Origin of the sequence: Ruminiclostridium herbifermentans (assembly GCF_005473905.2) — a bacterium.
Taxonomy (GTDB): Bacteria; Bacillota; Clostridia; order Acetivibrionales; family DSM-1351; genus Ruminiclostridium; species Ruminiclostridium herbifermentans.
In genome coordinates this window covers 173014-288356 of record NZ_CP061336.1, presented here as the reverse complement: position 1 = coordinate 288356, position 115343 = coordinate 173014, and the positions used below count along the sequence as shown (strand labels likewise).

At 32.1% G+C, this 115343-nt stretch carries 97 protein-coding genes and 1 pseudogene (1 of these 98 running past the window's edge); 12 read left to right on the top strand and 86 right to left on the bottom strand.

Annotated features, from left to right (window positions below; all coding sequences use genetic code 11):
• Positions 1 to 848: 848 nt before the first annotated feature.
• Complete coding sequence (locus EHE19_RS01235) at positions 849 to 1475, top strand: Fe-only nitrogenase accessory AnfO family protein (protein WP_137697274.1); 627 nt, start codon at positions 849 to 851, stop codon at positions 1473 to 1475.
• Between the two features lie 268 nt (positions 1476 to 1743).
• Here the strand turns inward: EHE19_RS01235 and EHE19_RS01230 are convergent, their stop codons facing one another.
• The 3 genes from EHE19_RS01230 to EHE19_RS01220 all read right to left on the bottom strand — a co-directional run bounded on the left by EHE19_RS01230 (position 1744) and on the right by EHE19_RS01220 (position 5269).
• Entirely contained in the window at positions 1744 to 2574 is an 831-nt protein-coding gene (locus EHE19_RS01230) for an Asp23/Gls24 family envelope stress response protein (RefSeq protein ID WP_137697273.1), read from the bottom strand.
• 840 nt (positions 2575 to 3414) lie between these two features.
• Positions 3415 to 4335, bottom strand: a complete 921-nt coding sequence (ytxC, locus tag EHE19_RS01225; protein ID WP_137697272.1) for a putative sporulation protein YtxC — start codon at positions 4333 to 4335, stop codon at positions 3415 to 3417.
• 178 nt (positions 4336 to 4513) lie between these two features.
• Positions 4514 to 5269: a DUF6873 family GME fold protein gene (locus EHE19_RS01220; protein ID WP_137697271.1), complete on the bottom strand. Its 756-nt coding sequence runs from the start codon at positions 5267 to 5269 to the stop codon at positions 4514 to 4516.
• A gap of 717 nt (positions 5270 to 5986) precedes the next feature.
• Here EHE19_RS01220 and EHE19_RS01215 point away from each other — a divergent pair.
• The 5 genes from EHE19_RS01215 (at position 5987) to EHE19_RS01195 (ending at position 8597) form a co-directional block, all read left to right on the top strand.
• Positions 5987 to 6202, top strand: coding sequence for a DUF378 domain-containing protein (locus tag EHE19_RS01215; RefSeq protein WP_137697270.1), 216 nt, complete (start codon positions 5987 to 5989; stop codon positions 6200 to 6202).
• A gap of 210 nt (positions 6203 to 6412) precedes the next feature.
• A complete protein-coding gene (locus EHE19_RS01210) occupies positions 6413 to 6583 on the top strand; it encodes an alpha/beta-type small acid-soluble spore protein (protein ID WP_137697269.1) in 171 nt (56 codons plus the stop codon).
• Between the two features lie 213 nt (positions 6584 to 6796).
• The gene (locus tag EHE19_RS01205; protein WP_137697268.1) at positions 6797 to 7843 is read left to right on the top strand and encodes an AI-2E family transporter; all 1047 of its coding nucleotides are present in this window, start codon (positions 6797 to 6799) and stop codon (positions 7841 to 7843) included.
• A 156-nt stretch (positions 7844 to 7999) separates the two neighbouring features.
• Positions 8000 to 8260 (top strand): CPF_0552 family protein, encoded by a 261-nt coding sequence (locus tag EHE19_RS01200; protein WP_137697267.1) that lies wholly within the window; start codon positions 8000 to 8002, stop codon positions 8258 to 8260.
• A gap of 88 nt (positions 8261 to 8348) precedes the next feature.
• Positions 8349 to 8597, top strand: a complete 249-nt coding sequence (locus tag EHE19_RS01195) for a MerR family transcriptional regulator (protein ID WP_137697266.1) — start codon at positions 8349 to 8351, stop codon at positions 8595 to 8597.
• Positions 8598 to 8779: 182 nt separating this feature from the next.
• Here EHE19_RS01195 and EHE19_RS01190 read toward each other — a convergent pair whose 3' ends face one another.
• From EHE19_RS01190 to metG, 14 genes are all read right to left on the bottom strand, one after another.
• Complete coding sequence (locus EHE19_RS01190; RefSeq protein ID WP_137697265.1) at positions 8780 to 9514, bottom strand: YebC/PmpR family DNA-binding transcriptional regulator; 735 nt, start codon at positions 9512 to 9514, stop codon at positions 8780 to 8782.
• A 308-nt stretch (positions 9515 to 9822) separates the two neighbouring features.
• A complete protein-coding gene (locus EHE19_RS01185; RefSeq protein WP_137697264.1) occupies positions 9823 to 10473 on the bottom strand; it encodes a YigZ family protein in 651 nt (216 codons plus the stop codon).
• Between the two features lie 496 nt (positions 10474 to 10969).
• Positions 10970 to 11395: an NUDIX hydrolase gene (locus EHE19_RS01180; protein WP_137697263.1), complete on the bottom strand. Its 426-nt coding sequence runs from the start codon at positions 11393 to 11395 to the stop codon at positions 10970 to 10972.
• Positions 11396 to 11500: 105 nt separating this feature from the next.
• A complete protein-coding gene (hflX, locus tag EHE19_RS01175; RefSeq protein WP_483313993.1) occupies positions 11501 to 13132 on the bottom strand; it encodes a GTPase HflX in 1632 nt (543 codons plus the stop codon).
• 205 nt (positions 13133 to 13337) lie between these two features.
• Positions 13338 to 13838 (bottom strand): dUTP diphosphatase, encoded by a 501-nt coding sequence (gene dut, locus EHE19_RS01170; RefSeq protein WP_137697261.1) that lies wholly within the window; start codon positions 13836 to 13838, stop codon positions 13338 to 13340.
• An 86-nt stretch (positions 13839 to 13924) separates the two neighbouring features.
• Positions 13925 to 16447: a U32 family peptidase gene (locus tag EHE19_RS01165; RefSeq protein WP_137697260.1), complete on the bottom strand. Its 2523-nt coding sequence runs from the start codon at positions 16445 to 16447 to the stop codon at positions 13925 to 13927.
• A 179-nt stretch (positions 16448 to 16626) separates the two neighbouring features.
• On the bottom strand, positions 16627 to 17520 hold the full coding sequence (locus EHE19_RS01160; protein WP_137697259.1) for a peptidase: 894 nt from the start codon (positions 17518 to 17520) through the stop codon (positions 16627 to 16629).
• Positions 17521 to 17888: 368 nt separating this feature from the next.
• Positions 17889 to 18335 carry a cell division protein ZapA gene (locus EHE19_RS01155; RefSeq protein WP_137697258.1) on the bottom strand — a complete coding sequence of 149 codons (447 nt, stop codon included), beginning with the start codon at positions 18333 to 18335 and terminating at the stop codon, positions 17889 to 17891.
• 206 nt (positions 18336 to 18541) lie between these two features.
• The gene (locus tag EHE19_RS01150; protein WP_137697257.1) at positions 18542 to 20149 is read right to left on the bottom strand and encodes a hypothetical protein; all 1608 of its coding nucleotides are present in this window, start codon (positions 20147 to 20149) and stop codon (positions 18542 to 18544) included.
• A gap of 653 nt (positions 20150 to 20802) precedes the next feature.
• Positions 20803 to 21660, bottom strand: coding sequence for a 16S rRNA (adenine(1518)-N(6)/adenine(1519)-N(6))-dimethyltransferase RsmA (gene rsmA / locus EHE19_RS01145; protein ID WP_137697256.1), 858 nt, complete (start codon positions 21658 to 21660; stop codon positions 20803 to 20805).
• A gap of 104 nt (positions 21661 to 21764) precedes the next feature.
• Positions 21765 to 22835, bottom strand: a complete 1071-nt coding sequence (locus tag EHE19_RS01140; RefSeq protein ID WP_137697255.1) for a resuscitation-promoting factor — start codon at positions 22833 to 22835, stop codon at positions 21765 to 21767.
• A gap of 214 nt (positions 22836 to 23049) precedes the next feature.
• Positions 23050 to 23775 carry a hypothetical protein gene (locus EHE19_RS01135; RefSeq protein WP_137697254.1) on the bottom strand — a complete coding sequence of 242 codons (726 nt, stop codon included), beginning with the start codon at positions 23773 to 23775 and terminating at the stop codon, positions 23050 to 23052.
• A gap of 86 nt (positions 23776 to 23861) precedes the next feature.
• Positions 23862 to 24629 carry a TatD family hydrolase gene (locus EHE19_RS01130; RefSeq protein ID WP_137697253.1) on the bottom strand — a complete coding sequence of 256 codons (768 nt, stop codon included), beginning with the start codon at positions 24627 to 24629 and terminating at the stop codon, positions 23862 to 23864.
• A 59-nt stretch (positions 24630 to 24688) separates the two neighbouring features.
• On the bottom strand, positions 24689 to 26713 hold the full coding sequence (metG, locus tag EHE19_RS01125) for a methionine--tRNA ligase (RefSeq protein WP_137697252.1): 2025 nt from the start codon (positions 26711 to 26713) through the stop codon (positions 24689 to 24691).
• Between the two features lie 466 nt (positions 26714 to 27179).
• Between metG and EHE19_RS01120 the strand changes: the two genes are divergently transcribed.
• Entirely contained in the window at positions 27180 to 28229 is a 1050-nt protein-coding gene (locus tag EHE19_RS01120) for a DUF2600 family protein (RefSeq protein WP_137697251.1), read from the top strand.
• A 278-nt stretch (positions 28230 to 28507) separates the two neighbouring features.
• Here the strand turns inward: EHE19_RS01120 and EHE19_RS01115 are convergent, their stop codons facing one another.
• Together EHE19_RS01115 and EHE19_RS01110 are read right to left on the bottom strand one after the other, a co-directional pair.
• Positions 28508 to 29038 (bottom strand): spore maturation protein, encoded by a 531-nt coding sequence (locus EHE19_RS01115; protein WP_137697250.1) that lies wholly within the window; start codon positions 29036 to 29038, stop codon positions 28508 to 28510.
• A gap of 2 nt (positions 29039 to 29040) precedes the next feature.
• Positions 29041 to 29643: a nucleoside recognition domain-containing protein gene (locus tag EHE19_RS01110; RefSeq protein WP_137697249.1), complete on the bottom strand. Its 603-nt coding sequence runs from the start codon at positions 29641 to 29643 to the stop codon at positions 29041 to 29043.
• A gap of 486 nt (positions 29644 to 30129) precedes the next feature.
• Between EHE19_RS01110 and EHE19_RS01105 the strand changes: the two genes are divergently transcribed.
• Positions 30130 to 30372, top strand: a complete 243-nt coding sequence (locus EHE19_RS01105; RefSeq protein ID WP_137697248.1) for an AbrB/MazE/SpoVT family DNA-binding domain-containing protein — start codon at positions 30130 to 30132, stop codon at positions 30370 to 30372.
• A 224-nt stretch (positions 30373 to 30596) separates the two neighbouring features.
• Here the strand turns inward: EHE19_RS01105 and rsmI are convergent, their stop codons facing one another.
• The 15 genes from rsmI to EHE19_RS01030 all read right to left on the bottom strand — a co-directional run bounded on the left by rsmI (position 30597) and on the right by EHE19_RS01030 (position 44911).
• Entirely contained in the window at positions 30597 to 31445 is an 849-nt protein-coding gene (gene rsmI / locus EHE19_RS01100; RefSeq protein ID WP_137697247.1) for a 16S rRNA (cytidine(1402)-2'-O)-methyltransferase, read from the bottom strand.
• Positions 31438 to 32190 carry a tRNA1(Val) (adenine(37)-N6)-methyltransferase gene (locus EHE19_RS01095; protein ID WP_137697246.1) on the bottom strand — a complete coding sequence of 251 codons (753 nt, stop codon included), beginning with the start codon at positions 32188 to 32190 and terminating at the stop codon, positions 31438 to 31440. The genes rsmI and EHE19_RS01095 overlap by 8 nt, the downstream gene beginning before the upstream one ends.
• Before the next feature lie 88 nt (positions 32191 to 32278).
• On the bottom strand, positions 32279 to 32449 hold the full coding sequence (locus tag EHE19_RS01090; RefSeq protein WP_137697245.1) for a 4Fe-4S binding protein: 171 nt from the start codon (positions 32447 to 32449) through the stop codon (positions 32279 to 32281).
• A 110-nt stretch (positions 32450 to 32559) separates the two neighbouring features.
• Positions 32560 to 33435 (bottom strand): PSP1 domain-containing protein, encoded by an 876-nt coding sequence (locus EHE19_RS01085; RefSeq protein WP_137697244.1) that lies wholly within the window; start codon positions 33433 to 33435, stop codon positions 32560 to 32562.
• Positions 33436 to 33559: 124 nt separating this feature from the next.
• Positions 33560 to 34549: a DNA polymerase III subunit delta' gene (holB, locus tag EHE19_RS01080; protein WP_137697243.1), complete on the bottom strand. Its 990-nt coding sequence runs from the start codon at positions 34547 to 34549 to the stop codon at positions 33560 to 33562.
• Positions 34550 to 34571: 22 nt separating this feature from the next.
• A complete protein-coding gene (locus EHE19_RS01075) occupies positions 34572 to 34988 on the bottom strand; it encodes a YaaR family protein (protein WP_280513969.1) in 417 nt (138 codons plus the stop codon).
• 75 nt (positions 34989 to 35063) lie between these two features.
• Entirely contained in the window at positions 35064 to 35402 is a 339-nt protein-coding gene (locus EHE19_RS01070) for a cyclic-di-AMP receptor (RefSeq protein ID WP_137697241.1), read from the bottom strand.
• A 24-nt stretch (positions 35403 to 35426) separates the two neighbouring features.
• The gene (gene tmk / locus EHE19_RS01065) at positions 35427 to 36047 is read right to left on the bottom strand and encodes a dTMP kinase (protein WP_137697240.1); all 621 of its coding nucleotides are present in this window, start codon (positions 36045 to 36047) and stop codon (positions 35427 to 35429) included.
• Positions 36048 to 36169: 122 nt separating this feature from the next.
• The gene (locus tag EHE19_RS01060) at positions 36170 to 37672 is read right to left on the bottom strand and encodes an aminotransferase class I/II-fold pyridoxal phosphate-dependent enzyme (RefSeq protein ID WP_137697239.1); all 1503 of its coding nucleotides are present in this window, start codon (positions 37670 to 37672) and stop codon (positions 36170 to 36172) included.
• Between the two features lie 141 nt (positions 37673 to 37813).
• On the bottom strand, positions 37814 to 39340 hold the full coding sequence (locus EHE19_RS01055) for an HNH endonuclease (RefSeq protein WP_137697238.1): 1527 nt from the start codon (positions 39338 to 39340) through the stop codon (positions 37814 to 37816).
• Positions 39333 to 41864, bottom strand: coding sequence for an AAA family ATPase (locus EHE19_RS01050; RefSeq protein ID WP_137697237.1), 2532 nt, complete (start codon positions 41862 to 41864; stop codon positions 39333 to 39335). The genes EHE19_RS01055 and EHE19_RS01050 overlap by 8 nt, the downstream gene beginning before the upstream one ends.
• 228 nt (positions 41865 to 42092) lie before the next feature.
• Positions 42093 to 42944, bottom strand: coding sequence for a hypothetical protein (locus EHE19_RS01045; RefSeq protein ID WP_137697236.1), 852 nt, complete (start codon positions 42942 to 42944; stop codon positions 42093 to 42095).
• Positions 42931 to 43803 carry an ImmA/IrrE family metallo-endopeptidase gene (locus EHE19_RS01040; RefSeq protein ID WP_137697235.1) on the bottom strand — a complete coding sequence of 291 codons (873 nt, stop codon included), beginning with the start codon at positions 43801 to 43803 and terminating at the stop codon, positions 42931 to 42933. The genes EHE19_RS01045 and EHE19_RS01040 overlap by 14 nt, the downstream gene beginning before the upstream one ends.
• A 10-nt stretch (positions 43804 to 43813) precedes the next feature.
• A complete protein-coding gene (locus EHE19_RS01035) occupies positions 43814 to 44146 on the bottom strand; it encodes a helix-turn-helix domain-containing protein (protein WP_137697234.1) in 333 nt (110 codons plus the stop codon).
• A 471-nt stretch (positions 44147 to 44617) separates the two neighbouring features.
• Positions 44618 to 44911, bottom strand: a complete 294-nt coding sequence (locus EHE19_RS01030; protein WP_244648304.1) for a CXXX repeat peptide modification system protein — start codon at positions 44909 to 44911, stop codon at positions 44618 to 44620.
• A gap of 539 nt (positions 44912 to 45450) precedes the next feature.
• Between EHE19_RS01030 and EHE19_RS01025 the strand changes: the two genes are divergently transcribed.
• The 3 genes from EHE19_RS01025 to EHE19_RS01015 are packed head-to-tail and all read left to right on the top strand — an operon-like array spanning position 45451 to position 49322.
• Positions 45451 to 47046 carry a peptide ABC transporter substrate-binding protein gene (locus EHE19_RS01025; protein WP_137697233.1) on the top strand — a complete coding sequence of 532 codons (1596 nt, stop codon included), beginning with the start codon at positions 45451 to 45453 and terminating at the stop codon, positions 47044 to 47046.
• Between the two features lie 31 nt (positions 47047 to 47077).
• A complete protein-coding gene (locus tag EHE19_RS01020) occupies positions 47078 to 48700 on the top strand; it encodes a sensor histidine kinase (protein ID WP_137697232.1) in 1623 nt (540 codons plus the stop codon).
• The gene (locus EHE19_RS01015) at positions 48675 to 49322 is read left to right on the top strand and encodes a response regulator (protein WP_137697231.1); all 648 of its coding nucleotides are present in this window, start codon (positions 48675 to 48677) and stop codon (positions 49320 to 49322) included. The genes EHE19_RS01020 and EHE19_RS01015 overlap by 26 nt, the downstream gene beginning before the upstream one ends.
• A gap of 202 nt (positions 49323 to 49524) precedes the next feature.
• On the opposite strand, the gene EHE19_RS01010 is transcribed toward EHE19_RS01015, so the two are convergent.
• The 41 genes and pseudogenes from EHE19_RS01010 to EHE19_RS00810 all read right to left on the bottom strand — a co-directional run bounded on the left by EHE19_RS01010 (position 49525) and on the right by EHE19_RS00810 (position 103791).
• The gene (locus EHE19_RS01010; RefSeq protein WP_137697230.1) at positions 49525 to 50046 is read right to left on the bottom strand and encodes a nitroreductase family protein; all 522 of its coding nucleotides are present in this window, start codon (positions 50044 to 50046) and stop codon (positions 49525 to 49527) included.
• A gap of 89 nt (positions 50047 to 50135) precedes the next feature.
• Positions 50136 to 53273 (bottom strand): glycoside hydrolase family 2 TIM barrel-domain containing protein, encoded by a 3138-nt coding sequence (locus EHE19_RS01005; protein WP_137697229.1) that lies wholly within the window; start codon positions 53271 to 53273, stop codon positions 50136 to 50138.
• 574 nt (positions 53274 to 53847) lie between these two features.
• Complete coding sequence (locus EHE19_RS01000; RefSeq protein WP_137697228.1) at positions 53848 to 55071, bottom strand: endo-1,4-beta-xylanase; 1224 nt, start codon at positions 55069 to 55071, stop codon at positions 53848 to 53850.
• 18 nt (positions 55072 to 55089) lie between these two features.
• Positions 55090 to 56004 (bottom strand): carbohydrate ABC transporter permease, encoded by a 915-nt coding sequence (locus tag EHE19_RS00995; RefSeq protein ID WP_137697227.1) that lies wholly within the window; start codon positions 56002 to 56004, stop codon positions 55090 to 55092.
• A 9-nt stretch (positions 56005 to 56013) separates the two neighbouring features.
• Positions 56014 to 56991 (bottom strand): ABC transporter permease, encoded by a 978-nt coding sequence (locus EHE19_RS00990; protein WP_137697226.1) that lies wholly within the window; start codon positions 56989 to 56991, stop codon positions 56014 to 56016.
• Between the two features lie 827 nt (positions 56992 to 57818).
• Positions 57819 to 59507, bottom strand: a complete 1689-nt coding sequence (locus EHE19_RS00985) for an ABC transporter substrate-binding protein (RefSeq protein WP_137697225.1) — start codon at positions 59505 to 59507, stop codon at positions 57819 to 57821.
• A gap of 120 nt (positions 59508 to 59627) precedes the next feature.
• Positions 59628 to 61196 carry a response regulator transcription factor gene (locus EHE19_RS00980; RefSeq protein WP_137697224.1) on the bottom strand — a complete coding sequence of 523 codons (1569 nt, stop codon included), beginning with the start codon at positions 61194 to 61196 and terminating at the stop codon, positions 59628 to 59630.
• Positions 61197 to 63029 (bottom strand): sensor histidine kinase, encoded by a 1833-nt coding sequence (locus EHE19_RS00975; protein ID WP_137697223.1) that lies wholly within the window; start codon positions 63027 to 63029, stop codon positions 61197 to 61199.
• 22 nt (positions 63030 to 63051) lie between these two features.
• A complete protein-coding gene (locus EHE19_RS00970; protein ID WP_137697222.1) occupies positions 63052 to 64623 on the bottom strand; it encodes a response regulator transcription factor in 1572 nt (523 codons plus the stop codon).
• A gap of 500 nt (positions 64624 to 65123) precedes the next feature.
• Entirely contained in the window at positions 65124 to 66299 is a 1176-nt protein-coding gene (locus EHE19_RS00965) for an NAD(P)-dependent malic enzyme (RefSeq protein WP_137697221.1), read from the bottom strand.
• Between the two features lie 156 nt (positions 66300 to 66455).
• Entirely contained in the window at positions 66456 to 67397 is a 942-nt protein-coding gene (locus tag EHE19_RS00960; RefSeq protein WP_280513956.1) for an L-lactate dehydrogenase, read from the bottom strand.
• Positions 67398 to 67780: 383 nt separating this feature from the next.
• Positions 67781 to 68551, bottom strand: a complete 771-nt coding sequence (locus tag EHE19_RS00955) for a type III pantothenate kinase (protein WP_137697220.1) — start codon at positions 68549 to 68551, stop codon at positions 67781 to 67783.
• A gap of 22 nt (positions 68552 to 68573) precedes the next feature.
• A complete protein-coding gene (locus EHE19_RS00950; RefSeq protein WP_137697219.1) occupies positions 68574 to 69041 on the bottom strand; it encodes a hypothetical protein in 468 nt (155 codons plus the stop codon).
• A 102-nt stretch (positions 69042 to 69143) separates the two neighbouring features.
• On the bottom strand, positions 69144 to 70124 hold the full coding sequence (locus EHE19_RS00945) for a biotin--[acetyl-CoA-carboxylase] ligase (RefSeq protein WP_137697218.1): 981 nt from the start codon (positions 70122 to 70124) through the stop codon (positions 69144 to 69146).
• Positions 70125 to 70300: 176 nt separating this feature from the next.
• Positions 70301 to 70924: a hypothetical protein gene (locus tag EHE19_RS00940; protein WP_137697217.1), complete on the bottom strand. Its 624-nt coding sequence runs from the start codon at positions 70922 to 70924 to the stop codon at positions 70301 to 70303.
• 228 nt (positions 70925 to 71152) lie between these two features.
• Positions 71153 to 73849 (bottom strand): cyanophycin synthetase, encoded by a 2697-nt coding sequence (gene cphA / locus EHE19_RS00935; RefSeq protein ID WP_137697216.1) that lies wholly within the window; start codon positions 73847 to 73849, stop codon positions 71153 to 71155.
• Between the two features lie 380 nt (positions 73850 to 74229).
• Entirely contained in the window at positions 74230 to 75030 is an 801-nt protein-coding gene (locus EHE19_RS00930; RefSeq protein WP_137697215.1) for a cyanophycinase, read from the bottom strand.
• A 40-nt stretch (positions 75031 to 75070) separates the two neighbouring features.
• On the bottom strand, positions 75071 to 75328 hold the full coding sequence (locus EHE19_RS00925; protein ID WP_137697214.1) for a hypothetical protein: 258 nt from the start codon (positions 75326 to 75328) through the stop codon (positions 75071 to 75073).
• 735 nt (positions 75329 to 76063) lie between these two features.
• The gene (locus EHE19_RS00920) at positions 76064 to 77341 is read right to left on the bottom strand and encodes a sensor histidine kinase (protein WP_137697213.1); all 1278 of its coding nucleotides are present in this window, start codon (positions 77339 to 77341) and stop codon (positions 76064 to 76066) included.
• Positions 77342 to 77438: 97 nt separating this feature from the next.
• Entirely contained in the window at positions 77439 to 78128 is a 690-nt protein-coding gene (locus EHE19_RS00915; RefSeq protein WP_137697212.1) for a response regulator transcription factor, read from the bottom strand.
• Positions 78129 to 78336: 208 nt separating this feature from the next.
• On the bottom strand, positions 78337 to 80490 hold the full coding sequence (locus tag EHE19_RS00910) for a coiled-coil domain-containing protein (protein WP_137697211.1): 2154 nt from the start codon (positions 80488 to 80490) through the stop codon (positions 78337 to 78339).
• Between the two features lie 13 nt (positions 80491 to 80503).
• Complete coding sequence (locus tag EHE19_RS00905) at positions 80504 to 82678, bottom strand: efflux RND transporter permease subunit (protein ID WP_244648303.1); 2175 nt, start codon at positions 82676 to 82678, stop codon at positions 80504 to 80506.
• A gap of 292 nt (positions 82679 to 82970) precedes the next feature.
• Entirely contained in the window at positions 82971 to 84044 is a 1074-nt protein-coding gene (gene leuB, locus EHE19_RS00900; RefSeq protein ID WP_137697210.1) for a 3-isopropylmalate dehydrogenase, read from the bottom strand.
• Between the two features lie 228 nt (positions 84045 to 84272).
• Positions 84273 to 84761, bottom strand: coding sequence for a 3-isopropylmalate dehydratase small subunit (leuD, locus tag EHE19_RS00895; RefSeq protein WP_137697209.1), 489 nt, complete (start codon positions 84759 to 84761; stop codon positions 84273 to 84275).
• Between the two features lie 45 nt (positions 84762 to 84806).
• Positions 84807 to 86072, bottom strand: coding sequence for a 3-isopropylmalate dehydratase large subunit (leuC, locus tag EHE19_RS00890; protein ID WP_137697208.1), 1266 nt, complete (start codon positions 86070 to 86072; stop codon positions 84807 to 84809).
• 420 nt (positions 86073 to 86492) lie between these two features.
• Positions 86493 to 87395, bottom strand: a complete 903-nt coding sequence (locus EHE19_RS00885; RefSeq protein WP_137697207.1) for an AraC family transcriptional regulator — start codon at positions 87393 to 87395, stop codon at positions 86493 to 86495.
• A 579-nt stretch (positions 87396 to 87974) separates the two neighbouring features.
• Positions 87975 to 89273 (bottom strand): annotated as a pseudogene (locus EHE19_RS00880) (DEAD/DEAH box helicase); the annotation flags it as partial.
• Complete coding sequence (locus tag EHE19_RS00875) at positions 89274 to 91220, bottom strand: ABC-F family ATP-binding cassette domain-containing protein (RefSeq protein WP_137697205.1); 1947 nt, start codon at positions 91218 to 91220, stop codon at positions 89274 to 89276.
• A gap of 337 nt (positions 91221 to 91557) precedes the next feature.
• On the bottom strand, positions 91558 to 92445 hold the full coding sequence (locus tag EHE19_RS00870) for a radical SAM/SPASM domain-containing protein (protein ID WP_137697204.1): 888 nt from the start codon (positions 92443 to 92445) through the stop codon (positions 91558 to 91560).
• A 393-nt stretch (positions 92446 to 92838) separates the two neighbouring features.
• A complete protein-coding gene (locus EHE19_RS00865) occupies positions 92839 to 93465 on the bottom strand; it encodes a hypothetical protein (protein WP_137697203.1) in 627 nt (208 codons plus the stop codon).
• A gap of 37 nt (positions 93466 to 93502) precedes the next feature.
• Positions 93503 to 93943, bottom strand: coding sequence for a hypothetical protein (locus EHE19_RS00860; protein ID WP_137697202.1), 441 nt, complete (start codon positions 93941 to 93943; stop codon positions 93503 to 93505).
• A 428-nt stretch (positions 93944 to 94371) separates the two neighbouring features.
• Positions 94372 to 94524 (bottom strand): hypothetical protein, encoded by a 153-nt coding sequence (locus EHE19_RS00855; protein ID WP_171003547.1) that lies wholly within the window; start codon positions 94522 to 94524, stop codon positions 94372 to 94374.
• A 134-nt stretch (positions 94525 to 94658) separates the two neighbouring features.
• On the bottom strand, positions 94659 to 94877 hold the full coding sequence (locus EHE19_RS00850; protein WP_137697201.1) for a hypothetical protein: 219 nt from the start codon (positions 94875 to 94877) through the stop codon (positions 94659 to 94661).
• Complete coding sequence (locus EHE19_RS00845; RefSeq protein ID WP_171003546.1) at positions 94874 to 95032, bottom strand: hypothetical protein; 159 nt, start codon at positions 95030 to 95032, stop codon at positions 94874 to 94876. Before EHE19_RS00845 ends, EHE19_RS00850 begins: the two co-directional genes overlap by 4 nt.
• Before the next feature lie 35 nt (positions 95033 to 95067).
• Complete coding sequence (locus EHE19_RS00840) at positions 95068 to 96210, bottom strand: hypothetical protein (protein ID WP_137697200.1); 1143 nt, start codon at positions 96208 to 96210, stop codon at positions 95068 to 95070.
• 176 nt (positions 96211 to 96386) lie between these two features.
• Positions 96387 to 97433: a type II secretion system protein F gene (locus tag EHE19_RS00835; protein ID WP_244648302.1), complete on the bottom strand. Its 1047-nt coding sequence runs from the start codon at positions 97431 to 97433 to the stop codon at positions 96387 to 96389.
• 50 nt (positions 97434 to 97483) lie between these two features.
• Positions 97484 to 99034 carry an ATPase, T2SS/T4P/T4SS family gene (locus EHE19_RS00830; protein ID WP_137697199.1) on the bottom strand — a complete coding sequence of 517 codons (1551 nt, stop codon included), beginning with the start codon at positions 99032 to 99034 and terminating at the stop codon, positions 97484 to 97486.
• Positions 98985 to 99872, bottom strand: a complete 888-nt coding sequence (locus tag EHE19_RS00825) for a P-loop NTPase family protein (protein ID WP_137697198.1) — start codon at positions 99870 to 99872, stop codon at positions 98985 to 98987. The genes EHE19_RS00830 and EHE19_RS00825 overlap by 50 nt, the downstream gene beginning before the upstream one ends.
• Before the next feature lie 53 nt (positions 99873 to 99925).
• Positions 99926 to 100585, bottom strand: coding sequence for an SAF domain-containing protein (locus tag EHE19_RS00820; protein ID WP_137697197.1), 660 nt, complete (start codon positions 100583 to 100585; stop codon positions 99926 to 99928).
• Between the two features lie 179 nt (positions 100586 to 100764).
• Positions 100765 to 102633 carry a serine/threonine-protein kinase gene (locus EHE19_RS19645; protein WP_244648301.1) on the bottom strand — a complete coding sequence of 623 codons (1869 nt, stop codon included), beginning with the start codon at positions 102631 to 102633 and terminating at the stop codon, positions 100765 to 100767.
• A 267-nt stretch (positions 102634 to 102900) separates the two neighbouring features.
• Entirely contained in the window at positions 102901 to 103791 is an 891-nt protein-coding gene (locus EHE19_RS00810; protein ID WP_137697196.1) for a radical SAM protein, read from the bottom strand.
• Positions 103792 to 104260: 469 nt separating this feature from the next.
• Here EHE19_RS00810 and EHE19_RS00805 point away from each other — a divergent pair, with 469 nt between their 5' ends.
• Positions 104261 to 105232: an alpha/beta hydrolase gene (locus EHE19_RS00805; protein WP_137697195.1), complete on the top strand. Its 972-nt coding sequence runs from the start codon at positions 104261 to 104263 to the stop codon at positions 105230 to 105232.
• A gap of 103 nt (positions 105233 to 105335) precedes the next feature.
• On the opposite strand, the gene flgN is transcribed toward EHE19_RS00805, so the two are convergent.
• The 11 genes from flgN to EHE19_RS00750 all read right to left on the bottom strand — a co-directional run.
• Positions 105336 to 105815 carry a flagellar export chaperone FlgN gene (gene flgN / locus EHE19_RS00800; protein ID WP_244648300.1) on the bottom strand — a complete coding sequence of 160 codons (480 nt, stop codon included), beginning with the start codon at positions 105813 to 105815 and terminating at the stop codon, positions 105336 to 105338.
• A 148-nt stretch (positions 105816 to 105963) separates the two neighbouring features.
• Positions 105964 to 106368 carry a flagellar export chaperone FliS gene (fliS, locus tag EHE19_RS00795; RefSeq protein WP_137697193.1) on the bottom strand — a complete coding sequence of 135 codons (405 nt, stop codon included), beginning with the start codon at positions 106366 to 106368 and terminating at the stop codon, positions 105964 to 105966.
• Positions 106369 to 106506: 138 nt separating this feature from the next.
• Positions 106507 to 108462: a flagellar filament capping protein FliD gene (gene fliD, locus EHE19_RS00790; RefSeq protein ID WP_137697192.1), complete on the bottom strand. Its 1956-nt coding sequence runs from the start codon at positions 108460 to 108462 to the stop codon at positions 106507 to 106509.
• A gap of 5 nt (positions 108463 to 108467) precedes the next feature.
• Positions 108468 to 108881, bottom strand: coding sequence for a flagellar protein FlaG (locus EHE19_RS00785; RefSeq protein ID WP_137697191.1), 414 nt, complete (start codon positions 108879 to 108881; stop codon positions 108468 to 108470).
• A 163-nt stretch (positions 108882 to 109044) separates the two neighbouring features.
• Positions 109045 to 110202 carry a UDP-4-amino-4,6-dideoxy-N-acetyl-beta-L-altrosamine transaminase gene (pseC, locus tag EHE19_RS00780; RefSeq protein WP_137697190.1) on the bottom strand — a complete coding sequence of 386 codons (1158 nt, stop codon included), beginning with the start codon at positions 110200 to 110202 and terminating at the stop codon, positions 109045 to 109047.
• A gap of 288 nt (positions 110203 to 110490) precedes the next feature.
• The gene (locus EHE19_RS00775; protein WP_137697189.1) at positions 110491 to 111720 is read right to left on the bottom strand and encodes a PseG/SpsG family protein; all 1230 of its coding nucleotides are present in this window, start codon (positions 111718 to 111720) and stop codon (positions 110491 to 110493) included.
• 49 nt (positions 111721 to 111769) lie between these two features.
• On the bottom strand, positions 111770 to 112477 hold the full coding sequence (locus tag EHE19_RS00770) for a PIG-L deacetylase family protein (RefSeq protein WP_244648299.1): 708 nt from the start codon (positions 112475 to 112477) through the stop codon (positions 111770 to 111772).
• Positions 112474 to 113169: a formyl transferase gene (locus tag EHE19_RS00765; RefSeq protein WP_137697188.1), complete on the bottom strand. Its 696-nt coding sequence runs from the start codon at positions 113167 to 113169 to the stop codon at positions 112474 to 112476. Before EHE19_RS00765 ends, EHE19_RS00770 begins: the two co-directional genes overlap by 4 nt.
• Before the next feature lie 151 nt (positions 113170 to 113320).
• Positions 113321 to 113857 (bottom strand): UDP-4-amino-4,6-dideoxy-N-acetyl-beta-L-altrosamine N-acetyltransferase, encoded by a 537-nt coding sequence (gene pseH, locus EHE19_RS00760; protein WP_171003545.1) that lies wholly within the window; start codon positions 113855 to 113857, stop codon positions 113321 to 113323.
• Between the two features lie 45 nt (positions 113858 to 113902).
• Positions 113903 to 114973, bottom strand: coding sequence for a pseudaminic acid synthase (gene pseI, locus EHE19_RS00755; RefSeq protein ID WP_137697186.1), 1071 nt, complete (start codon positions 114971 to 114973; stop codon positions 113903 to 113905).
• Positions 114970 to 115343, bottom strand: partial view of a cytidylyltransferase domain-containing protein gene (locus EHE19_RS00750; RefSeq protein ID WP_244648298.1) — the 3' portion only. 391 nt of this gene lie beyond the right edge of the window; 374 of the gene's 765 nt are visible here — the last part of the coding sequence; its start codon lies off the right edge, out of view; its stop codon occupies positions 114970 to 114972. The genes pseI and EHE19_RS00750 overlap by 4 nt, the downstream gene beginning before the upstream one ends.

Here is a 115343-nt window from a genome sequence, read left to right as displayed (position 1 = left end):
TAAGCTAACATTGCTAAATATATACTGAATGCGGGGAGGCAATATTGCTTATGTTAATAAAAAAGTCCCATAACCCGTTTGATACTGGGATATGAGACTCCGTCGTCAGTTGTTTTCATTTAGCTTACTTCGATTATATACGTATTTAGAATTATTCACAATGCACGAATATGTCAATAATATCTAATAGTTTAGCATTATATTTATACAATACTTACAAATATAGGTTATATTTATTTCATTTGTAAATACTTAGTTGCTTATTTTTATATATCCACATATAATAAAGTAAATTACTAAATTAAAGCAAATTAATAAATTAGAAATGCAATGGAGCAAATCAGGCATAACTTGATTTGCTCTTTTTTAATATTAACTATTTGCGCTAATTTATATTGAACTGAGTTTGCAGATAAGCTAATTATTTTTATACTGGCACTCAAGTACATCTTAGATAAATGAGATACTTGGCACTAATCCCTTTAAGTAAAGTTGTACGAAAGAACCAGTAAGATAGCACTATAATTTTAACCTTAGCTTATACTGGTACATCAGTACAACTTAGATAAATAAGACAGTTGGCATTAACCCCATTAGGTAAATTTGTACGGAAGAACCAGTAGGCTAGCACTATAATTTTAACCTTAGCTTATTCTGGTACGCGAGTACAACTTAGATAAATAAGATACTTGGCATTAACCCCATTAGGTAAATTTGTACGGAAGAGCCAGTAGGCTAGCACTATAATTTTAACCTTATCTTATTACTGGTACGTCTGTACAACTTAGATAAACAGGCTACTTGGTTAAAAAGTTGATCTACATAAAATAATTTGAGGAGGCGATATAATGACAAATAAAATTGCTGTTATTGTGAATTCTGAAAGTGAACTTACGAATTTCGAAGAAGGTTCTAGTATCCTGCTATTTAGCAAATTAAATGATGATTGGCAAGTAGAGCATATAATTAGTTATTCCTTAGATCCTCTATCATCTATTTCAGATACTAGAGATTGCATTAAAATAGTAATTTCTCAATTGAAGAATTGTAAAATTATTATCGCTAAAGCTATGTCTGGAATACCATATATTATTTTCGATAGAATGGGCTTTGCAATATTTGAAGCAACAGACATTTCTAATACTATACTAGACGAAATTCTTTCTGATGTAGAGGAATACTCAAATATAAAACATCTTGCTACAATGGAGCCGCCTACTTCACCAGTAGAAACAGAAATACCTGGGGTATATTTTTTTAATCTAGTGGAATTACAACAAAAGCGTCCTGAAATATCATCAAAAAAAGCACTAAAGGCCTTTATTGAAAACGGTAAATTCATTAGATTGGAGATTATCTGCAACCATTTACCCCCATGGCTAGAAAGCTATTTTTCTCCCGATAGGCTTTCTTATATAATGGAACCCATTGATATGAATAGCTGTAAAGTTTCTATCAGTAAGGTTGGAGGATAAAGCTATCCTTGAAATACTTTATTAGAATGGCTGGTTTAGAAATATTTAAGACTTTAGTTCTAAGAAAATCCATTTTAATGTAAAAAAATAGTTATGGGGATTATTCTATCAAATCCCTATAACTATTTAAATTACTCCATTTATTCACTAAATAAAAGTTTTGATTAAAGCTATTAATTGAAGCTTTTAATTGGAGTTTTTGTACCAATCGTTGAAATTATTAAATATTAAAAGTTGCAGCTCTAAATTAGAGATAACAAGCTGCCCCCTAATTTTGCTTTTTATTATCCATTACCAAGCTCTTTGCAACTACATTCATCCTCTTAATATTTAGTGCGGTCAAATGAACAATTTGTTCGCTTACTTTTTCTTGTACTTCCCTTAAAAGCTGTTTTATCAAGCAGCCATATATAAGCACTAAATCCATTTCTATATATATACCATCCGGCCTATTTTCTGCCCTGAATCTGGATATTTTTGATACCCCTTCAATACCGGAGGTTACATGCTCTACTATTTGATATATTGTATAATCAGATATAGTATAGCTTCCCATGTAGCTAAAAGTTGGACGTACAACAGATTTTTCACCCACAAGCTGGTAACTGCCTTTCCCCTTTCTTCTGAAAATTTGAAGGGGATCTAAAAAATAACCTGAAAAGTCTTTTTTTATTTCAAAGGTTGGAACAGGAATTACGTGCTTACCCTGTTCTCTTCTTGTAGAAAGTGCCTGTTTAATCTCGTATTCGCTAGCAACATCTGTAATATATACCTTTTCTGTAATTGGTGCTACACCTAGTCTTTCTGCTATTGTCTCAACCATTCCATCTGATGTTCCAATAATCAATAAGGCCTGAGTATTATATCTCTTTAGAGCATTAACTACATCTTCTGTATGCTTTTTGTCAGTAAACAATGCCCTCTTAATTGATGCAATTTTAGTACTTTCCCTCTTAGCAGAAATACCAGCAATTATCTGATTGCCCTTAATTAGCAATCCATCATCTATAATATAGTCAGTTCCGTGTTCTCTCGCAACCCATGATGCTCTATGACTTTTACCTGTACCACTCGGTCCAATAAATCCAATAACCTTCAAACAGTATTCCTCCTAAAAATTATCTATTTATTATCTATTTAAATATGTAAATTGACCCTTATCAAGTACTTATAACTTGTACACCTTTATTTTCTCACAAAACAGATAAAATATATAGTATTTTAAATATAGGGAAAAAGAGAGCCTTAAGACTCTCTTTTCTTTTTCCCGGACATTTTTCTTTAGTAAATATTATATTTTTCTATTGTATTTTGTCTATTTTTTTCTAAAGTATATTATTTATTTTTATCCATTGTTTTGTATATTTTAATCTTTAGTAATATATAAAATACTTCATATGCATTAAAGCAGATACGAAGTATTTTAATTTACAAAAAAACAAAACAATCGAATCTTGAAATTATCTTTATCTGCACAATATAATATAATTACACAATATATTGTATTTATATACTTACCTTTTGTCAATATATATTATAAAAATATGGTAACAAATTCCTAATTAACATAATTATCTATTCACTTTTATATATTTTAGCTAAGTTAAAGTTCCTAAACTCAAATCAAATTTTTTCAATTTTATAAACCCGCCAAAAACCACTTATGGTTTTGTGGCTCGAAAATGCACCTTGTTCGTACATACTTTATTTTCGAGCTATTACATATAGCGACGTTTCAATGAGGCAAGAACTATTCTCACTGCCTAATACCCTACAACATCCGCCACTTGTAGAAACAAAATTCTGTTTCTTGCCTCGTTATAATACCTAGATTCAAAATGAAATTTTTCGATTGTAGAAAAATTTCATTACTCTCGTGGCACTTCAATGAGACTGAAGATACTCTATCCATCAAAAAACATTTGAACCTTCCCTCTACTTATGGAAGAGGAGATCTATTTCTTGCCACATTATACTCACATACATCACAGCCATTACATAAAACAACTTTCCCAGAAAATATATTTTTTATGGTATCTAGAAGTTTTTGATTTTTAAACTTCTGCCAATTATGAATTACTATATTTTGAGGAGCTAAGGTGATTAATGAACTAACTAATAAATCATCATGGTTTATCTCTGTTTCAGGTAAATCATATAAAAAATCTTGCATACAATCATTTGTAATTTCACGCTTTTTTTCATCTAAAAGTATATATTGATCATCCTGTTGCATAATCACGTGTACAACATTAAATTTGGACTCTTGAATTTCTACAAAGTACTTAAGAAGCCTAATAAACTCTTTATACTCTCTTTCTATTAAAAAATCATCTACAGCATCATCAATTATTTCCTCAAGTTCCTTTATATATTCTTTTAGCCTGAAATTAATAAAACCATCTAGAATTATGCTGCTTGAGCTTTCAAAGTATTCCAAAAACTTTTTAACTATCAAATTTCGCCTTCTAATTTGAAATAAAGTGTTAAAAAATACATTGTCATCATTTCTTATATTTTTTTGCGAAATTCTTAGTATATCTTTCTTTTCATTTGCGTTAAAATATCCATAGTTACTATTTATTATTCTTATTAAAAGCTTCTCTTCATACTCCTTAATAACATGTTCGGCAAGTGCATTTGATACATGATATTTAAGTAATTCAAGTTTATCTGAGTTATCAGGGACTGATTCATCTTCTTCTATATTACATACGACCGAAGTTGTACCCTCAAAATCTATCTCTTTTATAGAATATTTAATACTTTTTTCTTTAAGTTGCGCAAGCTCTTTTTCAATTTGTTGTACAATGTTTTCTGCGTTATCGTTAACTCCTATAGAGAGATATTGATATTGCATCAACTTCACTTCCCTTCGTGTGTAGTATATGTCTTGATAAAATTTGTATGCAGCAAGTATTTTGCAATTTATGCCAAAAAATAACAATTACTTTACTCATTATATTTTTGTTAATACTATCATAAAGTCTTGCTACATTATATGCAGTGCAATTTTTATCGGTACTACACGTTAAAGATTATTTCTGTCTAATAGGAATTATAGTTCCTAAATCCATTAATCTATCATCATTAAGCATAACCATGTCTACATTTTTTAAACTTAAAAAATTTAAAATTTCATTATAGTTTTTATGAAGCTTTATGTTACCTGTAAATGCCAATTTGTTTCTTCCTATCAAGCCAGTTGCTCCTCCAAGAAATCCCATGTCATAAGGTTCTAGTTGTATTGACTTATCTGGTTCAATTAGTAGTGCATCTAGTTTGGCTGCCTTTGCCTTTTTGTAGATATCTTTATCAGAGGTAATTATGCTGTTTTCATCAATAATGCATGTTAAACATTTTGAATAGCCCTGATTAACATGTATAAATTTTATTCCTCTTTCTATAAGAAGCTTTTTTACAAGAGGATCTGTATATTTTGTATTGTGAAAAGCATATTTACCTACTCTTGCTATATTATATGCAATAGTGTGAGGATATCTATTATTCAGTGAAGCTTGTCCCTCAAGCATGTCAAAACCAAGAGCAGTTAGCTCATCTATTAATTGCTGCGGTGTATTGGGAGCATAGACAATCATATTGCTATATATATGATGAAACATAATGTCAGGATGATACGCCACTGCAGGGTATATATCCGGATGCGGCAGCGTTTCAACCAGTAAGATATTTTGCTGCTTTAATGTCTCCTTAATTCTGTTTGATGCTCTTTTATCAATAATTACTACACTAACATCATTTGTAGGTAAATTAGGTATTTCAATAGGCTTCATACACCCTCCTACTCCCATTTGGGCACACAATTTATTAAACATTCTAATATAGTAAACCTTCTAATTCAGTAAAAATCCAATTAGTAGAAATTCTAATTTAATAAAAATTCTAATTTGCTAAACATTTTTATGAAAACCCATGCTTCTCTATCAGAGTCATACAATTTTTATTATTATGTAAAATTTCACCAGATTATCCCATTTTCACATACTACCCGACTATACAAATAGTAATTAAAAAATGTATGATCAATGCTTGTTTTGCTCATAATACGAAAATAAAGATAAATAAAATATAACTAGGCATTTTGCAAGCTAACCGTAGACTGCATGATATAAGCATTACATAGCATTACTTACTATATTTTTATAAAAATTTTTATAATATAGTTAATTTTAGGTATCACACATAATTTTTATATTTCATATTATACTAAAGAAGAGCATGTCAGTAATGATATTTAAAATTTTATTTACTTTAAAAAGTAATAAGTTTTCAATACTAACTGTCTGTTTATATCAGGCGGTTATTTAAATACACCGCATTCCCTGCTAATAGGGAGTGCGGTTATTATTTACCTTTAAACCACATTTCTCCTTCGGTAAATTTTCTAAGTATAAAAACTTAATGTATTCAGATAATATAACTGATTAAATAAGCTTAATTAAATGAAAGCTTATATGTTAGTCAAATAAAACAAAAAAGGAGTTGTGACCATGAGGACATCTTTGGATAGAGTAGCATTGGTCGTTGTAATCATTGGAGCTCTGAACTGGCTTTCTGTAGGATTATTTAATTATGACTTAGTAGGTTCAATATTTGGAGCCACTTCGCTCATTACGAGATCAATATTTACAATTGTAGGTATTGCTGGTTTGTACAGTATAAGCTTATTGTTCAGAGAACAAGAAACAGTTAGAAACCATCGTTAATTAATTTATTAATCAAAGTGGCGTTGATTTCAGACGCCACTTTGATTAACAAAAGAGTTTTTACTTCACTAAACTTAAATACAGTAAGGACTGGTCATTTAGTAATATATTTCCGTTATATTTTTATTAATATTGCAAATTATATTAGTACACCAATAAATCACAAAAAGTGATATGGTGATAACTTATCTTATAAGGAGGAATATTATCATGGCAAGAAGTAAATCAGTATTCGAAAATATGAAGTACGAAATAGCTTCTCAGGTTGGTGTTAATTTAAAGCAGGGTTATAATGGTGACTTAACTTCTAGAGAAGCTGGTAAAATCGGCGGAACAATTACTCAAAAGGTATTTGAAGCTTATACAAATTCCAAGAAATAAGAATAGTTAATTAAAATAAAAGGATACCGATCTATTCGGTATCCTTTTATTTTTAAAATTTTATAAATTCTATACATATATTATGATTTAAGGCTTTATTACTCATAAATATTTATATATAATTAAAATAGATTAAACAAAATTATCTGCTTACTATTTTGTAAGCAACGTTATAATATGTATTATTCTAAATAATGAACAAAGGATGCTTCTATGACAACAATCAAATCTATATTTTCAAGACAATTACCTAGAAGATTATTAATTCTTCTTGCCTTTGCTGCAGTAATATATCTGCTAAGAGGAATGGTTAATATGTTTTTATTAACCTTTATATTTTCTTATTTAGGATATACTGCTTCAAATTACTTCTTCTCTAAGGCAAAAATAGTAAATTCAAAGTTGCTAAAGGCAATAATTATTACAATATACTTAGGCATTTTAGCATTTGGAACATCAATCCTATATAAGTATATTCCAGTAATTATTTCACAGTTAAAGTCAATAATATTTCAGGCAACAATTTTTTTAAACAGCACATATGAAAATGATGCTCTGAACTACATTATTTCACTGATAAAGGATTTTAAGATTACAACCTATATAGGGGATAATGTTGATACCTTGTTAAAGTCTATAACCAATATTGGAAAATGGGGATTTGATATTTTTATTGCAATAATTTTAAGTTTATTTTTTATACTTGAAAATACTAAAATATCCAAATTTACTTCAGGCTTTAAATACAGCAAAATAGGTATTATCTATGAAGAGCTATCCTTTTTCGGAAATAAATTCTTACAATCATTTGGAAAGGTTATTCAAACTCAGATAACAATATCGTTTATAAATTGTATACTGTCTATGATCCTTCTATCAATTTTGAAATTTCCACAGATATTGGGATTAGGGTTTATGATATTTGTTTTAGGCTTAGTTCCTGTTGCAGGTGTAATCATTTCTTTAATTCCGCTTTCTATAATTGCCTTCAACATCGGTGGCTTTAAAATGATTATATATATTCTCATATTAATTGCAATTTTACATGCAATCGAAAGCTATATACTAAATCCAAAATTAATGTCTCAGAAGACAAAGCTGCCTGTATTCTATACTTTTGTAGTTCTAATTGTATCTGAGAATTTACTTGGAATATGGGGGCTTATTATAGGTATACCAATATTTATATTTATATTAGATGTACTTGAAGTTAAGCAATTTGATATTACAACTAACTCAGACACTGAAAATACAGAATAATAGCATATTGTCAGTTTAGGAAGCTGAGTTGATGATTTATACTAAAAGTAACTGAATAACAATTAAAAAGTATATCATCATACACTTAAATATTATTACTTGTGTAAATATTTTTGATAATATAAAATTAATATATCATTTTAGGAGGTATCACACATGGCATGCTATAATGTAATGTCTGTTTTGACAAATAAAAGAGTTGAGAATGTAAATGAAATGCAGCGCGTTCTAACTGAATCAGGTTGCATAATAAAAACTAGACTAGGTATTCATGATGCAGGTGAGGATTTTTGCTCTAACGAGGGACTTATTATTTTGCATCTTGTTGGTTCAGAAAAAGAAATAGAATCTCTTGAACAAAAGCTAAATGAGATACCTGGAATTAAGGCACAAAATAGTAGACTTTGTTCAGATTAGAATTGTCTTTTTATAAAATTCAGCTGTAAGTAGATTATAATATTCACTGAAATTTTTTTATTTTACAAAATATTTGGAGGCACTTTTTATGGCTGAACCAAAGAAATGCAGACAATGCGGCGGAACATTTTTATATACAACAAATGATGATTTGTGTTTTAGCTGTATTCAAAAAAATGAGTTGGAATTTCAAAAAATAAAAAACTTTTTAAAAGAGCATCCAAGGTCTTCTGTAGCTCTTATTTCTACTACTTTAGATATAAGTGTAGCCACCATTCAGAAATTTATTGATGAAGGCAGACTTGAGATGGTTGATAAGATTATTATTGATGATTAATGAGCAGTCCTATTTTAGACTGTTTATTGATTTACTTGTTTATGCCAAAAAGTATTTTAAAGTATTAATTTGAATAATAAAATGTCATATTTACTTTTAATAAAAACATATTATTTAAAGTAAATATGACATTTATTTATTAATACTAAATCTTCATCTTGATTATTTTTAATATGGTTCTATTACTCATCCTGTTCCCAGCTGTGGTAAACATTTGATACATCATCGAGATCTTCTAGGTTCTCTAAAAGCTTATCCATGAACTTGATATGTTCAGGGTCAGTGAGTTTTGTAGTCACATTTGGTATCATTGATACTTCAGCTTGAAGGAATTCATAGCCTTTTGCTTCAAGTTGTTCACGAACAGCTGAAAAATCTGCAGGATCTGTGATTATTTCATAAACTTCATCTTCTACGTTGAAGTCTTCTGCTCCAGCATCAAGTGCTTCTAGCATCAAAGTATCCTCAACAACTTTGCTGCTCTTCTCTATTAGAATAACTCCCTTTTTATTGAACATAAATGAAACACAACCTGTCTGGCCTAAGTTTCCGCCAAACTTGTCAAAATAGTGTCTTAAATCTCCGGCAGTTCTGTTTCTGTTGTCTGTTGTACATTCACAAATAACTGCAACTCCACCTGGGCCATAGCCTTCATAGGTTATTTCCTCATAATTTGAGTTATCACCATCTCCAGATGCTTTCTTGATACTTCTCATAATATTTTCGTTAGGCATATTTGCTGCTTTTGCCTTAGCAATAACATCCCTCAACTTGGCATTAGTACTAGGATCTGCGCTTCCACCTTGCTTTACTGCTATTGATATTTCTCTACCAAGTTTAGTAAAAACTTTTCCTCTTTGAGCATCTGTTGCTCCTTTTTTACGTTTTATAGTAGCCCATTTTGAATGACCTGACATAAATACCTCCTAATAGCATCCTATATAATTTCAATTTTCATTTCAATAATAATATTTCAATACACACACTTAAATTTGCCTGCTTTACTCTTAATTGTAAAACTACTCTTATTTGAAATATTATAACGCCTAAAATCAAAATAATTTTTCGATTTTATAGAAAAATTCATTAATCAATCAACGGCGTGTATACGGGGCAGGAGGTCTTCTTACCTCCAAAAACCAAAGCGTTATCCTCACTTACACAAATAGATATCTTTTTCGCCCATTATAAATAATCAACTATCATAAATTATAATAGTAATTAATTAAATAATCAACCTTCCATCGCTTCCTAATGTTATGAAAGTTTTTTCACCCAAATCACATATAGCTCTATCATTGGTGTTTTCAATAATATTATCTATCAGCTTTTCTTCCTTCCCTACCTCAATAAGTACACATAATTCAACATCCTGACCATACTGTATATCTTTTATTATATTATTATCATTTATAAGCATATTTTGCAGTTTCCCAAAAAGTGTGTATTCTACTACAATATTTAGCGTATAGCAAAGCTTTCTTGTTACTATTTCTCCAGCTTCCAGGCCCATAGCAGAACTCTTGCTATATGCACGTATAAGGCCAGATGCTCCAAGTAATGTTCCTCCAAAGTACCTTGTTATTACTACCACCACATCCTGTAATCCCATCCTCTTGATAACCTCAAGTGCAGGCATTCCTGCTGTACCAGATGGTTCCCCGTCATCACTGAATCTTTGAATTAAGGTTTCATTGTTAATACTATATGCATAAACATTATGAGTAGCATCCCAGTACTTTGATTTTAGATTATTAATAAATTCTATTGCATCATCTTCATTACTTACAGGCTTAACATTTGCAATAAATCTTGATTTTTTTTCTTCAAACTCCGCTGTTGCAGGATTTAGTATTGTTTTGTACTCTAATAACATCTTTAGCCTATCTGCCTCCATACAAATACTATAGAAAATTTATCACTTAATTTTAAAAATAGCACTCTCCTATAAAAATATGGAGAGTGCTGATTAAATTAATTTACATAAGCATGTTTATACTAATATGCTTTGTATTTTTCAAACTCCAAAAAATAACATTAATATCTATTGCTAAACTTAATAACGCCCTAATTCAAATTTTATACACTACCAAAAACCACTTATGGTTTTTAGTTCAAAAATGCACCTTGTCCGTAAATACTTTATTTTCGAACTATTATAGTCAGTGGCGTTTAAAAGAAGCAGATAAATTCTTACTACCTAAAAACAAATCGGCAACCTCTAATTATGAAATTGCGGAACTTTTTATTGCTTCTTGTTAATGCATATTCAAGATAAAATTTTTCGATTGTAGAAAAATTTCATAACATATGCAGCGTTTCAAAGAGGCGGAAATTTTCTTACCGCAAAAAACAAAATCAGTACCAACTACTTATAGAAGTGTGGAACATGCCTCTTTATATTTTGAATAAGATACGGTAATAAGAGATTTGTCTTGACTATAAGTGATTTTCTCCAAGGCTTCATCGATTGAGAAATATGCACCATCCTTAAAGTTCTCATCTTTATTAACTTCATAGCTATTATCAAGGGATTTCATAATATACCATGTGATTTTATTACAGACTGGTCTTTGACGTGTTACAGAGAAAAACTCATAATTGGTATTACCCGCTGGAGTAATAATTTCAGCATTTATTCCTGCTTCCTCTTTCACTCTTCGTTTTGCTACCTCATCAGGATAATCTCCATTTCTGATTACCCCCTTTGGAAGCACCCATTCATCCTTCTCATTTTTCAGAAGAAACACCTTGTCTCCTGAAAATACAACTCCACCTGCACAGTTTCTAACAAGCATAATCAAAACCCCTTTCATGATAGATATTTTAAAGATAGATAAATTAATAAAAAATATATACTAACTAATTTAATATCTAATATAATCATACCTTACTTAGTCAGTTTATACAAGAATAAAATCATTAAGTCTGCTTATTTTGTCTACTTTTACTACAGCCTTTACACTAATTCCCTCTTCTTGGTACTCTTGACCTAATACTTTTCCATTTTCATAAATATAAGGTATAACCCAGCCAACATTATACGGAATAAGGAGGTTAATCTCTCTAAGACGTTCTTTAAAGCCCTCAGTTATTTTCTCTAACAATTGTGGGATGCCGTATCCAGTAACTGCTGATATTTCACAAACGGACGTGTACCCCATTGAATTAATCCTTCCCCCGCTAGCTGCAATATCCTGCTTATTTAGCACAAGAATTGTGTGTTTTGTAGTAGCACCCAAATCTTCAAGCAATCCCTCTACAACACTTATTTGCATAGCTGCATTTTCATTTGAAGCATCCACCACATGCAATAGCATATCAGCATGAACTGCCTCTTCTAAAGTTGATTTAAATGCTTCAATCAAATCATGGGGAAGCTTTCTTATAAAACCAACTGTATCAATAAGTACAGCCTCCCGTCCATCAGCCAATATCAATTTTCTAGCAGATGGGTCTAGTGTTGCAAAAAGCTTATCCTCTACGAAAACTGATGAACCGCACAGCCTATTCATCAACGTAGATTTGCCCGCATTTGTATATCCTACTAATGCTATTACTGGCGTGTTGTTTTTTTCCCTGCCTTCACGCATGAAAATACGTCTCTTTTCCAACAACTTCAGTTCACGTTCTAAGCTTGATATCCTTCTGCGTATATGCCGTCTGTCAACCTCAAGTTTCTTTTCTCCAGGACCTCGAGTGCCAATACCGCCCCCAAGTCTTGAAAGTTCATTACCTAACCCAATCAATCTAGGAAGCTTATATTTAAGCTGTGCTAATTCAACTTGCAGTTTACCTTCCTTTGATTTTGCTCTCTGTGCAAAAATATCAAGTATTAAAGTAGTTCTGTCTATGACTCTTGCGCCTGTAAGTTCTTCAATATTTCTTATTTGTGCTCCAGAAAGTTCGTCATCAAAAATTAATAACTGAACATCTGTAGCTTGGCACATTAAAGCTAATTCCTCAATTTTTCCCTTACCTACGTAATATGCTGAATCTTGATTTTGTTTTCTCTGAATAATTTTATCTATAACAATGGCTCCAGCTGTCTTAGCTAACTCCTCTAATTCATCAAGGGAATTTTGGGCTTCTCTAAGAGACATACCCTCTATTCTGCTATTTGAAGTTTCTAAGCCAACTAAAACTGCTTTTTCAGCTTCTTCTTCATTTCCATATATATCAGTTCTTGCACTAGTATCAAGTTCTTCAATTATTTTATAAAAATAGTTGAGCCTTGTATCGCCGATAGTGAATGGGCCATAAACATCTGCCTCCTGTTCAATATTTAGGCATCCTACATATATTTCAGTTATCTGTCCATCCAATATACCAAGGGCAATCATCGCATCCAATCTTAATTTTTGCAATGTCTTTATGTCTACCTGTGACAAAAGGCCCTTTCCACCTGGATGTGTATGAATACATCTAATTGCTGATAACCTAGTATTTCCTCTTCTATTGTCCATCTGCGGTAAGGTTGCTTTTCCACTATCTCCAATACTTATGTCAACTACCGTGCCTTTTCTATTTATCAAAACTGATATCTCTCGGTTAATTTCATATGAAATCCTTGAAATTGTTTGAGCAAGTTCAACAGGCACCAACTCTCTTGGACCATATTTTACATCATATAGCCCCTCCAGTTCATTTAACAGCCTGTCTTTTATTGATTGAGTATTTCCATTTATTTTTATAAAATCAGCCTCCTTAAATAGATACGCAGTTCTAAAATTTTACTGCTTATAACACCCCAGTTGATCCAAATCCTCCGCCTCTATCTGTTCCAATGCTTTTAACAGAATCAACCTTTGTCAGTTTCATTTTAGGCACTACCTGTAATACTATTTGTGCTATTCTATCGCCTTTTCTAATAATATATGTTCCATTCTTATTTCCCTTTTCATCAAGAGTAAACTTTTCATTTATATCTTGATTTTGATTGACAACAGAACTATTATTTATTATTATTCCCAATTCATCTCTATATCCGCTGTCTATAGTTCCTGGTGAGTTTGGAATTCTAATTGGTGTTTTTAAGGATAATCCGCTTCTAGGTCTGACTTGGATTTCATAACCTACTGGTATAGCAAGCTTTAGCCCTGTTGGAACCACTACTGTTTCTCCAGGCTTTATAATCACTTCCTCCGCAGCATACACATCCATACCTGCGTCCCCTTCATTTGCATACTTTGGCAATATTGCGCTTTCCCTGCAAATCTCAACAAAAACCTCTACTGGCATTATATTTCCTCCCTATTTTTTGCTCAATTCAAGAAATAATATATAAACATTAAACTTCGAAAGTTGGTTAAATAACAGTTCAAGGATTATACTCCCCTTTGAAAATGCCCTTTTGTATATCCCTTGGCTCTTATTTTCTCAGCAATCTTGTCCTTTTCTGAGTAATTACAATTGTTATTTATACTTCTGTGCAAATTAACAATATCATATATTTCCTGTACACTTTCGTCAACAAAGTTAAGTCTCATGTATTTAACTCCAGCTTTACTAATTTGTCCAATATGCTCAGGAACAAATATAACATTTGAATTGAATATTGTACTTCTGCAATCCACACAGTCACACTTAACTAAGAATGCTGCTCCTTTTCTATCCTTTAACTGATAAACTCCGTTTTTACATACATTTTTGCAGTTTTGAGGTGTTTTTTGTGATACACTTCCACCCACAGGACAATACTCACTTGTCATTACTGGTATTTTACCATATATACCTACTTCAGCTTCAAATTCTTGTGGAAAGTTCATGGAGTTAAGTTGAGACAAATTAAGTTCATATGAAAGGGTTGCTCCCGAGTAGCCTGTTTCCTTCAGAAAATGCATTGACCAACTGTTGAGTACGTTTAAGGAATAATCTCCAATCAGCTTTACATTTTCACCAAGCTTGTCCCTTACTATTTTTGCAATTCCCATATTTCCAACCAAAAATCCATCAACATCTTGAGAAATAGCTTGCAGGTTTTTATTGATTATTTGTGAATACTTTCCCTTAATAATAGCAGGTATATAAGCAAATATTTCCTTTCCTTCCTCCCTGCACTTACTTGCTGCAATCTTCACATTGTCCTTCAAAAGACTAACAAGTGGCAAATACAATCTGTCTGCATTAATTTTATCAAAGTCTAAATTATCAAATTCACTGTATAGCATTACAGATATTTTGGCATTTTCGTTTATAGTATGTTTTTTTTCTGAGGATATAGGAATATTTTTCGTGACATATTCTATAGATTTAAGTAATTCACCATGTTCAGTTTTTAATTTTCTTCCCGATAGTATTCTCTCATTTTCGAGAAGATCGGCAGCTTTTCGCCTTATATTATTTAGTTCACTTATTGGAATTACCACATTATTATCTATATCCAAAGTTAGATTTACAATATTAAAGGGTGTAGACCCCATTTTACCTAATTGTTCACTAATTCTTTCCCTTGTCAGAGGTTTATTTACTGCCTCTTCAGGAAGTATATCTCCCGAAGCGGAAACACTATTACCTCTGTCGTCCTTTAGGCACAGTACTGGAAGCTGTCCTAATTTTAATGTGAACTCAGCTGAAATATCTACTTTTCTCATACCCTTTGCATATGATAAAGCAGCCTGTTCCAGCAACTCCTTATCTGATGTCTTATAAACCCTGCTCCCTTTTTCTACTTTCCCTTTAATAACAGATACCCATACAACGTCACCAGCATATGCTCTTTTTACAAGCTTACCATCTTTAACTATCTTTGTTATTATACCTCCGGGACTATCTTCAAATAATTTTTTTGACCAAATTTCTATACCATCACCATTTCCAAGTGAATTGTCAAGTCTAATTTTTACTGAATTGGTACCTCTATCCTGCTCAAGAACTGTTCCAAGATATGTACCCCAATTCTTTGGCTTCTCAAATGCCATCATGGCAGGTCCCATCTTTCCTTGTAAATACCCCTTTGAAAAACCGCCCCTGTTAAAGCTTTGCATAAGCCTTTGCATATCTTCTTTAGATACAGTATATTCATTTTTACCTTTTTTCATATGCTGTTGTTCAATTATGTCTAAATACTTCCTATAAGTGCTGACAACTGAGGCTACATATTCAGGGCTTTTCATTCTGCCTTCAATTTTAATAGAACTTACCCCTGCATCAATTAGATCAGACAGATTCTCTATAAAGCAAATGTCCTTTGAACTTAATAAGTATCCACTTCTAATATTATTATTGTCCTTCTGTATAGAATACGGTAGTCTGCAAGGCTGAGCACATTTACCTCTATTTCCGCTTCGTCCGCCAATTATGCTGCTCATCAAGCATTGTCCTGAATATGAAATACATAGAGCTCCATGCACAAAAACTTCTATCTCAGTCTGTGTTGTTATACAGATTTCTTTTATCTCAGAAAGTGTCAACTCTCTAGCTAAAACCACTCTGCTAAAGCCCATTTTTTCAAGTTCTGACACACCTTCACTGCTGTATGTCGTCATCTGTGTACTAGCATGTATTGTAATTTCTGGGATAGCCTTTTTTAAACTTGAAGCAAGTCCTATGTCCTGTATGATAAAGGCATCTACACCCATCTCATACGCTTTTGCCGCATACATTATGGCTTCTTGCATTTCATCATCTAAGACCAGTGTATTTAAAGTTAAATACACTCTTACTCCTCTTGTATGAGCATAGTCCACTGCTTTTTGAAGTTCCTCATCATCAAAATTACCTGCAAACTGTCTGGCATTTAGCAGCTTCCCACCTAAGTATACTGCATCACAACCGTTTTCTACTGCTGCCAAAAACGCCTCATAGCTTCCAGCAGGCGCCAGAAGCTCAACCTTTCTATTTAAATTCAAAGTTTTACTCCTCCATATAGTACTATTTAATATGAGATTCACTGCAAAAGCAGTTCCTCAAAGCTTAAAAAGTGGTTTTCGCACAATAAAATTACGTTAGTTAAAAAACAAGCAATTTCTGTATACCGCTGACTTATTACAAGAAATAGCCCACAAGTACAGACTAAATCAACGAAGCTTTATTTGAAATTATATCCGTTTTCTTGAATTGAAAACAGCTCAAGCACATATGGCATTATGTCGACCAACGAATTTATTTGCCTATTTACTCCATCCGCCTTCTTTCCCAAAACAACTACCGGAACCTTGTTCATTGTATGCGTCTGAACTGTCACATCTTCAATATTTCCATGATCACTGGTAATTATAAGCACATCCTCTTCAAAATCCATTAAACTGATCAGTTCTGCCAAAAAGCTATCCAATATTTCTATAACACTTACAGCATCATTCATACTAGCTATGTGACCTGCAATATCAGTTATAAAATGTTCAAATAAAGTAAAATCATTGTCTCTGCTTAATTGGTATAAATTTTGTGCAGCTTTTTCAGGTGATATAGTATTAACTATGTAGCCTGATTCTTTTAATATTTCACCAGTCAAGTCATGGTATATGCCTCTATTATCCACAAAATCTGCAACAGTTTTAAATTTTATACCTGCCGCCATACCCATAACAGATGTTACAGAAGGTCTATTTCTTTTATCTTTCATATCTAGCATTTTAGCTAAATATTCGTCCCTATAAACATTTGCACTTGTAACATTAAAACCCATATTCTTTAATTCAGAAAACATATTTACCCTATATATAATATCTCTAAGTGAAGCGGTAGGCTGCCCACTCAAATGTCTGTTAATTGTCGCAGATGCATTAACTCCTGTAAATATTGAGGTTTGTCCTGTTGCACTCTGAGGAAGTCCCTCTATACCTAATGAAGCATCAGCTTTGAATCTTGCATCCTCTATCAGCTTTGCCAGCACTAAGTTCTGGGTTGCATATATCGGATTTGTATTACTATTTTTACTTCCTATTCCAACACCATCAATAAATATAAATATTACCTTCATTTTAGTATCAATTCCCCTTATTATTACTTCACTATAGAGATAATGTGAATTCGGTTACTCCTTACCTTGTCTCTTCTAAAAAACAATTACCTTATTATCATATTGTACTCAATACAGCTAGTCAACCTATGCTGTTACAAGTGTAATTTAACGTTTTTTGAGACTCGAAAAAGCACTATGTATGCACAAACTATGCTTTTAAGTTATTTTGGAAGCAAACCTTTTGATAATTCTACCGCACCAATATATTTTTATGTACAAAGTTTTAATTAATTTATATATAATAAACAAATCCTAACAACTCCCTAAAGCATAAGAAAAAAGCCAGACGAGTATAAATACCCTCTAGCTTAACTGCAACAAGTAATCTACATATCATATCCAATCATAGGTTTTGACACAATTGTTTTGTTGCTCTTATTACCCTTATCAATGGAGTTTCTAACTTCTCCAAGCTCAGCCTCTCTCTTTGCTAACTCTAACTGTAAAGATGTATTTTTTGCGGACAAAGCAGTATTCTCTTCCTTTAACTGAATGTTTTCACTTCTGATTCGCTCTAGTTCTAATCTCATAGCTTCTTTTTCCTTACTCATTAATGCTTCATTCTCACGAGATTTGAAATAGTCATCTGCTACATTTAATGCTGTTAACACTGCAGCAAGCGAAGTGCTAAGCCTGTTATTACGAAACAGTATTTCATTCATTTTTTTATCGATATACAAACCGACTTTCTGCATATATTCATCAGATTCTACTCCAACAAGGGTATAATCATTACCGGCTATTCTAATAACAACCTTATTTTTTGAAGTCAAGGTAAATCAGCTCCTTTAAGCTCGCCTAATTACCTTGATTATACTATATAATACTATATTTCGGCAAATATATTATTTTTATTTTTTGGTTGTTTTTTTATTTTTTCTCAAGTTTTACTTATGAAGTTCTATAACAACTGAAAAATTAACATTCTCTACTATATAATTAATAAAAATTATCAAATATATCCATTAAACCAAAAACTTTATCTTACCTTAATTAGCTTTCCAGTTTTAGGATCTATCATAATTAACCAATACCCAAAGGCCCCATATTTAGGCTTGTATCCTTCTGTTTGCGCCCAGCTTCCCATACTTCCAAATGGGTTTTCATCTATTGAGTAGACGCCAGGTATACCACAAATAAAATATTCTTTTCCAGTTCGTCTGTCTACACGAATTCCAAAAATAATATATCGATATTTATAGTGGGCCAACATCACTTTTGGATTAAAAAACAAATATGTTCTTATGTTATTTCTAAATAGAATGTTATTTAAATAACCAGGGCTATTTATTTTCCACCAACTGAAATTTTTGCTTTTCATTTTAAATGGATTGTAGCTTTCAAAACTCTTATTTAATTCATCCTTCAAATCTGGTAAGTTTAATTTTGCCCTGCCTTTTATTTTATCCAATTCAATTGATGATATATCCTTAAAGTTTTCTTCAACTGAACCCAATATATCATTATCATCTAAATTTAACTCTGGTTCTTTTTTCGCTGTTGCATTATTATAAATGCTTGTGAGTGTTGCTGATTTGTCAGCATTATAAATGCTGGTAATTACTGATTCAAATTTACCTGAAAAATTTAATTTCATATCATTAAAGAGTTGGTTATTTGGCTGAAATACAGCCCTCCTTTTTTCGTCTACCATCTCTGTATTATTTATATTTATATGTACATCCTCTTTCTTTTCACATTCAATAGATTCTCTATTTTCTTCATTATGTATTTCGATACTTTTATCAGATGTATTTTCTATACTTTCTATATTTTCAGATTTTTCCCCATCACTAATTTCTTCAATTTTAGATATATTACTTTCTATTGTATCATAAGACGTATTTTCTTTCGCAGCATTACTTCCCTCATGTATAAGAACCCTTTCAGTGTAATTATTTAATTCATCTGATTGGTTAGAATCTATTTTGTTAGTGTTTATAGAAGTTTCACTTCTACTATCAGCCTTTTCAATTTCATTTATTTCATCTCTACTCCTAATATTTTTTCCATCAAGCTGCTGTCTGTTATTAATAGTTTGATCAAGGTCATCAGAAAAGTTTTTATCTGTCTTTATACTGTTATTTATATTTTCTGTATTTTTAATACTCTCTGATTCATAAAAGCCCTTTTCCAGGCTATCTCGAGCAGCATAATTCTGATTATTTTTATCTTGACTCCTTTCATCCATAAAAATAAGGCTATTAAATTCATTTTTCCAATCAAGTTCCTCCTTTACATAAGCAACAAGAGGACATTTTATTTTAGGTAAATTGCCTGACACGCGCAAAATAATAGCATATATATTAATTTTATCTAAGTCTAAGCAATTTGCATTTACTTTTACATCAGCTCTACCATTTATATTTGGGATATCACAAATGACAGTATAACTTAAGTTTCTATCATCTTTTGTAATTCCATAAAGCTGGTAAATGAAGCCCTGCTTATTTAGCAAATTATTCAGGGATAATTGCAGCTTTGCCTGTTCACCATTTATTTCAATCTTTATGTAGCCAGATGGATTCCCAACATCATTATCCATACTTTTGAAGATATAAAATTGCTTTTGATATTTATTAGCCATGGTGATATTCTCCTTTAGTAAATTTATGTTCTCAAGACAATAAAAAAATAGGATGCTTACTGCAGCTTTAAGCCCAAATTTGCTTAAAAATTGATAACAACTGAAAATTGTATCCGCAGTTATACCTTAACATTAAAATATATGCCTTATATTTTTTTAATATGCTACTTATTACTAAAAATTAAGTATATTATGAGTAAAATAATCATACTCATTACTTATCTTTCTTCAAAATATGATAGCAGCTATATAATTATTAAATTTTACTAATAGAAATATTGCTTATAGTTAGAAATGAAATAATTAATTCTAGGAAATTCATTTAAAAAACTAATAATAAGAAAAACATTAAAACTGTGAAATTAGAGGTGAAAAGCATATAGTATAACAATAGAAAATTCTTCTAACGGCGGCATACCACTTATTGTACGCATTATATAAAAAACTCAGCCTCCTCATAAAATGTATATTTGTGATGGAAAGTAATCAATGGTTTATTGCTAAGTAAACTCACTTGTTATAATAAATTACTTAACTTTTCATTTGATAAATTATCCCACACCTACAAATTTCAACTGAGAAGGTTGAGTTATAATATCTAATATTTTTATTTAAACTCTAATAAATAAAATAAAACTCCTAGCAGGATTCAGCTACTTTTGCTCCATTAAATTTGACAATTCTCCGAATTTTTCAACTGATAAAACCTCACCTCTGACATTTTCATTTAATCCCATGCTGTCAAGGATATGTTTTATCTGTTCTTTACTCTTGTTAAATATTCCTGCATTTGCTAATCCATTTACAAGGGTTTTTCTCCTCTGGCCAAAAGAGGCTTTAACCAATTTAAAATATAGTTCTTTATTCACTTTTACAGGCGGTTCATCTAAGATATCCAATTTTATAACTGTAGAATGTACTTCTGGCTGAGGAATAAAGCAATGAGGCGGAACATCAAACATAATCTGAGGATTAGAATAAAACTGCACTGCAACAGATAATGCTCCGTAATCTTTTATACCAGGCTTTGAAACCATTCTTTGCGCAACCTCTTTTTGTACCATAAATACCATTCCATCGATACCCTTAACCTCCTCTAAGAATTTCATTATTATGGGTGTCGTTATGTAATAGGGTAAATTTGCTACAACTTTTACTCTATCCGCATTGTATTTTTCTTTATACTCATTTATTATAGCTTCAATGTCTACTTTCATTATGTCACTATTAATAATGGCTATATTAGAGAACTCACTGAGATTATCATTTAAGGCAGCAATAAGATGTTTATCAATTTCTACCGCTACAACTCCAGCTGCAATAGAAGCCATCTCCTTTGTCATACTGCCAATACCAGGGCCCACCTCAAGTACTAAAGTACGCCCGTCTATTTCAGCAGCAGAAACAATCCTTTTTACAACACTATCATCATTTAGAAAATTTTGTCCAAGTGTTTTTGTCAGCTTTAAATTATGTTTTTTAATTACTTCAAGCGTATTATTTTTAATCATTTAAATCTCCTTTAAGAAAAATAGCTAATCTAAATATTAGATTAGCTTTAATAGTCCCTTTTAAACATTATTATTTTAAAAGCATAAGAAAAACTGTAAAAAGCTTACTTTAATATATAAACCCTTACCTTTTTAACTCCCCATGCTTCTACCGCGCTATCAGAATCAAGATAAACATCTATCTTGTTCCCCTTTATAGCACTTCCTGTGTCTGCCGCAACTGCATATCCATAATCAGCTGCTTTGCCCGGAACTTCCACATATACTCTTGTTCCCAGTGGTATAACCTTTGGATCCACTGCAATTATTCCTTTTCTAGCCTTGACTCCGGTTGCGGTAATACCAAAACCGGGATCTCCAGGGTTTTTACCAGTATCTTTAAATGAAGATGTATATGAAGTTGCCTTCATATCAATTGCCTTTGAAAATCTTAATGTATCTCCACGCGATGTCTTGTAGTTTAAAACCGTACCTACTTCAACAATTTTGTCTAGAGGATTTTGTGATACCACCTCTTTAACTAATTGTTTTGTAATCTGCTTTCCATTCTCATAAACCACTTTATAAATCTTTTCGCGGACTCCTTCTTTTCCTTCTCGAACTGTATTTTTTATTCCGACATCTAGCCGGTCATTTTCTTTAGTAATTGTTTTAAATGGAATAGGTATTGCCTCCGTCACTGTTTCTTCATCAACACGAACTATAGAAATGTCCATATCCGGTACTATTTTGTCCTCTAACTTAGACCCAATAAATTTGTCATTCCCATCAAAACTTATAGCATTATCACTAAGTACCTCTTTAACAGTGTCCTTATATGTCTTTACGTCAAGCTCTTTTCCATCAACTTTAATTGTAACAGGTACTGCTCGTTTAATTTGAATATTATTTTCCTTAATCTTCACGAGCTTTGCATCTAACGGCATACTTACATAGTCTTCATTTTCTACTTTTATGCCTGTTTGCTCTAATACCTCTCCAACTGTAGCCTTCATTGTTTTAATTACAATCTCTTGCCCATTATCGTTGATTACTACGTTTCTTTTTAATCCATCGAATACAAAAAATCCAGCAGTAATGGATATAACAACAGCAATGAGTATAATTGCAACATCTAGAGGCTTAATTCTTAATTTAGAAAAATACCTTTTAATATTTTTCGCAATCGGTGTCATAATACTAACCTCCTGTTAAAATATTCAAAGGGACTATTTTTATTTTAGTCTAAGCACATATATTTGTCAAACCAATCGCCTATTTACTGGAAATATTTTTCCAAAATAACCCCTTTTTAACAATTATTAACTGAATTTTAGTATATTAAACACCTTTCTAATTTATACCTATTTATAATTTGCTATTAACTAAATCTATTGTAATTAAAGTGTTTCAAGGCTCATTTTTTAATTCTAATAACATCCACTCATTAGTGTATGAATTAAATTCCATAGTTATAAATTTTTCATTGCTTCCACTTTTAAAAATGCTGCCTTCAACTTCTTCATCATTAGGAGCGGATGCAGGCTTAATAACTTCGAAAACCACTTTTAGCTTAATTTTCATTATATCTTCATCATCTTTTAAATCAATATAGGGTTCTGAACTCTCAAGCTTTATTTCCTTAAACTCCTTTTGGTACATTTCTTTAAGAGAATTTATATCTCCAACCAATGTTCTATCTACTGAGTTTTTACTTATAAATGCTTGTGCATTCTCATAGCTTTTTGAGTTTAAACTGTCTGTCCACTTCTTTATAACATTATTCATAGATGTAACATCAATATTTTTTTTAAGTGTTATAATCAAGTCATTTCTTAATTGAATTTCTTTCTTTAATTCTGCATTCTCGTTATTTAACATGGAAGAATGTTTTCTTATTGTCTCATTATCATTTGTAATGGTTTCTAACTTTGTGGTGAGTTCTCTATTGAGTCTATCAAGATTATTCATCTTTTCACTAAGCGTTTCAATAGTGAGATTATTGGACTGCTTCATATTTTGAAAGCTTTCCTGTTGTTTCTCTCTGTCCCATAGTAAGTAGTTAAAAGAAATAAGTATGGCAATTAAAAATATAAATACAATAACAATAATAAGCTTTTTCATATTTTTATCCATTCCTTTCACTTCGTTAAAGAAACCAATGCTTCTCCCGAAGCAACCCATATGATAGAACTAATAATTTCTTGATGCTCAGAGAACAGTTAATCTATTCTGAATAGTTTCTTAGCATTAGAAAAAGTAGTATCTGCTACTTCTTGGGCGCTAATACCTTTTATTTCGGCTATTTTATCTATGATATAAGTCAAATACCCTGAATTATTTCGTTTGCCTCTAAAGGGTTCTGGCGCTAAATAAGGGCAGTCTGTTTCAATTAGCAATCTATCTAATGGAACTGCTTTAACGACTTCTACAACCTTTTTAGCATTTTTGAAGGTTACTACTCCACCAATGGATATGTGAAAATTATAATCTAGCATGTCCATTGCCATTTCCGTACTACCTGAGAAACAATGAAAAATGCCGCCAATCTCACTTGCATTTGTCTTCTTAATTATCTTTACAGAATCCTCATGGGCATCTCTGTCATGTATAATGATAGGAAGACTGAGCTCCTTTGCAAGCTCAATCTGCCTTTCAAACCATACTCTCTGTATATCTCTTGGAGGATCACCATAATAATAGTCCAACCCTATTTCACCGATTGCAACTACCTTTTTATTTTTTGAAAGCAGTCTTATTTTATCTAATATGCCTTCATGCATTTTGTCTGCATATTCAGGATGTATTCCCAAGGCAATATAAATAAAATCGTATTTTTCAGCAAGTGCAATATTCACATCTAAAGAATCCAGACTTGCAGATGCATTGAGTATATAAGTCACTCCATTTTGGTGTAATTCCTCTAATAGTTCATCTCTGTCTTCATCAAATTTGCTGTCATCATAATGTGCATGTGTATCAAAAATCAAAGTATCACCTATTTAAAATAATTTAAAAAATAATTTATCACAATCTGCCACAGCAGTCCTTATCCAACTCTTGCTCCGCTTTCCATGTCTTTGTCTATTGTGACAAGAGAGAGACCATTATCATTTGATGCTGCAAGAATCATTCCCTGTGACTCAATACCTCTTAACTTAGCAGGTTTTAAGTTAGCTACAAGTATTAATGTTTTACCCACCATTTCTTCAGGTGTATAATACTTTGCAATACCCGAAACAACCTGCCTTGTTTCATCTCCTACCTGAAGCTTCATTTTTAAGAGTTTATCTGCTTTTTCAACCTTTTCTGCTTCTATTACTTTGGCAACTCTTAAATCAACCTTTGAGAAATCATCAATTGTAATAAGATTTGCATTTGTCTCATTGTCGTTATCAGAAGTCTCACTTGCTGGTTCATTTTTTGCTTGTTTTTTCAAGTCTTTTTCCGCTTTCTCTGCTTTTCCCGCTGTTTCAGCTTTTTCTGATGCTGAAGCATTAGCTTGGCTCATTTTTTCTATTTCTTCGAGTTCTTTCTTTACATCTATTCTTGGGAATATTATCTCGCCCTTTTTAACACTAGCCCCTGATGGATACAAACCCCACTCCTTAGCTTTATCCCATTCAACGAGGCTCTTATCCATTATTCCTAACTGATTCCATATCTTTTCTGGTGTTTCAGGCATAAATGGCAAAATAAGAATACTGACTACTCTCAGTGTTTCTGCAAGGTTATACATTACTTGTGCAAGTCTTGCTGCATTTGACTCATCCTTAGCTAATATCCAAGGCATTGTTTCATCAATATATTTATTTGCTCTAGAAATTACTTTCCATATTTCAGTTAGAGCTGTGCTAAACTGGAGTTTATCAATTAAATCATCTACCTTTTTTGGCGTTTCCATTACAATTTTTATCAAATCATCGTCAAAATCACCTGATGTCTTAGCATCAGGAATAGTGCCAGCAAAGTATTTATCTATCATAGCAACAGTCCTGCTAACTAGATTTCCTAAATCATTTGCCAAATCAGAATTTATTCTATTTATAAGTGCTTCATTCGAGAAAATTCCGTCTGATCCAAATGGAACCTCTCTAAGCAGGAAATATCTTATAGCATCAAGTCCATATTTATCTACCAGTATCTTAGGGTCAACAACATTCCCTTTAGATTTTGACATCTTTCCGCCTTCAAGCAGAAGCCAGCCATGTCCATAAATCTGCTTTGGCAGCGGTATATCAAGCGCCATAAGCATTGCAGGCCAAATTATAGTATGGAACCTCACTATTTCCTTAGCCATCAAATGAACATCTGCTGGCCAATATTTCTGATAATCAGAATCATTCTCTGATAAATAGCCAAGTGCTGTAATATAGTTTGACAAAGCATCTACCCATACATATACAACATGCTTATCGTCAAAAGTAACCGGTATACCCCAATTAAAAGAGGTTCTTGATACACATAAATCTTCTAATCCTGGTCTTAAGAAATTATTGAGCATCTCATTTTGTCTTGATGTGGGCTGAATAAAGTCAGGATTTTCCTCAATCAGTTTAATTAGTCTATCCTGATACTTGGATAATCTGAAGAAATAGCTTTCCTCCTTGGTTATTTCTACATCACGTCCACAGTCCGGACATTTGCCATCTACAAGCTGAGTCTTTGTCCAAAAGGACTCACAAGGTGTGCAGTACCAGCCCTCATATGAACCTTTATATATATCTCCCTGGTCATATAGCTTTTTGAATATCTTCTGAACAGTGCTTATATGTTGTTCATCTGTTGTTCTGATAAACTTGTCATTAGTTATTTTCATCAATTTCCAAAGGTCTGTTATACCAGCTACGATTTCATCAACATAGGCTTTTGGGGTTATTCCCTTCTCCTCAGCCTTTCTTTGTATTTTCTGACCGTGCTCGTCAGTTCCTGTCAAAAACATTACATCGTATCCAGTCAACCTTTTATATCTAGCTACAGCATCTGCTGCAACAGTTGTATATGAATGTCCTATGTGAAGATTACCGCTTGGATAATATATGGGTGTAGTAATATAATAAGTCTTTTTTGGCATGCTTTCCTCCTCATCTGCCACAAATTGTTACTTTTCAATAGAAACAACGAGACAATAACATTTTTATTATAGAATAGTGATTATAATTACTTCGCAAAATGTTATAATTATAAAAATTACATATTATAACTATACATATTTGTTAATAATTTTTCAAGGATAATATTATCTAGAAAATAAGATATATACAAATTTGGCTAATATCCATCCTCTTAAAATCAACTTAGCCTATGGAGGGTTATACTAATTTCATTCTGCTGTTTCTAACCCGAATAGTCTATTGATAAGTATTAACACATAATGTATAGTTTATATGTTTATCAAAGTATGTGCTGTATATTATAATGTCAAAAGCTAAATAGTAACAAAATATATGCTTTCCAAGCATCAAGCACAAATTATCCTACATAATAGACTAATGCAGGATGATAGGACTAACGTAGCGCAACGAAAGGAATTAATTAATATGTCTGATTTTATAAACTGCATTTACTTTAAAAATAAATACTCCAAAATCGTCTATCCAATAATTATAAGAAAAATATCGGAGTATAGTAAATATGCAAGTAAAATCAAATCACGTTCAATAAGGGCTTATGCTCTAGAGGCTTTGGAGAAGAATAAATTTGATTTTACAGTTTCATCAGTTTTTATTCTGTACCCACATGTTGATATACCTTTGGCTGCTGATGTTGTATTTTCGTTTCAAGCAATTATTCAATATTTAGATACAATATGTTCCCACTCTTCAGAGAGTTCAGAAGCATTTTTAAAGTTAATTTTCTCATCCCTTAAGGATGCAACAAATATTCGTTCTGATGATTTTATTAAGTATTTTACCTTTTTCCCTTCCAAAGATGATGATGGATATTTAAGCATACTTGTGGAAAAATGCAGGCAAAGGGTTCTATCTCTTCCATCCTTCGATATAGTCAGGGATTATATTGTTGCCTATTTGTCCTTATTTATTGATTTACAGGTCATAAAATATTCATCTGACCAATACAATAGAGAGTTAAATCTTCATAACTGGAGTGATGTCCATTCGCAAAATTATACAGATATATCAAACTGGGAATACTGCTTGTCCATTGATTCTCCTCTTACTTTACAGATGCTGCTCTCTTTAGCTACTAATCCTGATTTGACTGAGATTGAACTTGAAAGGATAAATAATTCATTCTTTCCTTGGATAGGCGGTATTCAAAAAATACTAGAGGGCTACTTAAACTATAATGACACGCTTTTTTCCAGAAGCATTAACCATATTTTTTATTATCCAAATTTAAAAGAGTTTGAAGACAGAATCATTTATTTTATTGAAAAAGCCTCTGAAAACAAGGTTGCAATTTTTAAAACATATCGCTGCATAATAAGAATATTGCTAATAATATATGTTACACACCCAAAAGCAATTATTGGTATGAATAGAATTACCAGCAAGGTTCTTCTCCGTGCAGGAGGTCGTGGAATGTTTGTTTACAACAGTATTTTAAAGGCTATAAAAACAGATTGACTTAACTATCTAAATAAAAAGCCGAGCCATGCTAATGTAATATACAAATTTATGAAAAATTCAAGCTAAAGCATTATATGTTGAGTATTTTGAATACTAGAGTAATATACTTATTTATGAAGTAATCAAGTTAAAGCATTACATTAAGTATTTTAGATGCTAGAGTAATATACGGATTTTTAAAAGTTCTATACTGTAGGTCAATTGGGTAAAGGTTAATTTGGCACAGCACGTTTGTAAATAATTTTTTATTAAATAAATCATTGCAATTTCGTAATCTACCCAAATACAAACCTGCATGCCCATAATGAAGCTATGATACTAATGATGTCAGCCATAATAGCTGCTATAAGTGTATACCTTATATTTTTGATACCGACGGCACCATAATACACCGCCAGAGTGTAGAATATAGTCTCTGTAGAGCCCATCATAACTGCAGCTACTCTGCCCTCAAAGGTATCTGGTCCAAAGGTTTTTATTATCTCTGTTACAAATGCAAAAGAAGCACTGCCTGAAATTGGCCTTAACAAAGCTAATGGCGCAACCTGTGGAGGCATACCTAATAGGTCTATTAATGGTCTCAATATATATATAAGTATATCCATTGCTCCAGAAGCCTTAAAAACACCTACTGCCACCAATAATCCAACTAACGAAGGCATTATTCTTATAATTGTCTCTATTCCCTCTTTTGCGCCATCAACAAATAAATCATAAGCCTTAACTTTTTTTAATACAGCAGCAGCTAGTATTATAAGAAATATTGCAGGCAATGCAAAATCTGATATGCTTCTTATAAACTCCATAATCACCACATTCTAGCTTTCTTTTTTTCATCCCATACTTTTGATAACAGCTTAGCAGCTATAATACCCATAATTGTCGCACATATGGAAGCAATCCAAATACACACTATTATATCAGCTGGCTTCTTTGCACCTTCAGCTGTTCTCAGCGCTATTATATTAGCTGGAATTAGTTGAATTGCAGCAGTATTTAAAACTAAGAACATACACATTGAATCGGTAGCTGTTTTCTTATCCTTGTTTAAGCTTTGTAATTCGTTCATAGCTTTAATACCAAGTGGAGTTGCAGCATTACCAAGACCAAAAAAATTTGCCACCAGATTCATAACTATGGCTCCCAGTGCAGGGTGATTTTTAGGTATATCCGGGAATAAAAATACCATTATTGGTCTGACAAGCCTGCCAATCAAATTAACCAACCCACTCTTTTCTGCCACCTTCATTAGTCCTGTCCATAAGCACATTACACCTAATAGACCAAAACAAACTACAACCGCAGACTGTGCAGAATCCATAGCAGCTTTTGTAACCTGATCAATTCTACCATTAAAAATTCCTGCAATAAAACCTATTATAAGTAGTCCAATCCATATGTAATTAATCATATCTACCCCTAAATATCTTAGTAACTTTTTGTACAGTCAACTTTTACAGTGTAATAATACTCATTTACATCTTGACTTATTAAATTAAATAATTAAAATATTATTCGGATACTAATTTTTATATATAAATACAATTTTTATAATGTAAAAGCTGGTTAATTAAATATATGCGATAATTTATATTATTTATGACTAAACTTTTGCTCGATTATTGTCGAATATATGCGTGTAAGCTTCAACCTATTCCAGTATTATTTTTCTATCTTTGTAATTTAATTTGTAACAAAATATTAACAAAAATTTAATATTTCTTTCATATAATTAATTAGGTATCTGAAACGCGCTAAAATTAAGTATTTTTCTTACATCCTTACTCTCAAATACCAATTTATTTTTATTATTTTAAAGTTGACGGTAAATGGAATATATGGTATTATAAATTCGAAGTTTGTCGAAATATAAAGTGTATATAGGAGGTTTTTTATTATGAAGTCTACAGGTATTGTAAGAAAAGTTGATGAGTTAGGAAGGGTTGTATTACCAATTGAGTTACGCAGAACGTTTGATATCGCTGAGAAGGACGCACTAGAAATTTATGTTGATGAATCAACAATTATTCTAAAGAAGTACGAACCAGCTTGTATTTTCTGCGGTAATGCAAAGGATGTTCAAGTTTATAAGGGTAAAAATATTTGCCCTGATTGTCTAAAAGAATTAAAAGGTAACTAATATCAATTTGATTTCTAATTGCATCGAAAATAAAGGGAGCCTCCTATAGAGGTTCTCTTTATTTTTTTATATTACACTAATGCAAATGATGCATTGTTCATTAGTAATCTTAGCCATACAAAGGGCTATAATTGCTGGAAACTTATCAGCGGTTTGCTGATGCAAAAAATAATATATAAAGAAATAATGTAATAAGAAATAATATCTAAAGTAATAATATACTATTACTTTTTCATAACCACATTATACACATCTCTTTTAATCATTCCTCTTTCATCTGCCACCTTTTTTATGGCATCTTTCTTGGTTAAGCCTTCATCAATATACATTTGAACATGTTCTTCTATGCTAATCTCAGCAAATTTATTTTTCTCATTTTCTTCAAGTATATTACGACTCTGTCCCTCTACTATCAAAACATATTCCCCCTTAGGCAGCTTTTCAGAATATAAATCTATAGCCTCAAGGATACTGCATCTAATAACCTCTTCATGAATTTTTGTCAATTCTCTTGCTAGTGCTATCCTTCTATCTCCCAAAGCATTATATATATCCTTCAAAGTATATGGAAGCTTGTGAGGAGCCTCATAAAATATAATTGTTCTTATTTCATCCTTTAATCTGTTCAAGTGCTCTTGCCTTGCTCTCTTATTCATAGGCAAAAAACCTTCAAAAACAAATTGTCCTGTAGGCAATCCAGATATCACCAATCCAGTCATAGCTGCAACAGGTCCAGGAATCATAGTAACTTTAATGTCATTGTCTACAGCCAGCCTTACCAAATCCTCTCCAGGATCTGATATTCCTGGGCTCCCAGCATCTGATACCAATGCAATATTCTTACCCAACTCAAGTTGTTCAATTAAATAGTTTCCTTTGGTATTTTTATTATGCTCATGGTAGCTAATTAATGGTTTTTTTATTTCAAAGTGATTAAGGAGTTTAATAGATTGCCTTGTATCTTCTGCTGCAATCATATCCACCATCTTAAGTGTATCTATTGCCCTAAATGTTATATCTTGAAGATTCCCTATAGGAGTTGCCACAAGATAAAGAGTACCTTTTTCACTCAATTTTTGTTACCTCTCTGCCATATATTTTGTGTATTTCATCTGAATAGGTCCCGTCTAAATTATATACATATAGCGGTTCTTGAACCTTTAACTCTGGTTTTCCTCCCCTATTACCCTTTATCAATATCATATTAGGTTTTTTATAGGGTTTAGGATGCACAAATCTCAGATATTTCGGCTCTATCCCATTATTTCTCATACTGCATATTACATCTGCCAGCCTTTCTGGTCTATGAACCATAGCCAGCTGTCCCCCAGGTTTTAGTAATGCTGCTGCTGAACCTACAACATCCTCTAAGCTGCAAAGAATTTCATGCCTTGAAATAGCCTTGCTGTCATGGGGATTAACAAGACCACAGCCCTTATTAGTATAAGGTGGGTTTGACACTACTAAATCAAAACTGGATTTAGCAAAATATTCGTTATATTTCTTAATATCTCCATGCACTATTTGCACTCTGTTTTGCAATTCATTAAGAATAACACTTCTATTTGCCATTTCAGCCATGCTTTCTTGTATCTCAAGCCCCACAATTGTTTTTGCCTGGGTTTTTCCTGCTAATAATATCGGTATTATCCCTGTTCCTGTACCAATATCAAGCACTCTATAATTTCTTTTAACGTCTGCAAAGTCAGACAATAGAACAGCATCTACTCCAAAGCAAAATTTCTCCACATTCTGGATAAGTCTTAAGCCTTTAAGCTGTAAGTCATCAATGCGTTCTTTATCATTTATCTCAACCAATACGGCACCTCTATCAATAAACTATTTTTACTTGAAAAAAAGGCCAAATAAAGGTTTACCCCTTATCTGACCTTCATTACCTAAAATATTACTTTTGTTCTGGAGCATCAACAGGACATACACTTGCACATGCGCCACATTCGATACATGCATCAGCATCTATTACGTATGCGCTATCTCCTGCAGTTATGCAAGATACAGGACATTCTGGTTCACAAGCGCCACAGCTAATACATGCATCTGATATAAAATATGCCATTTAAAATACACCTCCTAAGATTTTAAGAAAAAACATTCAGTAACATCATGCGTTTCGCTATTATTTTAACACCATTTCTCCCTAATGACAATGAAATTATAAAATAAAAACTAGTCCTCTAATTCTTTTAGAGCTTCTAAATCTATATCAGGCTCTTCAATAGTGGCTGCATCTTTAATAACCTTAACTTCACCTTCTCTAAAATCATAATCTCTTAACTCATTATCATTCCCCTCATCGAGTTTAATCTTAAGAGTCTCCCTTAAAAGATTAACACTCACAACCGTTCCATGTCCTTCAGGAGTATCTACTATAGCACCTACCTTAGGTACTCTTCCCAACAAATCCTCATATGCTTCCTGCTCATATTTGAGGCAGCACATAAGTCTTCCGCAAGTACCAGATATCTTTGTTGGATTTAGTGATAGTGACTGCTCTTTAGCCATTTTTATTGATACGGGTTGGAACTCACCTAAGAATGAATTACAGCAAAGAACTCTTCCGCATATACCCATTCCACCCATCATCTTAGACTCGTCTCTAACTCCAATTTGTCTTAATTCAATTCTTGTCTTAAATACTGCAGCTAAATCCTTTACTAGTTCTCTAAAATCCACCCTGCCGTCAGCCGTAAAGTAGAATAATACTTTATTATTATCGAAAGTGTATTCTACATCTATAAGCTTCATATCAAGCTTGTGGTCGCTTATTTTTTGAAGGCAGATATCATATGCCTCTTTTTCTTTTCTGTCATTTTCTTCAGCATGAGCGGCATCCTCTTCAGTTGCTATTCTAATTACCTTTTTAAGAGGTGCCACTATTTCTGATTCATCCACTTCTCTATTAGGAACAACTACTAATCCATATTCAATGCCTCTTGCAGTTTCAACTATTACATTTTGATTTAAGTCAATTAAAAGGTCTCCGGGATCGAAATAATATATCTTTCCTGCACTTTTAAACCTAACACCTACAACATTAACCATTTATATGATTCCTTTCTATTATACGCTTATGAATTATTTAGAAACAACGCAGTCTCACTTATAGTGCATAGATACAGCTACATTTCAATGAGGCGATAGACATTCTCACTGTCTAAATCAGTACTTAACGCGCCTCACTTAATGGTGAAAACATGCTCTGTTGAATTTTCATTAACATTACCTCAACTGTAAGCTGGAAATTTGCGTTAACCTCCAAGCTTTTCTTTGCACTCCAAATTGCACGAGTGCTTTTTATCAAGCTAGATAGATTAATATCCGCATTCTTAATTATCATATCTTTTTTGTCAGAATTAATCAATATACTAAAGTTGCCTGTTTGATTATATACAATTAAATCTCTTAAAAACATTAATATTACACGCAGTATATAGTCTATCTTATCATCATATTTCTCAAATAGTTCATAAAGTGCATACACATCAGTGTCCTTTGATTGCAGCAATTGCATGGCTTGCTCTAATATTACATCTCTTATTTCTAAATACTCTGGTGAATCAACCAAATCTATTGCTGTTCCTATTACACCATCAGCATATGACGTAATAAAATCCCATTCTGGCTTTATAACTCCATATTTGGCTTTAAGAATTTCTCTTAATTCCTCATGGCTTAATTTGTTAAAAAATATTCTTTGACATCTTGAACGAATAGTAGGAGTCATAGCTGTACCCGATTGTACAGTAAGTATAAAAACAACAAACCCCGGTGGTTCTTCAAGTGATTTGAGCAATGCATTTTGAGCCTGAACAGTCATATTATCGGCATTATTTATAACGAAAACTTTATATTTAGAATATAAGGGTCTTATTATTATTCCCTTTAATATATTTCTTATATCTTCCACGCTAATACTCTTGTCATCATCTAAATTAATTTCCTGGAAATCTGGATGAGAACTCTGCTGAATTAGCTGACAAGTCTTACACCTTCCACATGGTGCATCTTTCTCCTCACACATCAGCATTGAAGAAAAAGCCAGCGCAGTTTCTCTTTTCCCAATACCCTTAGCACCCTCAAATATATACGCATGGCTGATATTATCACTCTTTATTGCTGTTTGTAAGGTATTCAACACCCTTTGGTGTCCTAGCATCGTAACTTTTAACCTCCTGCCGTTATAAAAACAAATCCAGAATTAGGCCTCTTATATCCTCCAATTTTTTTAATATCTTAATATTGTCCTGTTCAGCCTTCAACACTTCATTTGTTAGTTCTATAAGTTCTTCGTTAATTTTTTTAATAATAGCATAAACCCTATGCCTGCCACGCCTATCTAAAAAACTCTTTTTTGAAAAGCTATGGGAATGAGCAACTGCCTCATCAAGAAATTCCGATATAAGCTTTTTATATATTTTCAAATCACGAATGTCAGCCTTTTTCTCAAGCTTTTTCCCCTGACTTTGAATCTTATCTGCAAGGGTCCTAATTCTTTCTTCATAATTTGCAGTTTCTAATCTTCTCATCTGAGATGCAAAGTTAACATCTCGTTCATTACGAATAGTCCTTTCATCTCTTTCAGGGAAAGTTTTAATTCTAGAATTATTAGAAGTATCTTGTATTTTTATGGCGTACTCACTTCCTCACATACATATTTTGATTAGTTTTTATTAAACTTTATAAAACTTCTCAACATTCATAACAAATATAGTGGCTCCACCAACATTCACCTCGACCGGATAAGGCATATACATACCACTCATAATATCAATTCCACCCGGTGCAGCTGGTGAATTAATAACTTGCTTTCTGCTTTTGGACTTTGTCTCTATTATAGCAATAACTTCATCTAACTTCTCTTCCTCAACCCCAACCAATAAGGTAGTATTTCCTGCCCTTAAAAAGCCTCCTGAGGAACATAATTTAGTTACTCCAAAACCATTCTTATTGAGTTCTTCCATTACTTTTCTGCCATCCTCATCATGTACAATCGCATAAACAAGTTTCATAGTGCGCTACCCCCTTAATTTATTTTAAAGAATAGTGTCAATATATTCATTTATTTGTGAAGAAATCTCATCCATTGGTTTTTCGGCATCTATTGTCATAATTCTATCTGGAAATAACAATGACATTTTCTTGTATCCCTCATATACACGCTTATGAAAATCCAGCTTTTCTTGCTCTATTCTGTCAGCACCAGTTGCATTAATTCTCCTTTTTATTGCGGTCTCAGGATCAATGTCCAAAAAAAATGTTATATCTGGACTAATTCCATCTATTGCTACTCTGTTAACATCTGCTATCAACCTGAGATCAATACCTCTGCCAAAACCTTGATAAGCATAACTAGAATCAACAAATCTATCACATATCACTATTTTTCCGGCTTCTATGGAAGGCTTGATTATCTGTGCAATATGTTGAGCTCTTGACGCCGCATATAATATCATCTCGGTCAGCGGATCAATCTCTGTATTAGCTGGATCTAGAATCAAGTCTCTGATCAATTCACTTACTTTTGTGCCTCCAGGTTCACGGGATAATACAACCTCATAACCCTTATTTTTAAGATATTCCTCTAATAATTTGATTTGTGTGGTTTTCCCCGAACCATCAGTACCCTCAAAAGTTATAAATTTGCCATTTTTCATTTGTTTTCCTCCAGCCAATTGTCCTCTGAAATACGGTTACTTTAAGAATTCTATAATTTATTAATACTTAAATCCATATAAAAAAATGTTAATAAATTTACTGATATTTAAATTATATCATACTACTTAACAACTTGGACACATTTATTATGACTGAGTCCATTTATCGTGCCCCCAATTTCAGCAATAGCAGTTATATATTGTATGTGCTTTTCCTCAATTATTTCTCCAGGATATAAAACGGGTATCCCCGGAGGGTATGGTGTTATAACATCTGCACATATTCTGCCACAGCTTTCGTAAATAGGAATTTTTTCCTTGATAGCCGTGTAAGCTTCATAGGGTAAGACTCCTTTATTGATGTTATTCACTGCGGCTTTTCTCATATTGGTAACCCCATTAGTCTCAATCAAATTATTTATTATATTATTATGTAATTCTTTATAGTACTTCTTTATAATGTTACTATTCATATTTATATTTTCTGTTTTTTTCTTATAATCTATTATCTTTGGCAAACCTTTCATAGCATCTAGTAATGCTGAAAATGTCTCATGATTATCAGCTGTTGTTGTAATAAATACCAAGTTTTCAAAGTCTGCCATCTCAACTTGTGTCTTAAACTTCTCTCTTAATAGCTTTTCCGCATAATAGCCACTTATACCAAGCTTGCTAATATTTATAACTAATCTTGTAAAATCATACATACTATTTGACAGGACCCTATATTCAGGACACTTTTCAAGTTCTTTTTTAAACCATTCAATTTCATCAATAAGCAAATCTAGCTTTTGCGCTCCCTCTCGCTCCATTAATTCTCTAGCAATATCAAGATATGACATTAAAATATATGACGGACTTGAAGTTTGAAGCATACTTAAATTCAATTTCAACCTGTCGGTATCAACTCTATTGCCATTTACATGCAAGTATGCCCCCTGTGTTAAAGCAGGAAGGGTTTTGTGTGCGCTCTGTATGCAAATGTCTGCGCCGTGCTTGATTGCAGAAGGCGGCAGCTTTTCATTAAATGCTAAATGCGCTCCATGTGCTTCATCCACAATAAGCAGCTTATTGTGAGAATGCACTAAGCTGCTTATTTCCTCAATGCTACTACATATACCATAATAATTTGGCCTAGTTATCAGCACGGCCACCGCATCTGGGTGCTGGCAAAGCAACTTTTCTATGCTTTTTGCAGTTATTGCTCCAGTAATTCCAAAGTCACAAATATATTGAGGATAGGCAAAAACTGGCTCTGCGCCAGATAATATAAGCCCTGACACCACGGATTTATGCGAATCTCTCCCTATGATGATTTTCTGTCCTCTGGCGCAGACACTCATGATGGCTGCCTGAATACCGCAAGTGGAACCATTAACTAAAAAAAATGTCTTATCAGCACCGAATGCTTTGGCAGCCAACTCCTCAGCCTCTTTTATAATTCCCTCTGGATAGTGCAAATTGTCTGTGCCTTCTATTTCTGTAACATCCAGCTTCAAAACTTCCTGAGCCAGTTCCTGCGGAATTCCTCTAGAGAGTTTGTGCCCTGGCATGTGAAATATGTTTATATTTTTTTTAGCGTATTCCCGTAGGTAGTTGTATATTGGGGTGTTGTAGGGGTTCATAGTGGTCACCTGCTTTGAATATAATTTTATTTATTATTGTATGAGTTATATTACCAATAAACAATCCTTATGGTTAATCATTTAATTTTGTAATTAAACTATTAATACTAAGTAAATCATACAGCAATAAATAACTTTAATTTATATTAAATCAACACTTGAGTTTAAGTTAATCAATAGTTTCTTTAATGCTCCACATTCATTTTCAGTCATTTTAAAATCATCATCTTCTTTAAAAAATCCTAACTGATCGACTATATCTTTATATAGTTTACTTAGCGTTCTTTCATACAATTTATCTTCATCTATAATATTTGAGACAATAAATTCAATTAGCTGTTTTTCTGTGATTGGTTTTCCAGTAGTTTCTTCTAGCCTATGCTTCAATTCATCACAGTAAGCCTTATTATAAATCAATCTCTTTTTTATTAAATCCATTACTTCATCTTTATGATAATAGTATAACGGTTCAATCATAAAAAATTCCATATTGTTTTCAGCTTTTTTAACAAGTTCCTTTTTCTCATCAATCTCTTCTGAGGATTCTAAAACAATCTTAAACTCATCTTTACTACTTCCTGTGAATAGATATTTTATAGGCTTGTACCTAAATTTCAAATAGTCTTCAAATCCATGTTCATATGGATGAAGGTATGACTTATAATTAAATTCTTTATCACCTTTTATTGAATTACAAAATTTACAACAAGGAATTAAATTGTATAGCGACATTGATAAATAAGGATATCTAGATTTAGGATAAAAATGATCCAAATCAGCTCTGACACCGCACCCTTCTTCACGATAAACAGGTGTTATGTATTGTCTGTTACAATATGGACAACTCTTTATCCCTAGGGACATTACTAGAGTATATGCATTCCATTTTGAATTTTTCTTACCTTTATTGAATTCTGAGTAGGTATCTGTTGTTAAGAAAGCATTATTGAATGTACATTTACATTGTTCATAGCTATTTTGTATAATCTCTACGACGTCATTAATAATATCGGCTTTCAACTTTTTATTAACTTTTTGAATTTCGCAAATAAGTTCTTCATTCACAAATTTTAGTTCATCGGATATTTTGTTATAGCGTCTAATTTCATTACATATTTTATTTATTAATATGCTTTTATTATACACTTTATAAAATGATGAATTTGGCGATTTTAACTTTGTTAGCAACTCTATATATTTAATGACATCATTACCTTTTTGTGAAAACTTGTTATACCCGAAAGCATCCAGAAGAAGTTTTGAAAAACTGTTTTTTATTTTCTTTTTATGGTCATATATAATTACATTTGTTGCTATTCCGTAATTGTTTTCTATTTCTATTACTCGTTCATACAATTTATGAGGAGGTGCTATAAATATATTGTCTGTATCCGAGTTGAATGACAACTGATTCATTTTTACCATTTTTTTTAGTGATTTTATTTCTTTTATCAACTTTTTTATAAATATAAATAAGCCTTCAAGAAGGTCTTCTTCACTTTTTACACCAATGTTTTCGCACATCTCAGATAAATATTCTTTTGTCACCCTAGATGTAAATTCCGAACTCAATTTTTTGAGTTTTTTCTCAATTTCGCTTATATTCACTATATATTCTGCATGCCGTACTATTATTTGCGTAGTCATAAGCGACTTCAAATTAATCATATCTGACACCACACTTATTAATTAGTCCTTTTATGAAAGATGCCTTTTTCTCATTATCTAACATTGAAAATTTGTTTAGTAAAACCTGAACCTCCTCTTCAACTTTTTCATCCTCATTTTTTATTTCCTTCAGCCACTGTTGCCTTATCTCCAACTCCTTTTCTAATGATTTTTTAAAAATCGGTTCACTAATCTGATCAATAAGATATTCGAGACTCCTTATGTCTTCATCAGTGATTTCTCTATTCTTATATCTATGTTGGAAAATTGATTTGTCATTAAAAACTCTTTTAGATAATGTATCTCTAGGTTTGTCACCCTCATTAGTATCATCACCAAACACCTTTTTACAAGTTTTCTCAATTTTTAGCTTGGCAAATTCTCCTATCGTATCATCTAAGAAGAAGGATTTCTTAACAATGTCATGCAAATTAGCAGCAAATGTGTTAAAGTTGTTCAGTTCAATATTGAATCTTTTAGCTCCAGAGTTATCTGTATCAGGTTTTAATAATATTAAATCTTGTTTTCTTATATCAGACAATAAAAATGTTGAATGTGTACTAATTACTAATTGGACATTCAAACTTTCACCCTTTGTCTTAATGATTGTATCATTTAAAGTTTTGATTGTATGGGTAAGAAGTTGAATAAATTGTCTTGACCAATTAGGATGAAGTCTTTGGTCAGGCTCATCCATTAATATAACATGTAACGCTCTCTCTTCATTTCCAAGAACATTGATAAACTTGGAAAATATATCAAGCATACAGCGTTCTCCATCTGAAACATATGGTATGGAAAATGTAAATTTTCCCCATACATCATTATAAAAATCAGATTTATATGTGTACCACTTATTAATATCTTTAAACAATTCTGAAATTGTCTTATTTATTGTATGAATCCTTGAATCAATAATCAAGCCATACTCATAAAAATAGCTTTCATCAAGTTTACAAAGCTGGCAGAATATTTCCTCAAAGGCCACCTGATATTTATTATCTTTCCCAAGATTATTTATAGAGTCAATTCTAAGTAACAAGTAACGTCCTAATAAAATATTATTAGTTAGAGTCTCTTTAAAATCATCACATTCTTTAAATTCCTCTTCTATTTGTTTAAATACGCTTTTCCTGATGTCTTTTAATCTATAAATAATTTTTCTAATCAACTCAAAATCATAAATTTTTTTAATTTTTTGAATGTCGTTTATGTTGTCTTCGTTTTCCCAAATAAGCGTTCTAATTAACTCAAAATCAGCAATTTCCTTAAAAACACTGACTGTTTTCTTACAAACTTCATATTCATTTTTATCAATAAGTTCTAGATACCTCTCTACTTCTTCAGGCTTTAGTCTACCGAATTCCTCATCAAGACTATTTCCTGAATCTTCTTCGTAAGTAAATTTAATCACCGCATTCAGAGCATTTAATATATATCTTATGCTTAAGCTTTTTAAATATCTGTGCTTATAATTGATTCTTTCATTGCTTGCATTAACCTCTTCATTATTTTTCGATTTTGCATTTAGAAAAATAGAAGGTCTTGGACTTTTCAATCCGCTTTTTATATATAATTCTTTTTCTATTTCATCAATCTTTCTTTTTATTTTTTTTATTTTTTCTTTTTTAATGGAGTTATCATCTAATTTAAAAAATTCACCATCTAAAGAAAATTCACTAGAATATGTATCATTCATTTGTATTAGTAGATCTGTTTTTAAAATTCCTGCTTTAAAATATTCATATTTGGGGTCAAAAAGGATTTCATAAATACTTAAATAATCATTTGGCTCAAATATTCCTTCTTCTAAGTCTTGTCTTTTTAATAAATAAGTATCATCTCTCTCTTCTCTACGCTTATAGTTTAAGGACCGAGTTTTTCTGTGACTAAAACTCTGTGAAAAATAATATATATTTACTAGTTCAGCAATTTTCTTTTCTTTAAAAATCTCAAACTTATACTCTTCAAATAAATGTATTCCTGCTTTAAGAATATTTTCAGAAAAATCATATGTAAATGTATATCCTATTGGTAGTTTGTAATTCATATTCATTTCTTTTCTAAATACTGAATCTAAGTCAAGGTTCTTAATCCAACAGTCACTTTTTCTTTTTCTAGTTATATTTGCAGTAATTTCAATTATGAATTGATCGCCTTCAATATGATAAATCATAAAATATTCAGCTGTAAAAAGCCTATTATCTCTAGTTAAATGATCTCGACATCTCTCTTCTCTCGTCATTCCAAGGATGTCTAAAATAGTAGTTTTGCCCGAGCCATTTTTACCTGCTAAAACCTTTAAACTTTTTATATTCTCGCCATAAAACCCCTTATAGAAAGGAGTAACTTTTTCAATTTTCAGTCCTGTTTCCTTGTCAAAACTGCAGTTAAAAGAATCACTAAAGTTAATACCTATATTCTCAATAATGAAGTTCTTTTTAATATTCTTTTCTATCTTCATTTTCTTACTTAAACTTCTCAGGTTTTCATATTTTCTTATGTATAAATAAATCAGTTCCATATATTACTCTCCTGTCTGTTATTATTCTAATTAGTGTTCTTTTGAAACAGTTTATATGATTTGTTTTATCTATTTGTTAATAGTATTCATCCATATAAATAATATTAAGTAAAATATACTTATCTTTCAACATTATGTTTAATTTTACACTATTCTTTTACTTCAATTGTTCAAATCACCTAATCATATAATAGAAAACAGTTTGGACTCAGAATTAGGTCTTTTCCACTACCTCCCCCTACTTCTTATTCTCCTATCAAATACATCACGTATATTTATGCAATCATTATCATTGAAAGAGTATTCATATTTACATTTGCGTATTAAGTAATCACACCTATTTTTATCCATTCTTGAATAAATACAGCTTATACATGTGTTCGGATGTAATTTTGCGGCATTTTCTATTTCATAAGATACCTGCATCATATCAATGCAATCGTCAGAGTAATATTCTGCATACTCTTGTAATAGTTGCTCATAATTCTGTATTCTATTATTTTCGTATTCAATATATTGGGGAATTTCATTTTTGTTTCGTTCCATAAAACTTTTAAAACATTCAAATGGGTGCTCTTCTCTAGCAAATTTAGAATAAAGAGTTTTTGCAAGTTTTCTTTCTTTTTTATTAGAGGCTGATAAATATATAATATAAGAAAAGTCTTGTATTGTTATGCATTTTAATCCCATAAAATATTTAGACCTAGTTATGAAAGACCAAACAGTTGTGTCTTGAGATGTCAATATACTGACATTATTGAATTTTGCATATAGTAAAGTCTTATACTCACCTAAATCTTCACATTTATCAATATTAAAAGACATTCTAAGTTCTTTGTCACATTCTTTTACTAAAGTTCTTCCAATATCATCTGTAGGAAATCTATCATCAACAAATTTTATAGAAATAGAATTTTTCAGTGAGTGAATTTCATCCTTTAAAGCTTGTCCAACTGCTTCTTCATAAACTTGCTTATGTATCAATACTTCTGTAAAAAAGCCAAACAAAAACTTTAATTGCCCCTTAAAATTTATAAGAATATTTGCATCAAAAAGTACGGGGGTCTCAATCTTCATCATCTGCCACATCTCCAGTTCCAAAACTTGAAAAGTCAATATCAATTGGTGTAATCTCTGGTCTTTGAAGATTAAAATCACTTATATTCTTATCATATTGGTTCAATTTGCTTTCCAGTTTATCAAATGAAATCAAACCATTACGGTATATATCATAAGCCATTTTAGGAACATTGAGAGAATGATACTTTCTATAGCTTGGACTCTCAAGCTCGTTAATTCTTTTAAATATAGCATCATCCATCATTTTGCAATAATAAGTGAGATTATCGTTAATTTCTAATAATTTATTGAATTTATTATCACCCACTAGCTTAAGTTCTTTTAATCTTTTTAGAACTGTTTTGAAAGGCACTTCATATTCATACTGCAGCTTTATTATTTCTATAATCATGTTCTCTTCAAAATATAGATCACTTTTTTTAAAAGTCTCAAATCTATTTCTTATAACACTTGCAGGCAATAAAAAAGCAGCAGAAAAATAATTTGCTTTTAACTCTACTATATTTTTATTTTTATCATCTATATTCTCTGAAATATCTTGATTATTACAAACAATGAATTCATCTGTATTATTTTCTTCAAAATCTATGAGGTGGTAAAGTTCATGGGCAGCTGCAAATATTTGAAAACTAGTATTAAAACTAGTATTTATAAATATTTGAATATTCTCACCCTGCTTTCTTGTAAATCCTGCAACTTTTTTTGTCTTTAAAGGATATAGCATCATATAAGATTTATAGGTATTCTCTATAAGATTAAATATCTTATTTCCTATTGGAGATTCATCCCCTAAAACATGAATTCTCCTTTGGTACAAAGCCTTTTCTTCTATTTTCTCTAACTCTGGATCTGATAACATCTGATTCCTCCTAAATCCTGCTTCTTATTTCATTAAATGCTATAGCCTCATCCATCATTGACAAAATCATTTGAACTTCTTTTATATCATTATCATCAAGTTCCTTATCTTTTTTCATATATGCAATAATATCGTTTTTAGGTTTATCAATGCCAAGAATATAGTCTGCTGATACATTATAAAATTCAGAAATTTTCTTAAGTTCTTCAACATCAATTGATTTTTTATTATTCTCCAATTTACTATAAGTTGAAGGATTAAAATTAAGTATGGAGCACAAATCTTTTGAACTTATTTTTTTATTTTCTCTTAATTCTCTAATTCTGTCACTTATCAATGTCATATATATCACTCCCCTTAATTTAAGTATATTATATAATTTCTATTTTAGCAATTATTTGTTACTATATGTATATAATTATTTCTATTTTAGAATCAATTGTATAAAGGTCTTGCAATATTGAATTCGAAAATCTAACTGGTGTTAGTATATTCACAATTTTCACCCTACCTTCGTTTATTTATTCTGTATTAATATTAAGCAATAATGGCACTAAAAGAATGCCGTATCCTCTAGTGCCATTATTATTTGTAATAATTATTTACAAACATTTTTAAATTTATATGTATATATATATAAACCAAGTCTTACCATTTAATAGTGCCACATTCATATAAGCAGCTGAAACTCTGCAGTTAGTAAAACAAGTATATCCTTTTATATCTCTTTAATTTCATTTGATTACTTTTTGCTAATAGACGTTTCATCCAACCACCACATTTATTACCTGTTTCTTGTTATAAATAATATTTACTAATCAAAAAATATCTCCCTTGTCTCAAAATTAATGTGACATGCTTTACCTTCCTCTTTCTTCCAATTATACTTTTCAAACATTCTATTCCACCAAGCCTGTACATCTGCCTTAACCTTCTGAGACTCTAAAATTATTTTTTCTAGTACAATGTTTTTGGTTATATCAGATAAACCAATACTATCCAGACGGCTTGGAAGTTCCTCCAACCCCATCTTTTTTTTATGAAGATTTAGCATCTCGTTCTTTTCTTCTTCCGTTACTTTTCCAATAAACTCTTTCATTGCCAACATATTTATTACCAGCCTTTCAATTTAAAAAAATTTATTCAAATGGAACACCATAATCAATGATTTCCATTTAATTAACGTTAATTAACAAATTCATATTCTGTATTTTCTTAATATAGCTCTGAAGTTTTCTTGATGTCTCTCTCAACATGACTTATTAAGCATTGAATATGCGAAGAAGTATTAATTTTATTTGGTTAATTTCTGATAATGAATTTAAAAAAGTATGAAAGTATTATTAAGAGTATTAATTTTTTTATTAATTTCCGATTTAAGAATGTGTATCTATCGCAACTATACAAATACTTCATGTTACTAATCTTTTCAAATAAATTATATTTTAACTGCTGATAACAACAATATAATGATTATCATCAATCCTATGACATTTATAATAGATTCTCTTAATAAAATTACAAATGTCATAATACTTTAATAATACAATAATGTTATTAATTTGATATAATAAATGATTATTAGATTATTTATGTCTAAATTATTTCTTTTATTTTTAATTAAATACATAATTGGAAGGATATTTTATGAGAAGATCAATTTTATTAATTATTATACTTATTACATTATTATCTTCTGGTTGCTCGCAAAAAATAGAAGTTGAACAAGACTTAGTAGCGGCTCTTGATTTTGGAGTTACATCCCTAGACCCCGCTTATCTAAGACTATTAAACGAGCAGTACATTGCATGTAATCTATGGGAGGGACTTGTCAGACGAAATGAAGAGGGTTCAATTGAACCAGGAATAGCTGAAAGCTGGGAAGTATCAAAAGATAGCTTGAAGTACACCTTTCACTTAAGAAAAAATGCCAAATGGAGCGATGGTGAACCCATTACAGCTTACCAATTTGAATATGCATGGAAGCGTGCTTTAGACCCAAATAAAAATTCGGCAGTTGTATCTATGATGTATTTTATAAAAAATGGGCAAGCATATAATAAAAATAATGCAAGAATTGATGATGTAGGAGTAAAAGCAATAGATGACCATACTCTTGAGGTAATACTTGAGAATCCAACTCCTTACTTTCTTGAAATACTAAATTACCATACATATTATCCAGTTAGACCTGACATAATTGATAAGTATCCTAATTCTTGGGATAAAAAGCCATATACATTAATAAGTAATGGTCCTTTTTATTTAGTAGATTGGGATTATAACAAAGAAATTAAAACACTTAAAAATCCATATTATTGGGATCAAAACAATGTAAAACTGAATTCACTTACTTTCTTAATTGAAAGAAGAGATAATGAAGATGTTTGGAATAGATATCTTAATAAGGAAATTCATTATGGGTATGTATTTCCCGAAGAAGTAAATATTCCATATGAAATTAAAGCCAATAAACATAATGTTTGTCTTGAAAATTATCCCAGTACTTTTTTTATATGTTTTAATTCTAAAAACAAGCCATTTGATAATATAAAAGTTAGACAAGCTTTAGAACTAGCATTAAATAAAAATAGAATCGTAGAGAAACGCAATTATGGTGAAGAAGTTGCTACAGGCTTTGTACCCCCTGGTATACCTGACGCACAGTCAAAGACTGACTTCAGAGAAAAAGGTGGAGACCTTATGCGTAAGGAATTCAATTCCCAAAACATAATTAAAGCTAAAGCCTTACTTAAGGAAGCTGGTTATTCCGACTTATCTGACTTTCCCACTGTCGTTATACTTGCAAGAGAATCTCAAACAGTTAAGTATATTGAAGATGAGTGGGAAAATAACTTAGGCATAAACGTTGAAGTGGATGCATGTAAAGAAGGTTTATATTCTCAAAAAAGAAACTCTAGAGAGTTTGATATTATTGTGGCCGATTGGATAGCAGATTTCTTAGATCCAATAAACTTCTTAGGCTATTTAGCAAATGAAAATGCATTTAAGGATATATTTCCATCAAACTATTATTCATTAGTAGAGACGTCAATTACTACTACTGACAATCTACTGCGTATGGATTTATTGCACGAGGCTGAAAAAACTCTGATGGATTCATATACTCTGATTCCATTATTCTATAAAAAAGATGCATATTATTTGCAGCCATATGTTAAAGGCTTTTTTAAATCTTCCTTAGCTGAAATTTACTTTAGGAATTGTTATATAGAAAATTAACAGCAACTAAAACAATATCCGGAGAGAAAACATGAATTTTTCAAAATCAATTAAAACCATTATTGTTATACTGTTTGTTTTACTTAATATTATTTTCTGTTATTTTTCTGTCATAAATACTATTGAAGATTATGAAGTCATGCTAAGCCAAAGTATGACTCAGAAGTCAAAAGCTGTGGTTAATTTTTTTAGTTATCCTGAAAACATAATAAATATATTATCAAAAAATAAAGATTTACTTACATATGACGTTAATAACAGGCTTTTAAAAAATAATATTTTATCCCTATTTGAATCAATAATTGTTCCAGATTCAAGAATAAGTAATATTTACTTTATTTCAAATGAAGGAAAATACATCTCTTACATTTTACCGGATAAAAATGATTTACCCGATAATTATTTTAGTTCTAGAGATTGGTTTAAAGAAGCGATCAAAGGGAAAAAGCAGTTTTATTGGATATCACATAAAAGTGATTTTAGGTATGAAGAAGATGTAATTAGCTGTATACGAAGAGTGGTTGATGAATATAACAGACCCATTGGTGTGGTAGGACTAGATATTGAAGTTTTTAAACTATCTGAATTAGTACAGGGTACAACAGTAGGCGAAAATGGTTATTTCATGATCTTAGATAATCAGAATAAAATAATTGCCTCCACACATTTAGGCACTCTAGGAAACTATATAACAGATAAAAGCCTTAATGATCAAAAAATCACTAATTATGATAAAAGTTTAATTATGTCGATGGATAACAAAAAGTACAAATATAGCCTGTTTAATTTTAAAAATTTACCGTGGAAGATTATTAACGTTATCCCCGTTAATGAAATAACAAAGAAGATTATAAGTGACATTGCCTTATTTACTATATGCAGCTTAGTAAGTTTTGCATTTGCCCTTTGTTTGTACTTGAAGAATAAGTCCACACTAAGTCTAATTCTAGAATTAAGAGATGCCAATATAAAGCTTAAGCAATACGCTTCCACTATAGAAGAAATTGCTGTTTTAAAGGAACGTAACCGTCTTGCAAGAGATGTACATGATACTCTAGGACAAACACTTAGTATTTTAATAGCCCTTTTACAGGTAAGCTTACTCTCATGTAAAACAAATATTAAAGAAACCGAAGAGCACATTAATGAGGCCATTCTCGTTACTAGTAATGGATTAAATGAATTAAGGCGTTCAATTTCAGGTTTAACTTCAACAAAGCAAGAAGAAGATAACTTATTTGATATTTTAGAAAAGTTAGTCAATAATTTTGAATATTCGGGCTTGAAGGTTGATCTATCGGTTAATAAGATTGAACAAAATATATCTAAATCCCATACAGAAGTAATATATAGAATATGCCAAGAAGCTCTCACAAATTCAATTAAGCATGGGAAAGCAACCGAGGCAAGCATCATACTAAAATTCTCAGATAATAATATTAAGCTCTTTATTTTTGATAATGGCATTGGCTGTAAAAAAATATGTTTTGACAATGGGTTTGGTCTACAAGGTATGCAACAACGAATTAAGGCTTTAAATGGTGATATTAAGTTTGGTTCAGATGGAGAAAACGGCTTCAACATTCATGTTGAAATACCATTAGTAATAACTGAGGAGGGAAATATAGATGATAAAAGTTTTGTTAGCGGATGATCAATTACTTTTTAGAGAAGGTGTTAAAAAAATACTTGAGCAAGATAAAGAAATTACCGTTGTTGGTTGCGCAGAAAATGGCAAAGAAGCATTTAAGCTATGTGAACAACTCTCTCCAGATGTGGTTTTAATGGATATAGAAATGCCTGTATGTGATGGAGTTGAAGGGACAAAATTAATAAAATCCAAATGTATGCGAACAAAAGTGGTAATGCTTACAGTATTTAATGATGATGAAAAAATACAAAATGCACTGAATTATGGAGCAGATGGCTATATACTAAAAGATATAAATCAAGAGAAATTGGTTCTGACAGTTAAAGGTGTGGCAGCTGGATTAGGTATCATGCATAAGGATACTTATAGCAATATTATAAAAAAGGTTAATTCACATTCAAAAATATCAATTATTGAAAATAAGGGTTTAAATGTTGAATTATCTAATAGAGAATTAAGTATTATTAGGCTAATTGTAGATGGTAAAAGCAATAAAGAAATAGCTGAAAGTATTTATCTTACTGAGGGAAGCGTCAGAAATGTGATTTCTGGAATTCTTAAAAAGCTTAATCTTAAAGACAGAACTCAATTAGGAATTTTAGCTGTAAAAAGCGGTATTATATAAACAATTTAACTTTTATAGAGTTTTAATATTATTAATTCAACTTTCCAATGATAAGTTTAACACCTACAATTTTCAACTAGGAAAGTTAAATTATTAACTAAGATAACATTTATACACCCTTTTGTTTATGCAACATATTCAATACTGATATAGAAGTGTCTATTTCTATACCAGTATTGAATTTTAAGCCTACATAACCCTATCACACTCTAATAATACGGCCTTCTTTTCTAGGTCTTGCTTCAGGGTACTGGGAATCATAATATCCTAATATGCAATTTCCAATTCCAACATAGCTGTCTTTTATTCCCCATTCCTTTAGAAGCGTTCGTCCCTCTTCACTTTCAAACATTTCCTTTGCTCTGTGAATCCAGCAGGAGTTTACTCCAACAGCATAGGCTGCATTCATCAGATTTCCCATTACAAGACTACCATTTTCCACACATGTTATTTTTTCACTATCTGCTAATACTACAATTACGGTAGGCGCACCATAAAATGGGTCTGAGTCAGGTGCTCCAGTAAATTTTGCATTTAGCTTTGAAAGTCTTTTTACCATTTCTTTATCCTGAACAACTACCATTATAGTTGATTGAGTACCCATCCCACTTGGTGCATACTCGCCTGCTTCTAATATTTGGTTAAGCTGTTCTTCTGTAATCTGCTCATTTTTATACCTTCGAACACTTCTTCTTTCTTTTAAAACTCTAAGTGTTTCATTCATACTAACATTCCCCCTATTTTAAAACTTATAAACTGTGTTTTAATAAATTTTAACCTATATAATAAGCTTTTCTAACTCTATATAACCATCTAAACTCCCACTATTGGCTTAAAAGTCATATTAAACTCAAACCTTTGAGCATCAAACCTGTATTTTTTCGCAAGTTCTGGTCCACAGCTGTTTGAACCTATTCCGCTCTGTGTATAGTCAAGACAAAGAACTGTATAGCCACTTTCCTCCAGTTCAAAATTGTGCTTCTTTGCCTCTAACTCCTCCTGTGTATAGTGTGAAACATTAAAACAAAAGGTCTCGTTATTTGTAGCTGCTAATCCTACACCATCATCTGAAAGCAGCTTTACATAATGGCAATTCCAGTGGCTTCCATTCTCTTGTGGTCTAATGTAATCCTCATGCATGTCTTTTACCTTTGCCCTGAATTCACCTAAATATGAAGCCCTATGTTTGTCTGGATAGCTTTCATAAGGGCCGTATCCAAAGTATTCTACATTGTTAATTTCTTTAGGAAGAAAGAAACGTATTCCAAATCTTGGAAGAAAAGGCATTTCCATATTCTTTTCAACTTGCATATTAAAGGCCACTGTACCATTATCCCCAATTAGCCATTGAGCGCTTATGTTGAGTATCCTCTGAATGTGCACTGCTGCTAATGATAATTCACTTACAATTCGTATGCTGCTTCCCAATTGAGAAACTGATGTTGAGTATACTCTTGAAATAGTTCTATCATACCCACATGCTTTCCACTTCTCGCTCATGATCTTATCGTTATCTGTTGGCGCCCTCCAAATATTGTAGTTCATTGGTTTTGATAATATAATCTCGTTATTGTATACGATCTGGTCAAATACACCTGTATTTTTGTTATAGGTGTATTTAAAATTTTGACCAACAACAAAAACATTCTTATCATTCTCTTTGACATATAAATTACTCTGTTCTGAATTTACTTGTTCGTTGTTATCAAAGACCTCTTGATTTTCCTCTGACCTAGAACCTTCTCTATTTAAACTAGCTTGTGCCATCATGTCCTTTTTAATTATACTATCAATTTTACTGCTAGTGCCATATCTTTTCTCCACAGATACTTCAATCTGATCAAATCCAAGAACATGTCCTCTTTTAGTAAATTCCATGTCATTTTTCTGGATGTAATTAAATTTAATATAGCAATTTCCTTCATTTATACTATCAATATTAAGATAAATAACTTTTTCATTATGAGGCTTTACATTTAATATGCTGCTGTCGTCTATAAATCCTTCATATATAACCCTTCCATTCTTTGTCACCTGATAAGTTATATATAAATAATCCTTTAAATTATAGAAATCAAGCATATTTTTAATAGTGATTTTTCCATCCTTAATATTGGCTTTAATTATCCTCACTGGCCTTATAACATTTTTGTACTCTAAAAGACCAGTATAAGGTCTTCTATCAGGGTAAACAAGTCCATCTATACAGAAATTCCCATCATTAGGATAATCCCCGAAATCTCCACCGTAGTAAAATTTTTCTCTACCCTTTTCAGTTTTCCCCATAAAGATGGCATGGTCGCACCATTCCCAAACAAAACCACCACAAAAGCCATCATACTTTTCAATCAGTTCATAATACTCTTCAATGTCTCCAGGCCCATTCCCCATTGCATGAACAAATTCACACTGAATGAAAGGCTTGTCCCAATTATTGTTTTCAAAATAATTGATTATATCTTCACATGAAGCATACATTCTACTATATAAATCTAAATTACTATAATCACACTTGTATCCAGATGGTGGATATAATGCACTTTCGTAGTGCGTAAGTCTGCTAGTATCATAGCTTTTTATCCACCTAAGAGCATTTTCAAAATTTCTGCCATATCCTGATTCATTCCCTAAAGACCAAATTACCACACAAGGACGATTTTTGTCTCTTGTAACACATCGTTGTACTCTATCCAATATAGTTTCTTCGTATAGTGGATTATGAGCTAATAAAGGATATTCACTGCCATCCTTGGTTTCCACATATATTGTTGTAGTCCCATGGGTTTCAATATCTGCCTCATCAATAACATAAAATCCATATTTGTCGCAGAGTTCCAAAAATACAGGCGAGTTTGGATAGTGACTAGTGCGAATTGCATTTATATTATGCTGCTTCATTATCATTAAGTCTAAAAGCATATCTTCAATAGTAACTGCTGGACCTGTTACTGGATTACTGTCATGTCGATTTACACCTTTAAACTTCACTTTTTGTCCATTTAAATGTACTACTCTATTCTCTATTTTTATCTCTCTAATGCCTAGCTTTGTGGAAATTGCTTCATCACCAGAACTTAAAACCAAGGTATACAGATATGGGGTCTCCGCATTCCACAATTGGGGATGATTTACTGTAAAGTTGATACAATTCCCATCTGCTTTACCCTTTTGTATTATATTCTTACCGCTAACGTCATAAAGTATATAATCTATGGATATCTGGTTATTAAAGTATTCCAACTCAACAGATATATCTGCCTGTTTATATTGGTTTTTCAAGTTTATTTTAACAAAGAAATCCCGTATATGCTCTTGAGGTCTGAATAGTATATAAACATCCCTGAAAATTCCTGACATTCTGAATTTGTCTTGATCCTCAAAATAACTGCCATCACACCATTTAAGTACTAATACTGCAATGGTATTAGTGCCTTCATGCACAAGGTCTGTAATATCGAATTCACTTGTTGCATGCGATACTTGACTATATCCTACAAAATTGCCATTTATCCAAAGATAGAAACATGAATCTACTCCTTCAAAATTCAAAAACTTTCTTAAATTATTAAATTTACTGTCAATCTCAAAATGTCTGATGTATACCCCACATGGATTCTCAGTAGGTACGTATGGAGGGTCATATGGAAATGGGTACTTAATATTTGTATACTGATGTTTATCATACCCAAAGTTTTGCCATGCTCCTGGTACGGGTATTTTATTAAACTTGGAGAAATCATAGCCTGGTTCATAAAATTTTTCTGTAACATCATAAATACTATTAAAATATTCAAAATTCCAATAACCATTTAGCAGGTGAAATCGTCCTGAGCATGTCCTGTCTGCTGATAAAGCCTCATCAATGTTAGAATACGGAACAAAATATGCTCTGTTATCCATTGTATTTACATGAAGTACTTTGGGATTCTCAAAAAACTTTTCTACTATCATACAACCCCTCCTGTGCCGCATACAGGCAAAATTTTATAATAAAACAATTATGAAGAGCCTATCCATGATTTATTGACAACTTTAAATTTCAATAATCATTTATAAGCTTAACTATAAAGGTCTGTTGCTTTTACCTGCAAACTCAGTTCAAAATAAATTAACAAAATAAGTTTAAATTATTATTACCAATAATATATTATTTATGTAAATTTTTCAATAGTATTGAAAAATAACCTTTTATGTATAGACACAATCTACACTTTTATGATAATACACCAATCTAGGCAAGCACGTGTTAAAAATAACCACACAAAATATTTATCACAAATTTCTTCAATATCAAAATATCCGTACAAGCACTTATATGGGCTACTCCTTTCTTCTGCAAACACTCGATATTTGTTTAACAACGCCTCTATATGTGAAAGGTTAATGACTCTTTCAATTCCCGAATGCAAAAATTTATTAGTCTAGAATTTATATTATGCAAAAATTCAAGTTTATAGTTAACATTGCTATTTTAACACTTTTTCAACTTATAAATTCTTATTTTCATAAAAATAACCCTAAATGTTTAAACATTTAGGGTTATTTTTTGATCTTGATTATTTAATTCAAATGTTACATTATTACCTTTGTAGGTTAATTCATATTCGCCAAAGTATCCTTTTAAATTTATGAATCCATTTTCATCAGTTGTAAAACTCTGTTTATTTAGCCACCATTCATTTTTCACTAAGTTATATATTTCATTATATACAGGTTTTACTCTATTTTCTTTTGTTAAGAAACCTGAAGGAGCACGCAGCCACGCTCCGTCTGCAAAATCCCACCAAGTTATTGATTCGACTAGAGGATGAGCAAAAAGCGTCTTGTAATGCATTACCGCTTCTCTTGCCTGCCTCTCTTCACCTTCTTGTGTTGTAGGCCATTCAGGTATTTGATAATCATTAAGGTCTTCAATTTCTGGGGGCATAATATGTCCAGACACTAATGTATTCTCAGTAAAATGTATTGGCAATTTGAAACGGGAAAATCTTTCAAGAACCTTCTCTGTCTTTTCTATTCCCCAGTAGCCTTGATGCATATGTGACTGAATACCAATAGCATCAATAGGTACATCTGCTTCAAGAAGAATTTCAATTGCTCTTGCATATTCTTCTGAAGTATTAAAATCATTTATAAGAAGAAATGCATTAGGGTTTGATTCCTTCGCCGCCTTAAATACTTCACTGACAAGCTTTACAGCCCCCAATTCGTTGCATATGCGTGTAATTCCATTATCGTACTTGTCAAATATAGGCATTATTACAACTTCATTTATTACATCCCACATATCAATTAGTCCAGCAAAATCTGTTACATCTCGGTATATGCGGTTAAGCTGTTCCTTTATAATATCTGCATTATTTAACTCAAGCAACCATGTTGGAGCCAAAGTATGCCAGCACAAAGGATGACCTTTTATCACCAATCCTTTTGATTCCCACAACTTTGCTGCATTCTTAAATTTTGCCGTTTTAGGCTGCCCCTTAATTGGTTCAAAATTTGCCCAATAAAAAGGCAAGGTTACGTAGTTAAATAAATTAGTAAATTTATTGTAACGTTCTTCATAAAATTCTTTTTCAGAATCTTTAATTTCGTTATTTGCATACATTATTGATGTAAACTCACTACATCCAAAAAGAAACTTATGCTTTTTCTGACATATATCAACTTGCTGATTGCTCAAAGGAACTCCATTCTTGCCTTCAACCTTTAATTGTTTTGTACCAATTCTATGTGCATATCTGTCCAAAGTCGTTTCTCCTATAATTTATTCTTTTACACTTCCAACGCTTAATCCAACAATAAAATGCTTTTGAAGGAATGGATACACAACAATTATTGGCATTGCTGCAACAATAGTTATTGCTGCCCTTATTGATAATGGCGTAACCAGACCTGCGGCAGACTGGGAACTTGCACCAATACCAGCTGCCATAGCTGGATTAGCATTTGCATTTGAAGTAGATGATAGCAATTTCATCAATTCATACTGCAAAGTACTTAAATCTTGTCTCGATGAACAATATATAAATGTATCAAACCAGCTATTCCATGAACCAACTGCTACGAATAAAGCTATTGTTGCAAGAACAGGTTTACATAGAGGGAATATTACTTTAATGAATATTCTGAAATCTCCTGCTCCATCAATTCTTGCTGATTCAACTAAACTCTCAGGTATGCTTAGGATATAAGTTCTTATAACAATCATATTAAATCCTGATATAAGTGTAGGTATTACATATACCCAGAAATTATTAAGTAGTCCTAAGCCCTTTATCAAGAAATAATTAGGTATAAGTCCTGCATTAAAATACATAGTCAAAACAACAATAACTGTGATTTGCTTCCTTAAAACATATTCTCTTCTGCTTAAGGTATAAGATAGCATTGTTGTTAGGAACAAATTTAATACTGTTGACAGCACTGTTCTAGCTACTGAAACAAAAAATGCATTATACACAGTTCCTGAGAAGAAAACAGCCTTGTAATTCTGTAATGAAAAAATTCTTGGCCAGAGATAAATTCCACCTCTGATAGTATCAAGTCCATCATTAAAAGATACCGCTACTGTATTTAAAAAAGGATAAAGAGTAACAACCGCCAATGCCAACATAAATATTGTATTGAAGGTAGTAAATACTACATCTCCTATCTTTAGTTGTCTTTGTTTTATATTCATAGCATCACCCTATACAAGCCTTTCTTCGCCTAGTTTTTTAGCTATAAAGTTCGCTGCAAACAGTAATATGATACTGATTACACTTCTTATAATTCCTGCTGCTGTCGCTAATGAATAATTAAATTGCTTAATACCATATTTCAAAACATAAATATCAATTGTTTCTGACCAATCAGAAATCAATCCATTACCCAATATGTACTGAATTTCAAATCCAGCATCCATAACACGTCCGATGTTCATTATCAATAAAATAATAATTGTAGGTTTAATACCTGGAAGAGTTACATGCCACATTTTCCTAAATCTTCCTGCGCCGTCTATATCAGCAGCTTCATATTGCGCGGGGTCTATCGCTGCTATAGCTGCTATATAAATAATGGTGTTCCAACCAAGTTCCTTCCAAACATTGGTTGCTCCAACTATTCCCCAAAAATATTTACCCTCACTCAGCCACAAAACAGGAGAGTCAATGAGTCCTATAGCCATTAGAACTTCATTTACTATACCGCCTTCTGTAGATAAAGTAGTTTGAACTATACCGCAAACAATTATCCATGATAAGAAGTGTGGCAAATATGATATTGTTTGAATTGTTCTCTTAAAAAATATATTCTTAAGTTCATTTAATAGCAGTGCTAGTATTACCGCTGTCACAAAGCTAAGTACAAGATTAATTACACTCATACAAAGGGTATTTCTAAAATCCCTTATGAAGGCTTCATCTTTAATTAAATATTCAAAATGCTGCAGGCCAACCCACTTCTGATCAAAGAATGATTTAGCAGGTTTATAATTCTGGAAAGCCATGAGCCAGCCCCATATTGGTGCATAATAAAATAATAATATGTAAATAAGCAAGGGCACAGACATAAAAAACAGTTGTTTTTGATTCTTTATTTGCTTCCACTTACTTGTTTTCAATGATAACTGTATTTGCTCCCTTGGATTTTTGTTGTCATTTAAAGCAGATATATTGTTAGCCATACTGCCCTCCAGTCAATCAGAAATTGAATTTCCTTCTGTTTTATAACACCTAGATTAAAATAAAATTTTTTGATTTTAAAATTTTATTTCATTAGCGGTGTTGCATCGAGGCGGAAGATATTCTCATCTTCTTAAATCAAAAAAGATACTCTCCACTTTTTTGAAGCAGGGACACTTTCTTGCCTCGTTATAACGCCTATATTCTATATGAAATTTTTCGATTGTAGAAAAATTTCATTACATTAGCAGCGTTTCATCGAGGTGGAAGATACTATTACCTTCTTATAACTCAAAATAGGTACCCTCCGCTTTTATAAGTAGATATAACTTTCTTACCTCGTTATAACGCCTATATTCTATATGAAATTTTTCGATGTACATAAGTATTTATACACCGTCAAAATCACTTGTGGTTTTTGTTGCTCAAAAATCCACCTTGTTATTACATTTTTCGGCGTTTCACCGAGGCGGGAGCTGTTTTCAACTTCTTATATCAGAAGAGATATTCTCCACTTTTTGAAGCGGGGGACACTTTCTTGCCTCGTTATAACGCCTATATTCAACATAAAACTTTTCGATTGTAGAAAAACACATACACCGTTAAAACCCACTCGTGGTTTTGTTGCTCGAAAATGCACCTTGTTCGTACATACTTTATTTTCGAGTTATAACATTTAGCAACGTTTCATCGAGGCAGATATTTTACCTTCTTATATCAAAAGAGATACTCTCCACTTTTTGAAGCAGAGGACACTTTCTTGCCTCGTTATAATCATTGGAGCATATTTTCATATGCTCCAATGATACAAATCATTATAAATGATTATTTATTTCCAGTTTTCTGCTCTCCACTTGAGCTGGTCATTTATTCTATCCAAATAAGCTTGAATATCACACTTATGTAGTTCAGTTACATATTCATCCCATATCTTGTCAAATTCACCTGGTTTTGCAAGTATGCACTTTGGAAGATATTTAGTACCAGTTTCACCTATCTTAGTATTAGCCAAGCTTGCAGGTGAACCATCTACTAAGTCAATTCCCCATGCTGGATATGATACTCTGTTTTCAGGAGGATCATTTAGGAACTGTGTCCAAGCTTCATATCCATATTGCTTTAAGAAGTTCTTATCATAATCCAATAATGATTCATAGAATTCTTTCTTCTGGAAACCTGGAGTACATGCGTTTCCATCTGAGAATGAACCTTCCATCTTAGGTGCATAATACCATAAGTAGTATGCCATATTTGCAAGTCTCCAAGACTGATCTTCGTAATTTCTACGTTGTTCTTCATTTCTATAGAATTGACCGTTTTCATCTACGAAGTAATCTTCGCCTTCAATACCCCAACCTAATATTTTTTGCCATTCTTCAGTTAATAATGTATCAAAGAATTTTATAACTCTTACAGGATCTTTACAGCTTGTAGTTATAGCAAATCCTGTATTAACATTTAATACATCTCTGTCTTGATAGTAAGGCTTAATGCTCTCATCATATGTTATAGCGCATGGAGCCCATGTTCTTTCAATTTTGTTCTGTTGCTTAAGTGTCAAATCTGCATTACTGAAGTTCCAGAATTGGTCAAATGTACCTAGTACTCTACCACTAGACAATTTAGCCATGTACTGGTCATAATTCATTGTAAATGTTTCTGGGTCAATTAAACCTTTGTTGTACATTTCGTTAAGCTTCTTGTAATATCTCTTTGCATAATCTTTATCCCAGAAGAATTCTGCTACATTTGTCTCATAATCAACAACAACTTGACCATCATTTGGATGTCCAATCAAGTGCTCAGGAGGATTCTTTAAGCAGAAGTCTCTCCATCCATCTGAAAGTATTTCAAAACCTATAGTTTTTTGTCCGTCTATTTCAGGATACTTAGCTTGATATTTTTCAATCAAATCAAAGTACTGATCTAATGTCTTAACCTGTGGATATCCGAATTCAGCTAATACAGCTTTCTGTATCCAGAATGCAGGTCCTTGCCAAATATTTGTTTGATATTCATTATAGAATACACCGTAATCAGGCATTATGTAGAAATGTCCATCAGATGAATCCTTAACTTTATTTTTGTATGGTTCATAGTGTTTTTTAAGATTTGGAGCATGTTCAGCTATTAAATCTTCAAGTGGAATTAATGCTCCAGCACCAGTGAACTTAGGATTAGTAAATGTATCAACCGAAACTACATCCGGATAGTCGCCACCTGCAATCATAACACCTATTTTTTGATCCTTATCCCCTACAAGGAATTCAAAATTACATGTGACGCCTAATTTTTCCTGTATTAGCTTATAAATCTTATTATCTGGCGTAGCTGCCTGACCTGGGTCAGAGATGAAAAAGCTTATTTCGATTGGCTCGAGAGAAGCATCTTTTGATCCTGTATTAGTTGAAGCGGTTTCACTGTCTTTTGAATCAGTATTTCCGCCGCAGCCTGCAATAACAGAACCCATCATTGCTAGTGCTAAAAACAAACTTACAAGCCTTTTTTTTCCTAACATTTGTCGTCCTCCTTATAATATCTATGTTCAGTATAAACATTAAGTATACTGTAATAATATTATCTGATACAACAAAGTTTTTTTCAATTTGTGAAAATACATATTTACTACCTAAAAAGTTTAGTTGTTACTTTTATACATACTTCTGTATTCACTTGGCTTCATAGAAAAGGTCTTTGTGAACTGCTCTAAGAAATTTCCATATGACGTATATCCTAAGTATTGTGCAATATCATATGCCTTTTGATCTGTACTTCTAACTAATATTTCTGCTTCATTCATTCTGAGCCTATGCAAATAATCATTAAAGCTGCAACCAAACCATTTACTAATTTGACTGCCTAAATATGTGGGATGAATATAAAGTTTACTTGAAATTTCCTTTATAGTTAGATTTCTTTTATAGTTTTCTTTTATATATTCTTCTACCTTTATCTTATCTGCTAACTTATATCTGTTTTTTACATCTTGTGCATGCTTACAAAAATCAATGCAGCATTGTTTTATTTTCAATTCCATTTCATTTATAGTTTTAACTCTGTTAAAGAACATGCTAATATCCTTTAAAAAAAGTATTTCTTCTGTGTTTTCTCCCATTGATGTCAAAATAGATAACATTTTATAAATAATGCTGTTTATATACATTTCAATCATTTCATACGCAGTATGTTTCTCTTTAAATACACCAAATATTGATTCTATGGCTTTTAAAATTCTGTCTATATCAATATTTTCAAATGCATTTTTCAGTTCTTCCATATATTCAATATTTTCAAAATTGAAGCTGTGTGAATTTTCTTCATAGTCCTTGTATTGCAGGATACTGCTAGGGGTACTATAAAAACGATATTCCATTGCTTTTTCAGCTTCCCTCATAGAGTTGCTAAGCAGCTTCAATTCTTTGACCTGATTTCCTAACGCTATATAAAAACTATTTTTATACACTTCTTTTAATATCGAAGATAGAATTTGTGCTATCTCATAAATTGAAATACCACCAGTACTTCCAAGCACAAATCCATTAATACCCTTATTTACAAATACGGGATATACAAGTCCATTACCTAATCCCTTTGGCAATAATGAAGCCTTAATTTTATCAAATAATTTAAATTCAATACAATCTTCTTTTATATAGTTATGAATAGCATCAAGACTAGCAAAGGCCCAGGCATTAGTATTCTGTATTATCTCAGGACCAAGTACAGTAATTATATCCTGTTCTTCAATTTTTCCTTCTAAATATTGTTCAAACAAAACACCTATATCAAACTCTGTACTTACAGAGCATATTTTTTTTAGCTTCCGGCTTTGTTCAATACTTAATAAAATATCCAATAGTACTTCTGAAAACTCATCTTTAAAAACTGGTTTTAATATATAATGCTGAACGCCAAGCTGCATAGCGCTTTTTGCATATTCAAAATGATCATAACCACTGACAATTATAAATTTAATGTCTGGATCAATTTCGTTAGCAACTCTTTTTACAAGTTCAATTCCATTCATTACAGGCATATCTATATCAGTTATTATCAGGTCAGGTCTTATTTCCTTAGCTAAACTTAATGCTTCCATACCATTAGTACACTCTCCGCATATAGACACATTAAGTTCTGCCCAATCAGCAGCTAATTTTATTGCTTCTATTGCCATTGGCTCATCATCAACTATTAAAACCTTAAACATTTACCCCTCCAAATTACTATCCATATCACTATTATTAACAGAATTATCCAAAGAGTTTTTGCGTATTGTAAAACTTACTTTTGTACCTCTTTCTTTCTCGCTTACAATGTTAAATGAAATATTATCTCCATAGTAAAGTCTTAGCCGCCTATATACATTTCGTAGTCCTATATTTGAACTTAACTCCTCTTCACTAGTTACATTGGTAATTAGCTCCTTGAGCCTTTCATTATCCATTCCTGTTCCATTATCCTCAACACAGATTTTAAGGGTATCGTCAATTAATTCAGCATTTATTCTTACTATTCCCACTTCAGTAATAGCTTGAATCCCATGTTTACATGCATTTTCAACTAAAGGCTGCAAGCTCATTTTGGGTATCTTAACTTCCAAAAGACTATCATCTATATCAATATAATATTCAATTTTATCACCGAATCTAAACTTTTCTATTTTCAGATACATTTCTGTAAAGGAGATTTCCTCCCGTATGGTAACCAAATCATCCTTCCAGCTTAAAAGTCTCCTAAGAGTCTTGGAAAGATATTTTAAAATATCAATAATATCTGTATATCCGTTCTTCGTACTAACAACCAATATAGCATTTAATGTATTAAAAAGAAAATGAGGATCCATCTGACTTTGTAAAAAGTTAATTTCCGCACGTATTCGTTCTAATTCAAGATCCTTTTTTTGCAACTGAAGCTTGTATACGTCATTTATCAATAAATTTATCTTAGAAGCCATTAAATTAAAGCTTCTAATAACTCCTCCTATTTCATCCTGTCCCTCGTTTATTTCAATTAATTCAAACTTCCCATCTGTAAACCTGCTCATGTGTTTTGAAAGTTTCTTTAGTCTATAGTTGTAGGAATTCGCCATTATTAAACTGAGAATAGACGAAATAATAACACTGATAAATGCAATAAGTAATACAAATTTCAATGTCTCTATTAAAGACTTTTGAATTCGCTCAGCAGTAGAGACACCTATTAATCTCCACCCCTTCATGTAGGAGGAATTACTTAATGCTGTTTCAAGTATAATGTTGTCTTTACCAATACTTTGAATATCAAAAGTTTTTAAGCTGTCTTCCTTCTCAAAATCATATAAAGAGGAGGTGCTGCATATAATATTATTTTCAGGATCTAATAGGTATAAATTTAAAAAAGTCTTCTCCCTCTTAAAAATATTGTTCAGCTTTTGCATATTTATGTCTATTTTAAGTATTTTTCTTCGTTCATTGTTTAATGTTGGATAATAATCAAGCTTATTAAAAACACTTAAATACTGTATACGTTTTGTAGGTAAACTTTTTGTATATCCTAAATAGGAATTTAACAGAACGGAGCCCTTGGAACTGTATAGCTTATTATACCATAACGAGTTTTCTACTTCTTCGTCTATATGTTGATATGTACCCCCGCTGCTTATTGTCGGATTATCTACATAAATTTCTATATTGCTCATATAATCATAAGCAGACGTATATATATTCAGCCTATTTCTAAGCTGGCTATCATAAACATCAAAATATTGATCACTACTCAAAAAATTTATATCTAAGATATTATGCAAGGTTCTGTCTGATGATATAGAATGACTTGCCGCAATACAACCATCAAACATTGTTACAATGTCAACTCTGGTTCTTTCTAATGAAATTTTATAGGTATTTTCCTCTTTTTCTTGTACAATATTAGAAAACTTATCTACAAATGAGATGTTGATAACAATTATCGGAATAAGGAGGCAAACAATATATATTATTAGAAATTTAAATTTTAACGGAATATCATTTACTATATATATAAATTTCCTATTAGTAAACATCTCAATATCCTCTCATAAATAATTAGTTACTTGATTTAAACGACGTAGGCGAAGTATTTGTAGTAGTTTTAAACTTTTGTAAAAAGTATTTAGGATCTTTATACCCAACAACTTTTGAGATTTCAACAACCTTCATATTAGTCTGTCTGAGAAGTTTTTTAGCTTCTTCAATACGCACATAATTCAAATAGTCATTGAATTGCATCCCAGTGGCTTTCTTAAATAATTGTCCAAGATATACAGGATTCATATAAAACAAACTAGCAACTTTTTTCAATTTAATATCCTGATGATAATGTTCATTAATATAGTTCTTTACTTCGTAAATAATATATTGAGAATCATTCTTCTTTAAATTTTCTATATAGTTTGTAGCATAATAACATCTTTCCAAAAAGGCTTCCGATAATCTGATAAACGAAGGATAGCCCAAGAAATTATCAAACTCTAGCACCATTTGTATGGTATCCTTTGAAACTCCATCAAATTCCTGAATAACCTTTACCAACTCCAGCAAAAAATTATTCAAATAAGCTACTATAATCTCAGGAGCACTTTGTATTTTATAGAATTGGTCAAAAATCAATTGCACATCCTCTTTAATTAAATTGCAATCATTTGTTCGTATATGGCACAATAAGTTGTTAAAATCAGGAGTATACACTTGATAATTTAATTTTTTATCCTTTACATCAGCATAATTAATAATACTGCTCTCTCCAAGATAAAATTTAAAATTAATAGCAAAAGAAACCTGTTTGTGCAATTCACATAATGTATTTATTTCATATGCTGGATTACTATACGCCACCGATACATATGCTCCTGTTATAGACTCCAGTTTACTTTGAATAGAAGCTATAAAATCTTCAAACTCTCCATAATAAGGCATGTTTTCACTTAAAATCATGCACATTCTGTCTTCAGTATCTTCAAATATATTATATTGAAATTCTGCACCTAGCTCAGATTGCAATATTTCTATGATTTCATTTCGTCTTATTTCTAAATTTATTTTCCCTGTCTTTTTGCTTAAACCGTTCAGACTTTCTATGTAGAACATCACACATCTAAATTCCTGGCCTTCATTTAGGTTTAACAGCATTCTTGTCCTATCAATAAGAGTGGTTTTATTCTCACCATCAATCAATCTCTGCACGCACTGGTTTGTTATAAATGTTAGCTGCTTATTAATATTTTCAGCTTTTCTACGATCTGTTAATATTTCTGTCGATAGCTTAGATACCACTTCTTTAAGTTCGTCATCATCTAGCGGCTTTAATAAATAGTTTTTTATTTTATACATCATGGCTTGTTTTGCATAATTAAAATCATCATATCCACTTAGAATTACAAACTTAGCTGTTGAGTGCAACTTTTCATAAGCCAGCCTAATTAGTTCTAAACCATCCATCTTAGGCATACGTATGTCAGTAATTATAAGGTCAGGATTGCTCATTTTTATTATTTCCAGAGCATCTTCTCCATTTGTAGCCTCACCGCATATATTAAAACCATATGCTTTCCAATCTATCATAACCTTAAGCCCTTCAAGCATATATGGCTCATCATCTACAAAAAGAACCTTAAGCATTATTTACACCCCCTCTAGCGCTCTACTTTAAGTATCAAAAGCTTAATAAAAACTTATATATTATATATTTTTTGATAACAATTATTTAGAACGTATGTTACAACTAATGAAGCCAAATTATTACTGGCTATAGCCATAATTGATTTTTAACTATCAACAAAGGATTCTGTGATAAAATAAAGTTTGTATTTTTTGCGATAAGAATATATTTTTATTATTTATATCATTTATTTGTAGTATAGCATAATCTGAAAATAAAGTTATGCTATTTCTGTACATTTTGCACAATATTATTTTTATACGAAAGGTTTATTACTCCTTTATTAGCTTTATATAACATACATTCCTAATTATATCTTAAATTAACAAGCCATATCAAACTAGTATATTTATATAAAACCCATAAAAAGAGATTGCCATTATATATGACAATCTCTTTAAAAACTCATAAAACAAAAAATAAATTCATTTAATAATAACTAATATTAGTTATATTCAAATTAAATTCTAGCTACACCAGTTTTTCTAGCAGCTTCAGCCACTGCCGCTGCAACTTCTTTAGCTACTCTAGGATCAAATGGAGCTGGGATTACATACTCTGCACTTCTTTCTTCATCGCTAACAAGTCCAGCAATAGCATATGCAGCAGCGATTTTCATTTCATCATTTATTTCACGAGCTCCAACATCAAAAGTACCTCTAAAGATACCTGGGAACGCAAGAACATTGTTAACCTGGTTTGGATAGTCTGAACGACCTGTACCAACAACAGCAGCACCAGCCTCAATAGCTTCTTCAGGCATTATTTCAGGAGTTGGGTTAGCTTGAGCAAATATAATTGGATCCTTTGCCATTGACTTAACCATTTCCTTTGTAACTGTGCCAGCAGCTGAAACTCCTATAAATACGTCAGCTCCAACCATAACGTCCTTCAATGTTCCTCTTTTTCCTTCAAGGTTAGTAATCTTAGCCATCTCAGCTTTTATTGCATTGAGATTGTCTCTTCCCTCATAAATTACACCCTTTGTATCGCAAAGAACAACTTTTCTAAGTCCCATTGAGAAAAGAAGCTTAGTAATGGCTATTGCAGCTGCACCCGCACCATTAACAACAATAGAAATGTCCTCCATCTTCTTTCCTACAACTTTGAGGGCATTAATAAGACCTGCAGCAGTAACTATTGCAGTTCCGTGCTGGTCATCATGGAATATTGGAATATTAGTTTCTTTCTTTAATCTCTCTTCTATTTCAAAGCATCTTGGAGCTGCAATATCTTCTAGATTAACACCACCAAAGCTTCCTTCTAATAATTTAATAGTATTTACTATTGTATCTACATCCTTTGATTTAATACAAAGAGGAAAAGCATCTACATCACCAAAAGTCTTGAAAAGGCAGCACTTTCCTTCCATAACAGGCATACCTGCTTCTGGTCCAATATCTCCAAGACCTAATACTGCTGTACCGTCAGTTATTACAGCAACAAGGTTGTGTCTTCTAGTATACTTGTATGAGTTCTCAACATCCTTTTGAATTTCAAGACATGGTTGAGCAACCCCTGGTGAATAAGCTAATGAAAGGTCTCTCTTGTCCTTTAAAGGAGCTTTACAAACAACTTCTATTTTTCCTGCCCACTCCTCGTGTGCTTTAAGTGAATCTTCATAGATTGTACCCATTTTTCATTCCTCCAAAAGTTTATATTTAAGATATTCTTTAATCATATTGTATTATACACTTTTGTGAAAACTTTCACAAGTGATTTATAAAAATTTAAAGCGAAACTTGTATCAGTTTCGCTTTAAATATACTTTGATTTAAAATAAATCAGATACTTATATGTCTTTTACTTCGTTAAGTACTAGTTTAATTTGATCTGCTGAATGTAATAGACCCTTTAACTCTTCATCAGTTAAGTCAATTTCTAATATTTTTTCGATACCGTTTCCGCTAACTATTGCTGGAAGACTTAAAGCCACATCATTTATTCCATAAGGTCCGTTAATAACAGTTCCTATAGGCATTATAGTCTTGTAGTTCTTAAGAAGAGATTCACATATTCTATTGATAGACAATGCTATACCATAATATGTTGCACCCTTGTTCTTAATAATTACTGCACCAGCAGTCTTAACATCGTTAAGAATCTGTTCTTTGTCAACAACTATATTGTTTTTTGCAACATAATCGTCAAACTTAGTACCAGCAATATGTGTTGCACTCCATATTGGCAACTGTGAATCACCGTGTTCACCAATAATGTATCCATGTACATTCTTAACATCTACACTTAAAATATTTGCAATTTGGTTTCTAAATCTTGAACTATCAAGTACTGTTCCAGAACCTAATACCTTACTAGCTGGCAAGCCAGTCCATTTTTGTACCATATAAGTTAAAATGTCAACAGGGTTTGATACTACTAATATTACACCCTTAGTGTAATACTTCATAATGTTTGCAGTAATATCCTTCATTATTGAAACATTTTTCTTCGCTAAATCCAAACGAGTTTCGCCTGGCTTTCTATTTGCTCCAGCTGTAATAACAATTACGTCACAGTCTTTACAATCTGAATAATCACCAGAATAAACATTCATTTGTCCAACAAAAGATAAACCATGATTGATGTCCAATGCTTCACCATATGCTTTTTCTTTATTAACATCAATCAGAACCATTTCTGATACTAGGTTGTTAATCGACATTGCAAAAGCTGCTGATGCTCCAACAAATCCACAACCAATTATAGCTACTTTAAAGCCTTTTCCTGCCACAATAATCCCTCCATTTTTTCGCAATTGTAAATAGAGTACCACATTACATTTTAAGATACAAATGTTAAATATACTTTTATGGAGATACATATTGTTATTATTGGGCAATTATCAAGAATATATCACTAATCGTCGCTCATTCTATTAATTTCGAGTTAATCTTTTAACAATGTATACAAAATATTTAACAATTACTTTCAATAGAGTAAAACAGGTTGATTTAAACCATTGTGTTTACTTTTTAATTATTAGTATTAATTTTGCTATAAATAAAATTACAAAAAAAAAAGACGGATACCATCTTTTTTGTTAATAATGATTCATATATAAATTTAAGTAAATAATTTCGCATATTTAAGTCAAGAAAAGTACAATCATCTTAATTAGTTTTTATTTCTTTCATATACTATTCTAAGCCCATTTAACGTTAATGTAGAATTTACTTCAGTTATTACTTGAGATTCTTCAGCAATTAATCTTGAAAAACCACCTGTAGCAATAACCCTAACATTTGTTTCCTTCATTTCATGCTTCATACGTTTAACAATGTAGTCAACTTTTCCAACATATCCATAAAAAATACCTGACTGCATACTAGCAACAGTATTTTTACCAATAACACTATCTGGTTTAACTAAATCAATTCTAGGCAACATAGCAGCCTTCTGATAAAGAGCCTCTGTGCTTATTTTTATACCTGGGCATATTACATTTCCTAAATACTCACCCTTTGCAGATATAGCACAAAAAGTAGTAGCTGTTCCCATATCTATTATAATAAGAGGACCTCCATACATCTCATATCCAGCTACTGCATTTACTATTTTGTCCACGCCTACTTCCTTCGGATTCTGACATCTAATATTAATTCCAGTCTTTGTACCAGGGCCAATTATCATAGGTTCTAATTTTAAGTATTTTTTTATGGAATGTTCAAGTGAATACAGCAAAGATGGAACAACAGACGCAACAACAACTGCTTCAATCTCTTCTACATTTAATTTTCCATATGCAAACAGATTTAGCATCAACATTCCTAACTCATCAGCACTTCTCTCTCTATCAGTGCTAATACGCCAGTTAGCCAAAAGTTCTTTTCCCTCAAATACACCTAATAGAGTATGCGTATTACCAACATCTATAACTAAAATCATATGACCTCCACAAGCGACAGAACTACAAACCAAGTCTTAAGCTCTTTATCTCTTTTATTTCAAGATCAATTTCCTTCTCTATTCTCGCAATATCATTGGCAATGTCTTCGACAGTCTCTTCTGTCTTAGGTTTTATTGCACTTCTCTGATAATGTTGCCTGTATGTTTCCCTAGTTTCCTTATTGTTTTGAGGTTCTCTGTGATAATTCTTTTGGTGGTTTTCTTTTGAAGAATTATCTCTCTGATTATTATCTTTTATTGTATTCTCCTTTTGAAGACTATCTCTTGTTTGGCTAACGCGTGAAGTAGTTTCTCTCTTTAGTTCTCTGCGTTGATATTCCTTCTGATTCTCTCTTGGAGGGCGGCTATTCCTCTCTTTATTGTTAATCTCTCCACTTTTTTGAGTGGAATTAGTTGGCTGTGCTGCACCTGATTGTACATCATTCTTTGATAAATCATTTTTTTTAGAAAACTCACTCTTTCTAACCACTTATATGTTCCTCCTAGATTATAATAATCTTAACAAACTATTGCAATAAAAGCCATAAACACTATATATTAGCATACATACCAAAACTGTTTATATCATCCGTCATATATATCCAAGCAAGCCTCTAACTTGTATTTCACCTGAAGATATTTCTCTGAACTCTCCATCGTTACATTTAACAATTAGCTTGCCATCTGGGGAAATTGCTTGAGCCAAACCAACATATTCATTCCCCTTAAAAATAATTCTAACTTCTTTTCCTATTGTAACAGAATATTTGCTCCATATATTTATTATTTCTTTAGTTTTTCCTTGTATTAATTCACTGTATATTTGTTCAAACTTGCTCAAGATACTTTCTAATAGCCTTACTCGAGAAATTCGCTTTCCTGTATGTATTTTCAGGGATGTAGCTTTGTTTTTTATTTCATCGCCAAAAGCATTTTTATCTTGATTAATGTTAATTCCAATACCAACCACTACATAGTTAATATGATCGGGCTCAGCGCTTAGTTCTGTCAGAATACCACCTAATTTATAGTTATCTAATATTATATCATTGGGCCACTTGATTCCGCAAACTATTCCTTGATTCTCAAGTATTCCTTCTACAACAGCTACCGCAGCAGCAAGCGTGACAATCTGTATATATTCAGGTTCTAAATCAGGTCTTAGGACAATTGAAAACCATAGTCCCTCACTGCTAAAAGATTCCCATTGCCTCCCTACTCTTCCTCTTCCCATTGTCTGCCTATCTGCAACTACAATTGTTCCATGCTGACAGCCTTCATTTGCAATCTTTTTTGCATAATTATTAGTAGAGTCTATCTCATTGAAGTGAACTAATTCTCGTCCAATAATCTGTCCCTTAGGAATTCGTAGTTCTCTGCTATCTAGCAAATCTGGAGTTTCAGCAAGAATATATCCTTTCTTTGTGGATGAAACTATATTGTAGCCCTCATTTCTCAATTCGTTTATATGCTTCCATATAGCTGTTCTGGAAACATTAAGCAACTGGCTCAATTCTTCACCTGACATATATTCCTTTTTCTGCTTTAGCTTTTCTAAAATCAGATTTTTCAATTCAACCTCCATACCTACCATTATGATATATATTGGTAAATTTGCATAATGGGATACACTTTTACTGCCCAAACATTAATGTTTAAAAGCCTTTTTCAAAATCAGTCAGTTTACAGTTTAATCATAACTAAATAAAATGCATTGAAAGAATCAAATTCCTTTTAGAATTATTGAGGTTAAGGACAAAAAAAGCTTATATCTGGATTTTTTAAGCAATAAATCCTGCCCGTGTCATTTTTAAAAATAGACATCCCACTACTTCTGTTCTCTATTTTCTCAAGTTTCCCCATATCAGTTAATTTATCCAGCAGTAAATAAAGCAATGAATCATCAATATCTGAGTAATTATCCCTAAGTTCCTGTAATATGTTATTTATGTACAGTTCTTCACAATTAGTGTATATAATTGGTGAATCCATTATTTTATCAAGTACATTTGCCTCACCTGGCAAAATAGTAGTAGTAATAAGGCATTCTGGAAGCCTGTATGTTCCAAAAATATATTTTTCTATTGGAATTATTGTCTTATAGTATAGGTCTATATCCTGATTCTGAGCTGCTTCGTAGATGAATCTATCTGCAATAAAGCATTTATCGCTTTTCACCTGGAGTTTTAAGCATCTATAGTAAGGTGATTTATATCGTTCAATATCATCCTTTGGGTTTAAAAGTGCTGAAAAGCATTTCTTTGTCTCACCTTCAATTATTACTTCTTTATCATGAGATATAGACAACTTTAGCCCACAGTCGGTTATATTTAAAACATCCTCTGACTTAACGTAATAATAAACCTCTGGCATTTTTACCCCCTAAGTACTTAATGTACCGTTTTTCATAACTCATTATTACCCTAAATAAAATATAATTTCAAGAAATATCTCATAACATTATATTACATTTTTTTATATTACACCATACTAAAAGTCATTACTACTAAGCTAGAATCACAAATTGACTAAAACCAATTACTATTGGCCTTAGTCAATTTTTTTAGGCTAATAGCCTATTATGTCAGACGATAGTTTTTACTATATAGAAGATTTAGTATACGGATTAATTCCACTACCTAAATCATCTTTTCTTGTATTTATATTGCTATCTATAACAAACTCCGCAGACTCCTGTTCTTGTTTAAATTTCATAATTACTTGAATGGCAGATTCTAGCTTTTCAAAAAACAGTGCTACCATATCTCCTGGGCGAGCATCTAACATCGCCTTTTCAAGTGCTTCTGTTTCGCTTAATACTATCTCTACATTTTCTCTCTTTGCTCCTGAACTTATAACACTCGATTCAAGCAGACTTGCAACCTCCCCCCTTCTACGTCCTCTTAAATCAACATCTTCTTTTATATATATCTTCTCAAAAGCCTTTCCACACAACTCTCCTACTTCCTTTATACTTGAGTCCAATCTATCACCAGGCATACCAATAATCCCCACTAATCTCTTTGCCTTTAATTTCTGAATAAATTTTATAACAGCATTGTAACCAGCAATATTATGGCTGTAATCCAGCATAACTTTAAACTCACCCATATCAAAAATATTGAACCTGCCAGGATTCAATTCAACGTCAGGCTGGAAAGTACTTATACCTTTTTTTATAATATCAAAAGGAACATTTAATCCCACTAAAGCAGCTACAGCCGCCAAAGAATTTTCAATATTACATTCTATTAGTCCACCAAAAGTTATTGGAATATCTTCTAAGTCTATAAGGGGAATTCTCTTTGAGTCCTTACTTACCCAAATAAATCCATCCTTTACATACACCCCTATGTTATTTGGATTCTTACAATGCCTTTTAAATAGTGCATTTGATTTTAATCTGCTAAACATTATTACTTTACTTCGTACCCTTTCCAGCATATAGGGTGTCATACTATCATCTGCATTAAGAACTGCATATCCATCAGGTTTTATAGCTTCAATCACAAGTGCTTTTGTATTGGCAAGTTCCTCTATGGTATTTATCCCATCAATACCCAGATGATCATCACTTATATTAACTAAAACACCTACATCTGCAAGTTCATAGCCAAGACCCTTTTTTACAATTCCACCTCTTGCAGTTTCTAATACAGCAGCATCTACAGTTTTATCTGATAAAACTACTCTCGCACTAGTAGGTCCTGTAGTATCGCCCTTTTGAATACACTTATTTCCAATATATATCCCACTTGTTGAAGTCATTCCTACATTTAACCCCATTATAGAAAGAGTATGTCTAATAAGCCTTGTTGTAGTGGTTTTCCCATTCGTCCCGGTAATTGATACAATAGGAATACTACAACAACTGTCATCAGGATACATCATTTTTAATATATCCTCTGCCACATCTATCGGCTCGCCTTCACTTGGATGAAGATGCATTCTAAGTCCAGGAGCAGCGTTAACCTCAATAATTGCACCCTCACAAATATCTATAGGACTAGATATGTCTTCTACTGCAATATCTATTCCTGCAATATCCAAGTTCATAGCTTTAGCGGCTGCTACAGCATATTGTATATTTTTAGGATGTATTTGTTCTGTGCAGTTCTTAGCTGTTCCTCCAGTACTTATATTTCCATTCTGCCTTAATCGGACAACTTGTCCTGGTTCTAAAACACTATCAGTTGTAAGCCCTTGAGCCTTAAGATAATTTATAGCTATTTCATCTAGTTTAATGTAGGTCAATGGGCGTTCATGATCTTCTCCTCTTAGCGGATTCATATTTTCTAGCCTAACCAGTTCTGAGATGGTACTGACACCATCACCAATTACTTCAGGTGGCCTTCTCTCAGCAACAGCACAAACCCTGTCTCCTACAACTAAAACGCGATAATCCTTGCCGTATATATATTTTTCTATAATAATTTTTTTAGAATATTTTTTTGCTTCATAAATTGCATCATTTATTTGATCCATAGAGGTAATATTTACAGTTACACCCTTGCCTTGATTAGAGTCAACCGGTTTAATTACCACTGGAAATCCAATCTCATGAACAGCTTCCAATACTTCTTCCATGCTCTGTACTATTAGTCCATATGGAACAGGTATGTTGTTATCCATTAATATTTTTTTAGTAAGCTGCTTATCAGATACTATATCAACAGCAATGCAGCTTGTACTATCTGGAAGTGATGCCTGAATTGTTCTGCTGTTTTTACCATATCCTAGTTTTAAAATACTTCCCGTTCCAACTCTGCATACAGGTATATTTCTTCTTTTTGCTGCTTCATAGATAGCCTTTGTACTAGGCCCCATATCAGTTTCTGCTGATATCTTCTTTAGTTTTGTAAGTATTTTATCAATGTCAATAGCTTTGTTTTCTGCGAAAGCTTTAACTATTTCAATTACTCTTTTTCCACATTCAACAGAAAAAGCCTCATTGATATATTCATATATGATAATATATTTTGATGAAGTTCCTATCTGTCTTGTCTTCCCATAACGAACTGGATATCCCAATTTGTTGTGAATCTCAATTATCAAATGCTCTGCCACATGACCTATATAGGTACCTTCAATTAATCTTTCTCCAAAACCGCCCACATATCCCAATCCACAAGTATGCTCAGCAATCTCAGGAAAATGTTCTAGCAGTTTCTTATTAAAGCCCGGAATTTCTCTTGTTGGTCCAGCCTCAAAAATCCCAATATCAACTACCATACGAATTACTGGTCTATGACTATATATATTTTTACCTTGAAAGCAATAAATGCTTTGAATTTGCACTGAAAAGACCTCCTAAGTCTAGAAGAATGTTAATTTATAACGACTAGATTTTATATAAATTTTTTGATTATAGAAAAATTTCAGCAGCATCATAAGCGTGTGAACGATGCGGAATATATTCTCACCATCTGACACTAAAGCGGTATTTCGACGAGGCGGGATATATTCCCACTTCCTGAAACCCAAATAAGTTCTCGCTTCGTTATAATACCTAGATTCCAAATGAAATTCTTCGATTGTAGAAAAAATTGTAGATAAGATTATAGAAAAATTTCATTATATTAGCAGTATTTTACGAGGATGGAGATATTATAATCTTATAAGAATCAACGTATTACCTTCCACTTATTGAAGAGAATTAGAGATATTTTCTCGCCTCGCTATATCACTGCTCTGCTATTTAAATCAAAGCGAAAACCACATGGTAAGACGTGTATTGTAACATTTGACAATGCTATCATCTCTTCCGGATTAAGTTCTGACACATTTGATTTTTTAATGGAAGTACCATCGATAACTGTTACACAATTTGTTCCAACCACCTCAAAGGAAGCATTCGAATAAACTTGAATCGCTGTATCCTCGTCTATTCCAACACCCAATATTGATGGATTTTGGGCAACTCCAACAAGCAATCTGCCCAATCTTCCTCTTTGTTCGAAATGTTGATCAATTATCACCTGATTCAAAAATCCCAGCCCCGGGGACATTCCTAGTGTACATTTTCTTGCAGCAGAATTACTATTACCATCCACAATCATTGTACTGCTCATAGCTGATGCTCCTGCACTTGTACCTATAATAGGTACCCCTCGTAGATATATTTCTAATAGGGTGTTATATGTTTTTGTCCCACCTAATATACTAGTAATCCGCAGTTGATCCCCACCAGTAAAAAAAACACCTGCTGCACTTGACAATCTTTGTGCCACAGAGTCCTTATTGGCATCATCTCTACTATCAATGTTTAGAATATCTATGTTCTCTACTCCCAGCCGTGTAAATACTTCTCTGTATTCCTTTCCTACTTCTTGAGGCTTTTGCGTTGCTGTGGTTAAAACAATTATTTTAGCACTAGAGCCTCCGCACATATCAATTGCATGCCTTAAAACTGAACTTTGACCCCACTTATCCTCTGCTCCTCCTATTATTAATAGGTTGCCATTAACCATTTCACTCATTATTTACCTCCAGTATATCCAGAGCTATACTTGTTGCTAATTATATCCCAGGCATAATTCTAGTATTTAAAGCTAGTCCAACTCCCATAAGAACTATTGCAGATACAACAAGATAAATTCCAATCCTGCTTCTGCTATTTTTCGTAGCAAGAATACCACAGATCACGCCTAGCATACCAAAAACAAATGGATATATAAATAATGCTAAAACAGCTGATACCCATCCAGCTATAAGTAAAAATACTTTTTTTATACTTTCACTTACACTTAAGCCTAAAATATTCTGAATATTATTCATACTAACCTCCCATGCTTTTTTATAGTTCTTCTTAAACAGCCTAAAAATGTCTATGCTCCCATAGATTCACTTTCGGACTTATTATTTTTGAGGTTCAAAAAATAACTAAACTATACAAGTTTGTTACCCTACCATAGCGTATTATTTACAAATAATAATGTTAATATTCAACTTTTCATTGTATTTGAAATTAGTTATAATATTTAATATAAATGTCCAATAGTTTCACAAATAATTTAGATACTATTATTATTTTGAACTTCCCGATATCGAATTACTGTTATTTAAATGTAATTCATTTTAAATATAGATTTGCAAAATCTAGTCCATGAATAAGTAATCAAATAATTACAAGAGGCAGGTATTATGCTAAACAATATTGATCAATTACGGAATATAACTGACTATCGTCAGATTTAGATTATAAATATAATGATTTGAGTTTATTAACCTATATTCAGGTTTTTGAGGATGTAGAATTAACAAACTACCAATGTTCTTTAACCTTGCCCAAAAGGCTTATGTTCATAAATCAAAAAACAGTTCCTTGGGAATCAAAATTAGCTTCCAATACATAATTAGTAATAACCCAGGGCTCCAGTATAGATTTTGTATAGATAAAAATATTTCTTCTCAGAAATGGTGACAAATAACCTATATAGTCTGATATTCTATGTCCTTTTCTCTATACTTTAGAGTAAATAATAACCGTTACTTGCACAGCTATTTGTGTTGCTAAATTGGCAAACTAAATTTAACAGTTAAACCACCTTCTTGATTATTCTCTGCCCAAATATCTCCTCCATGGTTATTAATAATTTCCTTACATATAGCTAAACCTAAACCTGCTACCGAACGCCCCGCATCAGAAGTATACATTGGTTCAAAAATTTGTGATAGGAGTTCTTCTTTAACACCAGCACCATTATCTGCAACCGAAAAAACAATTGTGCTTTTTTCCTGCCTACATGATATATATATTCTTTTATCTTGGCTAACAAAGTGCTTCAAACTGTTTCCAATTATATTTCCAAATACTCTATGCATCTTCAAAACATCAATTTGCAGTGCCACATCAGGACAACAGTCCTTTATTTCTAGTTTGACGCCTATATGTGAAAGTTCATCGTCATAATCTAAAAGGACAGCTTTCATTATATCGCTTACAGTAATCTCCTGCTTTTTTAATGAGCTTTTCAAATTATAGCTAAGATAATCGTCAAATTCCTCTATAAGATTTTTTATAACAAGAGATTTATAGTAAATAGTATCTACATACTTTTCAGCTCGTTCTGCAGATAGATTTCCTTTCTTTAATCTTTCAGCATATCCCATAACAGATGTTAAAGGTGTCTTTATATCATGTGAAATTGAAGCAATAATTCTATTTTGTTTCAATCTTTCTTCCTCTAGGTTCTCTGTTAATTCAACAAAGGAATTCTGCAGTTTACCTATTTCATCAAAACGGTGAGTGCGTTTTACTGTATTACAACCTTGATAACTTACTATGTCCTTTTGAAGATTTTCTATTGGACGAACAAATCTAAAATACAGAACCAAAGATAAAAATATTGTAATTACAAAAATAATTATAAGCTCAGCACGAAAAATGTTTCTAACTGATGGTAATTTAATTATCTCATTTTCTAATATTGGTTTTGTTACTTTAAGAAGAAAAGTTTCGTTGTTGAATTTAACTGGCTTAACAGAAGTAATATAAAGGCTCTCCATTTTATGCGATTTACTTTCATAGACTGTTTGCCCATTTAAATCTTCTATAGCAAATATCAAATGTTCCTTCTCGACATAATTATTCAATATATCTTTATAATTAGAATTCTCACTAATATTCTGTGCTATTTCAAAGGTTCGCATATCTAATTTGTTCTGTAAAGCAGTAAAATCGCCAAAAAAGCTATCTGATATAAATATGTTGTAATAACCAAACAATAAAAGAAAATTTAGTGCAATGGCACTTATTATGGTTATAATAAATCTACGGCGCATGCTCATAGTTTTATCTCTCCTCCCATTCAAAGAAATGCCATTACAATATTGGCATTAACTAGGCCGCCCATTACTTTTTATTTTATATCTTTTAATAAAAGCTTCAATCTCTCATCTGGGGCCTTATGAATTTATATCCTACTCCCCAAATAGTTTTTATATATTCATTATTAACATCTATCTTTTCCCTTAGGTTTTTTATATTGACGTTAACTGTTCCAATATCGCCATAATCAATTCCCCACACTGAATTGAATATTTGCTCCCTTGTTAAAACATGCCCTACATTTTCCATCAAAAACTGCAATAACTGAAATTCTCTGGTAGAAAGCGCTATTGGCTTACCAGCTTTATATGTTTCAAAGTTATCTCGCCTTATTTCAATGTCTCCAATAATAAGACTTTCATTATTCTGAATCCTTTCATGCCTTTTATCTCTGCGAATATGAGCCTTAACTCTCGCAACAAGTTCTTCAACCACAAAAGGCTTAAAGATATAATCATCTCCACCCATTTCAAAGCCAAGCATTGCATCTAATGTGCGGCTTTTCGCTGTTACAAATAGAATTGGGCATGTAACTATATCTCGTATTTTCTTACAAAGCTCAATTCCATTCATATTAGGCATCATAATGTCCAGTATAATAACATCAAAATTATTGTTTTGCTCAATCAATTTTAATGCTTCTAAGCCGTCTCCACAGATAACTGTTTGAAAATTTTCGTCTTCTAATGCATCTGAAATTAACTCTGCAATAGTTTTATCATCATCTACAATTAATATTTTTTCCATATAATCATCTTCCATTAGCTTTTTTAACGCCTAGATTTAAAATTAAATTTTTCGATTTTAGAAAAACTTAATTATATCAGCGGTTTTTCAACGAGGCAAGAGATATTCATGCCTCGTTTTCATTTTATCATACTACTATATAGCCCTTCCACCGCTCCTTCAATTTTATACAAACTTTATAGCTATTGAAATAAGCTCAAAATTTATATTATGCAAACAGGGATGCTATTTTACTCCATAGCTCTGCAAATACATTGACAATTCTATCAATAAAACCTATTTGATCTTTCGTAGCTTCTAAATCATTTATGCTATTACTATCATCTATGCTTATTTCATGGGTGCGCATAATTACCTGCAAAGTCTGTGGAGGTGGATTTTTTTCTGAAGTAATAGAAATTAGTGCTGCTTCTGCATCCATTTCCAGCAAATTACTGTTCTCTTCAATTTCATCAAGCTTATCATCTACAGTTTTCTTTATTTTGTCACTAGCACTTTTTATTGACGATGTAGAGTTTACACCTGATAAGCTGTCCTGGAGAAGATCAATTAATCCAGCTAAACTTTGGCGAGTACCCTCATCTAAATCATCATCACTTGCTTTTAATGTGTTTTTTATAGAAGTTAATAGAACTTTAGTATCAGTTAGCCCAGTATTAAGCTCCTCAAATAGTTTTTCTGTATCTTCTAATGCTTTTGTTGCACCACTTTGGTACTTATTAATGGTACCATTAAGTGAAGAAATATTATCAATTATAGTATTACTTTTATTTAAGAAAGCTTTTGTGGTATTACCAATTTCATCTAATTGTTTTAATAAATTCTGAGTTGTGCTAATACCAGCATCTATTGAATCTATATACTTATTCCCTAATTCACAGGCACTCTGAGCTGTACTAACCAAATCCTCTGCCTTTTCGGATAGTTTTCCTAACTCTGTGATTAACATGTTTGTCGCATATACTGTGTTTGCCAAGTCATTAAGAGTAGGCTGGATTGAAGCAATAATAGCTTTTAACTCTCCGTTTAAAATAGCCACCGTAGGGTCACCATAGTAAGCAGATGCTGCGTCTAGCTGAGCTGGCATAGCCTTCATAGCAGCGTCCAATGCCTGTAAATCTTCCTTCAACGTGGTTAACCTAGTATTCATAAGCATCATGGCTGTTTCCATTGCTTTTTTATCATCTTCAGAAATTTCTATGTTATTACTGATTTCTTTTAATATTTTTTTTGTATCGCTGGAGTAACCCTTCACAGTACTTAAATTATTGTATAACTCATCTGTGCTTTTTTGAATTTTACTAATTGAACTGGAGAATGAATTTATATAAGTCTTTGTGCTGTTCATTGTATCAACTAGTGTATTAACATCTGAATTCACATTATTCACTAGCTTCTGTCCATTCTTCAAATGTGGAATAAGCTCACTGATTCGTTTTGTTATATTCGTAATATCTGCTAGTGATTTATCTGCATTTGCATATATGCCATCTTTCGAAGAACTGACCTTGCTGCGTGCACTTTCCAGTGACGAAAGGCCTGATTGTAATTGATTTAATCCATCAGATGTACTTTGAATACTATTTAATAGTTCATTTAGTCCATTATAAAGCTCATCCCCAGAATCTCCAACTGTATCCTTTGCTTCTTTTAGTTCTTTAACAGTTTTGAGCTGATCTAGAGTTCCGGGCATCATTGTCATTATTATTCCAGTGGATTCAAAACTTTTTGTACCAATACGCATAGTAAAGCTAGTTTCCTCTCCTGGAAGAGCAGCAAAAATCACAGCTTTATAGTTACCTAAAGATTGTATCTGAGCACCTGGAGCCTCAACACTAGTTGTATTTGTCATATCAAATAATGATTCAATTGTTAATAGCATATTATTTTTCAAATATTGGCTTGCTTTCTTATTTGGTATAGCCTTAATGTTTATTTCAACTAATCCTTCTACTCCTGCAAGCTTATCAGCATTAGTAGGTACCCCATTCAACTTATAGGATATATCAAAGTCCCAAGGCAGAATAATTGTTCCTTTTTTAGGCGTACATTCATAGTAGAATCTGTTTACATTTTCCTTAAAGCTCCAGCTTACAGCATCACCTGAAATACTTGGCTGAACTTCATTTGACATATTAGTTACTTTTTCATAAGAGCCATAATCAGTAAAGTTAAGATTTCCATTTAAACTGCATCCTTTAACAATATTTAAGTTCTCTGTTTTACCATAATAGTCTAAATTTACATAAACTGATTCATCAACAGTAACTCCAGCTGTATCAGCATTTACATCGCTTGCCAACATTGTTAATACCATAATACCAGCAAGAATGCCTGAAAATGTTCTTTTAATTATTTTCATTTTAGTAATCCTCCTAATCTGCAATAGTTTCATCTTGTTTTATTCTATTTCTAATTCGTTCTCTTCTTTCATTTAGTCGTTGCAAACGTCTTTCTGACCTTTTATTAGCTTTATTTATATGTTTTATTATTGGTTTATCAAAGAGAGTCAACAATGCAGGGAGCATCAAAACAACAACTGCTATTCCCAGTAATGCTCCTCGTGAAATTAATTGCCCCATACCTGCAATGGCTGTTATTGATGATGTACGGTATAGAATAAAGCCACCACAAGAGAGAATCATGCCAGACGTTAAAACCGGTGGTGTTGTTTCAGCAATTGCTTCAATGGTTGCTTCTTTCTTATCCAAATTTGACCTACTATTCAGATAATTATTAGCCATTAAAATAGCATAGTCTACTGTGGCAGCAAGTTGTACGCAGCTTACAATTATATATCCCATATAAACCATAGTGTCTCCTACCAAATATGGGAATGCCATGTTTATAAAAATAGCAGATTCTATAGGCAGCAGTACCAGTAATGCAAGTAACAGTGATCTAAAAGCAATCATAACTACAAGTGCAACACCTAACAAGGAAAGTTTATCGACAAAGTTATAGTCTGTAATAATTGTGCTCTTAATTTCTTGTGTACAAGGTGTAGCCCCTATTAAATATGAGTTCTCAGGATAATATTTCTTAACAATTGATTGAATTTCATCTGAGCACTTAAATGCCAAATCGCTTTCATCTTTTGTATTTATATAAATTAGCATTCTTGCATAATTATCTGTGTGAAGCATACTTGTAACACTCTTTGGTAAAATACTTATTGGTATGCCCTCTGGAACTGTGTTTGCAAGTGAAGTGACACTGGTTGTATAACTCAAAGCCTCTATTTCTTGTGATAGCTGCTTCTCCTTTATAAATGAGGTATTAGGAATTAATACCATTAGCAAATTACTTCTTCCAAACTGATCTTTTATAGCCTGTTCATCTTGATAAACTATTGTTCCCTCACTAGAACCAACAGAGCTATTACCAAAAGTGAAGCTGTTCATATCCTTTGCTATAAAGCTTGGAATAGCCAAAATAATTGCAAGTACTAAAACACCATATCTAATTTTATAAGCACCCTTTGCAAACTTGTTAAAGGGAGGCATAAATGGTCTATGTGCTGTCTTTTCAATAACATTTGAGAATTTAAGAATAAATGCTGGCATTAACAATAAAACAGTTAACACACTTATTACTATACCCTTAGCTAAGCAAACTCCCATATCGAATCCTATTGAGAATTTCATTAGCGTAAGTGCAACAAATCCTATTGTTGTTGCTAAGCCACAGAATATAACTGATTTTGCCGAATGTCTTAATGCAGTGGTAATAGCCTTAGATGGCTCTTCACCCTGAGCTCTTGCATTAGTAAAGGAATGCATTAAGAAAATAGAATAATCCATTGCAACCGCTAACTGTAATATGGCAGATACACTTTGGGTCAAAAACGAAATTTCACCCATGAAAATATTAGTACCCATATTAACAATTATTGCAATTCCCATGACTAGTAAAAACAGAATAGGTTCAAGCCATGAGGTTGTAGTCAATATTAGAATTACTAAAATTACAATAACAGCAATTACTGCAACACTTTTTACTTCTTTACTTAAGTTTTCGTTCAAGGATTTGTTCTGTATGGCAGAACCCATATAGTGTCCTTTATCTCCAACTATTTCTTTTATTTTGTCAATTGCCTCTGATGTAACTGAGCTTGAGTCACCTTCGTGAAAAATGATGTTCATAACAGAGTGTCCGTCTTTATAATAGTCCTCAAGATTCTTGTTATCTATGAACTCTCTTGACTGATATATGTCGGTTGTTGTATCTGCCCAAGTTACTATGTCAACGCCTTCCACTGCTGCTATTTTATCTTTATATTGCTTTGCTTCATACAGCGTGACATCATCAATCATAACTCGTGCAGAGCCAGGGTATCCAAACTCATTCTCCATAATTTCTATACCTTGCTTTGACTGCACTGAACTTGGAAGGTATTCAGTCAAATCATAATTTACTTTAACAAATGGACTGCAAATAATACTTAACACCACAAGAATACCAAAAATCACTCCAATAGTTTTCCTATGATTAATAATTATATCTACAGCGTCTTTTGACTTTTCATGTGCTTTCATTTTCATGTCCATGCCCTGTATTCTGCTTAAAATAAAATACTGATATGGACTCCATCCCCCTTTACTTTAAATTTCAAAATCGAACACTTTTACATGCTCCTTTTACTATCCTTATATAATTTTAAAGGAATAGAATTAAAAAATAAGTGGAGAAAAATTAAAAAAAATTAAATATTTCTCTATAGCAAAATAAGCTTTATTTAAGCAGACCGTCAAAACGACATATCCTCTTAAACAAAGCCTATTATTGTTTTTAATATATTAAAATGGTTTACTATATACGATATTTAACTTACTATAGTATTTATTTTATCGCTTCTCTAATAACTCTTCCCATTTCCTTAGTGCCCACAACAGTAGTTCCTGCTGATGCTATGTCAACCGTTCTATAGCCGTTGTCAAGTACACTAACTACTGCTTTTTCTATAGCACCTGCTTCCTCAGGTAAATCAAAAGAATATCTGAGCATCATTGCTACAGAAAGTATAGTAGCTATTGGATTTGCTTTATCCTGACCTGCAATATCAGGTGCAGAACCATGAATTGGCTCGTATAATCCAAGCTTAGTAGCTCCAAGGCTAGCTGATGGCAACATTCCAATAGAACCTGTAATCATCGAAGCCTCATCAGACAATATATCTCCAAATATATTGCTTGTCAGCACTACATCAAACTGTGCAGGATTTCTAACAAGCTGCATAGCCGCATTGTCTACATACATGTGACTTAGGGCTACCTCAGGATATTCCTTTGCAACCTCTTCTACCACCTGCCTCCAAAATCTTGAACTTTCTAATACATTTGCCTTGTCTACAGACATTAGTCTTTTACCACGCTTCATAGCTGTGTCAAAGCCAACTTTAGCAATTCTCTCTATTTCTGTTCTATTATACATTTCAGTATCATAAGCAGCTTCTACACCATCTGTTTCAAGTCTGCCTCTTTTACCAAAATAAATTCCACCAGTTAACTCACGAATAACCATTATGTCAATTCCATTACTAATTATATCTGATTTCAGCGGAGAAGCATCCTTCAAAGCATTGTAAATAATGGCTGGTCTTAGATTTGCATATAATCCCAAAGCCGCTCTGATACCAAGCAAACCAGCTTCAGGTCTTAGATTTCCAGGAACTGTATCCCATTTAGGCCCACCAACTGCACCCAATAATACAGCATCACTGCTTTTACAAGCATCTATCGTAGACTGTGGGAGTGGAACACCATGTTTGTCTATTGCAATTCCTCCAAGGTCAGCTTCAGTAAGTTCAAAGCTATGCCCATATTTTTTGCCAATTACCTTGAGCACTTCTAAAGCTTCTGAAACTATATCCGGACCTATGCCGTCTCCCGGCAATACTGTAATCTTATAATTCATTTTATCATCTCCATTCTACTTGTGCCAAAAGTCAACACCATATTAAAGACTACAAAAATATAGTTCTTACACTGAATTATTATAGCCTTCAAACAAAAACCAATAATAAATTATTTATTCAGTCTTTCCAATTGAATTTATAGGTGTCTAAACTTATCTATGAAGTGAGTTAAGTACCTTATATACATCAAAAAATTTTGATAAGTTTAGACACCGTAAAAAGTTGGGTTATTTAGCTTGTTTAATATAATTAATCAATCCATCCGCAGAAATTATTTCCTGCATAAACTCTGGGAATGGCTGACCTTGATAGGTTTTACCTGTTGTAAGGTTCTTGATGCTTCCATTGTCGAAATCAACTTCCACCTCATCACCATCACTTATATCTATTGCTGCTTCAGGACATTCAATAATAGGAAGTCCTATATTAATTGCATTTCTATAAAAAATCCTAGCAAAAGTCTCAGCAATAACGCAAGATATCCCTGATGCTTTTATAGAAATTGGAGCATGCTCCCTAGATGAACCGCAGCCAAAATTCTTTCCAGCCACCATTACGTCACCCTTCTGAACTCTTGATGTGAATTTATCATCTAAATCCTCCATACAATGACTTGCCAATTCTGCAGGGTCTGATGTATTTAAATATCTTGCAGGTATAATTACATCTGTATCAACGTTATCTCCATATTTTATAACTTTACCTTTAGCATTCATATTTTTGCCTCCTCACACTTTGTGTAGTTGTTCACTTAGCCAAACTTATTTGTCCAAATCTTCAGGTCCAGCAATTTTTCCTAAAACTGCAGATGCAGCTGCTACAGCAGGGCTTGCTAAGTAAACTTCACTTTCGGGGTGTCCCATACGTCCAACAAAATTTCTGTTTGTAGTAGAAACTGCTCTTTCTCCTTTTGCAAGAATACCCATATGCCCTCCAAGACATGGTCCGCATGTAGGTGTACTTACAGCCGCTCCAGAATCAATGAATATATCAAATAAGCCCTCATTCATAGCTTGTTTCCAAATCTTTTGAGTAGCAGGAATAATGATACAGCGTACATCTTCATGTACCTTTCTTCCCTTCAATACTTCCGCAGCAATTCTCATATCTTCAATTCTTCCATTTGTACATGAACCAATTACTACCTGATTTATTTTAATATCTCCAACATTATCTATTGTACGAGCATTTTCAGGAAGATGCGGGAATGCAACTGTTGGTTTAATAGTATCTAAATCAATTTCATAAACCGCACTATATTCCGCATCCTCATCTGCTTTATAAGCTGTATAACTTCTTGTTGAATGTTCTTTTACATATTCTATAGTCTTTTCATCTACTTCAAATATACCATTTTTAGCACCTGCCTCAATTGCCATGTTAGCAATTGTAAACCTATCATCCATAGAAAGTTCACGGCAGCCGTCACCAGTAAACTCCATTGATTTATATAGTGCTCCGTCTACTCCTATCATTCCAATAATGTGAAGAATTACATCTTTTCCTCCAACCCATTTGCGAGGTTTTCCCTTCAACACAAATTTTATTGCCTCAGGAACCTTGAACCATGCTTCTCCAGTTGCCATTCCTGCTGCCATATCAGTGCTTCCAATTCCTGTAGAAAATGCACCCAATGCACCATAGGTACAAGTGTGCGAATCTGCTCCAATAACTACATCTCCTGGCACAACAAGTCCCTTTTCAGGAAGCAGTGCATGTTCTACACCCATTTGTCCAACTTCAAAAAAGTTTACAATTCCCATTCTCTTTGAAAACTCTCTGCAAAGCTTTACCTGCTCTGCTGACTTTATGTCTTTATTTGGTGTAAAGTGGTCAGGAACTATTGCAATCTTATTTATATCAAACACCTTATCCAGTCCTATTTTATCAAATTCCTTAATAGCCACTGGAGTAGTAATATCGTTTCCTAAAACCATATCTAGTTTTGCTTTAATAAGTTGTCCTGCCCTAACCGATCCCATCCCTGCGTGAGCCGCAAGAATTTTTTGTGTCATCGTCATTCCCATATAAAACGCCTCCTTATTCTGTTAAGTCTTACATAAGTGCTATAAGAATACTATCAATCATATAAAAACTTATTATATTAATATTTTTATTTTGCAAAAGTTCTACGATTTAGCAGAAGCTTGTGCTTCCTTTGAATCTGAAATCACTATTACTGGTCTTGCAGCTATGCTATTTGATATTTTCAAATTGTTATTCAGCACTGACCTATAATAATATACAAATCACAACCAATCTGGTTTGCTAACATTGTTTTTTCAATATTATTTCGAACTTTGCTCCATTGCCGCAAATGTGGCTATTTAAAATGTAGTTACAAATTTAATATAATAATGTAATAAGAAACACCTTTTAGCATTGTCTTGTTGCAATTATATATCAATACTAAAAAGTGTTCTTCCTGTTATTTACCGTTATTTTTATTAATTTTGAATGTTTTTTGACGTATTTCTATACTGCATAGGAGTCATTTTCATCTGCTTTTTGAATATATCATTGAATCTCTGCTGGTTTGAAAATCCAACGCTGTGTGCTATATCTGCCACTTTTAAATCAGTTTCCTCAAGCAGTTCACAAGAACGTTTAATTCTAATATTTAAGAGATACTGCATTGGACTAAAACCTGTTTCTTCCTTAAATGCTCTTGTAAAGTAACTTGGGCTAAGAAAAACATACCTCGCTATATCAGTAATAGATATTTCTCTTTCATAATTATTTTGAACAAATTGTATAGCTGATTGTATAAGTTCCTTTATTTTGGGGCTTTTATTTTTGATGCTATTTTCCCATTCAGCCTTCAATGCTCTAGATATGAGCACAAATAATTCCATCAGCATTAAATAATTAAGCAACTCACTACCTAGCTGATCACTTGCTTTTTCCTTCAATATTCTATTTAGCAGCCCTATAATATCATTTTTTTGACTTACCTTAAGATTTATAAATGCTCCTGAAGCTTTACCGCTTACATAGTTAATAAAATCAGCCAGTGAAGTCTCTGATAAATCTTTGTGAGCCTTATTTACAAACTTAAAATATAATACAATGAAGTCACAGCCATGATCTGACTTTGCAGTCAGTTGATGATGCTGATGAGGCTTAATTATAACTATATCATTTGACCCAACTTCAAGACTCTGATCTCCAATTTCGAACAAGCCTTCACCCGACTTAATGTAAACCATCTCAAATGTTTCGTGAATGCTAAGTCCCTTTGTCCAACGTGTATCACGATAGCGCTCAATAGACTTCATGCTTGTAATTGGTATGAAACTTGCCGAGTCTAAAATACCCTCCCATGACTTTGGTAAAGTTGTTGATTCCAACTAGAACTTAACCCCCTTTAGTTCTTATTCTTTGCTCAAACTCCGCACATAAAAGATCTATCGGTGCGGTAGAATTGCCAACAGCTTGTTATGCAGCGAACCTACTTATATTATATAATTATTTGCTTTTCACTTTATAATGCTGCACACCTTGTATTACTTGGCTTTATGCAGTATATTCCACTTAAAGTTTGAGTTCTTTATTTCTACTTTTAAACTAATTAATCTTTAAAACACATCTGTTTATTTGGGCTTTCTAAATACCATAGGTCTACTGCTTTTTGCTCCGTCTGATGATGCTTTGCCCTTTGAACCACTATTAGCTGTTGGCTTTCCATTAGAACTGCGGTTTGCTGATGCTTTGCTGTTAGATTTGTTACTTGTCAACAACTTGTCACTTTTGCTCTTGCCATAGCTCTCTAATTGCTGCTCCCATACACCTTGCTTGAAATTTTCCGTTCCTTTTCTATCTGTAGGTGTAGCTTTTCTGCTGTTATTCTGTCTTTTCGCCACAGCTTGCTTTTCTTCTCGTTCATATTTTTTTAATGACTTGGTCTTATAATCGCCTTCAAATCTAAGCTTTTCATTATAATGAGTACTTGATTGTCCTTCAATAGATTTTTTTCTACTTTCTGATTTTCCATTACCATCTATTTTATGCTTAGAACTAGATTTGCTAAATGTCTTGCCTCTATTTGCTCCTGCAGCTTTAGAAGCATTCTTATTTTTTATACCCTTTTTATAATCAATAATAACACCATTTTTCATTGACTTAGGTGTTATTGTTATTTGAAGTTCTCTTTCATACTGCTTTATAAACTCAATCTCTTTTTCAGTCACAATAGATATTGTCATACCTGATTTGCCATTTCTTCCAGTCCTTCCGGCTCTATGCAGGTATTCCATGGAACGTTCTGGTATATCTAAATTAATTATATGCGTTACCCCTTCAATATCAAGTCCCCTGGCTGCAATATCTGTTGCAACTAATATCTGCAGCTTTCCTGACTTGAAGTTGTCCATTACCTTTTTTCTATCCATCTTTACATTTGAGCCATGTATGCTGTCAGCATTTATTTTGTGGTATTTTAGCTTTTCAGCAGCCTCTTCAATGTCATAACCGCTTCCGCAAAATGCAATTGCTTTTTTCGGATTTAACATTCTGATAACCTTTCTCATTACTTCTATTTTGTCACGCTGCTCTGCCACAAAATAGATATGCTCAATTGTATCAGGAATCTGCATCTTTGGAGTGCTTTTTATCAATAAGGGTTCCTTCATAAACTGCTTGGCCCGTTCAATTGTACGGGCAGATATACTGGCAGAGCAAATAACTACCTGCCTCTCCTTTAGTGTCGTCTTAATTACAGCTTTTGTCCCTTCAATGTAGCTGTCATCAAGCAACCTATCAGCTTCATCTATAATAATGGTTTTTATTGTATGTGCAGAAATTTTCTTTTTCTGAATTAATTCAAGTATTCTTCCTGCAGTTCCTACAATTATATGGGGTTTAAGCTTAAGCTTTTCAATTTGCCTCTGTATATTTACATCACCGATAATAGGCGTAGATGTTGCTTTTAAGTCCGAATTCTGAGACAGCATCTCTATCTGTCTTTCAACTTGTATAGCCAATTCATGGGTAGGCACAAGTATAATTGCCTGCATTTCCTTTTTCTGCGTGTCTATTTTTTCGAAGAGAGGCAGCAAATATGCAAGAGTTTTCCCAGTACCTGTTTCCGACTGAATTATCAAATCCTTATTATTCTGTGCCTCTGGTATTACCTTGGACTGAATCTCGGTAGGCACTGTTATATTAACCTTCTTAAGTGCATCAACCAGCGACTTATTTAGTTCCATACTTTCAAATAATTGTTCCATTTATTCTCCTTTGTTTTTGCCAATTTTGCTTTTTTCTATTTTATCAGCTAATTCATATAAGTATGTCCAGCGTTCCATTGAATATTCCAGTTGTTCCTCCAATTGCTGCTGTTTTGCCAATAACTCTTGAAGCTTTTCAAAATCGCTAGATGCCTTATCAATCTCTTCTTGTATCTTTTTTAACTGGCTTTCCTGATTTGCTATAATACTATCTATTTCTTCAAATTCCTTTTGTTCTTTAAAAGTAAACTTAAGCGGTCTCTCTTTCTGTCCATGTCTATCAACTTTGTTTTGTGAGTTACTGTCCTGCTTAACGTCAGCAGTTTTTTTAGGTATTTCCTCTGATTGGACTTGGTTCATCACATACTCACGATAATCTGAATAATTTCCGGAATATTTTTTTATATTTCCGTCACCTTCAAAGGAAAATATCTTTGTTGCTATTCTATCTAAGAAGTATCTATCATGGGATACAGCTATTACTGCTCCTGAAAATTCATCAAGATAACTCTCTAATATAGTCAAGGTCTGAATATCTAAATCATTTGTAGGCTCGTCTAATAACAGAATATTAGGTGCTCCCATAAGAATTTTCAGCAGATACAACCTTCTTTTCTCTCCACCTGAAAGCTTTGATATAGGTGTCCACTGAACATTAGGCGGAAATAAAAATCTCTCCAACATCTGAGATGCGCTAATACTTCCGTTCTTTGTTTCGATATTTTCAGCAACCTGCTTGATGTAATCTATAACTCTAAGATTTTGATCCATGTCCACATTTTCTTGAGTGAAAAATCCAATCTTAACCGTATCCCCAACTTCAACCTTACCCTTATCAGGCTTAATTTGACCTGTAATTATTCCAAGTAGTGTTGATTTACCTATTCCGTTTTTCCCAATTATACCTATTCTGTCATCTCTTAGCAGTATATAACTAAAATCATTTATAACCCTATTTTCACCATAAGCCTTTTGTATGTTTTCAATCTCTATAATTTTTCTTCCTAATCTTGAAGCTCCCACTTGAATTTCTACATTGTCATCCTGTATTGGCGATTCAATTTCCTGTAATTTTTCAAATCTCTCTATTCGAGCCTTTTGCTTTGTAGAACGAGCTTGAGCACCTCTCCTTATCCATTCAAGTTCATTTCGGAGTAAATTCTGACGTTTTCTTTCAGATGCTTGCATAAGTTCTTCGCGCTCGGCCTTCATCTCAAGAAACTTACTATAATTAGCTTGATAACTGTATAGCTTTCCATGGTCAAGTTCAATAATCCTATTTGCGACTCTTTCAAGGAAATATCTATCATGGGTTACCATAAGAAGAGCACCTTTTCTGGTGTTTAAGTATTTTTCCAGCCAATCTACAGAGTCATTGTCAATATGGTTGGTAGGTTCATCTAATATTAGTAATTCTGTTGGATTAATCAACGCTCCAGCCATTGCTATACGCTTTCTCTGACCTCCTGACAGCGTTGCCACATCAGCATTAAAATCATCTATACCTAATTTTGTAAGAATGGTTTTTGCTTCGCTTTCTATTGACCACGCATTTAAACTGTCCATCTTGTTCATTAATCCTAATAATTGCTTTTGCAAATTACTATCTTCTGGGTTTTGTTCGCTCTTTCTTAGCACAAGCTGGTACTCACGTAGTAGCTGCATAATAGGCGTAGGTCCTGCAAAAACTTGTTCAAGCACAGTTGTCCCAGGTTCAAAGGAAGGACTCTGTTCAAGATAACCTATTCTTACACTATTCCCTTTTATTATTCTTCCTGTGTCAGTATTCTCTAACCCTGCAAGAACCTTTAACAAAGTACTTTTTCCTGTTCCATTTATACCAATGAGACCTATTTTGTCCCCATCACTAATTCCTAATGATATATTATTAAATAGAATTTTTTCACTATAACTCTTTGAAATGTCTTCCGCAGATAAAATATTCAATTTACAATTATGTTCACGCCTCCATCACATGGGGCATGAACCTGCTCCCCCTTTTCAATTTATTAAATTATTTTTGTCAGCTAGTCTTTATAGTTTCGAATAAACAACTTTCCATTGATAAGTTTAAACACCTTCAGTTTTCAACTAAGAAATCGGTGTAGAAACCTTATACCATATATTTTCATAAAGTCAAATACTATCGGCTAAGTATCCGATAATATCGGACGATTTTTTTGGTCTATGCTTAAAAAGTCTCCACAATATATTATCAATTATATCATTTATACTGTATAAAAGCTTCAAAATTATAGCATGTAAATTACTAAACATTAAAATATTATCTCTTATGCCTCTTAGCATATCCGCACTTTTTACATAGTTCTTCAACTGCAGTCCTTGCGGTAAAGCCAGCATATATTTTTTTTGCTCTTTCGGAATTTAATATATTACTAAGAGTATCATTAAAAATATTGCCTAAAGGAATATTCCCTTCGTTATCTAAGCAACATGGCACAACTGTACCATCAACCAGAATCCCAAACTGATCTCGCAGGCCATAGCAAAATACTCCTTCATCAATTATTTCACTATCCATATCAGGCCATTCAAATTTTTGTGCTAAATGTAAAAAAAGCTTGTCCTGCAACTTAATGTTATTACTTTGCCTCAAAGCAGCTTGCAGACTATAGTCTATATTAAAAGTTCGTTCTATAATATCAAATATATGTGAATTCAATTTGTTGCAGGCAATGATTCCTTCGCTATCTCCATTCCAAAGTCTCAGTTCACAAATTATACCCATTTTACTTGCCTCTTTTGCAAAATTAATTGTATCATCCAAATATTCTTGCATATCTAACTGAGTATCATTTGCTTCAAAGCTGTGCAGAGAAATACTCACCTTCCTAAGTGCCGGCGCATTAAGCAATATGTCGGTATTCTTTTTTAGCAACGTTCCGTTTGTAGTTAAATTCACCTGAAGACCAGTGTTTTTACAAATCTCAAGAAAATCTTCCAGTTCCGGATTGAGTAGCGGTTCTCCCATCAAATGAAAATATATATAATCTGTAAATGGTCTCACTTGAGATATAACATGTAAAAATTCTTGTTTTTTCATATATTTTAACTGCCTTTTTGTAGAAGGACAAAAATTACAGTTTAAATTACAAATATTTGTTATCTCAATATAAACCTTTTTGTATTTTTCCTTTTTATGATTTTTCATTGCAGCTCCCTGTCTATATAATGTGGCTATAACAATTTAATTTTCCGCTTATAAGGTGATTCCATGTTATTAACTAATGATATTTTACACTAAAATAGTTTTATTGGATATTAGAATAATTATCTATGAAGAACCGATACTAATTCAACAAATATCTTGTAAGTAGCCATTTATATAAGTTAGTACGAAAGTACAAGTAGACCAATACTATAATTTTACTCTGCAAGTTCAATAAAAAAGCACAACGCGTTATTTTATTTCGTTGTGCTTTTCTATTTGTTTTGAACCATGTTTGCTTGCAAAAATTACTTATTGCTTATTACTTGTACGCGAGTACAACTTATATAAATGGGATACTTGATTAAAGATATTTGTTTGAAGTACTATATAGTTTTATTTCTTCCTTTCAACTTTAGCACCAGCAAAACTAGATAAGCTAGTAGTTCTTTGTGAATAAAGACCTTTTATTTTTATATCTTTGATAAATGCAAATAAGTAAACTCCTTTTTCTATAATATTAGTCTTTTCATTTCCGTTTATAAATACATTACTAGCATCCTCTGAATTTGCCCAATATTGGTTTATAGCCTGATTAATTCTAGATTCTAAAAATGCAGGATTTTCGATGTTCCCCTCACTTATCTGCCCATTACCAGCTTTTATTATATATTTCAGATTTTGCTCAATTGTATGTGTAGCACATAATAACAATTCTTCATCAATACAAAAATTACTGGAATTATAGTTTTCATAGAATACCGTAAGGAATGTTTTTTGGGCCATATCTATATCTATCTTGATTCCATCTAAGCTTCTATTTCCAGTATCTTCTGAAAACCCATCAGCTAATCCCATTATGCTTTGATTTAAATTTAGTTCCTGCACTGCAGCATTTACAGCATAGTCCATTGCTTTAGAAATAGCATTCCTTTTATATGTTAAAATAGAGTAATCTGCAATATTTATTAAAATTATAAAAGCTAAAACTATGGCTCCTAAGCCAATATAAACTATTCCCAAGCCACCCCCAGCCTGACTTTTGTAACATATATGACTATTAATCCAGTTGTTTATTCTTTTCAACCCTGCAAATGGCCTTTGCCTTATAAAAAAGCTTATCATCTTCTGCTTTGCCCTCCATTTTAGAAAAATTGGCTTCTGCCTCAGACTGGATATATATGCTGAATATTTCACCTCTATCAAGTACATCTCCCAAATTATAAGAACTAAGGCTTGCAAGTGTTCCATCTGAATCCATTGAACCACATTTTAATATAATGTCCTCATCTTTAAATGAACTTATCTTTTGCAGTTTTGTCATTAATTCTTCTTTATCCTTAACTGTCATTACACCGGTTAACATAACCTTATGTGTAGCACTGTCTATAGCATTTTTTATGTATCTCTGCTTTGTATCAAACTCATAAAAACTAATTGTTTTAAAAAATATAATTGCAATTAGCGGAATGATTATTATAAATGCATATACTTTATTCATTATATATGTAAACTCCTTTTTATAGGTGTTTTATAATCTGGAAATGCCATACTTAATGGCAAGCTTTAAGGCAAAAGCTTTTCAAAACAAGACAAATATTCATTAACCTTAAAATACCTACTTTTGGCGTTTGGTTAATCAGAGAAGTAACTCCTTTGTATAAAATATGTTTTAAGACTATATGAAGGAAAAATCTTTGAGGTATAACTCACTTCTACAATACTCTCATAATAGATATAAAATAGATATGGTCATTTATTGGTATTAGTGATGCGGAAATAAACCAAATAAGTTAAATCAAATTATGTTTAGTTTATGTGAAAATTTATTAGAACTTAAAGAAAATACGCTATGTCCTTTTGCCCAGTTAAAAATTTGAATAAGTTCAAATTTTTAATTTATTCAAATTATTGAATTTATGCCTTTTATTAATTAGCTGTAATATTGTCATTTAGTAGCTTAACAGTATCGAATACTTCACCGCCAGTGTCAGAAATAAGCTCTGATACTGGAAGAACTGTACCAATTACAAGTGCAACACATATTGCAAACATAATAATCGCAATAATTATATTCTTCATTTTTTATTTTGATAGACAATTAAAAATTGTAAATACTCTCCTTCCTTGTTTTTTGATTAGAATCACAGCATGCTGTCGTTGTAACCATTGAATTTTTAGAACTTAAAATTGAAATAGAACTTTCTTAATTTTTACTATCTAATGGTACTGCTTAAAGAATTAATTTGTGTATCTATTGTGTCTATCTGTGCTTCTGCCTTAACTCCATTTTCTCTTCCGTGTTCTGCAAGAGGTATGATAACTGAAATTAGTAGTGCCATTGCTATAGCAAACATGGCTATTGAAATAATAATTTTTTTCATTTTTGTAATTCTCCTTTTAATTTTATAATGTGTCTTTACTTTACCGCTCACTTTATCAACTGTCCTACTCTTGTAATTACCGACTGACCCTTTAAAACAGCACTACCTCCAGTACTCTCTCCACGCTCAAATATAGGAATAACAACTCCAATAATAAGAGCCAGTCCAACAGATAACATTGATATTGCAATAATTATTTGCTTCATCCTTTCACTCTCCATTCTAAAAATTAAATTTTGAATTATATAAATTCGAATGCTTTGTAAACAATGTTCAGCATTGGATCAAGCATTAATCTTGCTAATTCATATACAATAGGAACTATACTTAAAAAGGCCACCAAATCAATAAAATCAATGCTTTCTTCAGCTGTAATAATCATCTGCTCATCTCTTTCCATTGTTTCTCTATCCAATATCTGAATTGCTAGTTCTTTATCTGACATACTGTATATTTCCAGAATATTAGCCATCTTTGACAATCCTTTTATATTTCTGCTCTTTAAATAATCAAAAGCGCTCCTCTTATCGAATTGAAACATAACAGCAAACTCATTCATGTATTTAGAAAATATTTTAGAGGATTTCGCTAATTCATTAATTATATCTATAGTTTTTATGCCATCTACTCTTGCCAGAAGTTCAAAAATATACTCTAGCTTAATTATTTCTTTTTTGTATATACAGCCTCTAATAAGCCACTTAATAATCAGAAAAAGTTCTGGCAGGAAAGTTGATGCAATGATAAGCATTATATAATATTCTTTAAAAGCACTTATTTTATCTATTTCTGACCATGACTTCAAAAACCAATCTGTTGTTTCTTGAAGAATTTGCACATCCTCAGTATTTAAATATTCCGACATCTTATCTGCAACTAAGTTATATTTTTCTGCACTAGTTGCCTTAGTCAGCTTCTCTTCACCTACACTATCTAATATCCTCTTGTATAGTTGGTATTTCTCTGGGTCATATGAATTATCTTGGAAGATAGCACTTTTTTCAGTTCCTGAAAATGCTGTAAGTAGCTTTATTTGATTAATTTTGTTGGTATAGCCCATTACAATTACTAAAAGTGTACACAAGAAAAGACATCCTATTTTTAAAAAGTAAAATTGCTGCAGGCTGATTCCAGACTCGCTTAGTTCTATTATTTTTAATATAAATTTATTTAGGAAGAACTCTTTATTCCTTGTCAGATATGTTAATAATTTACCTATTAGTCCTTTCTGCGTAATTCTTTCTACCAAATTCAGTGCTTCATGATATTTTTTAGTTTTTGAATCTTTTAAGCTTTTACTTGGCTTAAAATTTTTTATAACAACTCCAGATACAATCATAGTCAGTCCTATTGCAATTAATATTACCGTAATAATTTCAATCATAATACACCCATGCACTGCCCCCAGCATATAAATTCAATTGAGTCTTGCATAGATTTCCTCACCTTCCTTTCATGTCATTCTATAGTTCTTATCTTCAATATGCTTGTTAGTATAAAATTCGCAGAACATTTTTCAGGAAGTAATAGCATACTAACTTCATTCTATTAATAACAATCTTACATTCTTCTCAGAGTTCTCACGATTACTAATGCCATTACTGAAAATATCATTACTTTTGTAAATGCAGCAGTTGTATCATAGTAAGACCAAGCACTAAGCCCTAAAAGCATTTTATTAAGTAATATAATTGCCGGAAGGCTGAAAATACTTGTAAGTATTACAAAAACTTCATACCATATGAGTCTTTTATTTTTCTTCTTTTCAATATTATTGTATCTTGTAATACTTCTGCTCAACTTATAAAGCTGTGCAATAAGCTCCCCACCATTTTTCCTATAATTTAAAATAAGCAAAACAAATATATTGAACCAAGTGTCATTAACTTTATCTCTGATTGTACATAGGCTTTCGTTTAAATCACTGCTGTCTGATGCTCTTAGAATTATCCTTCCTAAAGCTTTATTTGTTCTCTTACCACATTCTTGCAGCGCAGGCCTAATCCTATAATTCATCATAAAGGAACTACGAAAGCTATCAATAAGTAACGGAATTTTTAATCTAATATTATATTTCATATAGTCTACTACCAATGTAAATATGTAATAGGGCAGCATTATGCAAAGAGACAAAGCAAAAAACCTTGTATACCAAAGATTCAGTCCTCCGCTTATCAATAAATATAAGAGAACTCCTGAGAAAGGCAGCACTATCGATAAAAGAGCAACTATACCTCGCTGCATAACGGTCTCCAACATAAAATAGGAAATTGATTCACTAAGCTTGTTAGAGAGTACTTTTAGTGGGAACCTATTTGTAATAAATTCAATATATTTTATATATCTATGAATATTAGCTAATCTTAACTGCTTTTTATTTTTTGAAAATGACTTTTTATATATAGAAACATATAATCCTAATAAAATCAGAAATGCGCCAACTAAAACCATTGACAGGTAAAGCTTATTGCTTAATATAGCATCTTGCAGCTGAAAAATATATGATATTATTTGTTGAGGTATGTTCTTGAGAAAGGTTTCTGTATGTATGGTATTGAAAATACTTTTTTCAATACCATCTGAAATATTTTGAGTTACATTTTTCATGAATTATTTCTCCTACTAAAAAACTAGAGTCTTATTTAATGATACCTTTTCTATTGTATTGCCATTATCGGCTTCTGCTTTCTATTTTTTTCGTTTTGTTCATACTGTTCTAAACAAAATAATTCACGAAGTTCGCATACATCTGCTTGCGTCATTTCATATTCCATGCAGGATGCTATCTGCTCTTTTGATAAACCATCTGGGTTTGACCAGTACTTTCCAGTCTCTTTGTCAAAAACGAAAAGGTCATTTATTCTAAATGACATACTGCTTTCATCAGCCAGAACCTCAGACACTTTATATACATATCTTTGTCCTGTTTCTCTGTCTAGCTTTATATGTACTACTAAATCAACTGCATCTGCTACATCAAACTGAGCTTCTCTAAAATCAGTATAGTATCCTGTCTGCATTAAAAGTTGTCTCAAATCATGGATCATTCTTCTTGTACTAGATGAATGGAAAGTAAATAAACTCCCTCTCGCCTGCCTTAACATTGCCTTTATCATTTCAAAGGCTTCATAAGAATTTCTTACTTCACCGTATATAACAATATCTCGGTTTAACCTAAAAAATATTTCTGTGATATCAGAGGGTTTAAAATTTCTTGTATATTGCAATTCAACAATATTTTTCTGAGGGTAGTTTGAAGAAATGTTTAGTTCGTGAATATTTTCGGCTAGACCAATACTAATGTCTGAGTCTAACTGCTTTATGATTAGTTCATCGGCAGCTGTTGTTTTCCCTGAGCCCTGTTCGCCTATAATTGCCACATTTCTCCTGCCTTTACTAGCAAGCAGTTCGATAATTCTTGAAATTTTATCCTCAACAAAATTATTACGGTATTTTACTAATTGGGCTTTAGACGCAAATAATCGTATATTTACTACATAATATTTGGATAATGGGGGCCTTAAAGCTGTAACTCTCGCACCATTATTTAAAACGGCATTAATCAATGGTGTACCTGCATTCATTTCTTCAAGAGCTGTTGATGTTAACCTATTCTCAATAATTTTTCTATAGTTATCTTCATTTTTAAAAACAAAATTGGGATTGGGAATATGTCTTTTAATTCCATTATATTGAATCCAGATATAATCTCTTCTAGTACATGCTACTTCGTTTAAACGCGAATCAAATATCAATTCATCTAATATTCCATAGCCATATACCTCTTGATATATTATTTGCGTTAGTTTCTGAAGCTTCACATCATACTCATCATTATGGCTAATTGAATATTTGCTTAAATAATTCATTATTTCATAGTCAATTGGCTTGCTAATATAGCGGTTGTCTCCACCAGTATATATATTTTCAAAATAATCTATATGATATTCTTTTATTAGCATATCAATATTATCTGAGTTTATAATTCCTGTCTTTTCAATTAAAAGGAAATATATACTATTTTGCATAAACTCCCTTGCTTGAACACTTCCATCAATAGCCATTAACTTTTGTAGTTGTCTTGATTCCTCTAGATAACCTACTTTACCTTCATGGATATCCATAATCTCGTTAAGTTCATTTATTCTCAGCTCTTCTTCAATACAAGCCATCAGCTCTTTTAGGCACAAATTCTGCAATGTCTTCATGCTCTTTCCCTCCATACCATATCTGCTTTAGTTTTTTTAAAGTGTGTTTTAAATCACAAATGTACCTTACAGATGAATCTTTTACAATTTCATCTTGAGGTAGTAGATTAAGTGACTCTAATATATATCTTGAAATACAATTTATAGAGTCATTGCAGCTGGTTTCATGTTGAGGATATAAGTACAGGCTATTTCTATTTTTCATTTCCTGAAGCTTATCACAGTATTCGAAAGTAAAAATTTTTTTCAATGAATACCTTCGTTTAATGTCACTAACTCTTGGGTAAATATTTCTGTATTTAGACACAATATATATCGTTTTTCTATCATGAGATAACTTTATTCCATCTTTACGATTTAATTTCTTCATACTCTCGTTATCTTGCACAAAAAGTCTCACTATAATATCAGCCCTTTGGATAACAAAGTTCGTTAAATTACTTCCACTTCCAGATACAGTGTCAAATATAATGATATCAAAGCTGTTCTGCAGGCATTTGAATAACTTTTTGTATTCCTCAGTATTTTTTTTGATATATGAATTTGTAGTACGATAGCTTCCTAAAAAATAAATACCATTACTTTGAGGAATTATGCTAAATATTATTTTAGAATTATCCTCTTCAAAAACCTTATGATTAACTAATTCCTCTAATCCTACAGCAGAAAACTCCATTCCAAATAATTCATACAATGCGCTATAATTTAAGTTCAAACAGCAAACCAATATTTTAAAATTGTTTTGTGCTATTTCTTTAATTTTATTTGCTATCAAATATGACACTATTGACTTTCCAGATTTTTTGTCATCTGAACATATAGCTAAAATTTTGCCCATGTGTACCTCCCATCCCATATAAGATTAATACTGTTTTATAGAACTTCAATATATTAATCTTTAATGCTAATATCAGATTTCTGCATTTCATCACAATATAGTTCAAATATTAACTTCCCTGACATAGTTGCAGAGTATATCTTTTGCCGTTCCTCTTCATCAAGAATCAACTCCATATAAGCTGTTTTTGTATTCATTGATGCTTTTGAATCAAGAGAGTTTCCCATTTCGTCCAAAACATCCTCCACTTTTACTTTGTACAGAATTGTTTCAACTATATCACTTGATTCTCTCTTTAGTCTTATGTCAACATAAGAGCCCTTCTTAATCAGATTAGCCAACCTCTCCTCTATGCTCATTGGCAATACAATTATCCTCTCATCATCCTTAAACCAATTACCCTTTGCAACTAAATCGCTATCTCTTATATAATCATTTCTCTTAATTTCTGACTTGGCTCTTTTGCCCATAATTTGACCTATATCTATTGCAATTGAGCTATTTAATGCAGATTTCTGTACATCTTTAATTTTATAATGCTTTTCTTGAATCACAGTTCCTTGAGCAATATCAACAGCTGCTACGGGAACCAATATGTGTTCTTCCAAATCTAGTGGATATTTTTTTAAAAGAAAAGTAAATATTAGTGTATTTAGAATTAAGAATATTCCAAAACATATAAGGGCTGTTTTAATAATTAATCTTTTGCTCATATAAACCTTCTCACCTCATTTAGGGCATAATTATATTTTTTTGTGGAGGTGTCTGACTCCTTCGCTGTTATATCTTCAGCTAATCAACCCTCCCAAGCTAAACTTTTCGGATTTTAGTTATTTGAAAATACACAAGATTTGTACATACTATGGTTTCCAGTTAAACCCTTTCCTCCAATTTAGGCTATAATCATAATGCACGCTAACACCTTAGAAATTAATTTACTGAATGCAAAGCGGCTTTCTTTCCTTTTTTCCTTTGAAATTGTACTAGATATGATATTTTGAATTGATTTGAGAAACTTTTCATCAATTGATTTCTGAAAACTCAAAGCTTCTCCAAAAAAACTATACACCCATTTTATATAAACCTTTTGTTCATATGGAACCTCAAAAGCCTTGGCATATGCAATCAATTCTTGCAGTTCATTGGGTACGTCACTAGTCAATAGTATGCCTTGCAAAATACTACGTGGACTTAATTCCCCTGTGCAAAATTTATTAATTATGAAGGATGTCCTTGAAATACATGTCCTAGCCAATTCACCTGACTTCATTACTTGATTAATTTCAGATAAGTTAAACGGATTCATATCAGAAACTATGTAAATATGATTTGAATACTGTTCTAGAGCCTTTAAGAATGTTATGTCAACATCTATAATTATATATGAAAAGCTTTGTTGAAGCTGCCCCAGCTGTCTATGTAGTATTAAATTGTCACAAATTATATTTTCTTTTAGGTGGTTGAAATTGATATAATACAAATTTGAATTTACTTTAGATAAGTTATTAGAATGTCTTTTCTCTTTATTATTTGAACTGCTTGTATTTTTTTGATATATACTATCTCCAAGTCTTGCTGATGTGCTCAAATCAACTACACATACTCGTGTTGGTCCCCTTGCCAAACACTCAGCCATGGCAGCTGTTATTGTTGAAACTCCTGTTCCTCTGGCTCCTGTTACTAATATAATTTTTGTAAAATCTAATATCCCTTTTGCTTCTAGTACATGGTTTTCATTAAAAGCATAATATCGTAAGCTGTATTCCCTTAGGTCCTTCATTAAAGTTCCTGCACTCTTGTATCTTAATTTAGGATTGGGATTAATACATTTTCTCAATATTTCATATAATCCAGAAGATATTTTATGTGCATAGCTTTCATTCTGAAAATCGTTTATTGAAGTCAGCGGATCTAAACCTGTTAATAATTGAATTATTGTTATTCCCAAAGCATAAATATCACTTGATTTACTTATGCCATTTCCAATAAATTGTTCTGGTGCCGCATATCCCTTAGTTCCAATAAAAGCAGTTTCATATACTGTTTCCCTGCCAAAACCTATCTGTTTATCACTTATTTGTTTTTCATATTCCATCATATTATCTGAAACAAGGCACATTCTAGCTTTATCCTGTGTACTATTATCACGAAGCTTCCCTATTGCCTTACTATTACTTATGTCTTTATCTAAAAGATCCTCCCCTTTACCTGTATCATTATTATGATAATCTTCAATGTTAATAAATGAAGCCTTTTCAGTCTGAGTTCCTATAAGACTTTCTGCTTTTTCCGGAATCAATGCCGATATTCCAAAATCAACTATTTTTACAAAGCCTTCTTTTGTCAAAATTATGTTATGGGGCTTCATGTCTCCATATATAATAGCATATGGGCTTTGCGAATGAATGTATTCCAGAACACTGCAAAGCTGTATAGCCCAATCAAGGACAACTGGCTCATCAAATTTCCCGTTCTCATCTAGTGCCTGCTTTAAACATACACCTTCAATATAATCCTCCACAATATAAATCTTATCTTCATCCTCATACAAGTCACAAATTCTAGGTAATGCTGGATGATTCAACCGTTTCAAAATTTCCGGTTCATTGTACCCGTTTATAGCAGCCTCTTTGCCTTTTGTAATTTCTTTAACAGCCCAAAAATTACCTAAAACAGTGTTCTGAGCAAGAAATACCTCACCACAGCCTCCATGTCCTAAAGACCTTATGTATTTATATTTTGAGTGAAAAGAATCCTGCACAGTTAGTATCCTCCATTGATTATTTTAGAAAAGTTAAAACTTAGACAATGAAATAATGTTTAAGATACAATAACATCTACTTTGAAATATTAGAATAATAACCTATAGAAATTTAGAAATTGGTTGAATTTTGAATACCATCAAAAAATAAAAATCTTAAAAAGAAATGACTGCAATAAAAATATTGTCAGTAAAATAAATTATAATCCTTTTTATTTAATATTGCAATAACAATTTCTTATTTTTACAAAATTTTCTTTGTGCTTTTTAAACCCCCTCAAGATTGAAGTTTGGGATATATTGTGAGTCTGCGGACTGTCTTTCCTGGACATACCCTTCTTCAAGTCCTAATTTATATAAGTGATTTACTACCTTTTCGTATTCATGCTTTGTTATTGGTCTGTTAATTTCTGGGTGCTTATCGGCTTCATAATACGGTGTATACTGGCTCATTAAAGATATATATACACTTTTGGGCAAATTCTCACTAATCCAATCCAAAATTTTTATACTTTCTTTTGTATGGCCTGGTAGTATCAGATGCCTTATAATCATGCCACGCTTAATTAGCCCAGTTTCGTCAAATACTGGACTTCCTACCTGTCTATACATCTCTAATATAGCCTTCTTGCTCACCTCAGGATAATTACTCGCTTTGGAGTAATTGAAAGCAGTGGTTTCATAATAATATTTTAAATCCGGGAGGTATACATCAATTAATCCCTCCATTGATTTTAAAGTTTCTACTGACTCATATCCATTCGTATTATATACCACTGGTACGTTCATCTTTCCACTATCCCTTAACTCAATTAAGGCCTGTTTTATTGCTGCAGTATAGTGAGATGGATTTACAAGGTTTATATTGTGAGCGCCTTTATCTATCAGTTCAATAAATATTTGTTGGAGCCTTTCAATAGATATAACCTTACCATAATTCTTCTGACTGATATCAAAATTCTGACAATAAATACATTTTAGATTACACCCTGAAAAGAATACAGTTCCTGATCCTGCCGTTCCGCTGATACAAGGCTCCTCCCACATATGTAAAAAAGCCTTAGCTACTTTTGGCTTCTCTGGTACGCCGCAAAACCCTAAATTTGTATTTCTATTGACACCACATTGTCTTGGGCACTGGTTACAAATCTGAATCATTAATATACTCTCCTATATGTTTTTAATACTTAGCTTCAAATTAAACCTATTATTCCTATCGGTACAAAAAATTTGATCTGTTCTTAAGTAAATTTGTATGGAAGTACCCAAATCAGTACTACATTTTTACTCTGCAAGCTTCATAAATTAATAAGCGCAACGCCATAATTTTTTTAATTACAAACAATTATATCCTTAACTAAGCCTCTTTACTATACTCAAAATACTGGTTTAATACTTGCTCCGTCTCCTAGCTAAAAGTTATTGGCATTTATACATATCAATGAAGAGTTGTTACAAATAATAGATTTTATGTGTGAAAGCAGTTAATAATCATTATGTGAATCAATAATATAAAATTTATACATGCACATTCTGGTAAATCTAGAGATTATATTTACTTTCCCTACAAATAAAAATATAATAATTCTTGAGAATACAATAGTCAACAACTATGGAGGAAATTCTGATGCAGCTTAATCCCGTTGCTTACGCAGAACGTAAAAGCATATTACCTAAAAATATATTTTTAGCATCTATATACATCATCATACTGATTATTATAATAACAGCTATAATATCATTTGTCTCTGCCTATAGGATAACTCATCCAAGTAAATTAGAGACACCACAGATTAGCTCTAATATTGCACCAAACTATAAAAACATCAGCTTCTATACTGGTGATGCAGAAGAAAAAATTAACGGTTGGTATTTCCCTTCAGGCACTTCAAAAACTTCTGTTTTATTGGTGCATGGATATGGTAAAAATAGACTTCAATTTGATGAAGATACCTTCAAATTGATTTCTCGTTTAACAAATGAAGGTTTGAACGTACTAACAATTGATTTGAGAGGTTCTGGCAACTCCGCAGGTTCTATGTCAACTTTCGGTAGAAATGAGACTCAAGATGTTTTAAGTTCAATAAAGTATTTGAAACAGCAGGGGACTGATAAAATAATACTTATAGGCTTTTCAACAGGTGCCTCATCCTGTCTTTCAGCTGCAGCTGAAAGCCCTTATAAAGATAGTATTATAGGGGTAATAGGTGATAGCCCATATTCCATTGTTGATAACTATATAGATTATGCTATTAATTCAAGCAGTATTATATCTGATACACCTGCTAGACATGCAGTTGATTTTTTTATTAAAAAGCTTACTAAAGTATCAAATGACATGGATATAATTCCTAAATTGCCATTATTAACCCAAATACCCTTACTATTAATCGATGGTTTTCAACAAGATATCCCAGCTTCAGATAATACAAGGCTGTTATACGAAATGTACTACAGGAAAAATCCCGCAAACGCCAATTATTGGAACTCAGGAGCGCCAGAATATTGCCAGAGTTTTTCACATAACCCCGAAAAATATATGGATAAAGTTGCAGAGTTTATTCGTGTATGTATCAAAGATTCTAATAGAAAGAAATAAAAGCTTAAAAACCTCCAAACATATATAATCTTTTTGTTTGGAGGTTTAAATATTATATCAATTGTCCTTATTCACTATTTCCTTTTATTCATTCAATTTCTTTCTATTTCTTTTTGTCAATAAAATAGGATGGCTTATCTAATTTTGCAGCTACATTATAACCATTATTGACCATTTTATGACGCTTTACTTTCCTTATTTCACTTGCTAGATTGTCAAGTACAGCTTGAACTTTATTTTTATTTTCAATTTCAAGGGCTTGTATTTGCCTAGTAGCATTTGTTATATCGGTAATAATTTGCTTTAATTCTGCTGCTCCATTAAACTGAACCATGTCTATTTCATCTATGCTTTGGACTCCTAATACTGACTTTAATCTTCCGAAATATACTTCAAATGCCTCATCAAGTTCACCAATTAGGTCTATTTGCTGCTGCTTCAAATCTATAAGTTTGTTAAGTTTTTCAGCACTGTCTTCGTTAATAATGGCAGATTGCATCCTTGTTAAATCCAATATTTCTTTTATAATATTCAGTTTTTTACTAGATACATCTATAAGCTTTTGTATATATTGTTCTGGCACTATATTACTTCCTTTCTATAACGGCTATATAGGGGCAATTAATATATTCGTATATAATCCTTACTGAAAAACACACCTCACAAGTCCTAATTAGTCTGTGAGGTGCTATATAATATTTATTAATGCGTAATTGGCATATCAAATTGGTCTATTTAGCTATTTTCTCTGTTACTGGTATAGAACGCTTAGCTATTTTCATTGCCTGAGCCCAAGTATCTCTTAATTCTTTAGAATACCCAAGAATTTCAACTACTATGCTTACATCTTTTTTAAGATTAGCTTCAATAAGCCTTCTATACATATAGTCATATAAACTATCCAAGCCCTCTGACACCTCATAATTCATGTCTAACGTAGCTTGAAATTCCTTTATTATGGCCTGAGCTCTTAAAATGCCATTATTTGCCTTTTCTATATTTTTTGTCTCAATAGCATTCTGCGCCTGCATAAGAAATTTAACTAATCCGTTATACAACATTAAAGTTAACTCCTCTGGCGTAGCTGTCATAATTGAATTCTCTTTATATTGATTGAAACCTTTATTTGTAACCATTAGCGTCCTCCTAAGTATCTTTAATCACCCTATGCCTACACATCATTTAAATATGATTCAAACAATATCTGGCACAGGTTAAAATACTCCATTAATTATTGTTTTCAACTTTCAAATATGATTAAATACTATGAATAATTATTTACCATTACCTAGCATTGAAAGTAAGTAGTTCTGCTGTTCATTGAGTTTACTGAGTGCTGATTCCATAGCAGTAAACTTGGCATATAAAGCATCTTCCTTATAATTGAGTCTACTATTCATTTCGTCTATCATCTCTTGAAAGCCCATCATTTCCTTAAACAATGAATTTGTAAACTCAGAACGATCACCCGATATACCAGCTTTTTCTAGCAATGTTCCTTTATATCCATTCTTATCTGTACTAGTTCTAATTGCATTCTGAATTATATCAGAAATTCTCTGAGCTAGTCCCGATTCCTTATATCTTTGACTCTTAGCTGATTGACTATCTAATGATTCATAATAAGTGATTTCAGAGGATTTTGTAAATAAAGTTTTTATCTCTTCAGATTTATTTATAATAGCATCTTTCAGCTTTTCTTCATTTATTTCCAACTTACCATTTTTCTTGTAATCTGAAGATGTAGTTATACCTATCGATGAAAGCGAAATACCAGCACCTTCAACAGAAGAATATAAAACATTTCTAAGGTCTGCGAGAATACCAGTTAAAATACTATCATTTTTGAGCAAACCAGACTTAGCTTTTTCTTCCCACTTTTCTATCTGCTCTTTTGTCATCTGAGATTTTTGCTCTTCTGTTAACGGAGAATAATTACGATATTTTTCCTCAGTCAGCTTGTTATTAATTTTCTCAATTAACTCATTATACTTGTCTACAAAACCTTTAAGATATTCAAAAGTCTTTGTAGCGTCCGCAGTTATTGTTGCTTCTATAGGTTCTGTAACTTTACCAGTAATTGCGTCTGTTCCTGCCGTAAAGTCCTGCTTAATATTATATGTTATACCATCATAGGTAAATGAATTTGATGACCTTACAATCTTTGTTCCATCACTAAAAGTAACACTTGCATCTGTTCCAGCACTAGAGCCAGTTATTCCCAATGCTGACATAAAATTACCTATAGAGTCTGTTATTTCAACTTTTTCCATTGCGCCAGTTCCATTGGATTTAATTGAAAAACTATTTTTTGTAACATCATATTTCATTGTAACATTTAATTTTGTGTTTGTATTTACTTCGTTCATAATATCTTTAATTGACTTCTGAGACAAATCAAATGTAAAACTAATACCATTAATTGTAAATGCTATGGTATTATTTGCTCCAGTTGTAAGTGTAGTTCCCAACGAATTGGTTAAATCTGTTACTTTCGCTGACAAATCAATCTTATTTGAGAGATTAGACGAGTCTAGTCCAAGAACAGATAAAGCAGGACTATCTGTACTGATACTAAAGGTGTCTGTTGGTCTGACTGCTGAAAATTTGATACCGTCAGCTGTCGAATTCAACTCTACATTAATTTTATCTGCACCAAAAGCATTATTAATTTCCTGTTGAAGTGCTTCTTTAAGGTCATTAACAGAAGTAATGCTTCCATCAGTTGGAATACTAATAAAATTAGACATTCCATTTACAGTAATAAAAATCTTATTATCGCCTATCATATTTGTGAGATCGGAAAGATTTATTGTCCCACTTTCAATATCCTTACTAACATTCCCACCTGTCAATGTTGCTGAAGTAGCAGTTTTTAACTCAGTAATGGAATATTTCCCAGCTTGCGCACCTGATACCCCAGTTAAAGTTACGTAATTTGTTGAAGCAGCATTACTGTACGATGTCGCAAAACTTGCGAAGGAATTGGTAGATTTCAAGTTCAAAGGTGATGTGGTATCAAAATAAGTACTGTAGAAACTCTGTAAAGAAGCTGTTATTTCCCTATAAGCCTCAGTCTGCCACTCACCAATTTGTACTTTTGCTTCAATCTTATCAATTTTTGCTCTCTCAGCAGCTAACATTTGCTTTACCACAGTATCAGTATCCATACCTGATACTAAACCTGATAGTCTGAGAGTGTTGCTTGATACATTATTTATACTAGACATAATTGTCACCTTCTTTCATCAACTAATATTCCGGCCATTTCACAAATTTTTGCTACCATATCTAAAATTTTCTCATTTGGTATCTCTTTAATAAGTTCATCAGTGTCAGAATCATAGACTTTTACCATTATTTGATTGGTTTCCTCATGAATTGAGAATTCAAATCTTCTGTTACCACCCTGAATAGCTTTATTTGCCTTTTCTATTGCCTCAATTACAACCCTCTCGGATACCGGCATATTTTCCATATCATATTCACTTAACTGTGAAATATTCTTATTGCAAGTCCTAGACCAATCTCTATCATTCTTTACACTGTTGTTGCTGGTACTAGAAGCATTTGTTTTATTAATTGAGGATCTATTATTTCCATTGTTATTATTTATATTGACATTAGTATCATTTGCTGTTATTTTCATACGACACCTCCTTGAACTCTTCTAATAACATTATCGGAAATTCAGTGGCAAGTGTTTAGTATTATTTGGTGCAATCTATTTAAAATTATTATAGCTGCTGTTAAAGCTATAAATTAATGAATTAAGCCTATTTAATAATAAATAATTGGTTATTTGCAAATATTTACAGTCTATTTTTTTGTAAAATACTCCTTGTAGTTTCTATTACATAATCTATTTCACTCTGTTCTAGCTTCGCAAATAGTGGTAATGTAATAATTCTTTCATATAGAGCCTCTGCTTTTGGACATAAACCTTTTTTATATCCTAATTTCTGATAATATGGATTATAGTAAACAGGGATATAATGTACATTTGCTCTTATTCCACGCTCTTGAAGCATATTAAAGAACTCTTTTCTTCCAATGATTAATTTTTCAGTATCCAACTGTACTACATAAATATGCCAGGCAGAATTTCCATCAGGACTCTGATAAGGAATTATAATACCTTCCTCGTCTTGAAATGCATCACTATACTGCTTTGCAAATTCTCTTCTTAAATTTATAAATTTATCTAGCTTTTTTAGCTGACTAATTCCTAACGCTGCTTGAATATCTGTCAAACGGTAATTATAGCCTAAAAGCTGTTGTTCATAAAACCATGCGCCCTCGTGCCTATTTATGAGTTTATCTTCATCCCTTGTAATCCCATGGGACCTGAAAAAAATCAGCTTTTCATAAAACTCCTTGCTATTTGTTGTAACTGCCCCGCCCTCACCAGTAGTAATAGTTTTAACAGGATGAAAGCTAAAAGTTGTCATATCGGCAATACTTCCAACTTTTCTACCCTTATATGTTGCTCCTATAGAATGGGCAGCATCCTCAATAACAATTAAGTTATATTTTTTTGCAATTTCCATTATCCTATCTAGATCACAAGGTTGTCCAGTATAATCTACAGGTATTATTGCTTTAGTGTTTGGTGTAACCTTATTTACTATCTCTGAAGGGTCTATATTGTATGTATCACTGCATATATCAGCGAATACAGGGCGTGCTCCAACATATAAGGCACAGTTAGCTGATGCTGCAAATGTTATAGGAGTAGTTATAACCTCATCCCCTTCTCCTATACCTGCTGCATAGCATGCTGCATGAAGTGCCGCAGTACCATTTGAAAATGCAACTGCATATTTTGCACCTGTATATTCTTCAAGTCTTTCTTCAAATTCTGAAACCTTTGGTCCTGTAGTTAAAAAATCACTCTTTAAGACATTAACCACAGCTTGTATGTCTTCATCATCTATCCATTGCTTTCCATATGGAATTGATTTATTCATATTTTATCCATTCCTTCCTCTTCGCTCAAGGCGATTACCTAGATTTCTCTTTTGATACGTTGCTCTCTATACTAATAAGTTGTGATTCACTATATTTGAATTTAAAAGACAATTTCTTTTAGCTGAATAACTATTGTCCCATAGTTTGTGATTAAAAATAACCTCTCATAGAGGCTAGAAATAGTTCCAAACCCGAACCACTCTCAAAGCCTGTTACAACATAATCCGTATAAAACCCATTCTTATAAAACAATATCTTATACCCTAAATTAAAAAATAAATAAATACTTAGTCAATAATACTTACTATCTCACTAGCAATTCGCGATGCTCCTCTACCGTCAACAAGTTCCTGCATTCTTTGTGAATAGCGCTTTCTAAGTCCATAATCCATAATTAAATCATACACTCTTTGCATCACATTGTATTTCTCTATTTCATAATGCCATCCAAGTTGTTGAATATAACCTTCACTTGACAGCATGTCCACTATACCTTGTTGATTGTCTGCCATTATAAAAGCCATTGTAGGTGTACCACAACTGCATAGTTCATATAATGTACTGCCTCCGGAGGATATTGCTATATCAGAACGTAGCATTACCTCTGAAAGACATTTGTAATCTATATACAATACTATATTTGAGTTATTATTTGCTATCTTTTCAATTTTGTCTTTATAAATGAAACCAGAATTGACAATTACATTGTATCTGAAATCCGAAGTTTTATTATCTGCAAGCAATAATTCTAAAAACTTTCCTGTAATATTATATGGATCTGCTCCACCTGTTGTTATCATAATTTCAGGCACTTTACTTTTATTGTAATTTCCCTCTAGCTGAGAATAATCAATTAAGTCATTAGCATCAGCCTTATGTCTAACAGATTGTACCGGTATCTCTCTGCCATTTAAACTCTGTGGCATGTACTGCCAACCTGATAAATATCTAGTCTTTCTTTCATGGACATCTCTAAACTCACTGCGAAGTGGTGTATAATTGGTACCCAACAGCAGCTTCTGCCCAGCAAAACATTGTTTATATCCTAATAATTTGGCATTTATATTACCATTTATAATTATATCTGCTGGACAATCAAACAAGTTCAAATCATCAATAAAGGCTAATTTTATACCTAAAGTTTTTATATTAATAAAATAATCTGATGACAAATTGTATTTATCAATTAATATTAAATCACAGCCTTGCTGCTTAATTATCGCACAAGTTGCAAGGATGTCTTCCTTTAGTTCTTCTATACTTCCGTAATTAAAACCAGAATTTGTTTTCTCATTTTCTTTTTCACAGTTTTGGCCTTGAGTCTCATCTGTCTTTATAACAATCTCAAATGCCTCAAAGCCCATTGCTTTTATCCTATCTAATCCCTGCTTGTATCTGCATAAAAAATATATTCTACATCCCAAAATCTTTAGCTGCTCTGCTATTGCAAGGCATCTCATTATATGCCCCATCCCTACCGCAGGCCCGCCATCTGCTCTAATTGCTATATTATACATGCTCGTCCTCTTTTAATGAAATTATGAAACTCTGTTCAGTCATTAAATCTTACCTTACGCTTCTCACTATTTCAAATGCTTCAGCATACTCAGTCCCAACTACAGTTCCCCACCTAGCTGCAATTATTCTTAGTGCCTCCAATGATCTTGGATGAGGATATTCTTTAATTTCAGTGATATAGCAACTCATTGCATCTAGCTTATACTTAATAGTTTGTGTAATATCTATAAACAAGTTTGGTTTAAAATAGCTTTCTGAATTTTTAAAATTCCATTCTGTTGAGGAAGGTGTTTCAAAACAAATAATATTTTTTGTAACATAATTTCCTACTGGTCTGCAGCAGGTTGTAACCGCTTCAAATGTTATTCTATGGTCAATATTTAAGTCACTATAATGATGTGTAAAAATAGTATCTGGCTTATACTTTTCAACTTGTTTTGTTACAATTTTAATTACATCTAATAAGTCTACACTATCAAAACGGTTATCAGGCAATTCACAAAATTCAACATTAGAATAGCCGACAATATTTGCTGATTTTAAGGTATTATCCTTTAATTCCATAAGTTGATTTTTAGGAGTATCAATTCGACTATCTTTTCTTGAAGTCAGTCCCTCTCCTAATATTACACAGCTAATATTATAATTATCATTAACTAATTTTCTAATTGTTCCACCCAATCCCAGTATTTCATCATCAGGATGGGCTGCAATCACTAAAACATTTTTATTACTTTCTGTATCAATTGACATCATGTACCACTCTCTTCTTTAGTTATTTCAACTGCAGCAGTTATTTTATTATCATTAAAATAAGCTTTATTAAACCTTAATTTATAATTTCCAAACTGAATAAATGCATTAGGATATCCTTCTGCATCAAGCATTCTAATATAATCATATATTTTTTCAATTGAAAATGATGGTAAAATTTCCCCATCCTTTGGCTTCAGTCTAGAAAACTCTACAATTTCACCAGTTTGCTTATATGGAATTGGCTTATTTTTTAAAATAAACGGTATCATTCTCTTAAATATTATGTCACTTGCTCTCTTATAAATATCTTGTGCACTTCCATCAAGACTCAAATCTTCTTTTATATAAATATCACCTACATCTAGACCTTCTTCAACTTTTATAGCAGAAATTTTAGTCTCTTTGTAGCCATTAACTATTAAGTTTTGTAAAGGACTCCCTCCCCTGCCAAAAGGCAAGTCAGTCATATGAAATACAATACAATTGAAATTACTAAAAATCTCCTTAGGAATAATCCATGACCAGTGTGGAAAAAAAATATAGTCTGGGTTATATTCTTTTAAAGAAGTAAAGTCTAATTGTTCTTTTTGGGTGATAATATGCACGTTAATATCTTCTGATGAAATATTTTGTTTTAGAATTTTTGCATTTTCAATATTCCAACTTTTTATTGTAGCAATAATTATTTTCATATTATACTCCCTGTTAAATGGTAATATATATTTACAAATAAAGTGTGAAATTTAATATCCTTTTAAAAGTTAACTTTATAAAAACTATAAACTCAGAAATACTCAAATATTTCTCAAAACTACGTGAATATTATTAATTACCAAGACTTAGTCATATATTAGTTATGGTTTTATTCCATTCTTCTTTTAATAATGACATTTCTATAACATCGTTAAACTGATTATTCTTATATATATCCTGTCTTAGTATCCCATCGAGTTTAAATCCTACTTTATTGTATAATTTTAAAGCACTTTCATTATATTTAAACACTTTTAGAATAATTTTGTTCAATGCCAAATTCTCAAATGCAAAATCCAAAATAAGTCTAAGGGCCTCTTCTCCAAATCCTTTTCCTCTATACTCTTTTTCCCCAAGAATAATTGATAACTCCGCTTTTAGATTACGCATATCAATATCTGTCAATCCAACAGTACCAATAGCTACATTATCGTCTAAAGTATATATAACAAATTCTTTTCTAGAATCAGAATTTTTATATACCTCAAACCATCTTCTCTGACTATCCAATGTTAAAATATCATTGCTAAAGAGATTGATTGATACATCTGGATCATTTCGCCACTTAACAACAAATTTATCATGTATAGAATCTAAAGGCACTATCTTTATCCTTCTACTCTCCAATATAACACCAACTCCAGTTTTTTTATATCTAACTAATACGTATCCTTAAAACTTTAATATATGTTTTTCGTTAAGAGGTGTTCCCATTTTTATATTTTCAGCAGCAGTTTTTCCAAGAACATCAGGATAATATCTGGGGTGCATGCCATAAGCTGGCCTTATAACTCTTATATTCTCTTCTGTAAACTGTTCACCCGCATATATATCCTTAACAACAAATATAGATCTTCTAAATATTTTATTTTCAGCTTCTTGTTCAGAAACACTATAAGCAACTTTTCCTATTGCTCTTTCAGTATCTCTAATATCACGAACCATAGCAGAAAATTCTTCCTTTTCCATTGAAAACGAAGAATCAGGATTTTTTATTTCTCGGCTTATGCATATATGCTTTTCAATTATTTTAGCCCCTAATGCTACTGCAGTAACTGCTGCAATAGAGCCCATAGAGTGATCTGACAAACCTATAGGAATCCCAAACTTCTCTCTCATATCGGCTATTGAAGCCAAGTTCATGTTATCTGGTATTGCTGGATATGCACTTGAGCATTTTAACAAGCAAATATCCTTACAGCCGCTTGTTCTAGCTGCCTCTACAGCCTCCTCAATTTCCTCAAATGAGGCCATTCCTGTTGATATTATCATGGGTTTACCTTTTGAAGCCACATATTTTATAAGTGGTATATCAACGATTTCAAAAGAAGCTATCTTATAAAAGTCTACTCCTATGCTCTCTAGAAAATCAACCGAGGATTTATCAAAAGGAGTAGATAAAAAATCTATACCAATCTTTTCAGCTTCTTTTATTAATATAGGCTGCCAGTCCCAAGGAGTATATGCTTTACCATATAAACTATATAGAGTTTCACCTCTCCAAGTTCCGGTATCAATTTTAAAGTACTTATTATCACAATTGATAGTCATAGTGTCCGGAGTATATGTCTGAATTTTTATGCAGTCAGCTCCTGCATCCTTTGCTGCATGTATTATCTCTATAGCCCTATTTATATCTCCTGCATGATTTGCAGACATTTCGGCTATAATATAACATGGCTGTGAATCTCCTATAAATTTATTCTTAATTTTAATAGTGTTTTTTTTACCTACTGAACTCATAATTGACCATCCTGTAAAAGACTTTTTTCATAGCCTTCATTTCTTTTGAACTTGATATTTTTAATAAATATTTCAGGCTTACTCTTATATAACATGAGTATATCTTTCATATTAAAGAAACTATCTTTTTTATATAATTCATTATACACATTATTAATAACTTCAAAATCTTCCTTCTCATCTAAAGTCCATCTCAAATCTGAGTAATCCAATTCATTTTCAACATTTTGAGTTTTAAATAATTCTGGATGTTTATATAAAAATGGAGTAACATGCTCTCTTTCACTTTTTAATTTAGCATTTTCCCATGCCTTTTTCAGAGCCTTTACTGTAAAAACTTCAACATCAAGACCATCTGGGTATGTTGGTT

Coding starts and splice junctions, on each gene's coding strand:
- EHE19_RS01235 (WP_137697274.1), top strand. CDS start 849: ATGACAAATAAAATTGCTGTTATTGTGAATTCTGAAAGTGAACTTACG.
- ytxC (WP_137697272.1), bottom strand. CDS start 4,335: ATGCAATATCAATATCTCTCTATAGGAGTTAACGATAACGCAGAAAAC.
- EHE19_RS01220 (WP_137697271.1), bottom strand. CDS start 5,269: ATGAAGCCTATTGAAATACCTAATTTACCTACAAATGATGTTAGTGTA.
- EHE19_RS01215 (WP_137697270.1), top strand. CDS start 5,987: ATGAGGACATCTTTGGATAGAGTAGCATTGGTCGTTGTAATCATTGGA.
- EHE19_RS01210 (WP_137697269.1), top strand. CDS start 6,413: ATGGCAAGAAGTAAATCAGTATTCGAAAATATGAAGTACGAAATAGCT.
- EHE19_RS01205 (WP_137697268.1), top strand. CDS start 6,797: ATGACAACAATCAAATCTATATTTTCAAGACAATTACCTAGAAGATTA.
- EHE19_RS01200 (WP_137697267.1), top strand. CDS start 8,000: ATGGCATGCTATAATGTAATGTCTGTTTTGACAAATAAAAGAGTTGAG.
- EHE19_RS01195 (WP_137697266.1), top strand. CDS start 8,349: ATGGCTGAACCAAAGAAATGCAGACAATGCGGCGGAACATTTTTATAT.
- EHE19_RS01190 (WP_137697265.1), bottom strand. CDS start 9,514: ATGTCAGGTCATTCAAAATGGGCTACTATAAAACGTAAAAAAGGAGCA.
- EHE19_RS01185 (WP_137697264.1), bottom strand. CDS start 10,473: ATGTTATTAGAGTACAAAACAATACTAAATCCTGCAACAGCGGAGTTT.
- EHE19_RS01180 (WP_137697263.1), bottom strand. CDS start 11,395: ATGCTTGTTAGAAACTGTGCAGGTGGAGTTGTATTTTCAGGAGACAAG.
- dut (WP_137697261.1), bottom strand. CDS start 13,838: ATGCCAGTAGAGGTTTTTGTTGAGATTTGCAGGGAAAGCGCAATATTG.
- EHE19_RS01160 (WP_137697259.1), bottom strand. CDS start 17,520: ATGAAGGTAATATTTATATTTATTGATGGTGTTGGAATAGGAAGTAAA.
- EHE19_RS01150 (WP_137697257.1), bottom strand. CDS start 20,149: ATGGCTAATAAATATCAAAAGCAATTTTATATCTTCAAAAGTATGGAT.
- rsmA (WP_137697256.1), bottom strand. CDS start 21,660: ATGATTAAAAATAATACGCTTGAAGTAATTAAAAAACATAATTTAAAG.
- EHE19_RS01140 (WP_137697255.1), bottom strand. CDS start 22,835: ATGACACCGATTGCGAAAAATATTAAAAGGTATTTTTCTAAATTAAGA.
- EHE19_RS01135 (WP_137697254.1), bottom strand. CDS start 23,775: ATGGATAAAAATATGAAAAAGCTTATTATTGTTATTGTATTTATATTT.
- metG (WP_137697252.1), bottom strand. CDS start 26,713: ATGCCAAAAAAGACTTATTATATTACTACACCCATATATTATCCAAGC.
- EHE19_RS01120 (WP_137697251.1), top strand. CDS start 27,180: ATGTCTGATTTTATAAACTGCATTTACTTTAAAAATAAATACTCCAAA.
- EHE19_RS01115 (WP_137697250.1), bottom strand. CDS start 29,038: ATGGAGTTTATAAGAAGCATATCAGATTTTGCATTGCCTGCAATATTT.
- EHE19_RS01110 (WP_137697249.1), bottom strand. CDS start 29,643: ATGATTAATTACATATGGATTGGACTACTTATAATAGGTTTTATTGCA.
- EHE19_RS01105 (WP_137697248.1), top strand. CDS start 30,130: ATGAAGTCTACAGGTATTGTAAGAAAAGTTGATGAGTTAGGAAGGGTT.
- EHE19_RS01090 (WP_137697245.1), bottom strand. CDS start 32,449: ATGGCATATTTTATATCAGATGCATGTATTAGCTGTGGCGCTTGTGAA.
- EHE19_RS01085 (WP_137697244.1), bottom strand. CDS start 33,435: ATGGTTAATGTTGTAGGTGTTAGGTTTAAAAGTGCAGGAAAGATATAT.
- holB (WP_137697243.1), bottom strand. CDS start 34,549: ATGCTAGGACACCAAAGGGTGTTGAATACCTTACAAACAGCAATAAAG.
- EHE19_RS01070 (WP_137697241.1), bottom strand. CDS start 35,402: ATGAAACTTGTTTATGCGATTGTACATGATGAGGATGGCAGAAAAGTA.
- tmk (WP_137697240.1), bottom strand. CDS start 36,047: ATGAAAAATGGCAAATTTATAACTTTTGAGGGTACTGATGGTTCGGGG.
- EHE19_RS01060 (WP_137697239.1), bottom strand. CDS start 37,672: ATGAACCCCTACAACACCCCAATATACAACTACCTACGGGAATACGCT.
- EHE19_RS01055 (WP_137697238.1), bottom strand. CDS start 39,340: ATGATTAATTTGAAGTCGCTTATGACTACGCAAATAATAGTACGGCAT.
- EHE19_RS01050 (WP_137697237.1), bottom strand. CDS start 41,864: ATGGAACTGATTTATTTATACATAAGAAAATATGAAAACCTGAGAAGT.
- EHE19_RS01045 (WP_137697236.1), bottom strand. CDS start 42,944: ATGATGAAGATTGAGACCCCCGTACTTTTTGATGCAAATATTCTTATA.
- EHE19_RS01040 (WP_137697235.1), bottom strand. CDS start 43,803: ATGTTATCAGATCCAGAGTTAGAGAAAATAGAAGAAAAGGCTTTGTAC.
- EHE19_RS01035 (WP_137697234.1), bottom strand. CDS start 44,146: ATGACATTGATAAGTGACAGAATTAGAGAATTAAGAGAAAATAAAAAA.
- EHE19_RS01030 (WP_244648304.1), bottom strand. CDS start 44,911: ATGTTGGCAATGAAAGAGTTTATTGGAAAAGTAACGGAAGAAGAAAAG.
- EHE19_RS01025 (WP_137697233.1), top strand. CDS start 45,451: ATGAGAAGATCAATTTTATTAATTATTATACTTATTACATTATTATCT.
- EHE19_RS01020 (WP_137697232.1), top strand. CDS start 47,078: ATGAATTTTTCAAAATCAATTAAAACCATTATTGTTATACTGTTTGTT.
- EHE19_RS01015 (WP_137697231.1), top strand. CDS start 48,675: ATGATAAAAGTTTTGTTAGCGGATGATCAATTACTTTTTAGAGAAGGT.
- EHE19_RS01010 (WP_137697230.1), bottom strand. CDS start 50,046: ATGAATGAAACACTTAGAGTTTTAAAAGAAAGAAGAAGTGTTCGAAGG.
- EHE19_RS01005 (WP_137697229.1), bottom strand. CDS start 53,273: ATGATAGTAGAAAAGTTTTTTGAGAATCCCAAAGTACTTCATGTAAAT.
- EHE19_RS00995 (WP_137697227.1), bottom strand. CDS start 56,004: ATGAATATAAAACAAAGACAACTAAAGATAGGAGATGTAGTATTTACT.
- EHE19_RS00990 (WP_137697226.1), bottom strand. CDS start 56,991: ATGGCTAACAATATATCTGCTTTAAATGACAACAAAAATCCAAGGGAG.
- EHE19_RS00985 (WP_137697225.1), bottom strand. CDS start 59,507: ATGTTAGGAAAAAAAAGGCTTGTAAGTTTGTTTTTAGCACTAGCAATG.
- EHE19_RS00980 (WP_137697224.1), bottom strand. CDS start 61,196: ATGTTTAAGGTTTTAATAGTTGATGATGAGCCAATGGCAATAGAAGCA.
- EHE19_RS00975 (WP_137697223.1), bottom strand. CDS start 63,029: ATGTTTACTAATAGGAAATTTATATATATAGTAAATGATATTCCGTTA.
- EHE19_RS00970 (WP_137697222.1), bottom strand. CDS start 64,623: ATGCTTAAGGTTCTTTTTGTAGATGATGAGCCATATATGCTTGAAGGG.
- EHE19_RS00965 (WP_137697221.1), bottom strand. CDS start 66,299: ATGGGTACAATCTATGAAGATTCACTTAAAGCACACGAGGAGTGGGCA.
- EHE19_RS00955 (WP_137697220.1), bottom strand. CDS start 68,551: ATGATTTTAGTTATAGATGTTGGTAATACGCATACTCTATTAGGTGTA.
- EHE19_RS00940 (WP_137697217.1), bottom strand. CDS start 70,924: ATGCCAGAGGTTTATTATTACGTTAAGTCAGAGGATGTTTTAAATATA.
- EHE19_RS00930 (WP_137697215.1), bottom strand. CDS start 75,030: ATGAGTGAAATGGTTAATGGCAACCTATTAATAATAGGAGGAGCAGAG.
- EHE19_RS00925 (WP_137697214.1), bottom strand. CDS start 75,328: ATGAATAATATTCAGAATATTTTAGGCTTAAGTGTAAGTGAAAGTATA.
- EHE19_RS00920 (WP_137697213.1), bottom strand. CDS start 77,341: ATGAGCATGCGCCGTAGATTTATTATAACCATAATAAGTGCCATTGCA.
- EHE19_RS00915 (WP_137697212.1), bottom strand. CDS start 78,128: ATGGAAAAAATATTAATTGTAGATGATGATAAAACTATTGCAGAGTTA.
- EHE19_RS00910 (WP_137697211.1), bottom strand. CDS start 80,490: ATGAAAATAATTAAAAGAACATTTTCAGGCATTCTTGCTGGTATTATG.
- EHE19_RS00905 (WP_244648303.1), bottom strand. CDS start 82,678: ATGGACATGAAAATGAAAGCACATGAAAAGTCAAAAGACGCTGTAGAT.
- leuB (WP_137697210.1), bottom strand. CDS start 84,044: ATGAATTATAAGATTACAGTATTGCCGGGAGACGGCATAGGTCCGGAT.
- leuD (WP_137697209.1), bottom strand. CDS start 84,761: ATGAATGCTAAAGGTAAAGTTATAAAATATGGAGATAACGTTGATACA.
- leuC (WP_137697208.1), bottom strand. CDS start 86,072: ATGGGAATGACGATGACACAAAAAATTCTTGCGGCTCACGCAGGGATG.
- EHE19_RS00870 (WP_137697204.1), bottom strand. CDS start 92,445: ATGAAAAATCATAAAAAGGAAAAATACAAAAAGGTTTATATTGAGATA.
- EHE19_RS00860 (WP_137697202.1), bottom strand. CDS start 93,943: ATGAATAAAGTATATGCATTTATAATAATCATTCCGCTAATTGCAATT.
- EHE19_RS00855 (WP_171003547.1), bottom strand. CDS start 94,524: ATGAAGAATATAATTATTGCGATTATTATGTTTGCAATATGTGTTGCA.
- EHE19_RS00845 (WP_171003546.1), bottom strand. CDS start 95,032: ATGAAGCAAATAATTATTGCAATATCAATGTTATCTGTTGGACTGGCT.
- EHE19_RS00840 (WP_137697200.1), bottom strand. CDS start 96,210: ATGATTGAAATTATTACGGTAATATTAATTGCAATAGGACTGACTATG.
- EHE19_RS00835 (WP_244648302.1), bottom strand. CDS start 97,433: ATGAAAAATGTAACTCAAAATATTTCAGATGGTATTGAAAAAAGTATT.
- EHE19_RS00830 (WP_137697199.1), bottom strand. CDS start 99,034: ATGAAGACATTGCAGAATTTGTGCCTAAAAGAGCTGATGGCTTGTATT.
- EHE19_RS00825 (WP_137697198.1), bottom strand. CDS start 99,872: ATGGGCAAAATTTTAGCTATATGTTCAGATGACAAAAAATCTGGAAAG.
- EHE19_RS00820 (WP_137697197.1), bottom strand. CDS start 100,585: ATGAGCAAAAGATTAATTATTAAAACAGCCCTTATATGTTTTGGAATA.
- EHE19_RS00810 (WP_137697196.1), bottom strand. CDS start 103,791: ATGATTCAGATTTGTAACCAGTGCCCAAGACAATGTGGTGTCAATAGA.
- EHE19_RS00805 (WP_137697195.1), top strand. CDS start 104,261: ATGCAGCTTAATCCCGTTGCTTACGCAGAACGTAAAAGCATATTACCT.
- fliS (WP_137697193.1), bottom strand. CDS start 106,368: ATGGTTACAAATAAAGGTTTCAATCAATATAAAGAGAATTCAATTATG.
- fliD (WP_137697192.1), bottom strand. CDS start 108,462: ATGTCTAGTATAAATAATGTATCAAGCAACACTCTCAGACTATCAGGT.
- EHE19_RS00785 (WP_137697191.1), bottom strand. CDS start 108,881: ATGAAAATAACAGCAAATGATACTAATGTCAATATAAATAATAACAAT.
- pseC (WP_137697190.1), bottom strand. CDS start 110,202: ATGAATAAATCAATTCCATATGGAAAGCAATGGATAGATGATGAAGAC.
- EHE19_RS00775 (WP_137697189.1), bottom strand. CDS start 111,720: ATGTATAATATAGCAATTAGAGCAGATGGCGGGCCTGCGGTAGGGATG.
- EHE19_RS00770 (WP_244648299.1), bottom strand. CDS start 112,477: ATGATGTCAATTGATACAGAAAGTAATAAAAATGTTTTAGTGATTGCA.
- EHE19_RS00765 (WP_137697188.1), bottom strand. CDS start 113,169: ATGAAAATAATTATTGCTACAATAAAAAGTTGGAATATTGAAAATGCA.
- pseI (WP_137697186.1), bottom strand. CDS start 114,973: ATGAGTTCAGTAGGTAAAAAAAACACTATTAAAATTAAGAATAAATTT.